This window comes from Actinoplanes subtropicus, assembly GCF_000721705.1.
Lineage (GTDB): Bacteria > Actinomycetota > Actinomycetes > Mycobacteriales > Micromonosporaceae > Actinoplanes > Actinoplanes subtropicus.
Window position 1 is genome coordinate 453646 of the sequence record NZ_JOJL01000004.1, and the last position, 109953, is coordinate 563598.

A 109953-nucleotide genomic window follows, 5' to 3' on the forward strand; every position below is an offset into this window, starting at 1 on the left:
TGGTCCACATTTGCTGGCTCAGGGCTCCCTTCGCTGTTTTACAGCGGGTTACGGCACATCTGCACGACCAGGACGGACGATTCTATACATCGATGGACTATTCTATACATCCCGGGCCACCGCGCCAGCCGCTTCAGGTGCCGGTCAGTCCCGCGTCTGATCGCCCCGCTCCGGTCGGAGCGGGGACACCGAAGAGCGCCTGGCCGAGCGGCCCCCGATGACCCTCCGCGTCACCGAACGTGAGGAACGGCCGGCCGGCACCTGTCTCGGCGAGCCGGCCCAGCTCCGCGGCGAGCACCGGCGACATCAGGAGATGCCGCTCGTTGCCCCGGGGCCGGAAGCCCCGCCGGCGCAGCACCTCGCTCCACCGGGTGTCGGAGAACGAAGCCAGCACCACCATCGCCCCGGCGCGGGCCAGCCAGGCGTGCGCCGCACCGAGCACCGCACCGGCGTGCCGCACCGGTCCGAAAGCATCCCAGATCGCCCCGACGCGCAGCGACCGGAACCGCGGATGGCGCACGAAACGACGGATCCCGACCACCGCCCAGCCGAGCACCGCGGCGTCCCGGCGGATCACCAAACGGTGGAATCCATGGTCGTCGGTGGGATAGACGGCGTTCAGCGTGGCCGCGTCCCGCCCCGGCACGAACGAGTAGTCGGCGCCGCCGTCCCGGCGCACGGCGTCGGCCCAGTCACCGAAGTCCCGCTCGACGGTGACCCGCACGTCGGCCGGCCCGCGGCGCAGCGACCGCCACAGCGGCACGCCCCACCAGACGAGCGTCGGGCTGGCCCACGACCGCCAGCCGAACATGCCGAACAACTCCCGCACGTCCGGGCGGGTCTCCAGGCCCCAGCCGTACAGCCGGGGCCCGCGGCGCATCATGTCCTTGATCAGAGCGAACGACGTCCGCGCGTGCCGGCTGTCGGCGGCACCCTCGGAATACGGTCCCTGTACCGACGCGACCTGTTCCGGGCGGCCACCGATCAGAGCCGCCTCGTGCCGTAGCACATAGCCGCCGTGCGCACGCTCGTCGTCGCCGAGCGCCACGAAGAGCTCCCGGTGGGTCGGGCAGCCCGGCGCCGGCGCCAGCCAGTCCGGCACCGGATCCTCGAAGAACCCGCTCTTGCCGGCCGCGGCCATCCTGGCGTTGAAGGCACGCACCGCCGGCCGCCATCGCTCGTCGTGCGCCCGCACCTGGATCGTCAACGGGCCGCGTCCCGCGGCTCCGCCCGGACGTGCAGCAGGTGCAGCGTGTAGGGCACTCCGGCCGGTGTCTCGAGCGCGCCGATCGCGGCCCGGACCTCGGCCTCGCAGTCGTCGCGGGCCGGGCCGCCGAACTCCAGCAGCTGCCCCTCGATCCGCACCCACCAGGCCATGTGCCCGGCCACGGTGTCGTACCGGGTGTCGAACCACTCCCGCACCGTGACCCGCCGGGCCGGCAGCGCGTCGGTGAAGATCTTCGCTGCCTCCTCCCGGGTGAGCTGGCATCGCAGTCGGGCCGCCCCGAACACCCGGGCCGGGCCGAAGTGCCGCAGGAAGATCGGGGTGGTCGCCTTGATGAACTCCCGCCCGCTGAACCGGCCGATGAAGAACAGGTCGGCCCGGCCGTCCGGGGCCAGGACCCGGCCGATCTCGGCCGCGCCGGCCGCCGGGTCGCTGACCCAGTGGAAGGCCATCAGGCTGTACAGGTAGTCGACCGAGCCGGCCGGGAGCCGCAGGTCCTCGAACCGGGCGTCGGTGACGCCGGCGCCCGCGATGTCCCCGATCCGGCCGGCCGCGATGTCCCGTAGGCCGGCGGCCGGTTCCACGCCGACCAGCCGGGCCCCGGGCGCCCGCCGGTGGACCTCGCGCAGCGCGGACCCGTCGCCGCAGCCGACATCGACGATCGTCCGGTCGCTCGGCCTCGGGTCGAGCGACGGCCACAACTCGCGGGTCGCCAGGCCCCAGCACGACTGCTGGTTCTCGGCGCCGGCGTACTCGTCGGCGCGGCGCGAGTAGGTCTCGACGATCGGGTCAGCCGACATCGGCGCCCTCCTTCGACGTGTACAACCGGCACAGACTGCGGACCGTGGCCAGGTCGTCGAAGTCCAGGTCGACCAGGTCCACGGTCCGGCCGGTGCGCTCGGCCAGGAAGGTCATCAGCTGGACGAAGCCGAGAGAGTCGAGCACCCCGACGGTGAGCAGATCGGTCTCGGCGGTGACCGGGGTGTCCATCGTCTCCCGGTCGACGCGGTGCGCCCGGACCCAGTCCAGGGCCTCCGCCACGAGGTTGTCGGTCGGGCCGGTCATCAGGTTTGTCCACCTTCCTGCAGGAGAGCGGCGGCGGCCTTGCGGTCCAGCTTGCCGTTGGGATTACGGGGGATCTCGTCGACGACGAGCACGCGGCGCGGCACCATGTAGCCCGGCAGCGACCGGGCGCAGGCATCGATGATCTGTCGTGGCGCCCGGTCGCCGCCGCGTGCCACCACGGCCACGAGGTGTTCGACGGCGGAGGCGCTCGGCCACGGCACGGCCAACGCGTCGGGGCGGTCGCAGGCGGTCCGCAGCACGTGGTCGACCTCGAGGAGTTCGACCCGGAATCCGTTGATCTTGATCTGGTCGTCGGTCCGCCCGTGGTAGTGGAGCAGACCCGATCCGTCCGCCCGGACCAGGTCACCGGTGCGGAACCAGCGGGCGTCCGGGCCGGTGACGAACCGGGACGCGGTGCGGACCGGATCGTTCCAGTAGCCGGCCGCGACCTGCGAGCCGGCGAGCCACAGTTCCCCCGTCGCACCCCGTGCCGCCGGCGCGCCGGCGACGTGCACGGTGGCCTGCTGCCCGGGGAACGCGTGCCCGATCGGCAGGACCCCGTTGCCGTCGCCGAGCCACGCCGACACGTCGGGGCCGGGCTGGAACCCGGTCACCGCGATCGTCGCCTCGGTCGGCCCGTAAAGATTGTCCAAGATGGCCGTCGCGGCCGCGGACTGCCAGGCGGCGGCCACCGCGGCGGTAAGCGGCTCGCCGCAGAAGATGCTCCAGCGCAGGGACGGCAGCGTCCCGGCACCGAGCACGCCCAGCGCACTCGAACGCGCGGCGGCCGAGGGAACGCTGAACCAGGCGGTGAGCTGGTGACGCCGGATGAAGGCCACCGGTTGCATCAGCGCTCGCGCCGACAGCGGATAGAGGCAGGCGCCGGCCTGCCAGGTGGCGAACATGTCATGGACGCTCAGGTCGAACGTGAGGTCGAAGGTCTGCGAGGTGCGGTCGTCCGGGTTCAGGTCGTGCCGCCCGGCGACCGCCGCCAGATAGGCCAGGACGCTTTGCTGGCGGACCGGGACACCGCTCGGCGCGCCGGTCGTGCCGGAGGTGAAGAGCAGGTAGGCCACGTCGCCGGCCGGGTCGACCGGGTCGTGGCGGGCCGGCTCCCCGGACTCCGGGTCGACCCGGACGACCCGGTGCCGGGCGCGCACCGCGCCGGCCGGCTCGCCGGCGCCGCCGTACACCACGACGGTGATCTGCTCGGGCAGCCCGGCGGTCAACTCGATCAGGTCGATGCCGAGCGAGCCGTCCACGACGAGCGTGCCGGCGCCGGACGTGGCCAGCATCGCCGCGTTGCGCCGGACCGGGTAGCGCGGGTTCAGTGGCACGTAGCCGCGCCCCGACCACAGCGTGGCGAGCACGGCCGCATAGCCGGGCGCGTCCCGGTTCACCAGGACCGCGCCGAGCGCCGGGGCGGAGGTGGCCGGCGGCAGCGCGGCGGCTGCCCGGCGGACCAGGGTGAGCAGTTGGGAATAGGTCACCGGCCGGCCGTCGTGAATTGCCGAACGCCCCGGAAAACGACGCACCGAGGTGAGCACACTTTCCAGCAACGAAGTCATGCTGCCGGGTCGTGGACGCCGGGGGGATGGACAACGGGCATGGCGGCATGATACTCCACAATGGAGGCCGCCGGTCCATGGCTTGTCATCGAAATGCTCGTCACGCCCGGCCGAACAGATTCGCGTGGTTCACCCAGAGCCAGGCCACATAGTCCCGGAGCTCCGCCGGGGTCGCCAGCCATCCGTTGCCGGCATACGTGAGGATGCGTCGCATTTCCCCGGACAGCAGGTCATATGCGTTCATGCCGGTCTCCGCGACCGTCGCATGCGGCGGAACCGGCACCGCCGCCGGAATCACCGGAACGCCGAGCCCGCGGTCGTCGAATGCTTTGAGGACGGTGAGAAATGCTCGCGGAAGGTGGTACGGGGACACCGTCAGCGCCACACTCCGAATGGCCAGCCGACGCACCTGATCGGCGATCCAGGCGGCTTGCAGCGCGGTATTCGGCGCGGGCTCCGGCTGGATGTGCACGCCGTCGTATCGGCGCAGTCCGAGATCTCGGAGATAGCTCCGGGTCACCTCGACATGCGTACGCTCGGCGGGATTTCCCCCGGACACCAGAAGGAACCGGAGATGCGGTTCCGAATTCCACAGATCGACTGCGTGTCGCAGGCGTGTTTCCTCGCCCTGCCCGATCGGCACCGCGACGGCGTCGAGCACTCCCATGGCCGGCGGCGGAACGGTGAGAACCGCGAAGACCGTGCCCATGAGATCGAGCAGATCGTCGTTGCCGACCCCGTCGAAGGCAGTGCCTCGCACGACCCTCGGGGTCGACATCTCGAGCCCTGACCCGGCCCTCGGCATCCCTGTCACCTGGCTCCGATCCGACCGACGCCTCGTCCGCGGCTCAACCTACCATCCCGCCGCCCGGTTTTTTGGACACCGACTTTGAGCTGCGGGAACAGTGCAAACATCGCTTCGTCCGCGCGGTCGCGGCCCCCACAAGACATCGATGGAGGATAGGATCCTCCGCGATAGGTGGCCCAGGAGATGCGGGACCGTCGATCTCCTGAGCCGCCGGCCGATCCGGCCTGCATGGGGGGCATGTTGTCGTATGACCTCGCGGTAATCGGTTTGGGATATGTCGGCATACCACTGGCCAGGGAGGCGGTGAATCGGGGCCTCGCGGTCATCGGAGTGGATTCGGACCACGCCCGTGTGATGTCGGTCAACCGAGGGGTCTCCTATGTCGGCGACGTGCCCGACGACGATCTGGCGAAGATGCTCGCCCAAGGGTTCCGGGCGGTTTCCGATCCCGCCGAACTGGCCGCCGCCGGAGCCATTGTGGTCTGTGTCCCCACCCCCCTCGACAAGCAGTTCCGGCCGGATCTCACCGCCGTTCTGGATGCCGCCGGCCACATTGCCGCACATCTGCGGCCGGGCACCTTGGTGGTGCTGGAGTCGACGACGTGGCCGGGCACCACCGACACCGTGATCCGCCCGGTTCTGGAAAGCTCCGGTCTGATCGCCGGCCTGGACTTCCACCTGGCCTATTCGCCGGAGCGCGTCGACCCCGGAAACACCGAATTCGGCCTGCACAACACGCCGAAGGTGGTCGGCGGCCTCACCCCGGCCTGCCGCGACCGCGCGGTCGCCCTCTACCAGGAATTCGTGCCGCAGATCAAACCGGCGCGCGGCCTGCGCGAGGCCGAAATGGCCAAGTTGATCGAGAACACCTATCGCGCCGTCAACATCGCCCTGGTCAACGAAATGGCCACGTTCTGCGCCGATCTGGGCGTCGACATCTGGGATTCGATTTCGGCCGCGTCGACCAAGCCGTTCGGATTTCAGCAATTCCTGCCCGGGCCGGGCGTCGGCGGCCACTGCATCCCGGTCGACCCGGCCTATCTGGCGCACGCCGTCCGGGGGCTGGGCTACCCGTTCCGCCTCGCCGAACTGGCCCAGGAGATCAACGGGGCCATGCCGCACTGGGTGGTCGGACGGATCCAGCGGGCCCTCAACCGGGTCGGCAAGCCGGTCAACGGCGCTCGGATCCTGCTCCTCGGCGTCACCTACAAGGCCGATGTGGCCGACACCCGGGAGACACCGGCGCTCCCGGTGGCCCGCTCGTTGCTGCGTCTGGGCGCCGACATCCGGTTCGGCGACCCGTTCGTCCCGGAGTGGCCGGTCGACCGTCGGCTGCTCACCGCGGAGCGCTGCCTCGACACCGCGGTGGCGGACGCGGATCTCGTCGTGCTCCTCCAGGCACACGGCGCCTTCGACCTGGAAATGATCGCTCAGAAGGCGCGGCTGGTGCTCGACACCCGCGGGGTGCTCCCACGCCGCGCGAACGTCGAACCGCTGTAGCGACCGACCTCCGGAATGCACCCCCGAAAGGCGTTCACCCCGATGAAGATCCTGGTAACCGGAGGCGCGGGCTTCATCGGTTCGCACCTCTGCGACCATCTGGCCGGACTCGGCCACGAGCTGGTGATCCTCGACGACCTCTCGACCGGTGCCCTGGCGAACATCCGGCATCTCCTGCCGTCCGGGGCGGTCCGGTTCGTGCCCGGCTCGATCCTCGACCCCGAGGCGGTCGACGAGTGCACCCGCGGCGTCGACCGGGTGTTCCACCTCGCCGCCGCGGTCGGGGTGCACAACATCGTCGACCACCCGTTGCGGTCGTTGCGGATCAACCTGCACGGGACCGAGAACGTGGTTCAGGCGGCGGTCCGGCACGGCGCCCGGTACGCGATCGCCTCGACCAGTGAGGTCTACGGCAAGAACGACGTGGGCCGCCTCGACGAGAACGCGGACCGGATCCTCGGCTCCCCGCTGAAGAGCCGGTGGTCCTACGCCGCGGCCAAGGGCCTGGACGAGCTCATCGCGGCCGAGCACAGCCGGGCGACCGGCGTCCCCTGCGTCGTCCTGCGTCTCTTCAACGTGGTCGGTCCGCGGCAGACCGGCCGGTACGGCATGGTCGTCCCCCGGTTCGTCGCGCAGGCGCTGGCCGGAGACCCGATCACCGTGCACGGCGACGGCACCCAGCGCCGCTGCTTCGGTTCGGTGCACGACGTGGTCCCGGCGATGACGGCGCTGCTGGACACCCCGGAGGCCTACGGCACGGCGGTCAACCTCGGTGGCCAGCAGGAGACTTCGATCCTCGGGCTCGCCGAGCGGATCCGCGAGCTGACCGGCTCCGCCGCAGGCATCCGGCTCGTGCCCTACCGGGAGGCCTACGGACCGGGCTTCGAGGACATGCGGCGCCGGATGCCGGACCTGACGCTCGCGGGACGGCTGATCGGCTACCGGCCGCAGTACCGTCTGGACGACATCATCAAGACCGTTATCGACGATCAGGCTGGGTAGCCTCGCCCCGGATCGCTCCCTGCGGGTCACCGCGGCGGCCGCCCTCGCCGTCGCGGCGCCGCGCGCCCTCGCTACGGCGCAGGTGTGGAATCAGATTTGGTTCGCGGCTTCCGACGCGGAGTGACGCCGGGATGGGCTGACGCGGGCCGCCGCCACGACGCACGACGCCGGGGGCGTGCATGGCGGCCCGCCAGGTCAGCCGGTCACCCGGCCGTGGGCCACTTCGAGGTGGCGGGTGGTGTGCACGGCGCCGAGCATCTTTCGGTCGTGCGTGACCAGCAGGAGCGTGCCGGGGTAGCTGTCCAGGGCCGACTCCAGCTGCTCGATCGCCGGCAGGTCGAGGTGGTTGGTCGGCTCGTCCAGCACCAGCAGGTTCACGCCCCGGGCCTGGAGCAGGGCGAGGGCGGCCCGGGTGCGCTCGCCCGGGGAGAGGGTCGCGGCGGGGCGCAGGACGTGAGCCGCCTTCAGGCCGAATTTGGCGAGCAGTGTGCGCACCTCCGCGTCGGGCATTTCGGGCACGGCGCTGCCGAAGGCCGTCATCAGGGGTTGCTCGCCGAGGAACAACTCGCGCGCCTGATCGATCTCGCCGACCACGACGCCGGGCCCGAGGGCGACGCTGCCGCCATTCAACGGGATTTGTCCCAAAATAGCGGCCAGGAGCGTGGATTTCCCGGAGCCGTTCGCCCCGGTGATCGCCACCCGGTCCGCCCAGTCGATCTGCAGCGTGACCGGCCCGAGCGTGAAGTCCCCGCGCCGCACCACCGCCTCCCGCAGCGTCGCCACCACCGCACCGGCCCGGGGCGCCGCGGCGATCTCCATCCGCAGCTCCCATTCCTTGCGCGGCTCCTCGACCACCTCCAGGCGCTCGATCAGCCGCTCGGTCTGCCGCGCCTTGGCCGCCTGCTTCTCGGTCGACTCGGTCCGGAACGCCTTCCCGACCTTGTCGTTGTCCGGCTGCTTCCGGCGCGCGTTGCGCACGCCCTTCTCCATCCAGGCGCGCTGCGTGCGGGCCCGCTCGAGCAGCTCGGACTTCTTGTCGGCGTACTCCTCGAACTGCTCCCGGGCGTGCCGGCGGCCGCGCTCGCGCTCCTCGAGATACGCGGCGTACCCGCCGCCGTACAGGTTCACTTGCTGCTGCGCCAGATCAAGTTCCAAGACCTTGCCGACCGTACGGGTGAGGAACTCCCGGTCGTGACTGACCAGCACCGTCCCCGCCCGCAGCCGGAGGACGAACTCCTCGAGGCGCCGCAGCCCGTCCAGGTCGAGGTCGTTGGTCGGCTCGTCCAGCAGAACAATGTCGTACCGGCTGAGCAGCAGCGACGCCATGCCGGCCCGGGCGGCCTGCCCACCGGAGAGCCCGGTCATCGCGTGGTCGAGCGCCACGGTCAGCCCGAGCTCGGCGGCGACCTGCTCGGCGCGCTCGTCCAGATCGGCCCCGCCCAGATCCAGCCACCGTTCCAGTGCGGCGGCATACGCGTCGTCCGCGCCCGGCTTCCCCTCGGCCAGGTCGCTCGCGGCCGCCTCCATCGCCGCCTGCGCGGGCCCGACCCCCGTGCGCCGGGCGAGGAAGTCACGCACCGTCTCGCCCGCGCGCCGCTCCCGCTCCTGCGGCAGATAGCCGACGCTTGCGGTGGGCGGGCTGAGCGTGACGGTTCCGCTCTCCAGGGGCACCAGACCCGCGAGGGTACGCAGGAGCGTGGTCTTCCCCGCCCCGTTGGCCCCCACCAGCCCGATCACGTCGCCCGGCGCCACCACCAGGTCGAGCCCCGAGAACAGAACCCGTTCCCCGTGGCCCGCCGCCAGCCCGCGGCCAATCATCGTCCCGCTCATCTCGGCCCCCATCCTAGGGAGCCGCCGGTCGGGCGACGCGGGGGAGCCGCCGGTCAGGCCTCGATCGGGACGGCCCGGCCGCTGACCCGGACGCCTGCCTCGCCCGGGGTGAGCCGGACGGTGAGGCGGCTGGGGCGGCCCAGATCGTCGCCCTGGCGCAGATACAGGGTCGCGTCGTCGGGGACGATCCACAGTTCGCGCAGGTAGCCGCCGAACGCCGCGGCGGCCGCACCGGTGGCCGGGTCCTCGTGGACGCCGCCGACCGGGAACGGGTCGCGGACGTCGAACGTGTCGTCGGAGGCCCGGAAGACCAGTTGCACCGTCGTCCAGCCGCGCGCCTCCATCAGGGCCTTCAGGGCGGGCACGTCGTAGTCGAGGTCGGCCAGCCGGCGGCGGCTTCCCACGGCGAGAATCGGGTGGTACGCGCCGGCGTAGGCGACCTTTGGTGGCAGTGACTCGTCCAGGTCGAAGGGGGTCCAGCGCAGGGCGGTGAGCAGGGCGGTCAGGTCGGCGTCGGGCAGGTCGTCCACCGACGGGTCGACGCTGGTCAGGGTGGCGGTTCCGGTCTCGTCGACGGTGACCGGGACGTCGCCGGCGTTGGTGGCGAAGACGTGGTCGCCGGGGCCGAGGGCCACCGCGGTGGCGATCGTGGCGTGTCCGCAGAAGGGGACCTCGGCCAAGGGGCTGAAGTAGCGGACCCGGTAGTGGTCGCCCTCCCGGGACCTGACGAACGCGGTCTCCGAGTAGCCGACCTCGGCGGCGATGGCCTGCATACCCGCGTCGTCCAGGCCGGCGGCGTCGAGCACCACCCCGGCGGGGTTGCCGCCTTTGGGGTCGTCGCTGAAGGCCGCCCAACGCAGAATCTCCGTCATGCGGCAAGCCTGCACCCCGGACCCGGACCACCGCCACACGCGAGAGTCGCGGCACGCGCGCGACCGGACGCCTGGGTCGCGCGGAACGGCGGGAACGGCCGCAAAGAGGCGGTGCCGGGCTCGCCTCGTACGGCCGAGGCGGAATTACCCTCCGGGTGCGTAGGAAAAGCGCTGGTTTTGGCCTTTCCTATTCCCGAAATCCGCGCCGTCCTGATCACACTTTCTTGTCGGACCGGGGGAGTAACTTCTTTTCCGTGACAGACGCACCGATCGCGATCCCGCCCACGCCGCCCGCCGGTCTTCCGCGCACGCTCGGTGAGCTGCGGGCCGCCGGGCATGAGTTCCGCACGGTCAAAGAGGAGTTGCGCGACAACCTGTTCGATCGGCTGCGCCGGGGCGCGCCGCGGTTCCCGGGCATCGTGGGGTATGACGACACCGTGTTGCCCGAGGTGGAGCGGGCGCTGCTCGCGGGGCACGACATGGTGCTGCTGGGGGAGCGTGGGCAGGGCAAGACGCGGCTGATCCGGGGGCTGATCGGGCTGCTCGACGAGTGGACTCCGTTCATCACCGGCTCCGAGCTGCATGAGCATCCCTATCTGCCGCTGACCCCGGCGTCGCGACGGCTGGTGGCGGAGGCGGGCGATCTCTTGCCGATCTCCTGGTTGCACCGGTCGGAGCGGTATGGGGAGAAGCTGGCCACCCCGGACACGAGCGTCGGCGACCTGATCGGTGACGTCGACCCGATCAAGGTGGCCGAGGGGCGGGCGCTGGGCGACCCCGAGACGATCCACTTCGGACTGGTGCCGCGGACGAACAGGGGCATCTTCGCGGTGAACGAGCTGCCCGACCTGGCCGAGCGGATCCAGGTGTCGCTGCTCAACGTGCTGGAGGAGCGCGACATCCAGGTGCGCGGCTACCAGCTGCGGCTCCCGCTCGACCTGTTGCTGGTCGCGTCGGCCAACCCGGAGGATTACACGAACCGGGGGCGGATCATCACGCCGCTCAAGGACCGGTTCGGCGCCGAGATCCGCACCCACTACCCGGTCGACCTGGAGCTGGAGACGGCGCTGGTCCGGCAGGAGGCGGTGCTGGTCGCGGCGGTGCCCGACCATCTGATCGACGTGATCGCGCGGTACACGCGGGCGGTCCGCGAGTCGCCGGCGGTGGATGCGCGGTCGGGCATCTCGGCGCGGTTCGCGATCGCCGCGGCCGAGACCATCGCGGCGTCCGCGCTGCGCCGGGCGGGGCTGCGCGGCGAGCGGGAGGCGGTGGCCCGGGTCGGCGACACCGTGTCGGTGACCTCCACGCTCCGCGGCAAGGTCGAGTTCGAGAGCGGCGAGGAGGGGCGGGAGACCGAGGTCCTCGCCCACCTGCTGCGGGTCGCCACGGCCGAGACGTTCCGCGACCGGCTGGGCGGGCTCGACCTGTCCGGCTTCACCGACCTGGTGGCCGAGGGCGCGATCATCGAGACCGGCGAGCTGGTCTCGGCCGAGGAGCTGCTCGGGCAGATCGGCACGGTGCCGGGGCTGGCCAAGGTGCTCGACCGGCTCGGGCTGGGCGACGCGCCGTCGCCGGGGCAGGCGGCGTCGGCGGTCGAGTTCGTGCTCGAAGGGCTGCACCTGACCCGCCGGCTGGCCAAGGAGCTGACCGACGACGGCCGCACGCTGTACGGGAGCTGAGGGGCATGGCGGGCAATCGGTTCCGGTACGGGGCCTGGCGGGACGGGCCCGATCCGCTCGCGCCGCCCTATGACGTGCGCGCGGCGGTCGACGAGGTGGGCGAGCGGGTCCTCGCCGGCGACTCGCTGCGGGACGTGCTGCGTGACCTGCTGCGACGCGGGCCGCGGGAGGGGCGCGGGCTCGACGAGATGCGGGCCCGGGCGCGCCGGCTGCGGCGGGACGCTCTGCGCCGGGGAAACCTGGACGGCGCGGTCACCCGGGCGCAGCAGCTGCTCGATCAGGCGGTGGCGACCGAGCGGGACGAGCTGCGCGGGCGCGACGACCCGGATGCCCGGTTCGCGGAGGCCGTGCTGGACAATCTGCCCAGATCGACCTCGCGGGCCGTGGAGGAGCTGTCGAACTACGACTGGGCGTCGGACGAGGCGCGGGCCCTCTACCAGCAGATCCTCGACGGGCTGCGGCGTGAGGTGGTCGAGCAGCGGTTCGCGGGGATGAAGCAGGCCCTGGAAAACGGCGACATGTCCGGCGTGTCGGAGATGGTGGCCGACCTCAACCAGCTGCTGCAGAGGCACGCGCGCGGCGAGGACACCGACGACGCCTTCCAGCGGTTCATGGCGAAACACGGCGAGTTCTTCCCGGAGAACCCGCAGAACATCGAGGAGCTGATCGACTCCCTGGCGCGGCGGGCGGCGGCGGCCGAGCGGCTGATGCGCTCGCTCACCCCGCAGCAGCAGGAGGAGCTGTCCCGGCTGATGGAGCAGGCGCTCGGCGACGGCCCGCTGCGCGGCCAGCTCGGCGAGCTGACCGACAACCTGCGCGCCCTGCGCCCGCAGCTCAACTGGGGGCGCGGCGAGCGGATGCGCGGGCCGGAGGACCTCGGCTACGGCGACGCCACCGCCGCGCTCGGCGAGATCGGCGAGCTGGACGAGCTGCTCGACCAGCTGGGCCAGGAGCACCCGGGCGCGACGCTCGACGACATCGACGTGGAGATGGTGGAGCGGCAGCTCGGCCGGTCCGCCGCCGACGACGTGCGCCGGCTGCGCGACCTCGAACGGGAGCTGTCCCGGCAGGGCTGGGTGACCCGGGACGAGGAGGGCCTGACCCTCTCGCCGAAGGCGCTGCGCCGGCTCGGCCGCACCGCCCTGGCCCAGGTCTTCGACGAGCTGAAGAGCAAACGCCAGGGCCAGCACGACCTGCGCGACGCGGGCGCGGCCGGCGACCTGATCGGCTCGTCCCGGCGCTGGGAGTTCGGCGACGAGCAGCCGCTGGACGTGGTGCGGACGATCGGCAACGCGGTCCGGCGCCGGGCCGGCGGCAACACCAAGACTCTTCCGGTACGCCTGGAGCCCGAGGACTTCGAGGTCGCCGAGACCGAACGGCGCGCCTCGGCGGCGGTGGCGCTCTGCGTCGACCTGTCCTACTCGATGTACGCGGACGGCCGCTGGGGCCCGATGAAGCAGACCGCGCTGGCCCTGTCGCACCTGGTCGCCACCCAGTTCCCGCAGGACTCGCTGCAGATCATCGGCTTCGGCAAGTACGCGTCGGCGCTGTCGCAGGGGCAGCTCGCCGCGATCGACCCGACCGCCGAGAAGGGCACCAACCTGCAGCACGCCCTCAACCTGGCCGGCCGGCACCTGCGCCGGCACCCGGGCGCCGAGCCGGTCGTGATGATCGTGACCGACGGCGAACCGACCGCGCACCTGGAGGACGGCGAGGCGTACTTCTGGTGGCCGCCCACCTCGGAGACGATCAACGCCACCGTCCGGGAGGTCGACCACCTGACCCGGTACGGCGCCACGCTCAACTTCTTCATGCTCGGCGAGGACCCGGGACTCCAGCGGTTCGTCGGCGCGGTCGCCGAGCGCAACGGCGGCCGGGTCTTCCGCCCGGACGCCGATGAGCTGGGCAGATACGTCGTCGATGACTACGTTCGCGCTCGCCGGGGCCGCCGCCGACAATCCTAGGACGGCGGACACGGTGTGCGTCGGGCGACTGGTCACCGGATCGAACCCCGGGGCTGGTTATAGTGGCTCGGCGAGTGACCGGTCACGCCTGGCCGGGGGGACCGGGCCGCCGGAGGGGGAGAGGAAGTCGCGATGTCGCAGCAGCCTGCGCCGTCCGTCGTCGCCTCCAACCGGATCTGGACGATTCCCAATGTGATCAGCTTCGTCCGGCTGCTCGGCGTGCCGCTCTTCCTCTACCTGCTGCTCGGGCCGCAGAAGGACGTCGCCGCGGTGGTCGTGCTGGCGATCGGCGGCACCACCGACTGGGTGGACGGCTTCGTGGCCCGCCGGATGAACTCGGTGAGCCGCCTCGGCGAGCTGCTCGACCCGTTCGCCGACCGGCTCTACATCCTGGCCACGCTGATCGGGTTCACCGTGCGCGGCGTGGTCCCGTGGTGGCTCACCGGCGCCCTGCTGCTGCGCGAGGTGGTGCTCGGCATCGCCCTGCTGGTGCTGCGCCGGCACGGCTACGGGCCGCCGCCGGTGCACTACGTCGGCAAGACCGGCACGTTCGTGCTGCTCGCCGCGTTCCCTGTGATCCTGCTGGCCCGGGCGATCGACTCGTCCTGGCTCGCCCCGATCGGCTGGGGGCTGGCCTGGTGGGCGCTCGGGCTGTACTGGGCGGCGGCCGTGCTGTACCTGACCCAGACCCGCCGGCTGTTGAGAGCCGCAGCCGGATGACGGACGAGCAGCCCAAGCGGGTCTTCGCCCCGGACTTCCTCACCGAGTTGTTCCGCAATCCCCTCGACCCCGGTTACGCCGACGCGGCCGCCCGCAAGGCCGTCGAGGGGGAGCCGACCGGCCCTCGTCGCTGGATCGGCAGCGGGATCTCGCTGATCACGCTGGTCGCGCTCGGCTTCCTGTTCGTCGTGGCGTACCAGCAGACGATCGCCGACGAGCCGGCCCGCACGAAGGCCCGCGCCGCCCTGCTGCAGCAGGTGCAGAGCCGCCGCGACCAGACCACCCAGCTGCAGGCGCAGGCCGACAAGCTCGGCGACGACGTGGCGAAGCTGCGCGAACGGGAGCTCGGCGGGGCCGCGGTCGCCCAGCTGCGGGACATGGAGGCGGCGACCGGCCTCGCCCCGGTCAAGGGGAACGGCGCCCGGATCCGGCTCGGTGACGGCCCGACCCCGATCAACCCGGTCACCGGCGAGCGCAACACGGTGGCCCGGGTCAAGGACACCGACCTGCAGCTGGCCACCAACGCGCTCTGGTCGCTCGGCGCCGAGGCGATCACGATCAACGGGCAGCGGCTGACCGCGACCTCGACGATCCGGCAGGCCGGCGAGGCGATCCTGGTCGACTTCCAGCCGGTCACCACGCCGTACGAGGTGATCGCGATCGGGCCGGACGACATGGCCAAGAACTTCCGCGACGGCTACGCGGGCAAGTTCTTCAAGGAACTGGCGACCAAGTACGGGATGTCGTTCGGCGCCTCGGACGTGCGCGGCGTGACGCTGCCGGCGGCGACCGAGCTGAAGCTCCGGGTGGCGTCGCCGATCCCGTCGCCGTCGGCCGCCGCATCCAACAGCAGTTCTGGCTCGGTAAGCAGCTCACCCTCGGAAGGCGGCCGATGATCGCCGTACTCGCCCTCGCGGCCGGTGTCGTCCTGGGCATCGTGTTCCATCCGACCGTGCCGGCCGGCCTGCAGCCGTACCTGCCGATCGCCGTGATCGCGGCGCTCGACGCGGTGTTCGGCGGGGTCCGCGCCAAGCTCGACGGCATCTTCGACGACAAGCAGTTCGTCGTCTCGTTCATTTCCAACGTGCTGGTCGCGGCCCTGATCGTCTACCTCGGCGACCAGCTGGGCGTGGGCGGGCAGCTGTCCACCGGCGTGGTGGTCGTCCTCGGCGTGCGGATCTTCGGCAACGTCGCCGCCATCCGCCGCCACCTCTTCCGGGCCTGATCATGACCGAACCCGACCTCCCCACCGCCGGCCGCCGTCCACCGGGACCAGATCAAGAACAAGACCCGGTTTCCGGTACGCCGGAAGCAGTCACGCCGGAAGCGGTGCAGTATGTGCGGCCCGCGCCCGGTGCGGCGTTGACCCCCGCGCCGGCCACCCCGGAGGCCGACGAGGATCCGGACGGCCCCACCCTGCCCCTCGACCGGCCCGCCGTGCCCGATCGGGTGACTCCGGAGACCGGTGCCGACGACGTACCGGCAAAGGCGGAGGAACCACCCACCAAGCCGGCGCCGTGGCGACGGCTCTCCTCGGCCGGCGCGCTGATCTGGGTGCTGCTGGCGCTCTTCGGCTTCACGCTGGTCGTGCAGCTGCGCAGCAACGACGGCGACCAGGGCCTGGCCACCGCCCGGCAGGAGGACCTGGTGCGGATCCTCAGCGACCTGGAGGCGCGCGACAGCCGCCTGCAGAGCGAGATCAGCGCCCTGGAGACCAGCCAGCGGCAGCTCACCTCGGGCGTGGCCGGGCGGCAGGCGGCGCTGGCCGAGGCCGAGAAGCGCGCCGACGAGCTGGGCCTGCTGGCCGGCACCCTGCCGGGCCGCGGGCCGGGCCTGGTGATCACGATGGAGAAGATCAAGGCGTCGGCGGTCCTCAACGCCGTGCAGGAGCTGCGCGGGGCCGGCGGCGAGGTGATGCAGATCGCCGGCGCCAACGGGCAGACCGTCCGGATCGTCGCGTCCAGCTACTTCGTGGACGCGGAGGGTGGTGGCATCGTCTGCGACGGGGCCAAGCTCAGCGGCCCCTACCTGCTCATCGTGATCGGCTCGCCGCAGACCATGCAGACGGCTCTGCAGATCCCCGGTGGGGTGGTCGCGTCGGTGAACAGCGGCGGCGGTAGCGTGACGATGGAACAACGCGCCGAGGTCGAGGTGACCGCGGTGCACCAGGCGACGGCATTGCAGTACGCCAAGCCGGCTTCGTGAGCAGAACCAAGCTTCGTGAGCAGAACCGGTGCGAACGGGAGAGATTGCGTGATTCCTGAGGACCTGCGGTACACGGCGGAACACGAGTGGGTGTCCGGTGACGGCAGCGGGCCCGTGCGCGTGGGGATCACCCACTACGCGCAGGATGCGCTCGGCGACATCGTCTTCGTCCAACTGCCCGAGGAGGGCACTTCGGTCTCGGCGGGCGACTCGCTCGGCGAGATCGAGTCGACCAAGAGCGTCTCGGAGATCTACGCGCCGATCTCCGGCACCGTGGTCGCCAAGAACGCGTCGCTGGACGACGAGCCCGAGCTGATCAATGCCGAGCCGTACGCGGCCGGCTGGCTCGTGGAGATCGCGCCGGACGATCCGGCCGCCATCGGCGACCTTCTCGACGCGTCGGGATATCAGGCATTGACCGAGAGCTGATTTCCCCGTCCGACCGCCCCGCCGCCACCCTTGACCGGTCTAAAGGCTGGGCCCAAATCCGCGCGTCCGGTTGCCCCGCGATATTGGCCCTGACTAGGGTTGCGGGGCAACGCGGAAACACCATTTGTGGCACCCGAAATTCGAAAACCGATAGTCGTGCGTCCGGGCCGCCTGGCGACGACCAACTGATCCGTGAGGTGGTCCGATGACGCGCCCAGACGACGAGTTCCCCCCGCTCGACGTCACGTCCACGCTGAACCTCGGTGCGCTCGATGAGGTGCTGGAGGGTCCCGACACCGACGTGGTGCCGAGCCGCATGTCCGGCTCGCTCCCGCCCGGGATGGCACTGCTGGTCGTGCGACGCGGTCCGAACGCGGGGGCCCGCTTCCTGCTCGACCACGACGTCACCACCAGTGGGCGGCACCCCGACAGCGACATCTTCCTCGACGACGTGACGGTGTCCCGCCGGCACGCCGAGTTCCACCGCGACGGTGGCACCTTCACCGTGCGCGACGTCGGCTCGCTCAACGGCACGTACGTGAACCGCGAGCGGGTCGAGGCGGCGACCCTGAGCAACGGGGACGAGGTGCAGATCGGCAAGTTCCGCCTGGTGTTCATCGCCGGCCCCCGGCCGGAGGGCGAGGCCTGAGCGTGAACCAGTCGGGGGCGGCCGCACGCGACCCGGGGCATCGCCCCGCGGCCGCCCGGGAGGCTGCGCTGATGAGCATCGGGGAGGTGCTGGCCCACCTGCGCACCGAGTTCCCCGACACGACGATCTCCAAGCTGCGGTTCCTGGAGGCGGAGGGGCTGGTGGATCCCCAGCGCACCGCCTCCGGGTACCGCAAGTACTCGTGGAACGACGTCGCCCGCCTGCGGTTCGTGCTGACCGCGCAGCGCGATCAGTACCTGCCGCTGCGGGTGATCCGCGAGCAGCTGGACCGTCTGGACACCGCGCCGGTCACGCCGGTGCGGCCCTCGCTGGTCGCGGTCGGCGACGACACCGACAAGGCGGCGGACCCGGCCGACACCCGCATCCCGCGGGAAGATGTGATGGAACGCACGGGGGTCTCGGGCGATCTGCTCGACGAGCTCGAGCAGATCGGATTGATCACCGCGAAACCCCCGGGCTGGTACGACGGGGACGCCGTGATCATCGTCGAGGCGGTGGCCGGGCTGGGCCGGTACGGTCTCGAGGTTCGGCACCTGCGGGCGTTCCGGGCCGCCGCCGACCGGGAAGTCGGCCTGTTCACCCAGCTGCTGGCGCCGCTGGTGCGGCAGAGCGACCCCGCGGCGCGGGCGCGCGCCAACGAGACGGCACGGGAACTGCAGGCGCTTTCGCAGAAATTGCACGCCGCGCTGGTCCGGGCCGGATTGCGCGGAGAGCTCGGCCGCTGAGGCGGATCGGCGCTCGTGGGATCCGGACGGGAGGCGTGTACCGTGCAGGTTAAGGGGGGCCGTGCGAAGCGGCATGGACAACGACACGGAGGCGTGCGGTGCGCGAGCTGAGCGTGGTCGGGGTTCGGGTGGAGCTGCCGAGCAACCAGCCGATCGTCCTGCTGCGGGAGGTCGACGGTGATCGGTACCTGCCGATCTGGATCGGCGCCGTGGAGGCGACGGCGATCGCGTACGAGCAGCAGGGTGTGAAACCCGCCCGTCCGCTCACCCACGACCTGCTGCGGGACGTCCTGGCGGCCCTGCAGGCGCCGCTGCGGGCCGTGGAGATCACCGAGCTCAAGGACAACGTCTTCTACGCCGACCTGCTGATCGGTGAGGACCTGCGCGTCTCGGCCCGGCCCAGCGACTCGATCGCCCTGGCCCTGCGGGTCGGCGCGCCGATCCGCTGCGCCGACCAGGTGCTGACCGAGGCCGGCATCGTCATCCCGGACGAGCAGGAGGACGAGGTCGAGAAGTTCCGCGAGTTCCTCGACCAGGTCCGTCCCGAAGATTTCGCGGGCTAGATCCTCTTCCTCCATACGCGGCGTGTCGCCCCGTTACCTCACTGTTCAAAGCCTCGCTGAGATATACGCTCGTGAGGTCCAGGTGAAGCGGCACCGCGCAGCGGGGAGGTAGTCGCGTGCACGAACAGCCGGTAGAGGGCCCACTCGTCGGCGAGGACGGCTCGGTCGGTTACCGCGGGGTGACGGCCTGCCAGGCGGTCGGCATCAGCTACCGCCAGCTCGACTACTGGGCACGCACGACGCTGGTCGTCCCGAGCATCCGGGACGCGTCCGGCTCGGGCACCCAACGGCTGTACTCGTTCCGCGACCTGGTCGTTCTCAAGGTCGTGAAGAGGCTGCTCGACGCGGGCGTCTCGCTGCAGAACATCCGCCGGGCGATCGAGACGCTGCGCTCGCGCGGCGTGGAGGACCTGGCCGGCATCACCCTGATCTCGGACGGCACCACGGTCTACGAGTGCCGCTCGCCGGAGGAGGTCGTCGATCTTCTCCAGGGCGGCCAGGGCGTGTTCGGCATCGCGATCGGCGGGGCGTTCAAGGAGATCCAGGGGTCGCTGTCGCACCTGCCGGCCGAGCCCGCGGCGGGGCCGCAGCCGGTCGGGTCGCCGCCCTCCCCGGATGCGCCGGCCGAGGGCGACGAGCTTGCCGCCCGGCGGGCGCGCCGCCGGGCCGGCTGAGATCGCTTTACGCCTTGCGGCGCAGTTTCACCGTGCTGTCGGTACGGGTGTGGTCGGCCCCGTCGGGGCCCTTCTGCTCGCGCGGGTGAACCTCGGCCTTCAGGGTCTCCCAGTCGTCGCTCAGAGCCAGCCCTTTGATCACCTCGTCCGGGGTGGGGAAACGCATCTGTTCCGGTCCGTGGTCATGGCCCTGGTGCCGGAACGGGCCGTGATCCATGTGGCCCTCGATCAGCAGGATGCCGCCCGGTGCCACCGCGCCGGCCGCCCGGCGCAGGATCTTCTCCCGGTCGAACTCCTCCCAGAAGTGCAGGAACTGGGCGGACACCAGGTCGAACTCGCCGGCCGGGAAGGTCTGCTCGAGGTCGTGGCGCTGCCAGTCGACCGTCACGCCCGCCTCGGCCGCATGCTCCGCGGCGCGTTCGAGGGCGACCCCGGAGATGTCGGCGGCGGTCACCTGCCAGCCCTGGCGGGCCAGCCACACCGCGTCGGCGCCCTCGCCGCAGCCCAGATCCAGCGCGCGGCCCGGTTTCAGGCCGGCAACCTCGGCCACCAGGGCCACGTTCGGGTTACCGCTCCAGATGCGGTGGCTCTCCTGGTAGCGGGCGTCCCATGCGTGCTCGTCACTCATGCGCCCAGCATGCGGCTATTTGAACTTTCCGCCTAGCATTGTTGCCGAAACGGCAAAGGGCCGCGCCCGCGGCGCCGGGACGCGTAGCGTCGGGCTCGTGATCCCGCAGAACTATCCGATCTACATCACCGAGCCGGGGAACCAGACCTGGCTGGTGATCGGCTGGATGCCGGACCAGGCGTCGGGGCTGCCGCGCCAGCCGGTCGTGCTGCTGTGCGGGCGGGAGACCGAGGAGCCCCGGGTCCTCGAACGGACGGTGCCGTTCCGGGTGGTGGGCACAGGGGATCGGCCCCTCGGTTAGTGCGTGCGGCCGGCGGGCTGCGGCGCGCGCCTGCTGGGCGGCGGCACGTGTGCTGGGCTGCCGCGTGCGACGCTGGCCTGCGGCGCGCGTGCTGGCCTGCGGCGCGCGTGTGCTGAGCTGCCACGTGCGCCGCTGGCCTGCGGCGCGCGTGTGCTGGGCTGCGGCGTGCGACGCTGGCCTGCGGCGCGCGTGCTGGGCTGCGGCGTGCGCCCGATGGCGTGCGGCGCGCGGGTGCTGAGCCGCCGCGTGCGCCGCTGGCCTGCGGCGCGCTTGCTGGGGTGCGGGCGCGGGGTGGGGTCTGCGGCCGCGCGGATGGGGCCGGGTCAGGGTGTGCGGCCCGAGTAGACGCCGACGGGGCGGAAGCGGCTGGGACGGTTCGCGTACTCCTCCAGGGCGTGGGCCAGCCAGCCGGCGGTGCGGGCGACCGCGAAGATGGCCTCGCCGGCGTCCGCGGGCATGTCGTAGTGCAGGGCCAGGGCGGCGAGCGCGAGGTCGATGTTGGGGCGGGTACCGGAGCGGTCCTCGACCGCCTCGGACACCCGCAGCGCCGTTTCCAGGGCGGGGCCGTCGCCGAGCATCGGCAGCAGGGCGGCGGCGCGCGGGTCGGCGTCGGGGTAGAGGGCGTGGCCGAAACCGGGGACGTGCCCGTCGTTGCGGAGCCGGGCGGCGATCGTGCCGACCGGGTCGCCGCTGGTCATGGCCTCGTGCAGCATCGAGTAGGCGAGGACGCTGGCCGCGCCGTGGAACGGGCCGTCCAGCGCGGCCAGGCCGGCGCTGACCACGGCGTAGGGGTGGGCGCGGGTCGAGGCGGCGATGCGGGCGGCCAGCGTGGAGGCGGCGATGTCGTGATCGGCCAGCAGGATGAGGGCGGCGTTGAGCAGGCGGCAGTCGTCGGCGGTCGGCCGCCGGGCGGTCAGCCGGGTCCACAGCGCCACGGCCAGGGGGCTCACCGCGTCGCCGGCCGCCGCTGGTGAGTCGGGACGGGACGGAGCCGCCCCGCTCGCGGCCGCGGCCGACTGGTGGCGTGAGCGGGCCCGGCGGGGCAGGGCGCCGACCATGGTCGCCAGCATCGTGCGGCCGGTGGCGATCACGGCGGGCGCGCTGGTGTCGAAGCGCAGCGGGTCGTCCGCCGCGGCCGCCGCGACGATCACGCGCAGCCGGTCGGTGGTGCGGACGTCGGCCGGCAGCGGCGCGATGATCGCCTCGACCAGAGCCGTCAGGACGGGCTTGTCGACGAGATCGACGTGCTCGAGGGTGCCGGTCCAGAGTAGGGTCGCCACCGCCTCGAAGGTGGAGCGGCGGGCCAGGCCGATCGCGTCCACGCCCCGGTAGTAGAGGCCGCCGTCCTTGATCAGCGTGATGCCGGTCTGGATGCCGGGTGTCGTCGTCCGCCGGCGACCGGCGACGAAGGCGTCGATGTCCGCCTTGGCGAAGAGGCTGCCCTTGCCCCGGGCGTTGCGGACGGCGGGGAGCAGGCCGCGGCTGACGTAGGCATACACCGTCGTGGGTTTGACGCCCAGGCGGGCGGCGACCTGGTCGGTGGTCAGCAGGTGGGGTTCCGGGGTCATGTGGACATCGTCTCATATTGACTGGATCAATATTGACGTCAACATTGACGGGATACATGTTGATTGCATGTTGACTGTCAACCCTGGATTGGCCGGTGTCGTCGCGTTCGACACCGAGATCGCCGAACCCGACCGGGCCGGCGGGTCGCTGCGCTACCGCGGCGTCGACCTTCGCGAGCTGGCCGGGCGGGTGAGCTTCGCCGACGTGTGGGGGCTGCTCGCCGACGGGGACTTCGCGCAGGGCCTGCCGGCCGCCGAGCCGTACCCGATCCCGGTGCACTCCGGCGATGTCCGCGTCGACGTGCAGGCGGCCGTGTCGATGCTGGCGCCGCACTGGGGGCTGCGCCCGCTGATCGACATCGACGCCGCGCAGGCCCGCGAGGACCTGGCCCGCGTCTCGGTGATGATGTTGTCCTTCGTGGCCCAGTCGGCGCGCGGCCCGCGGATGCCGGCCGTCCCACAGCGGCTGGTCGACGCCGGCCGCAACGCCACCGAGCGCTTCATGATCCGCTGGCAGGGCGAGCCGGACCCGCGGCATGTGGCCGCCATCGACCGCTATTGGGTGTGCGCGGCCGAGCACGGCATGAACGCGTCCACCTTCACCGCCCGCGTCGTCGCCAGCACCGGTGCCGACGTGCCGACCTGCCTGTCCGCCGCGGTGGCCGCGCTCTCCGGGCCGCTGCACGGGGGCGCGCCGGCTCGCGCGCTCGGGATGATCGACGACGTCGAACGCGGGGCCGAGCCCCGGGCGTACGTCAAGGGGATTTTGGATTCCGGAAAGCGTCTGATGGGTTTCGGGCACGCGATCTATCGCGCCGAGGACCCGCGGGCGACGATCCTGCGCGAGGCGGCCCGCGAGCTGGGCGCTCCGCGGTACGAGGCGGCGCTCGAGCTGGAACGGGCGGCGCTGGCCGAGCTGCGCGAGCGCAAGCCGGACCGGGTGCTGGAGACCAACGTCGAGTACTGGGCCGCGGTGGTCCTCGACTTCGCCCGGGTCCCGCCGGAGATGCTGGCGGGCATGTTCACCTGCGCCCGCACGGCCGGTTGGAGCGCGCACATCCTCGAGCAGAAGCGGCTCGGCAAGCTCATCCGCCCGTCCGCCGACTACGTGGGGCCGGACGCCCGTCCGGCGTCGACGCTGCCCGGCTGGGAGACCGCGCTCAAGCGTTACGCGTGACCGGGGTTGACCGGCCGATACTAAGCGCGCATACTAAATACATGAAGAGGACCGCCGCTGGGGAGATCAACACCGAGGTGCCCGTACGCGGGGATGGGGTGCCGGCATGAGGGCGTGGCTCGGTGTGGTGTGCCGCGATCACGTCCTGCGGGGCGCGAGGCTGGGGATCGCCCAGATCGGGCACGGCAAGCGGGACGGGCTCGCGCGGCTCGCGGCCGGTGACTGGCTCGTCTACTACTCGCCGCGGACGAGCCTGCGCGACGGTGCGCCCTTGCAGGCGTTCACCGCGCTCGGCCGGATCGCCGACGACGAGATCTGGCAGGCGCACGAGGGCGACTTCCACCCGTGGCGGCGCCGGGCCGACTACCTGCCCGGCGCGGTCGAGACGCCGATCAAGTCGTTGCGTCTCGACCTCACGGACCGGGCCGGCTGGGGTGCCACGCTGCGGCGCGGCCTCGTCCGGCTCACCGACGACGACTTCGCGCGCATTCACGCCGCGATGCGGGCGCCTGGAGTGGCGGCCGGAGCGGCGCCTGGAGTGGCGGCCGGGGCGCCGCCCGAAGTCGCGCCCGGCGAAAGCGGGCCGGCCGCGTGGGCGCAGCCGGTGACGGCGTGAGTCTGGCCTCCGGGTTCGAGAGCGCGGAGGAGAGTCCCGGCTTCCTGTTGTGGCAGGTCACCAACCGGTGGCAGGTCGCACAGCGGGCCGCCCTGAAGCCGTTCGACCTCACGCATGTGCAGTTCGTGCTGCTGGCGGGGCTCACGTACCTGCAGGCGTCCGGCCCGGTCACGCAGAAGACCCTCGCCGGGATGGCCGCCACCGACCCGATGATGACCTCGCAGGTGCTGCGCACGCTGGAGGGCCGGGGTCTGGTGCATCGGCCCGCGCATCCCACCGACGGGCGGGCCCGGGCGGTGGCCGTCACCGAGGGCGGCCGCGACCTCGCCAACCGGGCGGTGGTGGCGGTCGAGGCGTGCGACGCCGCCTTCTTCGCGGGCCTGGGCGACGGCTTGGGTGCCTTCACCGCGGGGTTGCGCATCTTGCGGCAATCCTGAATGGGGGCAGGAGGGCCGGCTTGCCGATCGTGGCGTGGGCTCCGGTTCGGCGGGGCGCCGTCGGGCCGACGGGCAAGCACTGGCACGTGTTCCACCTGATCGCGCGAGTACCGCTCATTCGGCCAGAACGAAGATGAACTCCTCGACGCCGTCCAAAGGCACGGGCGCCGCGGCCTCCAGCGTTCGGTCGCGCCGGAAGCCGCATTTCTCCAGGACGCGGATCGAACCGGCGTTATGGGCGGCGACATGGGCGTACAGCGGCCGCTCCGGCAGTTCGGTCGCGAATTGCGACAGCGCCCGGGTCGCCACGCCGCGGCCCCAATATTCGCGCCCGATCCAGTAGCCGATCAGCCGCTGCCCGTCGTCCGGCCAGCTGCTGAGGACGCCCGCGATTTCGCCGTCGGCCAGGATCGTCCGCAGGATGTTCGCGTCGTCGAGCCGGATTTTCGCCCAATGCGCGTCGAACTGATCCCGGTCGCGCGAGGGGAAGGCGGCCATCGCGGCCGCCTCCGGATCCGTCTGGTGGTCGAAGAGCACGTCGAGGTCGCTGTCCTCGACCTCCCTGAGGCGTACGTCGTCGGTCATTGTTCTGGCTCTCAGGTCTTGGGCCGGGAACAGCCCGGCGGCCGCGGTCGGAGCCGTACCACCCACTCAGCTCGGCTGGCACGGCGGGGACTCGGCTCAGCTCGTACGGTAAAGGCTTTTGTATTGAACCCGGCGGCGTCAGACCCCGGCATTGGTGAAGGGGTTGTGTTCGGTGATGAGTTTGTCGATGCGGGCCTGGTCGACGCGGCGGACCACGGTGCCCGAGTCCTGGGCGTCGCGGACGGTTTTGGCGAGGGTGAAGGCCGAGGTGACGACGTAGAGCAGGCCCAATCCCAGGAAGGCGCGGACCCAGCCGCCGACCGGGAGGTAGTAGATGCCGATCGCGACGGCGATGAGGGAGATGCTGAACGAGGCTATCGCCTGGGCGTAGAAAGCGTTGGTGACCTTCGGCTGCGTGCTGATGTCCATGGCGGTCATCCTCGTCGGCGGCGGGCCGTGGCGGATGAGTGCGAATACTCAACGGCGCCTCAAAGGCCCTCGTGGTTGAGGTAGAGCACGATTCGCAGGCGGTCGCCGTCGTCGTGCAGCAGGAACGAGGAGGACAGGCGTTTCGGGTCGCCGCCGGCGAGGCGGGGGCAGGCCCATTCGGTACGGGCGAGCAGGTAATGGTCGTCGAGGCGATCCCAGGTCAGTGCCGTGCGGGCGGCGGGGCCCAGGCCGGCGGCCGCGAAAAGGGCTGCTCGGCGGGGGAGGGCCTGCAGGAACCGGTCGAGCGTGATCGGGCGGGCGCCGGTGGCATCGGCGAGGAGGAATGGGTCGGCGAAGAGTTCCGGGTCGCCCTTGGCTTTGCCGAAGACTTCGAAGAATTGCGGTACGCGGGAGTCGTCCATGGCGGAAACGGTAAACCGGGTAGGCCGACAGAATACCACAAAATGCGTATTTATTCCAGTACTCGGCGGGTGGAAATGGGATCGGCCATTTCGCTGATGCGCTTCGCCACGTGGGCGGCGCCGGCGCCGAGCAGGATCGTGTAGTGGTTGACGTCGGGAACCATTTCGGCGCCGGCGGCCTGCAGTATGGGCAGCGGGTACATGCCGGTGGGCTCGTCCTGCAGGCCGCGGGGCGCTCCTAGGAGCGGGAACTCGGCGGGCGCGGGGTGGGTGAGCATGTCGCGGGCGTCGGCTCGGATGGCGTCGATATTGCAGGACGAGCCGGCGCCGGTGTAGTCGCGCAGGATGTAGGCCGAAATATCGTCATTCCATGACGAGCCGAGCGCCGGATTCGCACGGAAATAAGCTAAATATTCGGAAGATGTGGGGAAAGTCATGGAGAGACGCCGCATGGCCGGGCCGATCGTGGCCAGCAGGGCGGCGTCCACGTCGATGTCCGGCGGCACGGGCAGCGGGAGGCCGCCGTCGATGAGCAGCACCGACGAGACCCGGGTGGGATAGCGCGCGGCCGTCTCGGTGACCGCGAAGCCACCCATCGAGTGTCCGGCCAGCGCCACCTTCCGTGCCCCGAAGTGATCGGCCACCGCGACCAGGTCGGCCGCGTGCGCGGCCATCCCGTAGGGCCCGGGAAGACTCGCGCTCCCGGCCCTTCCGCGCAGATCAGGGGCAATCAGCCGGACGCGTCCCGCCAGTTCCCGGGCGACAGCGGCCCAGCTGAGCGCGTTCGCGGTGATCCCATGAGCGGCGATGACCAGCGGGCCGTCACCGGGCCAGGCCACCACGCGCAGCAACCCGCCCCGCACCGCGACGTCGATCTCCTCCATCCCAGCAGCGTAGGCACTTCGTGGGTCGCCGCCACATGGCTCCGACCCACATCCGGCCGTCCCGCACCATGTGGGTTCGACGCAGGAGGCGCCGGACTGGGCTAGCCTGTCCCTTCCACGATCTTGGATGTATCGAGTCCGAGGCCGACGAGGACGGAGTGTGGATGCAAGAACCGCACCGCTGACGACGGTCTCGCGGTCATCTACCGGGTCAACAAGGACACCGGCGACCGGGTGCTGATGACCAACGGCACCAGCGGCGGCGTGACCAACCCCTGGCTCGGGCACGGCAACGACATGACGATCGTCGACATCGACGGCGTACACCACCTGTTCGTGGTCACCATGAAAGGCAGCGGCAGCGCGCAACTGGTGAAGCTCAGCTACGACGGCAGCACCTACTACTTCGCCGGGTCGTACGAGATCCGTCTCAACGGATGATGCCCGAGGTTTTCTCTATCTATATAGAGTTCCGGCATGGTTCGAGCGAGGCGCCCGTCGGCGCAGACCCTGTTGGTCGTCAACGCGCTGGCCGCCGAGCCGGGTGTCTGGCGGTACGGCTATGAGCTCGGGCAGCAGGTCGGCCTGAAGGCCGGTTCGCTGTATCCCATTCTGATCAGGCTGCGCGATCGGGGCCTGCTCGCGGCGAGCTGGGAGGACGATCCGACGCCCGGTCGGCCGCCGCGGCATCTGTACCGGTTGACCGAGGATGGTGTGCGCTGGGCGGCCGAGGTGGCGGCCGGGCCCGCGCCGGCCCGTGCGGCCGTTCGTCCTCGGCTGCGGGAGGTGTGATGACCATGGTCGGACGGGATGGGCCTGCCCGGTTGCTGGGCGCCGCCGTGCGGGTCCTGCCGGCCGGGCGCCGGGACTGGGGCCGGGCGATGCAGGCGGAGCTCGCCGCGATCGAGGACCCCGCGGATCGGCGCGGTTTCGCCTGGGGTTGCCTGCGCGCCGCCGCGGTCGAGTTCCATCTGCTGCGCGGCGCCCTGCACGTATTGGCGGTGTTGGCCGTGGCGGGGACGTTGGTGGCGTGGGCGGCGACCGTCAACGAGCCACCGCTGGCCTGGATGCTGTCCACGGTCGTGTCGCTTCTCGCCGTGGTGTGCTGGGCGGCGCGCAAGGCCGGCATGCTCGGGCCCACCGATGACGGGGTCGCGGCGTGGCTGCTGCGCGGTGGCGGCTACCTGATCGCGGTCGCGGTCGCCGCGGTTGCCCTGGCCCACAGCCACCCGGCGACCCTGGAGGCGGCCGATGCCGGCTCCGCCGTTCTGGGACTGTCCACGATCGGCGCGGGTTTCCTGGTCGGGGTGGTCTCGGTGGCGGGCAGGCGGTCGGCGGCGACGGCCCGGGTGCTGATCACCGGCGTCGGTAGCGCGCTGGCCGCGACCGCGGGCTGGCTGCTTGTTGTGCTTCTCGCCCCGCCGATCCCGGCCACGGTCGGCTGGGCGCTGGCGGCGACCGCGGTGGCCGCGGTGCTCGCCGTGCTGGCGAATGCCGGCGAGTCCAGCACCATCCAGGCCTGCCTGCTGGCCGGGCTGATCGCCACGGCGGCCACGATGGCGTTGATCTTCGGCAGCGTGGAACTGCTCGCCCATCTGGGTCCGGACCGCCTCATCCCGGACATCACCCCCGCAGCCCTGCCCGGCCAGCACATCAGCGAGAGCCGGACCGAGATCGTCGACCCGTACGTGCTGATCCTCTTCCTGGCCGGGGCGGCGGCGACCGTGCTCGGCCTCGCCGCCGTTGCCACCCGCCGGCCCGTTGCCGGCAGCTCCCGCTCAGTCACCGGATAGCGGCCCGCGGAGCCGGTGCAGGCGCAGGGCCAGCTGGAGGTCGAGCGCGCGCCCCGGCGCCTGCCAATCGGCCCCGAGCAGGTGCGAGATCCGGTCGAGGCGCTGGGTGACCGTGTTGACGTGGACGTGCAGCGACTCGGCCGCCCGGGACAGGCTGCCGCCCGCGGCGAAGTAGGCCTCCAGCGTCCTGAGCAGCGCCGTGCCCCGCCGCGCGTCGTAGTCGATCACCGGCCCGGCGGCGGCGTGCACGAACGCCGGGACGTCGCGGCGGTCGCCCAGCAGCAGGCCGACGTAGCCGAGCTCGGTGTGGCCGGCCCCGTCGCCGGTGCGGCCCAGGGCGATCAGTGCCGTCGCGCACGAATCGGCCTCGTGGAACGCGGACGCCACCTCGGCCGGCGACCCGGACGGGCCGGCCGCCCCGGCGGTGACCGGCCGGCCCAGCGTCCGGCCCATTTCCTTGGCGACCGTACGGGCACATCCGGCCGGATCCGACCCCGGCAGCAGCAGCGCGATCCGCCCGTCCCGCCCGGCCGCCAGGCCACCGCGCGCCGCCGCGAAGGTCCGCGCCCAGGACAGCGCCCGCTGCCGCAGCTCGCCGGCCACCGCCACCAGCACGTGCGGCTCGTCCAGCGACACGCCCAGCCGCTCGGCCCGCGACCGCAGGCCCTCCTCGTCGCGCAACGGCACCGAGATCAGGTCGTCGAGCAGTTCGCCGCGGACCTGCCCCTCGGCCTCGGCGACCGTCCGGCGAAACAGCAGCAGCAACGCGGTGATCTGCGCGGCCCGCTCGAGAATCCGCTGGTCGGCGCCCTCCAGCCGGTGCGACGGGTGGAACACCAGGGCGCCCAGGTTGTCGGCGCCGGCCGCGACCGCCGCCACGTACGCGTCGCCGCGCGCGACGCTGTGCCCCTCGGCCCGGGACGCGGCGACCGCCGAGGCCACCTCGGCAGTCTCCAGGGTGGGCATGCCGCCGGACGAGGGCCAGGAGGCGGACTTGGCGGTGGCCAGGGTGCGGCCCTGGGCGTCCAGCACGATCAGCGCGCCGCCGAGCACGTCGACCAGGTCGGCCGCCACGTCCTCCACGCCGCCGCCGCGCAGCACCAGCGCGGTCATCCGGTCGTGCGCCGCCGCGGCCCGCTCGACCGACGCGCTGTGCGCCTGGATCACCCCGTTCGCCTCGGACAGCTCGGCCAGCGCCGCCTGGGTCTCGGTCAGCAGCCGGGCCGTGTCGATCGCCACCGCGGCGTGCGCGGCGAGCGACCCGAGCAGCGCGACCTCCTCCCGGGCGAACGGGCGCTCGGTCCGGTTCGCCGCGAACAGGACCCCGATCACGGCCGGTCCGAGGAGGAGCGGCACTCCCAGGATCGCGACCAGGCCCTCGTCCCGTACACCCGAATCGATCTCCGCCGTGTGCCGGAAGCGCGGGTCCTTGCCGTAGTGCGCGGTGACATACGGCGTCCCGGAGACGGCGACCAATCCGCCCAGGCCGGCCCCCGCGGGCAGCCGCAACGTCTGGAAGCTGGCCGCCACCGAGCCGTCGGTGATCCGCATGTACGTGTCGCCGCGCTCCGGATCCTCGAGCGTCAGGTACGAGACGTCCGCGCCGAGCAGCGTGCGCGCCCGGTGCACGATCGCCCGCAGCACCGCGTCGAGGTCGCGCAGCCCGGCGAGGTCGCCCGCGGTGTCGTAGAGCGCGGACAACTCCTCCTCGCGGCGCCGCCGGCGCTCCAGCAGTTCGCGTACGCGCAAGGCAGCGATTTTGATCTCTTCGAGCGAGGCCAGCTCGGCCGGGGGCGCGCCGGCCTGCCGGGCGGCGAGCAGCGGGCGCTCGAACTCGACCGGGGCGGCCTCCCGGGCGAGCAGCGTCAGGAACTCGAGCATGATCGGAATCTAGTGGGCGGTCCAGCCGCCGTCGATCGTGACGGACGCGCCGGTGATCAGCGAGGCGGGCGGGGTGCACAGGTAGGCCATCAGCTCCGCGACCTCCTCCGGTTCGATCAGGCGCTTGATCGCCGCCCGGTCCAGCATGATCTTCTCGATCACCTCGTGCCGCGGGATCCCGTTGATCTCCGCCTGGTCGGCGATCTGCTTGTCGACCAGGGGAGTGCGCACGAACGCCGGGCAGATGCAGTTCGACGTCACGCCGTGCGGCGCCCCCTCCAGCGCCGTGACCTTCGACAGCCCCTCCATCGCATGCTTTGCCGTGACATAAGCGGACTTGTACGGCGAGGCGAGCAGCCCGTGCACCGAGGAGATGTTCACGATCCGGCCCCAGCCTCGCACGTACATGTGCGGCAGCACCCGCTTGACCAGGCGATACGGCGTCTCGACCATGACCCGCTGGAGCAGCGCGAACCGGTCGTCCGGGAACTCGGTCAGCGGCGCGACGACCTGCAGGCCGGCGTTGTTGACCAGCACGTCCACGTCGCCGGGCAGGTCGGCGACCGTCTCCGGGTCGCTGAGGTCGGCGACGATCTCCCGCCCGCCGATCCGGCCGGCCACCTCCTTCGCGGCGGCGGCGTTGACGTCCACCACGATCACCTCGGCGCCCGCGGCCGCCAGCCGGGCGGCGCAGGCGCGGCCGATCCCGCTGCCGCCCCCGGTCACCAGGGCGGTGCGGCGCGAGAGATCCAGGTCGACCACAGTCGTCATGCCCGTGAACCTACGACCCGCCGTCGCCCGCCGCACATGTGCGCGCCCCACATACCCCGCCGTTTGGCGGTGTGCGGTACTTTTCCGCCCGATGACTCTCTCCCGACGTGCCGTCCTGGGCGCCGCTCTCGGTTCGCTGACCGTGGCGGCCGGCGGCTGCGCCCGCCCGCTCAGCCCGGCCACCGGCGGCGGCAACGCGAAGACGCCGCTGAATGTCGGGCTCCTCTGGACCCGTACCGGCGACCAGCTGAAGGTCGCCGAGAGCACCCGGTACGAGCAGGGCCTGCGGATCGGCCTGTCCTGGGTCACGAACCGGGCCAACAAGATCGGCGTCCGCGCGATCCACACCCTCAAGGCCGACGACAAGGGCTCGCCCGAGGTGGCGGTCGCCGCGGCCGAGGACCTGATCGCCAAGGGCTGCCGCATCCTGGTCGGCGGGTTCACCGATCCGGTGGCGCTGCGGCTGGCCGAGCTCGCCGGCCGGCGCAAGGTGCTGTTCATCCCGGCGATGGCGACCTCCGACGCGCTGACCGGGATCAACAAGTACACGTTCCGGGACGGCCCGTCGGAGACGCAGCTGCTGATGGCGGTCAGGGCGTACGTGAAGCCCGGTGGTCGCCTGGTCGTCCTGGCCGCCGATCCCGGGAAGGCGCCCGCGCTCCTGGGAGCGGCCGCCACGATCAAGGCGCCCGCCTCGACCACCGACTTCACCGCGATCGGCAAGAAGATCAAAGCGCTGCGCGCCGACCAGGTGTACGTCGATTGGCCGGTCGTCACGCCCCGGCTCTGGGAGGCCCTGCCGGCCGGCGTCCAGCCGCTCACCGTGCTCGGCGCGCGGGCGACCTGGCCCGCGTACGGCACGACGGGCGGTTCGCTGCGGTTCGTGACGCCCTATGTCGACGGCGCGACCAACAACTCGGCCTATTCGACGCTGAAGGTGTCGGTCCCCGGCCGGCGGGCGGACACCGGGCATGCCGAGGGGTTCACCGCCGCCCAGATGATCGTGCGGGCCCTGCAGCTGGGGCCGCAGGACGTGGCGGCGATGATCCCGGCGTTGGAGGGGATGTTCTTCAACGGCCTGAAGACCGCCATGAACGTCCGCCCCCAGGACCACCTGATGCTGGAGCAGCTGTGGGGCGGCCGCCTGACCTGGACCGGCGCCGCCGGCGTCGTCACCGCGGTCACCGACCGGCAGTTCGGCCCGGCGGAGACCGCGATCCCGCTCTGACTACAGCTCCTCGGTCAGCCCCGCGGTCAGCCGCTCCCACAGCCGGTCCGCGCCGGCCGCCAGGCAGCCGTCCACCACCGCGTCGTCGCCGAGCGCGCTCACCCGCATCGGCGGCGCCACCGGCGCCAGCTCGCGCACCCGCTCGGCGACCCGGTCGAGGAAGTCCGCGGCCCGGCCCACCCCGCCGCCCAGCACGATCAGGTGCGGGTCGGCGACCGCGATGACCGCGCAGACGGCCCGCGCGATCAGGGTCGCCTCGGCCTCGACGACGCCGTGGGCGCGGGCGTCGCCCCGGCCGGCCGCCTCGAAGACCGTGCGCGCGGAGAGCGGCCCGTGCATCCCGGCCCGCCGGGCGGCCCGGACGATGCCGCTCGCCGACGCGATGCTCTCCAGGCCGCCGAGCCGGCGCGCGTCGGCCGGGTCGGCCCGGTCGTCGTCCATCGGCAGGAAACCGATCTCGCCTGCCGCGCCGTGCGCGCCCCGGTGCAGCTTGCCGTCGATGACCAGGCCCATGCCGATGCCGGTGCCGATCGAGACGAACGCGAAGCTGGCCACGTCCCGGCCGTGCCCGTGGGCCTGCTCGGCCAGCGCGGCGGCGTCGATGTCGTTCTCCAGCACGAGCTCGGTGCCGAAGGCGCGGCGCAGGTCGCGCAGCACGGCCGGCTCGCCCCAGCCGGGCAGCCCGGCGGCCAGGGTGAGCGTCTCGCGGGCCGGGTCGTAGATGCCGGGGCTGCCGAGCACGGTCTGGCCGAGCGCGCCGGGCCCGAAGCCGGCCTCGGCGCGCAGCTGGGCGGCGAGCTTGGCCAGCGCCGCCACCCGGCCCGGGCCGGTGCGCGCCCGCGCCCGCAGGGTGGCCCGGGCGCGCACGGTGCCGGCCGGGTCGGCGATCGCCCCGCGCAGGTACTGGCCGCCCACGTCCAGCCCGAGGACGAAACCGGCGTCGGGGTTCACCTCGTACAGCACGGCGGCCGGGCCGGGGACCCCGGTGCGGACCCCGGCCGGCCGGATCAGCCCGGCCCGTTCCAGGTTGCCGAGGGCGAGTGACACGGTGTTCTTGGCGAGCCCGGAGATGCGTGCCAGGTCCGCCCGGGACAGCGACTTGGTGGTGCGGATGTGGTCGAGCATGAGCTGCTCGTTGAGCGCGCGGATGAGCCGTGGCCGCGCGGCCGAGCCGGAAACCGCCATGCGTCTTCCTCCGTTACCGACTCTTCACGGAAATCTTCAGGGCCGCTCTTGTCCGGGGCGAGATCGGTAGTCTACTTTCCTACCCATCAGACGGTAGTAAGTCTTACTAACAATCATGGCGGACCGCAAGGATGTGGGGAGGGCGGCATGCCACCGGTCGTGCTGGGCATCGACTTCGGGGGCACCAAGATCGCCCTTGCGGTCGGTGACCTCGACGGCAACCGGCTGGGCGGGGTCACCATCCCGGCCGCCGCCGAGTCGGGGGCGGCGGCCAGCCTGGCGGCGGCCATCGACGCGGGGCGCCGGCTGCTGGCCCGGGTGGCACCGGGCAGCGCCCTGGCCGGCCTCGGCGTGTCGACCTTCGGCATTCCCGGCCCGGGCGGGGTCGCGCTGGCCCCTGCCATCGACGGCTGGTCCGACCTCCCGCTGGGCCGCGAGCTGGGCGACGCCTTCGACCGGGTGCCCGTCCGGCTGGTCACCGACGTCAAGGCGGCCGCCCAGGTCGAGGCCGACCGGGGCGCGCTGGCCGGGCACGACCCGGCCATCTACCTCAACCTCGGCACCGGCCTGGCCGTCGCGATCGTCGCGGGCGGCTCGGTCATCGCCGGTCACCGCGGCGCCTCCGGGGAGATCGGCTACAACCTGCGCGGTCTCGGCGACGTCGGGCTCCGGCTCGGCGACCGCACGCCGCTGGAGGCGACCGTCAGCGGCGGCGGGCTGCTCGCGGCCGCCGCCCGGGTGGCCCCGGGCATCACCGGGGCCGCGTTCTTCAAGGCGGTGGCGGAGGATCCCGCGCTCGCCGGAGTGCTCGACGACTTCCTCACCGAACTCTCCTTTCACCTGGTAAATCTCGCCATCGCCGTGGATCCGCAGCGGATCGCCGTCGGCGGCGGGCTGGTGCGCTCCTGGGAGCTGATCGGCCCGCGGTTGCGGGCGGCGCTGGACGCCGCCGTGCCCTACCCACCCGAACTCGTCATCGCCGCATTCCCCTACGACGCGCCACTGATCGGGGCCCTGGTCCACGGCGTGGCGGCCGCCCGCGAGCGGCCCACCGGCGTCGGCCCCATGTAGAAGGGAACACCAGGATGAGACTCCGCAAGAGCCTGATCGCCGTGCTGGCGGCGGGCCTCGTGCTCTCCGCGTGCAGCGGAAAGTCGACCTCCTCCACCACCACTGCCACCGGCGGGAACGCCACCGGCACCGACGGCCCGCACAAGCCGGGCGGCACGGTCACCATCGCGAACACCACCGGGCAGACCTGGCCGTGCCAGTTCAACCCGTTCAACCCGGCGCAGAACCAGGAGGCGCTCGGCTTCGTCTACGAGCCGCTGGTGCACGTCTCCGTGGTCGGCGACTCCAAAGAGACCCCGATGCTGGCCACCGCGTACAAGTGGAGCGCCGACCTGAAGTCGCTGGTCTTCACCATCCGCGACGGGGTGAAGTGGAGCGACGGCCAGGCGTTCAGCGCGGACGACGTGGCGTACACGTTCAACCTGATGAAGGAGCACCCGGCGCTGGATCTCTTCGCGCTGTGGACCGGCGCCGGGCTGACCGGGGTCACCGCGGCCGGCAACCAGGTCACGATGACCTTCAGCAAGCCCGCGAAGCCGTACTTCTACAACGTCGCCGATCAGGTCGGCATCGTGCCCAAGCACATCTTCTCGACCGGCGCCGCCGCGGCGAAACCGGACACCTTCACCAACCCGAAGCCGATCGGCACCGGCCCGTTCCTGATGGGCACCTGCGGGCCGAACAACATCGAGTACACCGCGAACCCGACCTACTGGCAGGCCGGCAAGCCGTACATCCAGAAGATCGAGTACCCGGCCTACCTGGACAACGCCCCGGCCAACAACGACCTGGCCAGCGGCAAGGCGCAGTGGGGCGGCCAGTTCATCCCGAACATCAAGTCGTTCTACCTGGCCAAGTCGCAGGACAACCACACCTGGTCGCCGCCGCTGCTGAACGTCGGCCTGTTCCCGAACCTGGACCCGTCGCACGCGGCCACCAGCAAGCTCGCCGTACGCCAGGCGATCGCCGCGGCCCTGGACCGCAACCAGATCGCGCTGATCGGCGAGGGCGGCCAGCAGCCGGCGGCCAACCAGACCGGCGTGGTGATCCCGACCTTCCAGAAGTACTTCGACCAGGCGGCGCTGACCTCGGCCGGGTATGACAAGCCGAACGCGGACAAGGCCAAGCAACTGCTGGCGAGCGCCGGTTACTCGCCGTCGAACCCGCTGAAGCTGACGGTCATCTCGATCACCGGCTACACCGACTGGGACGCCTCGCTCGCCGTGGTCAAGCAGCAGCTGCAGCCGATCGGCATCGACCTGACCGTCGACGACCTGGCCCAGCAGACCTTCCTCAACAAGCTCTACACCGGCGACTTCGACCTGGCCTACTACTCGGAGCAGAACAGCGGCCCGTCGCCGTACTACGAGCTGCGTCAGCTGCTGTACTCGAAGAACTCGGCGCCGATCGGCAAGAACGCCAGCTCCAACTTCGAGCGTTACCACAACGACCAGGCCGACCAGCTGCTCGACCAGTACGCCACCGCCGACGACGCCACCCAGGTGTCGATCGTCAAGCAGCTCTCCGCGCTGATGCTGCAGGACGTCCCGATGATCCCGACCACCGGCTCGGTGGACTGGTTCCAGTACAACACCTCGGACATCCTGGGCTGGCCGACGCCGGACAACCCGTACGCGGAGCCGTCGCCGTACAAGATCCCGGACAACGAACAGGTCATGCTGCACCTGTACTCCAAGGCCGCGCAGAAGTAGCCGGCCGGAACGGGAGGGCCCGCCCATGAGATACGTGCTCCGGCGCCTCGGATTCTTCGCGCTTACCTTGTGGGCGGCGCTCACCATCAACTTCTTCCTCCCGCGGTTCATGCCGGGCAGCCCGCTGCAGGCGCTGCGCGCGCGGACCTACAACAAGCTCTCCCCGGCCGCGCTGGAGGAGATGCTGACCTCCTTCGGGTACAAGCCGCACGAGAACGTCGGCGTGCAGTACCTCGACTACCTCGGCCACATGTTCACCGGTAACTGGGGCGTCTCGATCGGCTCCGCCCTCGGCCAGCCGATCACCCAGATCGTCGGCCAGGCGCTGCCGTGGACGCTCGGGCTGGTCGGGGTCGCGACCGTGCTGGCCTTCGTGGCCGGCACGGTGATCGGGGTGGTGGCCGGCTGGCGGCGGGGCGGCACCCTGGACGCGATCCTGCCGTCGGTGTTCGTGGTGACCTCGGCCCTGCCGTACTTCTGGGTCGGCCTGCTGTTGATCCTGGTCTTCTCGGTGTGGACCGGCGGCTGGCTGCCCAGCGACTTCAACTACGACAGCAACCTGCAGCCCGGGTTCAACCCCGAGTTCATCGGCAACGTGCTGCGGCACGCCGTCCTGCCCGGGCTCACGATCTTCATCACGGCCGTCGGCGGCTGGGTGCTGACCATGCGGAACAACATGATCACCACGCTGGCCGAGGACTACATCCGGATGGGACGCGCCAAGGGCCTCGCCAATCGGAAGATCATGTACCAGTACGCGGCGCGCAACGCGTTCCTGCCCAACCTCTCCGGCTTCGCGATGTCGCTCGGGTTCGTCATCTCCGGCGCCATCCTGGTCGAGTACGTGTTCAACTACCCCGGGCTCGGTTACCTTCTCTACAACGCCGTGCAGAACACGGACTACCCGATGATGCAGGTGCTGTTCATGCTCTTCACCGTCGCCGTCCTGGTCTCGGTGCTGCTCTGCGACTTCGCGACCGCGTGGCTCGACCCGCGGTCCCGGGCGAAGGGGTGAATCCGTGACGGCCCTGCTGACCACCCCGCCCGCGGCCGCCGCGGCGCCCCCGTCCCGCCGCCGCGGCGCGTTCCTGCGCTCGGTGCTGCGCAACCGCAAGGCCCTGATCGGCCTGGTCATCTTCGGGGTCTTCACCGTGATGGCGGCCGTTCCGCACCTGTTCACCTCGGTGACCGAGCCCAACAAGCTGGCCTTCCCGCCGGCCCTGCCGCCGTCCGGCGATCATCTGCTCGGCACCACCGCGCTGGGCCAGGACATCTGGGCGCAGCTGGTCTACGGCGCCCGCCAGTCGCTGGTGATCGCCCTGGTGGCCGGCTTCTTCGCGACCGTGCTCTCGGTGCTCGTCGGCGTCTCGGCCGCCTACCTGGGCGGCGTCGCGGACGAGGCGCTCTCGATGGTGATCAACATCTTCCTGATCATCCCGACCTTCCCGCTGATCATCATCCTGGCCACGTACGCGGGCAAGGGCACGCTCACCGTGGTGCTCATCGTGCTGGTGGTCACCGGCTGGTCGTACGGCGCCAACCAGATGCGGGCGCAGGCGCTGTCCCTGCGCAACCGCGACTTCCTGGAGTCCGCCCGGGTGCGGGGCGAGCGGCGGACGTACATCATCCTGGCCGAGATGCTGCCCACGATGACCTCGCTGATCGTCGCGAACTTCCTGGGCGCGGCGCTCTACTCCGTGCTGACCGCCGCCGGCCTGCAGTTCCTCGGCCTCGGCGACCCGAACTCGATCAGCTGGGGCACGATGCTCTACTGGTCGCAGAACCAGCAGGCGCTGCAGAGCGGCATGCCGCTGTGGTCGATCGCGCCGGGCCTCTGCGTGGCCCTGCTCGGCGTCTCGTTCGCCCTGCTCAACTACGCCTTCGACGAGATCAGCAATCCCGCCCTGCGACCCGTACGGAGGCGTCGTGCCACTGCTTGACGTTCAGCACCTGCGGGTCGAGTACGCCACCGCCGGCCGGCCCGCGGTGGCGGTCGACGACGTCAGCCTCACCGTCGGCGAGGGCGAGTTCGTCGGCGTCGTGGGCGAGTCGGGCTGCGGCAAGTCGACCATGCTGTTCGCGGTGGCCCGGCTGCTCAGCCCGCCCGCGGAGATCACCCACGGCAGCGTCGAGTTCCGTGGCCAGAACCTGGTGACGATGGCCGAGAAGCAGCTCAACCTGCTGCGCTGGCGCGACTTCTCGGTGGTCATGCAGAGCGCCATGAACGCGCTGAACCCGGTGGCCACGATCGGCGCCCAGTTCGCCGACGCCCTGACCGCGCACGGCAAGTTCACCAAGGCGGAGATCACCGAGCGCTCGGTCGAGGTGCTGCGCATGGTCGGGATCGACCCGATCCACCTGCGCAGCCACCCGCACCAGCTCAGCGGCGGCATGCGGCAGCGCGCCATGATCGCGATGGCGCTGCTGTTCACGCCCGACCTGGTGATCATGGATGAGCCGACGAGCGCGCTCGACGTGGTGGCCCAGCGCGCTCTGATGGTCCAGATCCGCGAGCTGCAGGCCCGGCTGGGCTTCGCGGTCGTCTTCGTCACCCACGATATGTCCCTGGTCAGCCACTTCTCCGACCAGCTGCTGGTGATGTACGCCGGCCAGGTGGTCGAGTCCGGCCCCACCCGGACCGTCTTCGACCAGCCCGCGCACCCGTACAGCCGCGGGTTGCTCGACGCCTTTCCGTCGGTCCGCGGTCCGCGGGTCCCGCTCACCGGCATCCCCGGCAGCCCGCCCGACCTGTCCCGGCCCGCCGAGGGCTGCCGCTTCCAGCCGCGCTGCCCGGTGGCGCTGCCCGAGTGCGCGACCACCCGGCCGCCGCTCTACCCGGTCGGCCCGGCGCAGAGCCGGTGCCTGCTCAACGCCCCGGTGGAGAACAACGCGGAGGTGCCCTCATGACGGAGCTGTTGCGGACCCGCGGGCTCACCCGGCATTTCAAGGTCGGCGGGACGTTCTCCGGCCGGCGGCTGCACGCCGTCGACGACGTCGACCTGACCATCGAGGAGCGCGAGATCATCGCGCTGGTGGGGGAGAGCGGCAGCGGCAAGTCGACCATCGCTCGGCTGCTGGCCCGGGTCTACGAGCCCACCGCCGGCGAGATCCTCTACCGCGGGCGGTCGCTGGCCCAGCTGCGCCGGCGCAAGGACCTGCTGGCCTACCGCGGCGACGTGCCCATGGTCTTCCAGGACCCGTTCAGCTCGTTGAACCCGGCGTACCGCGTCAAGCACGGCATCATGCGGGGGCTCATCCTGCACCGGCCGGATCTCGACGCGGCCGGCCGGCAGGCGGAGGCGGAACGCGTGGTCGAGGCCGTCGGCCTGCACCCGGCCGCCGAGATCCTGGAGCGTTACCCGTACGAACTCTCCGGCGGGCAGCGCCAGCGGATCGGCTTCGCCCAGGCCCTCGCCTACCGCCCCAAGCTGATCATCGCGGACGAGCCGGTGTCCATGCTCGACGTCTCCATCCGCATCGGGCTGCTCAACCTGATGGCGACGCTGCGCGAGGACGCGGGCGTGTCGATCCTCTACATCACGCACGACATCGCCAGCGCCCGCTATCTCTCCGACCGGGTCGCGGTCATGTACGGCGGGCACATCGTCGAGGCCGGCCCCACCGAGGACGTGCTGGGCGAGCCCAAGCATCCCTACACCCAGCTGCTGCTCTCGGCCGTGCCCGATCCCCGCGCGCCGCTCGATCCCGATGTGGCTCTCGACCGCGGCGAGCCGCCCCGGGTGGTGGATCCGGCGCCCGGGTGCCGGTTCCGCGCCCGCTGCCCTCTGGCGATCGACCGCTGCGACGTGGAGACGCCGCTGCTGCGCGACCTGGCCCCCCGGCACCAGGCGGCCTGCCACGTCGCGACCTAGGCTGGGCCGATGACCGGCGACGAGCGCCCGGCCCGGGTCGAGGACGTGCACGAGACGGCCGAGTCGATGCCGCACGTCACGGTCGTGTGGGGGAGCGGGGAGAACCCGGTCTACCAGGTCGGCGGCAAGTCGTTCGTGTTCTTCCGCAACCCCCGGCCGGACGCGTTCGACCCGGCGACCGGCGAGCGCTACACCGACGTGATCGTGTTCTGGGTGGAGTCGCCGGCCGACAAGGAGGCGATGGTGCAGGACCCGTCCTCGCCGTTCTTCACCACGCCGCACTTCAACGGCCATCCCTCGGTGCTGCTGCGAGCCAGCCGGATCGGCGAGCTCAGCCGCGCCGAGGTGGTCGAGGTCGTGCAGGACGCCTGGCTGTCGCGCGCCTCCGCCCGGCGCGCCGCCCAATGGCTGGCCGCGAACAAACCAACCTGAAACCCTTTGACCGTACGCGTGGGACAGGTCCCCGATGCAGCGGATCGGCCAGGTGGGTGGCCGGGCTCCGCGCCCGGCCACCGGGCTGTCCTGCATGGTCAGAGCGTGCGCAGCGCCTCGACCGGGGACAACCGCGCCGCCCGGGCCGCCGGGTAGAGGCCGGCCAGCGCGCCCACCAGCAACGCGGCGGCCAGGCCCGCGGCCGGCGCGGAGAGCGGCACGGCCACCGGATTGCCGCCCAGCCGGGCCGCCACCGCCGTGGCCAGCACCCCCAGCGCGATGCCGAGCACCCCGCCGGCCGCGGCCAGCAACGTCGACTCGAGCAGGAACTGGGTGGCCACGTGCCGGCGGCGGGCGCCCAGGGCGCGGCGCAGGCCGATCTCGCCGCGGCGTTCCAGGACCGAGATGACCATGATGTTGGCGATGCCCACCCCGGCGATCAGCAGCGCGATGCCGCCCAGCCCCAGGAACAGGCCGACGAACGCGCCCTTCGCCGCGATCCGGGCCACCAGCAGGTCGGACGGGCGGCGTACCTGCACGTCGTCCTTGCCGTCCGGGACCGTGGTCGCGGTCAGCACGCCGGCCACCGCGGCCACCTGGTCCGGGTCGGCGCGCAGGTAGATCCGGCTCGGGCCGGCGTCGCGGGCGAACACCCGCTCGGCCTGGCCGAAGCTGATCAGGGCGGCCACGTCGATCTCGGGGGCGACCGGGACCGGCGCCAGCACGCCGGTGACCGTGAAGTAGTGGTTGCCCAGCAGGATCTGGGTCGGTGCGTCCAGCGAGCCGATGCCGAGGATCTTCGCGGCCTCGTAGCCGAGGACGGTGACCGGGTAGTGCTCGGCGGTCGCGTCCAGGTAGCGGCCCAGCAGCAGGTGCGCCGACATGGTGGGCAGCAGCGAGCCCTGGGCGGCGAGCACGTTCATGCCGCCGGTCTGCTCGGCCGGGATCGCCCGGCTGCGCCGTACCGTCACGTTGTCGACCGAGCCGACCGCGGTGACCGTCCGCACCGGCGGGATCCGGGCGATCATCGGCTCGGCGGTCAGCGGCAGCGGCACGGTCCGGCCGTTGACCGATTCCGCCGAGGCCACCGTGAGCAGGTTGCCCTCCTCGCCGAGCTGGGCGAGCAGCTGGGCCTTCGCGGACTGGGCGATGCCGAGCACGGCGACCACCGCGGCCACCGCGATGGCGATGCCGAGCGCGGAGAGCGCGGCCCGGATCCGCCGGGACCGCAGGCCGGCCGTGGCGACGCCGATCGCGTCCGGGAAACGGAGTCTCGACGGCATCAGGCCACACCCCCGAGAAGGCCGGTGTCGGCCACGATCCGGCCGTCGACCAGCGAGACCTGCCTGCGCATCGCCGCGGCGACCGCATCGTTGTGGGTGATCAGCACGACCGTGGTGCCGTCGTGGGCGAGGCCGGAGAGCAGCTCGGTGATCCCAGCGCCGGTGGTCGAGTCGAGGTTGCCGGTCGGCTCGTCGGCCAGCAGCACGGCCGGCCGGCCGACGATCGCCCGGGCGATGGCGACCCGCTGCCGCTCGCCGCCGGAGAGCTGCCCGGCGCGATGCCGGGTGCGGCTTGCCAATCCCACCTCCCACAGCACCTCGGCGGCCCGCTCGCGCCGGACCTTGCCCGGCATCCCCCGATAGAGCAGGCCGGTCGCCACGTTGTCCAGCACGCTGAGGTGCTCGAGCAGGAAGAACTGCTGGAACACGAAGCCGAGCCGGGTCGCCCGGACCTCGGACAGCTGCGGGTCGGAGAGCGCCGACGTGTCGGTGCCGGCGATGCGTACCGTCCCGCTGGTCGGCCGTTCGAGCGTGCCGAGGATGCTCAGCAGCGTCGACTTGCCGGCCCCGGACTGGCCGGTGATGGCGACCGTCTCGCCGGCCTCCACCACCAGGTCGATGCCGGCGAGGGCGGTCACCGCGGTCGGCGGCGGGTAGACCTTGCCGACCCCGTCGAGCTCGAGCGCGTACGTGGTCATGAGCTCGGCACCTCGACCTTCGAGCCCTCGCGCAGGCCGTCCCCGCGCACCTCGACCTGGGTGTCCGAGAACAGGCCGGTGGTGACCCCGACCAGCCGGCGGGCGCCGCCGTCCAGCAGGTACAGGCCGTACCCGCCGCCGGCCAGCGCGACCAGGGCGGTGATCGGCACGGCCAGGGCGTTCTTCACCGAGGCGTCGGTGACGTGCACCTCGACCGGCGCCTGGTCGAGCCCGGCCCCGGCGACCTCGTGCGTCAGGGTGACGGTCGCCCCGATGGTGGGCAGCTGGCTGCCCCGGCCCTGGTCCTCGGGGTTGGGCCCGGCGGCCACCGTGGACAGCTGGGTGACCCGGCCGGGCACGCTCTGCCCGGCCGGCATGACCACGGTGACCGCGTCGCCGGGGTGGACCGCGTGCGCGTCGGTCACCGGGATCGCCAGGGTCACGGCCACGGTGGTCGAGGTGCCGGTGACCAGCGGGCCGGCGCCGCCGCCGGCCGGGGCGCCGACCTGCGCGCCGAGGGTGGTGACCCGCATCTTCCCTGGCTGGAAGGTGACCGCGCCGAGGTCGAGCCGGCCGGTCACCGGCTGGTGGGTGGCGCGCTGCCAGCGGCGCAGCGCCGTGGCGGTGGCGCGGGTGAAATGCCCGTCCACGGTGAGGTCGGTCTGGCCGAGCGCGACGAGGTTGCTCTCCAGCGCGCGTACGTCCGGCCCGTCGGTCACGCCCAGCGAGAGGGACCGCCAGGCGGGCTTGTCGCCGTAGAACAACCGGACCGGCTTGTTGTCGATCGCGAAAACCGGCTGCCCGCGCGTGATCACCTGCCCCGGCTGCGGCATCCAGGTCACCGTCCCGGTCCGCGCCGAATAAACCCGATATGTCCCGATATATCCTAAGGTGCCGGATACAACGTTCGTGGTGGATAAATCGGTGCGGGTGATCGTCACCGACCCGGTCGGCACGCCGGCGGCGGCCGGCGGCGCGGCCGGGGCGCTCTGCAACCACCACCCGGCCCCGGCGCCGGCGGCCACCACCAGGGCCGCCCCGCCGCTCAGCACCGCCCGCCTACGCATGGCCGAGGCTCCCCAGGCTCGACGCCGCCGACTCCGCGTCGAGGATCGGCCGGCAGGCCTGGACGGCCCGCTGCAGGATCGGGTTCTCCTTCCCGCCCGGCGGCACCTCGTCGCTGGTCAGGCTGAAACCCTTGCCCGGCGTGAAGTGGCTGTTCACGGTCGGGTCCTTGAAGTTCGGCAGCCCGTTGGCCCGCATGCACTGCGCCGACTTCACGCCCGCCGCGATCAGCGCGGGCGGCGGCGGCCCCTGGTCCCGCATCGCGAAGTTCGCCGCGTGGATCAGCTCCTGGCAGGCGTTCGTGATCACGGTCAGCTGGTCGTCGCTGAGATCCCGCAGCGAGACGTCGTCGGTGTAGACGTAGCCGTCGGCGGTCAGCACCGGATCCTGGTAGTTCGGCGCCCCGTGCTGCCGGATGCACTGCGCGGCCGTGTGCAGCTTCGCCCGCCGCGCCGCACTCGCGTCCCCCGCCACCGCGTTCGGGTTGTCGTCGGTCGTGCGCGCCCCGGCGCTCGGGTGCGCGCCGCCACTGCCCGCCAGCTGCGGCACCGTCGGGCTCGACGGGCCGTTACCGCATGCGCCCAGACCGATCAGCAAGACCGTGGCCACAACAAGTCTTCTCACCGCGATACCCCCGTTCTCGGGTCGTCATCGACGCCGACAGGTGTATCGAGTGAGCGGTGACACCACCGCTACCGCCCACGTTGGACGGATGTCATGTCCTAGGAGGCGAGGCTCCAGACGACCCCCGCCGCGCCGGCGATCACGCAGTAGATCGCGAACGGGTTCAGGGTGCGGGTCTCGAAGTACTTGGTGAGAAAGCGCAGCGAGACGTACGCGGCGACGCCGGCGACCAGGCTGCCGACCAGCACCGGGCCCAGGATGCCCTGCCCCTCCGGGCCGGCCAGTTCCGGGAGCTTCAGCACGCCGGCCGCGGCGATCACCGGTGTGGCCAGCAGGAAGGCGAAGCGGGCGGCGTCCTCGTGGGAGAGGCCCTTCAGCAGGCCGGCGCCGATCGTCGAGCCGGAGCGGCTGATGCCGGGCAGCAGCGCCAGGATCTGCGCCGAGCCGATCAGCAGGGCCTGCTTCCAGGACTGGCCGGCGAGCCGCTCGTCGGAGGCGACGTCGCCGCCGTGCCCGGCCGAGACGCCGCCCGCGGCGGCGGTCGAGCTCGCGTACACCCCGGGCTGGCCGGCCGGCACCGGGGTGCGGACCACCTGCTGCCGGCTGCGCAGCCGCTCGACGGTGGCGAGCAGCACGCCGTTGAGGACCAGGAAGATCGAGGCGGGCAGCGGCTTGCCCAGCGCCGTCCGTACGGTGTGCTCCAGAACCAGCCCGGCCAGCCCGACCGGCACGGTCGCCACGATCAGCAGCCAGGCCAGCCGCTCGTCGGCGTTGGTGATCGAGCGGCTGCGGATCGACGTGAACAGCCCGCGGACGATCCGCACCCAGTCGGCCCGGAAGAACCAGACCAGCGCGACCGCGGTCGCGACGTGCACGGCGACGACGAACGCCAGGTACGGCGACTTGTCGGCGCTCATGCTGAGGTCACGCGCCCACTGACCGCCGATCACCGCCGGGAGCAGGACGCTGTGCCCGAGACTCGACACCGGGAAGAGCTCGGTGACGCCCTGCAGCAGCCCGATGACGATCGCCTCGGGATAGGTCAGTGACGCGTGAACCATGCTGGCGCATCCTTCCTCTCGCAACCTGAAGCTTCGCTGAAGGATGCAACCCCCGCCCGCTCAGCTCCGGCTGAGCTCAGGGGCTGGGAAGATCTCGCGCAGCGTGAACGCCTCCGGCGTCGGGCCGTCGGCCTGCAGCCGGCCGAGCCGGGAGATGGCCTGCCGCAGCGTGGGAACCTTACCGGCCGGGATCCACCACAGCACCAGCGCGGCCTCGGGCCCGTGCGGGTGGAACCACTCGCGGCGGCGGCGCAGGTATTCGAGGTGCTGGGACTGGTACGCGTACGCCCGCAGGTGCTCGGGCGTCGCCCAGACCGAGAGCGTGTAGATGCGGTGCGGATCGGCCGGCGCGTGGATGGTGCCGTCGCCGTTCTCGCCGGCGAGCCGCCAGACGAAGCCGGGTGAGCGGTCGGCCAGGGCGTTCATCAGCGCGAGGCCCTCGGCGAACTCGCGATTCGACGGGTCTTCCATCGGGGCTCGGAGGCGGGCGGTGTTCATCTGGGCCAGGTGGAAGTCGGTCATGGGGACAGCCCATCAGCTCCGCACTCTATTGTCAATGCGATTACTTTTTAGAGAGGGCGACGCAGCACCGGCCCGGCGCCGCGTCCATCCCCGCCTCCCACTCGTCGTCGAGCCCGGCGCCGGCCAGCAGTCCGGTGACCATCGCGAGGTTCATCCCGCAGATCACCGGCGGGAACTGCTCGGCCAGCCGGTGGAACGGGCAGTTGCGCAGCTCGATCCGCTCCGGCCCGGCCGCCGCCGGCGCGTAGCCCTGCGCGGTCAGCAACTCGGTGACGTCGGCGCCGGCCGGGGCCCGGCGGCCGTGCTTCTCGGCCACCTGGTGGAGCGTCCCCTCGGCGCCGGCCTGCTCGACCGCCTCGGCCAGCAACTCGGCCGCCGACCGGTAGGCGCGCGGCGGCACGCTCACCGCGTGCTCCGCCGCGGCCGGCCGGTACAGCTTGGCCGGCCGCCCGGCGCCCGGGCCGGTCCTGCCCGACCTGCGTGCGTACGAGACCTCGAGCAGCCCCGCCGCCACGAGCTTGTCCAGGTGGAACGCGGCCAGCGTGCGCCCGACGCCGAGCGCCTCGGCCACCTCGTCCCGCCCGACCGGCCCGGTCCCGTCCGCGACCAGCCGGTACGCCCGCCGCCGCACCCGGTCGGTGAGGCTGGCGAGGGCATCGAGATCGTGCAGGTCTTCCGTCGTCACCCGGCCATCGTATTGCCAACCCGGCTTGTCGCTAGAAGTCGAGCCGCCCGAGGAAGTCCAGGCAAACTCAGGCGTACGGGTCGGCGCGTCGTCGGTAGGGTCCCATCGTGGCCACCGCAACGGTTCCTCCGCGTCGATCGGGTGACCTTGTGCGGGCGCTCGCCGGGCTCGCGGCCGCGGCTCTCGGCGTCGTGCTCTTGATCAACGCGGTGGCATCGGTCCAGGTGGTGATCGCGCTGGCCGGGGCCGGCTCGGCCGTGGCGGGCGGGTCGCTGCTGCTCGGCCGGGGGCTCCCGGGCCGCGACCGCGCCGCCGAGCAGGCCGCCTGGCCGCGGTGGCTCGACCGGGCGGCCGGCGTGCTCCTCGTGGCGCTCGGCGTCACCGTCGTCGCGTGGCGGGTCGCGTCCGTTCGGGTGCTCGCGGTGCTGCTCGCCACGGGCCTCGTCGTCAGCGGCATCGCGGCGATCGTCCGAGCGGTGCGTGGGTCCGTGGCGGAACGCGTCGCGGGCGGCCTGTTCGGCGGCGCCTCGGTCGCCGCCGGCCTGTTCGTGCTCGTGTGGCCGAAGCTGTCGCTCTTCCTCGTCGGTCTGTTGATCGGCGCGTGGCTCGTGCTGACCGGGCTCACGCAGGTGGTGCGCGCCGCCCGCGGTCCTCGGCAGCAGGGCGCCGACGACGTCAGCCCGGCGCGACGACGGCTGCGACGGTGGGCGCGCGTCGCGGGCAGCGCAGTGGCGCTCCTGGTCGCCGTCGTCCTGCTGGGCGCGACCGCGCTCCTGTACCGGGGCGACCCCCGCGTCGCCCCGGACGCGTTCTACACGCCACCGCAGGCTGTGCCCTCGCAACCGGGGCGGCTCATCCGCTCGGAACCGATGACGAAAGGTGTCCCGACCGGGTTACGGGCCTGGCGCATCCTCTACACGACCACCAACGGCGGCGGCGAACCCCAGGTCGCCAGCGGCACCGTCCTCGCCCTCGCGAACCTGCCGGCCGGCCCACGACCGGTCCTGTCGATCGCACACGGCACCGTCGGCATCGTCCCCAGGTGCGCGCCCTCGCTGTCCGCCACGCCCTTCTCCGGCGACCCGTCGGCGCCAGTCAACCAGATGGTCGCCGCGGGCTGGGTCGCGGTGACCTCGGACTACGCCGGCCTGGGAACGGCCGGGCCGCACGGCTACCTCGTCGGCCCGGACGCCGCCCACAACGTCCTCGACGCCCAGCGCGCCGCCAAGGAGATCGACGGCCTCGACCTGTCGCCCCGGACGGTCGTATGGGGCCACTCGCAGGGTGGCCACACGGCCTTGTGGACCGGGATCCTCGCGCCCGGCTACGCGCCGGAGATCGACCTGCTCGGCGTGGTGGCCATGGCGCCGGCCGCCGACCTCCCCGCGCTCGCCGAGGGCATCAAGGCAACGACCATGGGCAAGGTCATCTCCGCGTACATCGCCCAGTCCTGGGCGGACTACTACCCGCAGCTCAGGCTCGGCACCATGGTGACACCGGGGTACGGGCGCATCGTCCGGTCGATCGCGGAGCGCTGCGCCGGCACCTTGGGTGACGCTCTGCCCAGCGCCGCGACCGCGACGCAGCTCTCCCAGGAGATCTTCCGTCCGGACCAGATCAACGGCGAAGCAGGGGAGTTGCTGCGCGCCAACACACCGACGGGGCACATCAACGCGCCGTTGCTCCTGGCTCAGGGTACGGCGGACGGGCTCGTCCTGCCCGGGGAACAGCGCGCGTACGTCGCGGCGCGGTGCGCCGCCGGCCAGGCGATCGACTTCCGCGAGTATCCCGGCCGTACTCACCTCTCGCTGGTCGAGACCGGGTCACCGCTGACGCCGGAGCTCGTGAAATGGACGAACGCCCGGCTGGCTGGCGAGCCGCCGACGCCGACCTGCTGAACCGAGCGGCCGGTGGCCATGGACCGAAACCGCGCACCTCAGAAGCCGAGCAGGAACAGCGCGCCGGCGGCGAGCAGCCCGGCCTCCACCAGCAACACGAAGACCCGGTCGCTGATCCGGCCGACGATCCGCTTGCCCACCCACGCGCCGGCCAGCGTCGCCGGCGTCAGAGCCAGACCGAACACCAGCACGCGTACGCCGAGCAGCTCCCCGGCACCGTACGCGGCCAGCTTCGAGAGGTGCATCGTGAGCGCACTGGCCGCCTCGGTGCCGATGTAGGCGGCCCGGGTCAGCCCGTACGCCAGGAAGAACGGCGCCGTCAGCGGACCGACCGAACCCAGCAGCGCCGACCCCAGCCCGGAGACCGCACCCACCGCCGCGAAGCTCCGCTCCGGCGGCTTACCCGGGCCCGGGCGTACCCGGCGCCAGACCACCACGCCGATCAGGAACGCGCCGAGCACCCGCTTCAGCGCCCCCAGCGGCGCATGGGCCAGCAGCAGCCCGCCGGCGACCGCGAACGGCACCGCGCCGAGCGCGAACCAGCCGATCAGCGACCAGCGCAGCTCCCGCCGGTTGAGCCAGGCCCGGAACCCGTTGCTGGACAGCTGGGTCAGCGTCAGCATCGGCACCGCCACCCGCAGCCCGAACAGGACGGTGAACACCGGCAGCAGCAACACCCCGCCGCCGAACCCGGCCACCGCCGACACCAGCGCCAGCCCGAACGCCGCCACCGACGCCACCGCCAGCGTCGGCACCTGGTCGAGGATCACCCGGCACACCCTAAACGGGAGATCCGATAGGCTCCGGGCGCGGTTACGTCGCGGTCTTCCTGATCCTGGTCGCCGTCTGGGTGCTGGCCGCCCGCCGGCTCGCCACCCACCGGCTGATCGCCCGGGCGCTCGGCCGGTGGGGTCACCTGCTGCTCCCGGCCGTCCTGATCGGCATCGGCCTGCTGATCCTCCTCCCCGGGCTGGCAGGAGCAAGCTGAGCGTTCTTGCAGCTCATTGGCATCTACCACATTGTCGCGTGACTAGTACGGCGCCTACACTGAACACCATGGCCGGACCCGAGCACCACCACCACGACCGCCTCAGGAACGCGCTGACGCCGCACTCGCACGACAGCGCCGACAAGGTCGACCCCGCGCTGGAGGCGTCCCGCGACGGCATGCGCGCGCTGTGGATCTCGCTCGCCGGGCTCGGCCTCACCGCCGCGCTGCAGGCCCTGATCGTCGTGCTCTCCGGGTCGGTGGCGCTGCTCGGGGACACCCTGCACAACGTCGCCGACGCGCTCACCGCCGTGCCGCTGGGGGTCGCGTTCTGGCTCGGCCGGCGGGCGGCCACCCGGGCCTACACGTATGGTTTCGGCCGCGCCGAGGATCTCGCCGGCGTGGTCATCGTGCTGGTCATCGCGGCGTCCTCGATCGCCTCGGCCGGGTTCGCGATCGAGCGGCTGCTCCACCCGCGGGCGATGACGCACCTGCCCTGGGTGCTGCTGGCCGGCGTGGTGGGCTTCCTCGGCAACGAGATCGTCGCCCGCTACCGGATCACGGTGGGCCGGCGGATCGGCTCGGCCGCGCTGGTCGCCGACGGCCTGCACGCCCGTACCGACGGCTTCACCTCGCTCGCCGTGGTCCTCGCCGCCGGCGGTGCCGCGCTCGGCTGGCGCTGGGCCGATCCGGTCGTCGGGCTGGCGATCACGGTGGCCATCGGGTTCGTGCTCAAGGACGCCGCCCGCGAGGTCTACCACCGGCTGATGGACCGGGTCGAGCCCGAACTGGTCGACCGGGCCGAGCGGAGCCTGCGCGGCGTGCCGGGCGTGCGCGACGTCTCGGGGCTGCGGTTGCGCTGGATCGGTCACCGGCTGCACGCCGAGGCCGCGGTCGTGGTCGACGCCCGGCTGAGCCTGCTCGACGCCCACGAGATCGCCGCGGACGCCGAGCACCAGCTCACCCACGGCGTTCCCCGGCTGGTCAGCGCCACCGTCCACGTCGACCCGGAGAGCCACCCGGGCGAGGCGCACCACACCGTTCTGTCGCATCACCGCCGCGATCGGCTGGCCGCCGCCGGGCAGTGAGACCGAGCCGGCCGCGACCAGCTCACCGGATCGGTCGTTCTGCGGATATGCACCCGCAGCCGCCGCTACGCACCTTTCACGTCGCCGGAACACCCAAGACCATGCTTGCGTACGATCGATGGGGCTCGTTCGGCCGTCCCGTCGTGCTGGTGCACGGGCTGCTGTTCGACCGCACCATGTGGTGGCCGGTCGCCGCCGAGCTGGCCTCGGCCCGCTGCACGGTGGTCGCCCCCGACCTGCCCGGCCACGGTCAGTCCCCGGCCCGCGACCGCTGCCGCCTGGAGACGCTCGCCGCCGAGCTCGCCCGGCTGGTCGACGGCCTGTTCCTGCACCGGGCGCCGATCGTCGTGGCGCACGCCGGGGCGGCCCCGCTGGCGACCGCCTTCGCGGCCGGCTACGCCACCCACGCCGTGGTCACCCTCGACGAGCCGCCGGACGGTGCCACCGGACCGGACGACCTCGTCGACGCGGCCGGCCTCGACCGGGTGCCGGCGGCCTTCCGGTACTACGCCCGGCCCCGCCGCGAGCCGGCGCTGTTCCACGCGTACGCAAGCTGGCTCGCGAAACCACCCACCCGCCGCAACCAGCCCGCCCTGGCCGGCGGCACGCGCAGCGGGCCCGCCCGGCCGGAAACACGCTTCGCGCCGCTGACCGATCCGGCGGGTTTCGCCACCCAGCTCCGCGCCCTGCTGTGACATCCGGCCGGGCGGCGGATCGTGGTGCCGTTGCCCCGTGCGGGGCATACCGCGCGGCGCATAGCATGTGGCGTCGGGGCGTTTCCGGGGCAGCGCGGGCGGGAGAGATCATGGGCGAGGACTTCCAGGACACGCTCGCCCGGGTCACCAGCTCCCTGGTGACCATGGCCAAGGCCGTCCGGGAGGCGATGCGGCAGGCCAGCGCGGCCCTGCTCGCCGCGAACCCCACCATTGCTCAGCAGGTGACCGTGCGGGCCGCCGAGATCGAGGTGCTCTACCGGGTGGTCGACGACCGGGTCTTCGACCTGATCCTGCGCCGGCAGCCGGTCGCCGACGAGCTGCGCACCGCGCTGACCGCGTTGCAGGCGGCGGCCGACCTCGAGCGGATGGGCGCCCTGGCCGCGCACGTCGCCCGGGCCACGCTGCGCCGGCATCCGAGCGCCGCGGTGGCGCCCGAGCTGACCGAGCTGTTCCGGGCGATGAGCAAGGTTGCCGACGAGCTGGCCGGGAAGATCGTGGCCGCCCTGGCCGGCAGCGACGCGACGCTCGCCGCCCAGCTCGACGGCGACGACGACGCGATGGACCAGCTGCACCGGCAGCTGTTCAGCGTGATGCTGCGGTCGGACTGGCCGCTCGGCGTGGAGGCGGCCATCGACGGCGCGCTGCTGGGCCGCTACTACGAGCGCTACGCCGACCACGCGGTCAACGTCAGCCAGCACGTGATGGTGCTGGTCGACGGCAAGGACGACTGAACCGGTCAGCGTCTCGCGGCGAAGCCCGCCTTCTCCATCGCCAGCCCCAGCGCGTCGAGCCGCTCGCGTCAATGATCCGCGTCCGGCAGAGTGGGCGCGTCGGTGGGATAGAGCCCGGCGACGAAGCCGTACACCTGATCGCCCGAGCGCGGGATCTGCGCGAACCGCCGGGCCACCGCCTGCACCTCGGCCCAGAAGGCGCGGACCTCCTCGACCGGGATCCGGGCGTGCACCAGCGTGCACCGCAGGTCGTCGGCCGCGTGCGCCGCGGCCGACTCGGCCGCCGCCGCGGCCAGGCCGTTCATCGAGGCGACCACCTGGGCCTCGGCCCGGTTCAGGGCGCCGACGTAGTACGTCCGCGCCACCCGCCCGTAGTAGCGTTCGTCGATCGCCCGTACCCGCCGGGTCCGCACCACCCGCAGCAGCCCGGCCTCGGTCAGCAGGTTCACGTGGTACGCGACGCTGCTCTTCGGCCGGTCCACCGCCTTTGCCATCTCGGTGACCGTCGCGGCCCGTTCGAGGACCAGTTCGAGCAGCGTCCCGCGCAGCGGGTCGGCCAGCGCCCGCAACTGCTCGGGCGCGGTGACCACGAGCAAGTCGTCCAGCTCGTAGTCGGGGATCTGCTGATTGACCGACATTTCCCGACCGTTCTAAAGTATTGGATCGTTCGACCCATCCCGTCCAGAGCCAGGAGTCTAGAGGTCATGGCCGAAGTAGTGCTCTACCACCATCTGCAGGGTCTTACCGACGGCGTGCGCGCGTTCGCCGACCGGCTGCGGGCCGGCGGTCACGTCGTCCACACGCCCGACCTGTTCGACGGCGCGTTGCCGGGCAGCCTCGACGAGGGCTTCGCGCTGTCGCAGCGGATCGGTGACGAGGTCATCGCCGCCCGGGCCACCAGCGATCTTCCGGGAACCGCCGTCTTCGCCGGCCTCTCGTTCGGCGTGCTGACCGCCCAGCGCCTCGCCCAGACCCGTCCCGGCGCGCGCGGCGCCCTGCTCTACGAGGCCTGCCTGCCGATCCACGGTGAGTGGGCGATCGGCCCGTGGCCGGCCGGCGTCCCGGTGCAGATCCACGGCATGGACAAGGACCCCTTCTTCGCTCTCGAGGGCGACGTCGACGCCGCGCGCGACCTCGTCGAGACCATCGGACAAGATCAAGGGCAGCTGTTCCTGTACGCCGGGGACCGGCACCTGTTCACCGACTCGTCGCTGCCCTCGTTCGATGCGGCGGCCACCGACCTGGTGGTCGAGCGCTCGCTGGAGTTCCTCGGCAGGCTGACGTTCTGAGGCGTGTTTCCGGGCCGGTGATGCCGCGACCGAGCAAGAGTGCTCAAGCGGGGGTATCGGAGCGGTTATTTGCAACTATCGCGATGAGTGCATATGTTTGGGGGCATGCCGACGCACGACCACGACCACGGTGTCCCGGCCGGCGCCGACCGCCGGTGGCTGACGCTCGCGCTCGCCCTGATCGGCGTCTTCATGGCCGGCGAGGTCGTGGTCGGCCTGATCGCCGGCTCGCTCGCGCTGCTGTCCGACGCGGCCCACATGCTGACGGACGCCGGCGCCATCGTGCTCGCCCTGATCGCGATGCGCCTGGCCGCCCGGCCGCCGCGCGGCGGCTACACGTACGGCCTGAAGCGCGCGGAGATCCTCTCCGCCCAGGCCAACGGCGTGACCATGCTGATCCTCGCGGCTTGGCTGGCGTTCGAGAGCGTCCGCCGGCTGATCGCCCCGCCGCCCGTCACCGGCTCGCTGGTCCTGATCACGGCGCTGGCCGGCGTGGTCGTCAACGTGGCGGCCGCGTGGGCGATGAGCCGCGCGAACCGGTCCAGCCTGAACATCGAGGGCGCCTTCCAGCACGTCGTCAACGACCTGTACGCGTTCATCGCCACCGCGGTGGCCGGCGTGGTGATCCTGACGACCGGCTTCGCCCGCGCCGACGCGATCGCGACCCTGGTCGTGGTCGCGCTGATGGTCAAGGCGGGGGTGGGGCTGGTCCGCGAGTCCGGGAGGATCTTCCTGGAGGCGGCCCCGTCCGGCCTCGACCCGCAGCGGATCGGCGACCGGCTCGCCGGGGTCGAGGGCGTGGTCGAGGTGCACGACCTGCACGTCTGGCAGATCACCTCGGGCCAGCCGGCGCTGTCGGCGCACGTGCTGGTGGCCCCGGGCGGCGACTGCCACACCGTGCGGGCCGAGATCGAACGGCTCCTGCACGACACGTACCACCTGACCCACAGCACGCTGCAGGTAGACCACGCCGACCTGTCGGTGCACTGCGAGGACGCCCACGGCGCCTCCTACCGGTCGCAGCCCTGAGCTCGGCGATGAGCGCGCGGCGCTGTCGAGCGGAGCGATTCCGGCCGGAGCGGGGCCGGGCACCGCAGTGCGGGCGCCCGGCCCCGCCGGCGGGACGTGCTATCGGCGGTCGACGAACGGCTGCGGTACCCCGATCCGGCCGTCGGACCAGGTGAAGTAGGTCCGGGCCGGAACAGTCCCGTCCGCGAGATGGTGCGCCAATGACACGGCGGCAGCCCTGGCCGCGGGCTGCCCGGTGGTGGTGAAGGCGCACCCGAGCCACCCGGGCACCTCGGAGATCGTGGCCGGCGCCGTTGCCGCCGCCGTCGCCGAACGCGGGCTGGCGGAGGGCGTCTTCTCGATGGTCTACGGCGGCGCGGAAACCGGGCAACGGCTCGCGGTACATCCCGCCGTCCGGGCGATCGCGTTCACCGGATCGAGGGCGGGCGGGCTGGCGCTGATGGCCGCCGCACGTTCCCGGCCGGTGCCGATCCAGGTCCACGCCGAGATGTCCAGCGTCAACCCGTATTCCTGCTGCCCGCGGCGCTCGACTCGCGGGCCGGGGCGATCGGCGCGGAATTCGTGCAGTCGATGACCACGAGCAGCGGCCAGCTGTGCACCAGACCCGGCCTCGTCTTCGTGCCGGGGGCATCCGGCGCGACCCGGTTTCGTGCGGCCGTCCGGGCCGCCGTCGCCGCCGTGCCGGCGGCGCCGATGCTCAGCGAGCACGTCCGCGAGGCGTACGAATCCGGACTGCGCCTGATGCGGGAACACCCGGACACCGAGCTGCTCGGCTCCGGCGTACCCGACCCGTCCATCGCCGAGGGCGGTGTCGCGCACGTCTTCGTCACCACCGCGGAAGCGTGGCTGCGCGAACCGGTGCTGGCGCGCGAGGTGTTCGGCCCCGCCGCCCTGGTGGTGCGGGTCGGCGATCCCGCCCAGCTGGCGACCATCGCCGAACGGCTCGAGGGCCAACTGGCCGCCACGGTCCACGCCGCCCCGCCCGACGGCGAGCGGGCCCGCTCACTGCTGCCGACACTGGCCGAGAAGGCCGGCCGGATCATCGTCAACGGATGGCCGACCGGAGTCGAAGTCGGAACCGCCACCGTGCACGGCGGTCCCTTCCCCGCCACCTCCGACGGCAGCAGTACCTCGGTGGGAACGCTTGCCATCCACCGGTTCCTGCGGCCGGTGGCCTATCAGAACCTGCCACCGGACCTGCTGTACGGGATCGACACTCTCGGGTGACGGGAGAGGTGGCTCCGGTAGCTTTCCGGGGACGGGGATCGACGTACGGCGGGACCGTTGCGGCCAAGGGGTGCGTGAGGTCAAGCGGCCGCTGGGGGCCTCCCGGCTGGGTAGTTAGACGGGTGCGGGCCCTCGCCCGGTTGTCCGGTTCCCGGATCGACCACGGTGACTTTTCACACCGAGCCGGGCGGACAACGCCACGGGAACCCGCATCCCTCTAAGTCGTGTGAACCTCTCGCGGAAGACAGCAAGGATGCTCGCCGTCGGGTTGCTGGTGGCGGCGCTCGGCGGGGGCCCGACGGGCGCGGCGGCGGCCACCACGCCGTCGCTGCTGCCGGCCGGGCGGCCCTACACGGTGACGCTGCTGACCGGTGACGTGGTGACCGTCGTCGGCAGGTCGTCGGGCTGCCCGCAGGTGAGCGTGCGCCCGGCCACCCCGAGCGGCGCGCTCACCCGCAGCTGCGGCCCCGACGGGCACGTGCGGGTGCTGCCGGCCCGGGTGGCGCCGCTGGTCGGCAAGGTGCTGGACCCGGCGCTGTTCGACGTGACGGCCCTGATCCTGGACGGCTACGACGACGCCCGTACGAAGGATCTGCCGCTCATCGTCCAGGGCCGCTCCCTCGCGGCCGACCCCCTCGTGGGCGGGCTGGCCGGGGCGAGGGCGCTGGCGAGCATCGCCGCGGTCTCCGGTCGCCGCGCGAAGGGGAGCGGCGCCTCGCTGATCGGATCGTTGACGGCCCGCTCGGCCGCGGCGACGCCGAAGGTGTGGCTGGACCGGCGGGTCCGGGCCACCCGGGCACCCGACGCGGGCACCGGCCGGCTGGACGACAACCTGCGCCAGATCGGCGCGCCGCAGGCGTGGCAGGCCGGGTACACCGGCCGGGGCGTCCGGGTCGCCGTGCTGGACACCGGCGTCGACGCCACCCACCCCGACCTCGCCGGCCGGATCGCCGAGAAGAGGGACTTCACCGCCGACGGCGGCGACGCCGTCGACCACTTCGGCCACGGCACCCACGTGGCGGCCACCATCGCCGGCAGCGGCGCGGCCTCGGGCGGCGCCCGCCGGGGCGTCGCGCCGGACGCGCGGCTGGTCGTGGGCAAGGTCCTCGGCGACGACGGCGACGGCAACGAGTCGCAGGTCATCGCCGGGATGGAGTGGGCCGCGAGCCGCGCCGCCGTGGTGAACCTGAGCCTCGGCGGGGACCCCAGCGACGGCACCGATCCGCTGTCCCAGGCGGTCGACGCGCTGACCAAGCAGACCGGCGCGTTGTTCGTGATCGCGGCCGGCAACGACGGCCCGGCGGACGGCACGGTGGCCTCGCCGGGGTCGGCCGCCACCGCGCTGACCGTCGGCGCGGTGGACGGCGCCGACGCGCTCGCCGAGTTCTCCAGCCGCGGCCCGCTGGCCGGCAGCCGGGCCGCGAAGCCCGACCTGGTCGCGCCCGGCGTGGACATCGTCGCGGCCCGCGCGGCCGGCACCACGATGGGCCGGGCGGTCGACGGGCGCTACACGGCCGCGTCCGGCACCTCGATGGCCACCCCGCACGTCGCGGGCGCGGCCGCCGTCCTGGTCCAGCGCCACCCCGGCTGGCGGGCCGGGCAGCTCAAGGCCGCGCTGGTCGGGGCGGCCGACCCGGTCGCCGGCAACGACGCGTACGCGAGCGGCTCCGGCCGTCTCGACGTGGCGCGGGCCCTGTCCGGCGTGGTCAGCGCCACGCCGGCGGTCGACCTGGGTGTCCTCCCGTCCGCGGGGACCGGCATCGCGGAGGCGAAGCCGGCCTGGACCGACAGCGGCACCGCCCCGGCCGACGTCACCCTCGGCGTGACGGCGACCGATCGGCATGGCAAGGCCGCTCCCGCCGGCGCCGTGTCGCTCGCCGGCCGGCGGGTGCGGCTCGCCGCGGGCGGCACCGGCGGCGCAACGCTGCGGGTGGACCGGGCGGCGTTCGCGGGCCGGCCCGGGCTCTACACGGCCGTGGTCACCGCGCGGGTCGGCGGTGCCGTGGTGGCCCGCACGCCGGTGACGTTCTACGCCGAGCCGCCGAGCTACGACCTCACCGTCGAGACGACCGCGATCCCGGGCACCCCGGCGGGCGCGAGCGGGTACGTCGGCGTGACGGTCGTCAACCTGGACGACCGCGCGATCTTCGCCGAGAACCAGTCCGCCGATCCGGGCGGCGCGGTGACCTTCCGGGTGCCGGCCGGCCGGTACAGCGTGATGGCCACCGCCATGACGTGGGCGGACCAGGATGAACGCTCGGCGCTCGGCGGCGACCCGGACGTGGCGATCACCGGCGACCGGACGATGAAGCTGGACTTCGCCGGGGCCGGACGGCTGAGCGGCAGCGTCGACGGCGTGGCCACGGAGGCCACCTCGCTCGGCTTCATGTTCGTCCAGACGCCGCGGCACGGCTCCGGCTGGTCCGACTTCGCGTTCGTCTGGGGCGACCCGGCCAAGGCCGGGAACGTGTTCCTGCTGCCGGCCAAGGGCGCGGCCGGGATCGGGACGTTCCGGACGTACGGTGCGTTCAGCCTGGTCGCTTCGAGTGGCGAGCTTTACGACCTGACGCATTCGTACGGCGGCGTCATCCCGGCGGATCCGGCCTACCGGGTCACCGCCGCCGAACGGGCCCGCCTCGCCCGGATCGACCAGCACTTCGACCGGCTCGACACGCCGGAGTCGGCGACCGGGCACAAGCGATACGGGCTCACCCCGGACGGCGAGCTCTTCAACGAGAACAGCACCGGCCCGCTCACCGGCGACCGCACCGACTACGTGACGCCCGGCTACGCCTGGGTGGACGAGGCGTTCTGGAACGGCACCGTCGTCCAGGAGGCGGCCACGACGTACGCGCCGGGCAGCCGGCAGGCGAAGACGTGGATCCGGCAGCCGTTGCACTCGGACTGGTACGACGACCCGGCCGGCTCCCCGAGCGAGTGCGCGCCGGCGGCGCCGAGCCGTACCAGGGGCAACCTGCACATCGAGATGGTCACGCTGACCGACCAGCACCAGCGGTTCGACTGCCTGGCCGGCGGCTGGGGCCTGGCCATCAAGCCCACGCTCACGTTGTCGCGCGACGGCACAACGGTGGCCGAGGTGCACAACACGCGCGGCGACTTCACCCTCCCGCGGCAGGCGGCCGACTACCGCCTGACGTACGACCTCGACAACTCCGCGTTCCTGCCGGTGTCCACCCGGGTCACCACGTCGTACACGTTCCGGTCGGCCGGCCCGCGGGACACTTCCCGCGTCCCGCTGCCACTGCTGTCGGTCGACTACACGCTGCCGCTGGACCCGGCCAACCACCCGATCCCCGGCGGCACGGCGACCTTCGCGGTACGCCAGGCACACGGAATACCGGCGCAGGCCGTCACCGCACTCACCGTGGCCACGTCGCTGGACGGCGGCGCCACCTGGCAGCCGGCGCAGGTCAGCCGGTCGGCCGCGGACGCGTTCCAGGCCGTCCTTCCCCAGCCGGCCACGGGCCAAACGGTCTCCCTGCACGTGACGGCGAACGGTGACGCCGGCAGCGGCATCGACCAGACCATCATCGACGCCTACCGCGCCGGATAGCCCACACCCCGAAGGCCCGCGGATCCTCGCGATCCGCGGGCCTCGCCGTGTCCGCCCGCCCCGCCGGCACCCGGACCCGTCCCGGGTCGCCTCAGCTTGCCGTATGTGCGGAGGTCCGCGTGGACGGCCCGGTCAGGGAGGGCGCCCAGAGCCGAGCGTGGGCCGCAGCCGGAGGCAGCGGCACACCAGTAGCCCCCGCCGCGCGGTGACGGTGTTGTTCGCAAGCGTGACCACTCGGTTGGACGCCGCTTGGGTCGCCTGCACGGCCCCAGCGCGCCCGGTCCGGCGTGCGCGGCACCACCGCCTTCTCAGTCGAGGTGGAGGCGGACCGGGTAGCGCCGCAGCCACTCGTTGACCGAGAGGGTCGCCTCGATGACGAACCGGGCGTATCCGAGCGGGCCGGCCGTGGCGGCGCGGTCGGCGAGCGCGCGGGCCTTCACGGTGTCCAGCAGCGGCAGCACCGGCGCGTCGGGATCGGCGAGCAGGTTGCGTACCTCGTCGCACAGCGCCCGCTCGTAACGCGGGTCCTGGGTGGGCGGGTACGGGCTCTTGCGCCGGCCGCGCACCGACTCGGGCAGCACGTCGGCGGCCGCGGCGCGCAGCAGGCTCTTCTCGTGGCCGTCGAACGTCTTCATCTCCCAGGGGCGTGTTGTACACGTACTCGACCAGGCGGTGGTCGCAGAACGGCACCCGCACCTCCAGCCCGTGCGCCATGCTCAGCCGGTCCTTGCGGTCCAGCAGTACCGGCAGGAAGCGGGTCAGGTGCATGTGGAAGACGTCGCGCATGCGGTGGTCGACCGGCTTCTCGTCGGGCAGGTGCGCCACCGTGGAGTGTTCCTGCCGGTACGCGGCGTCCCGGTAGCCGGACAGGTCGAGCTGTGCGACCAGCCCCGGTTCGAACAGCGCGAGCGCGGGTTCGAACCGCTGCCCGGTCAGCGCGGTCACCCCGGCGAGCCACGGGAACGTGTCCGCGCCGGCCAGGGCCGGCTGGTGGAACCAGGGGTAGCCGCCGAACAGCTCGTCGGCCGACTCGCCGGACAGCGCCACGGTCGAGCGCTCGCGCACCGCTTGGAACAGCAGGTACAGCGACGTCAGCGTGTCGCCCATGATGGACGGCAGGTCGTACGAGCCGAGCGCGCCGGCGCGGTGCAGCGGGTCCATCAGGTCCGCGGTGTCCAGCACGATGTCCGCGTGATCGGCGCCGACCAGCTCGGCGACGTCGTGCACGAACGGCGCGTCCGGCGAACCGACGAGCGCGTCGGCACGGAAGTGCTCGGCCCGCCCGGCGAAGTCCACCGCGAACGACCGGACCGGGCCGCCGCCACCCGCCCGCAGCGAGTCCGGAACCGTCGCAATCCGGCCGGGGCCGAGCGAACTCGCCGCTCGGACGAGATCATCGAACGATTCAGGCTCCTGTCGCTTGCGGCCCCTCCTTCATCGTGCCTTTCAACGGCACCGCCAGAAGTGACGCGGCTACCGTTCCGCCCAGCCTGCCCTGGCGTGCTGACCTGCACCTGAAGGCCCGTTCGTGACGGTACCGTCAGGGTGGGGAGGATCCGGCCGGACCGCGCTTCGTACGCCCAGAAAGATCCGACGATGATGGTCAAGATCACTGAGGAACCGCAGCCGTGGACGGCCCCGACCGCCAGCGCGTCGCTCGGCGGTGGGCCGGCCCGGACCTGCCGGGTCTCGCGGGAAAGCGACGGCACGCTTCGGCTGAGCCTCACCGGGTTCGCCATGGTCGGTGTCGACGTGGCCTTGCTCTGGACGCAGAACGGCACCGGCTTCAGTATCGTGGGCACGGTGGTGCCCCCGCCCGCCGGCGGCATGCCCGGCGTGTACATGCGGGTGGACACGACCGTGGGCGCCGTCGACCGGCGACGCTCCCGGCGCGTCTCGGTGCAGGTGCCGGCCGTGCTGATCCTGCCCTCGGGGCAGATGTTTCCCGGCCTGGCGATCGACCTGTCCCTGGGCGGGGCGCGCGTCATCGTCGATCTCGACGTCGACGACCTCGGCGAGGAGGCGCTGATCGACCTGGTCGACGGCCTGGCCCCCGGTCAGTTGGTCACCCTTGAAGTGTTGCTGCCGGACGGCCCCGCGGACATCAACGGTCAGGTACGCGGCAGCGACGAGCCCGGCGACGTCCGCCTGCTGTTCGTGGACATGGACGCCGAGGTCCGCGACCGGCTCGACGCCTTCCAGCAGACCCAGTGACTCGGATCAGGGCTTTTACGTGGTCTTCGACCTGACCGGGCGGTCTTCCTCGCCGCCCGGGCCGGCGACTACGTCAACGGCGACCTCCTCGCGGTCGACGGCGGGTGGCTCGCCCGGCGGCACTAGTCGCGTCGTTCCGGCAGGTGGCCGAGGGATTCGGAGATCTCCCGGGCCGAGGCGCGCACCCGGGCGGCGAGCTCGTCCATCGGCCGGTCCCAGGGTTCGAGGACCAGGGTGGAGATGCTCACCGCGCCGGCGGCCCGTCCGGTGTGGTCGTAGACGGCCGCGCCGATGCAGCGGATGCCCGGCTCGTTCTCCTCCTCGTCCAGTGCGTAGCCCCGCGCCCGGATCGAGGCCAGGTGGCCGAGCAGCGCCGGCACAGTCGTGATCGTGCCGGGCGTCCGCGCCTCCATCCCGCGGCGTTCCATGATCGTGCTGACGGCCTCGTCGGACAGGGTCGCGAGGATCGCCTTGCCGATCGCGGTCGTGTGCAGCCGTACGCTCAACCCCACACTCGACGGCATCCGGTACGGCTTCTTGCCCTCGACCTTCGCGGCGTAGACCACGTCGTCGCCGGCCAGCAGGCCGAAATGGACCGTGTATCCGGTGTCCTCGCGGAGCTGGCGGAGCGTACCGTCCGCGTGCTGGGCCGGATCGAACCGGGCCATCAGGCGGCCGGCCAGGGTCAGGATCCGCGGACCGCCGATGTAGCGCCCGTCGCCGGAGTTCAGGGCGAAACGGTGATCGACGAGCGACTGGAGGATCCGGTGGACGGTGGACCTGGGCAGTCCGGTACCGGCCGCGATGTCGGCGATGCGGTCGCTCTCGGCCAGCGCTTGCAGGACCGCGAGGACCTTCTCGGTCGCGTTCCCATTGCCCGGCGTGCTCTTCATCGCAACGAGGGTATGGCCACGTGGTCCATGTCGTCGAAGGCCTGGTTCTCCCCGGTCATCGCCCACACGAAGGCATAGTTGGCCGTACCGAACCCGCAGTGCACCGACCAACTCGGTGAGATGACCGCCTGCCGGTTCGCCACGATGATGTTGCGGGTCTCGTCCGGCCGGCCCATCAGGTGCACGACGCGGTGCTCCGCCGGCAGGTCGAAGTACAGGTACACCTCGGTACGCCGGTCGTGCGTGTGGCACGGCATCGTGTTCCACATCGAGCCGGGCTCCAGGACCGTCACGCCGAGGACCAACTGGTTGCTCGCGACGCCGTCGGCATGGATGTGCTTGTAGATCGTGCGGTCGTTGGCGCCCTCGACGCCGCCGAGCCGGGTGCCAGCGACGGCGGCCAGCGGCGACAGCACGGTCGGACAGGAGGCGTGGGCGGTCGCCGAGATCAGGTAGAAGCAGCCGCCCGGGCCGAACACCACCGACTCGGCGCCCCGCCCGACGTAGAGGCAGTCGCCGTGCGCGAGGTCGTACGCCGTGCCGTCCACCGTCACCGGTGCCGGCTCGCCGACGTTGACCACCCCGAGTTCCCGCCGCTCACAGAAGTACGCGCTGCGCAGGGCGTCCGGGGCCGGCAGCGTGATCGGCGCGGCCGGCGCGACCCCTCCGATGACTGTGCGGTCCTGGTGGGAGTAGACCAGCCGGACGCGGTCGGTCGGGAAAAGGTCATCTACCAGGTAGTTCGCGCGTAGGTCGGCCGTCGCGAAGCCGCCGATCTGACTCGGATGGGTGGCGTGCCGGATCTCCATTGCTCAGACCTCTTCCATCGATGGTTATCGAGTGGCACTATAAACCCACCTTACAGAATGCCGTTCCGTCTCATGGAACGGCTGTGGCGCTCGGCACTGCCTACTCCCCCATGAGGTGCTTCGTGTTCCGCCAAAACCTCGACCCGACCGGATCACTGACGCTCAGCGCGCTCCTGGCGCTTCTGCCCCTGTTCCTCCTGCTCGCCCTGCTCGGCGGGCTCAAATGGAAGGCGCACTGGGCAAGCCTGGTCGCCCTCGGCGCGGCCCTCGTGATCGCGGTGCTCACCTACTCCATGCCGGTCGGCCAGGCCCTCAACGCGGGCGCCTTCGGCGCGGCGCTGAGCGTCCTGAGCATCCTGTGGATCACGTTCAATGCCATCTGGATCTACAACCTGACCGTCAAATCGGGCCACTTCGCGGTGCTGCGACGGGCGTTCGCCTCGATCAGCGACGACCGGCGGATCCAGGCGATCGTCATCGCCTTCTCCTTCGGCGCGCTGCTGGAGGCGCTCGCCGGCGGCGGCTCGCCGGTGGCCATCTGCGCGGTCATGCTGATCGCGATCGGGTTCCACCCGATCAAGGCCGCCGCCCTGGCGCTGATCGCCGACACCGCTCCCGTGGCGTTCGGCGGGCTGGGTAACCCGATCACCATCCTCGGCACGTCGACCGGGCTGAACCCGGAGGACTTCGGCGCGATGGCCGGGCGACAGACCGCCGTCCTCGCGGTGTTCGTGCCGTTCATCCTCCTCGGCGTCGCGGACGGCCGCCGGGGCCTGCGCCAGGCCTGGCCCGCCGCGCTGACCGGCGGCCTGACCTTCGGCATCTGCCAGTTCGTCTTCTCCAACTACTGGTCCTACCGGCTGTGCGACATCTTCGCCGCGATCGCCTCGGCCGGCGCGATCATGCTGCTCAACCGGGTGTGGCAGCCGGCGTCGGACAGCGTCACGACCTCGGTCGCGACCGGCGGCTCGGCCGAGGTACCCGCCGCGACGCGGGTCATGGCGGGCGGCTCGGCGGACCTGCCCGCCGCGACGCCGGTCCTGGCGGGCGGCTCGCTCGACGGGTCCGGAGCGACGGTCGAGCCGGGCAGCCGCGACGACTCCGGCGGCGAGATCTTCCGCGCGTTCGCGCCGTACATCATCATCGTCGTGCTGTTCTCCGTGGCACAGATCAACGCGGTGAAGACCTGGCTCGCCACCCACGGCGTGTGGACGTTCGCCTGGCCCGGCCTGCACGTGCTCAACCCCGGCGGTAAGCCCGTCAACACGCACTACGTGCTGAACTACCTCGGCGCGACCGGGACGCTGCTGTTCTTCTCCGGCCTGCTCACGCTCCTGGTCCTGCGGATGACGCCGCTCACCGGGCTGAAGACGTACGGGGAGACGATCCGTCAGTTCGGTTGGGCGATCTTCACCATCCTGTGCGTGTTCGCGCTGTCGTACGTGATGAACCTGTCTGGCCAGATCTCCACGCTCGGCGTCTGGCTGGCCCGGGCGGGTGCCTTCTTCGCTTTCCTGTCGCCGATCGTGGGCTGGTTCGGTGTCACGATCACCGGCACGGACGCCGGGTCGAACGCGTTGTTCGGCAACCTCCAGGTCACCGCGGCACACCAGTTGGGAGCCGCGCCGACACTCTTCGGCGCGGCCAACACCTCCGGCGGCGTGATGGCCAAGATGATCTCCCCACAGAACCTCGCCATCGGTACGGCGGCGGTCGGCATGGTCGGCTCGGAGGGCACGTTGTTCCGCCGGGTCTTCGGTTGGAGCGCACTGCTGCTGTTCCTCATGTGCCTGCTCGTCTGGTTGCAGTCCACGCCCGTACTCGGCTGGATGGTCCCGTGACGGATCAGCGGCACGATGCGGGTGTACACGGTCGGCGGGAACACGGCTCAGAGAACCCACCGCCGGCGTATCTACACCCCCGCGGGCCGGCCCTCCACGCCGTGACCGCCAGCTCGCGGTAACGACCACTTTGACGGCCGGGTGCTGCACGCGTGACAGGTGTATGTGCCCGGCTTGTCGAAGGCCGGGGGGTCATCAGCGTCGACCGCGACGCGTCCCCCGGGGAGCGTTGCTCACCTCGGCGTCGCCGAGGTCAGGTGCGGCGGTCCGGACATCGGTCCGCCATCGGGTGGGTGCGGAACTCGCGATGGCCTCCGGACGGTAGGCGGCGCCGTGAGCGTCCTCGCAATGCACGTCGACGTCGGCGTGGTCGACCTGCAGCGTGCTGTGGGTGATGTGGTAATCGGCCCGTAGCAGGCGCTCGATCTCGCCTCGAATCGCGTGGCAGTCCAGCCCCTCGGCCACCAGCACATGCGCCGACAATGCCGGCCGGCCCGAGGTGATCTGCCAGACGTGCAGGTCGTGGACCTCCTCGACGCCCTCCACCCCGGTCAGCCGGGTGCCGAGGGCGGGCGGGTCGATGCCGCTGGGCGCCGCCTCCAGGAAGATCTTGCCGGACTCGCGGATCAGCCCGAGACCCGCCTTGACCATCAGTCCGACCACGATCAGGGTCGCGATCGCGTCCGCCCGGGCGAACCCGGTGAGCAGCACGATCAGACCCGCTATCGCCGTTGCGACGAAGGCGTACAGGTCGTTCACGACGTGCTGGAAGGCGCCCTCGACGTTGAGGCTGGTCCGGTTGGCCCGGCCGATCGCCCACGACGCGGTGACGTTGAAGACGATGCCGATCAGCGCGGTGACCAGGACCAGCCCGCCGGTGACCGCGGGTGGGTGGACGAGCCGGCGGACTGCCTCGATGGCCAGCCAGACCGCGAGGATCAGCATGGTGAGGCCGTTGGCCTGGGCGGACAGGATCTCGGCGCGCATGAGGCCGAAGGTGAAGCCGCCCGCGGGCGGCCGGGCGGCCAGCCGGATCGCCACCAGGGCCAGGACGATGCCGCCGGCATCGGTGAGCATGTGGGCGGCGTCGGAGAGCAGGGCCAGGGAGTGGGCGATCAGGCCGGCCACGACCTCGCCGGCCATGAAGACGCCGAGCAGCACGAGGGCAACGGTCAGCCACCTGCGGTCCGCCTCCGCGGAGACGCCGTGATCGTGGTCGTGGTGTGGGTCGCCCATCCTAGAGCCCATCGTAGGACGACCCTACGCCCTCTAAGCCGTGACCTGGGCCAGCAGCGGCCGGACCAGCTGCGCGAACTCGGCCGGCCGCTCGATCTGCGGCATGTGGCCGGTCCGCTCGAACAGGTGCCATTCGGCGGACGGGAACGCGGCCCGGGCGGCCGCCAGGTGGGCCGCCGGCAGGATGTGGTCGCGGTCGCCCCACACCAGCAGGGTCGGCTTGCCGTGCCGGGCCACCCGGGGGAGCAGCTCCGACCGCCAACCGGGAGCGACGCCACGGAGGCCGCCCAGGGCCCGGGCGATCTCCAGGTAGACGGCGCAGAAGTCCGGCTGCTGGGCGATCTTGACGGCCATGGCGATCCGCTCGGGGGTGACCATCGCGCGCGAGGCGAACAGCGTGCGCTCGACCCGTGGTGCCGTACGCCGGTCGATGTGGGTGAGCATCTGCCGGCCGACGCCGGGGAGGGCCAGCATGCGCAGCGCGAAGGTCACCTCCTTGCCGAAGCCGGCGCTGTTCACCAGGGTCAGCGTGGACACCCGGGCCGGATCGTCGACCAGCATCTGCATCGAGACCGCGCCGCCGAGGCTGTTGCCCATCAGGTGCACCGGGCGGGTCTCGCCGAGCGCGTTCAGCGTGGCCCATACGCCCTCGGAGAGGGACACCAGCGTGGTGCTCTCCGGGTGCCGCTGGCTGAGCCCGAAGCCGGGCATGTCGATCGCGATCACCCGGTGGCCGGCGGAGAGCAGTTCGTGCTGGGCCGACCAGTCCTCGAGGCTGCGGCCGATCCCGTGCAGCAGGACCACCGGCGGGGCGTCCGGGTCGCCGGTCTCGTGGAAACGGATGCGGGCGTCCCGTACGGTCACGTAGTTCATCGCGTCACTCCCTGCGGCGCGCGACGGCGCGCGACCGACGCGGAGGTCGCGGCCTTGACGATCCGCTCGTGCCCGACCGGCAGCAGGCGGGCGAGCAGATCCGGCAGTTTCGCGCTCGAGGCGATCAGCAGGCGGGCCTTGCGCTTGGCGACCGCGTCCAGGATCTGCCGGGCGGCCTTCTCCGGTGGGTACGTGAGGAGCTTGTCGAACACGCGCTGGTTCGGCTCGATCTCCTCGGCCGGGACGCCGCTGCCGATCACGGCGTTCTCCGCGATCCGGGTCCGGATCCCGCCGGGGTGCACGGTGGTCACGCCGATGCCGTCGTCGGCGAGCTCGGCGCGCAGCACCTGGCTGAGCCCCCGCAGCGCGAACTTGCTGGCGCAGTACGCGGACTGCCCGGCCGGCGCGATCAGCCCGAACAGGCTGGACACGTTGACCAGGTGCGCCCCCGGCTGGGCCTTGAGCGCCGGCAGCAGCGCGTGCGTCAGCAGGAACGGCGCCCGGAAGTTGACGTTCATGACCTTCTCGAACTCGTCGACGGTCACCTGGTCGAACCGGCCGCCCAGCGCCATCCCGGCGTTGTTGACCAGCAGCCCGATCGCCGGGTGCTCGGCCAGCACCTGGGTGGCCACGCCGTCCACCGCCGAGCGGTCGGACAGGTCGGCGACGAGTTGCCGCACCGACCGGCCGGGGGTGACCCGGTCGATCCGGCCGGCCACCTCCTCGAGCCGGGCGGCGTCCACGTCGACCAGCACGAGGTCGCTGCCGCGGGCGGCCAGCTGGTAGGCGAGTTGCTCGCCGATGCCGCTGGCCGCGCCGGTCAGCACGGCGGTGCGGCCGCCGAAGTGATACGGGGTCATCGGGCGATCTCCTCCAAGGGGGCGGGGGCGGGCCGGCGGGTGAAGGTCATGTCGCGGGTGACGTCGGCGCGCGGGGTGGCGATCACGTCGCGCAGGTAGTTCTGCCGGACCAGCCACGGGTCGCGCTCGCCCTGGCGGGGGAACTTGTCGAGCGCGCGCTGCACGTACCCGGAAGAGAGATCGAGCAGGGGACGGCCGCGACCACCGGGGGTCTTCGGGACGGCCACCGCGTAGCCGTGCCGGTCCATGTGCTTGAGCAGGCGCATGACGTAGCGGTGGGAGAGGTCGGCGCGCAGCGTCCAGGAGGCGTTCGTGTAGCCGATGCAGTACGCCAGGTTCGGCACGTCGCCGAGCATGATGCCGCGGTAGGCGGCCGACTCGCCGATCTCGACCGGCTTGCCGTCGACGGTGGCCCGCACGCCGCCCATCGGGATCAGCGACAGGCCGGTGGCGGAGACGACGATGTCGGCCTCCAGCACGCGGCCGGAGCGCAGCCGGATGCCCTCGGGCACGAACGTGTCGATGTGGTCGGTCACGATGCCGGCCTTGCCGGACTTGATCGCGGTGTAGAGGTCGCCCGACGGGAGCACGCAGAGGCGCTGGTCCCACGGGTCGTACTTCGGGTTGAAGTGCTCGTCCACGTACGCCGGATCGTCGAGGGCCTTGACGGCGAAAGATCGCAGGATTTGCCGTACGCGTTGCGGCCGTCGCCGCGCGAGCTGGTAGAAGCCCTGGGTGAGCGCGATGTTCTTGGCCCGGGTGAGCCGGTTGGCGACGCCCAGGGGGAGGACGCGGCGCAGCCCGTCGGCGATGATGTCCCGCTCCGGCAGCACCGTCATGTAGGTGGGGGAGCGCTGCAGCATGGTCACCTGGGCGGCGTCCGCGGCCATCGCCGGCACCAGCGTCACGGCCGTCGCGCCGCTGCCGATCACCACGACCCTCTTGCCGGTGTAGTCCAGATCCGACGGCCAGAACTGCGGATGGATCACCTGCCCCGAAAACTCCGATATTCCGGGAAAATCGGGCTGATAGCCGGTCGCATAGTCGTAATATCCGGCGCAGCCGTACAAAAAGGAACAGGTCAATGACGAACCGTCCGCCAGCCCGACGGTCCAGCGTGCGGTCGCCGACTCCCAACTGGCCGTGACGACGCGGGAGCCGAAGCGGATGTGCGGCAGGATCCCGCCGTCGGCCGCGGTGTCCTCGATGTACCGGCGGATCTTGTCGCCCGGCGCGATCGACTCAGGCTCCCGCCAGGGCCGGAACGGGTAGCTGAGGGTGAACATGTCCGAGTCGGAGCGCACGCCGGGGTAGCGGAACAGGTCCCACGTCCCGCCGATCGCGTCCCGGGCCTCGAGGATCGCGTACGTCTTGCCGGGCAGTTGCTCCTGCAGCCGCCACGCCGCGCCGATCCCGGACAGGCCGGCGCCGATGATGAGTACGTCGAAATGTTCGGCCATGGTCCCAGTGTCGTGACCGGGCCCGCTCGGGGACTTGCCTGCGCGCGACACTCATTTATCCTTTCGCGACATGGGATCGATGGTCCGGGCCGCCGGGCTGCGCGGACTGCCCTCCTTGATCGACGATCTTGGAGGCGACGGGCGGGCGCTGTTCGCGGCGTACGCTGTGGACGCGGGGCTGGTGGACACCGACGACGCGGTGATCCCGTCGATGGTGGCCGGTCGCCTGCTCGAGGCGGCCGCGGCCGACCGGGACTGCCCCGACCTGGGGCTGCGGCTGGCCGCCCGGCAGGACACCGCGATCCTCGGGCCGCTCGCCATCGCGATCGAGAACTCGGCGACGCTGGGCGAGGCGCTCGACTGCGCGACCCGGTTCCTCTTCGTGCACTCGCCGGCGCTCACCATCGCGCAGACCGCGGACCCGTCCGGCCGGCCCGGCGTGGTCGGGCTGCGCTACGGCTCCACCGAGATGGACCCGCTGCCGCCGCAGGTCTGCGACAACGGCCTCGGCCTGCTGCACCGGATCACCGTGCTGCTCTCCGGCGGCCGTTACGGACTGCGGTCGGTGCACCTCACGCACCGTCCACTCGCGCCGGTGGCCCGCTACACCGAGTTCTTCGGCGCCGACGTCCGCTTCGGGCAGCCGGCCGCCGTGCTGCGGGTGCCGGCGACGCTGATCGAGGCCCGGGTCGGCGGCGCGAACCGGGTGCTGCGCGAGGTGGCCCTGGACTACATGCGCGCCCACTTCCCGGCCCCCGAGCAGCCCCTCGACGAGCGGGTGCGCCGCCTGATCACCCAGTCGCTCGGGTCGTCGCCGGCCGACATCGCCGCGATCGCCCGCCGGCTGCAGACCCATCCGCGCACGCTGCAGCGCCGGCTCGCCGCGATGGGCACCACTTTCGAGCAACTTCAGGACGGTGTACGCCGGGAGACCGCGCACCGCCTCATCACCACGACGGACCTCCCGTTCAGCCAGGTCACCGCGATGGTCGGGCTCACCGAGCAGTCGGCCCTGACGAGGGCGGTCCACCGCTGGTATGGCATGAGCCCCCGCGACCTGCGCCGCTCTCAGTGAAACCACGGCGGGGTGCCCGCGCCGGAGATCCGGATGCCGCCCCAGGGGTCGGGCTCGCTGAGCTTGACCGGGGTCCGCGGCGACTCTCCGATCGTCAGGTGAGCCTCGCGCAGGCCCGCGCTCACGCGTTCGCAGAGCGAGGCGTCCGGCGTCGTGCGGCCGGCCCAGCGGAACCGGCCCTCGACCGGCTCGAACTGCGCGGACATCCGGATCGACACCGGGAGGTCCTCTTCGCCGACCCGTAGGGTGGCGGGCCCGCGATACTCCTCGTCAGAGTCCATGCCGGGTCTCCTCCTGATAGGCGGCCAGACCGCCGGGGATGTCGGCGGCGTGCGCGATGCCGGAGACGCCGCCCCACAGGAACGTCGTCAGGTACTCGCCGAGGGCCTCGCGGCTGATCGGCTGCTGCTGCCGCAGCCACCAGTCGCCGACCGCCTGCACGTAGCCGACCACGCCGTACGCCCAGGGCAGCGCCGCGCCGGAGTCGAGCCCACGGGCCCGCAGCCGGTCGCCGAGGATCCGGGCCAGCCCGCTGGCCACCGTGTCGACCACGTCGGCGACCACGTCCCGGCTGCGTGCCACGTCCGGCTGGTGCACCACGAACTGGTAGAGGTTGGTGTCGGCCTCGATGTGCGCCAGGTACGCGTCGATCGCCGCCGCGATCACGTCCCGCTCCTCGCGGACCTGGGCGACCGCGGGGGCGATGGCCTCGAGGACCATCTCGGCCGCGCGCTGCCCGACCGCGAGCCACAGCTCGGACTTGTCGGCGAAGTAGCGGTAGAGCACCGGCTTGCTGACCCCGGCGCGCGCCGCTATCCCGTCCATCGCGACCTCGGGACCGGCCTCGCGGATCGCCTCGATGGCCGCCTCGGTCAGCTCGGCGCGCCGCTGCTCGCGGTGCCCGGCCCAGCGGCCCTTGCGCCCGTCGGTCCCGGGATTCATAGTACTAGAAGTAACTGTTACCCGAGGTAACGTCAAGTAGGTCACAGGAGGACTCATGACGTCCACGGACCGCGAACGCGAACGAACCGCCAGCCGCCTCCTGCGCTCCTCAGCCGAACACTCGTACGACCCCGGGGTGGAGATCGACTGGGCGGCGCCCTTCGCGCCCGGCCTTTATTTCGTCCCGCCGCACCGCTCGAGCCTCTACGGCACCGCGCTGTGGGACGGGCTGACCGAGGAGCAGCGGATCACGCTGACCCGGCACGAGGTGGCCAGCATCGCGGGGCTCGGCGTCTGGTTCGAGACGATCCTCATGCAGCTGCTCATCCGCGGCTACTACAAGCAGGACCCGACGGCCGCGCACGCCCAGTACGCGCTGACCGAGATCGCCGACGAGTGCCGGCACTCGGTGATGTTCGGCCGGATGATCGCCAAGCTGGGCACCCCGGTCTACCGCCCCGACCCGGTCAACGCGTTCCTCGGCCGGTGGATCGGCGCCACCGGGGTCGGCCCGCGGATGTTCGCGGCCATCCTGATCTGCGAGGAGATCCTGGACGCGCTGCAGCGCGAGGCGATGGCCGACGAGCGGGTGCAGCCGCTGGTCCGGATGGTCAGCCGGATCCACGTGGTCGAGGAGGCCCGGCACGTCCGGTACGCCCGGGAGGAGCTCGCCCGCCAGGTGCGCGCGGCCGGCAAGGGGCGGCTCGCCTTCGACAAGCTGGTCATCGCCCGGGCCGCCCTCCTCTGCGGCCGGCGGCTGATCCACCCGGACGTGTACCAGTCGGTGGGCATCGACCCGGCCGCCGGGCACCGGGCGGCGCTGGCCAACCCGCACTTCCGCGAGACGCTCCGCTGGTCCGGCGAGCGCGTGGTCGCGTACCTCAATGATCTTGATTTGGTGGACGGCCCGGGCAAACCGCTCTGGCGGATGTCCGGCCTGCTCTCGGCAGCCTAGCGGTAACGCACGGTAATCATCGGGAGGCTCGTCACACCCGCGCGCCCACTTTTGGCCGATCGGCCGGTGGGCGCACGCCGTCACTCCGCGTGACAGTAGCTCCTCACAGGTGAGGGGAGGACGGCATGGACGACGCCTTCGTTGCGTACGGCGAGGGCCACGCCGACGGCAAGGCCGGCCGCTCGGACGCGGCCCACGCGGAGGACCCGGGAACCGGCGCCGACTACCGGGTCGGGCTCGTCGACGGGCAGCTGGCCGCGTTCGAGGACGCGCTGGTCGCCGCGATCCGCCGGGCGATGGGCGACAAGCTCGATGGATGACGAGTTCCGCGCGTACGAGGCCGGCCGGGCCGACGGTCTCGCCGCCGAGCGCGACCCCGAGCGGGCCGGCGACCCGGTGTTCGGCCGCGATTACCGGATCGGCTTCATCGACGGCCGGATGGAGGTCTACCGGCTGCACGCCGGCGTCCGCCGGATCGTCGAGGACGACGGGTAACCTGGGGTCACAACCGGTGAGGTCCGGTTGTGCATACGCGTTGACGCTCCGGAAACCCCCACTCGACGAGACCGTAACCGCAGCTGGCAACGCTTGCGGGGACTAGGGATGGGGAGCGGATGAGCGAAGGCGTGCTGGCGGGCTTCACCGTCGCGGTGACCGCCGAGCGGCGCCGGGACGAGATGGCGGCGCTGCTGCAGCGTCGCGGGGCCCGGGTGGTGACCGCCTCGGCGATCGCCATCGTGCCGCTCGCCGACGACGACGCCCTGCGCGCCGCCACCGAGGCCTGCATCGGGCTCGCCCCCGACCTGGTCGTCGCCACCACCGGCTTCGGCTTCCGCGGCTGGATCGAGGCCGCCGAGGGCTGGGGGCTGGGCGACCGGCTGCGCGAGGTGCTCGGCGGGGCGCGCATCCTGGCCCGCGGCCCGAAACCGTGCGGCGCGATCCGGGCGGCCGGGCTCACCGAGGAGTGGGCCGCCAAGACCGAGGCCTCCGAGGAGATCCTGGAGAAGCTGCTGGCCGAGGGCATCGCCGGGCACCGCATCGTGGTGCAGGAGCACGGCGAGCCGCAGACCGAGTTCGTCGCCTCGCTGCGGGCCGCCGGCGCCGCCGTGGTCGAGGTGCCGGTCTACCGCTGGATCGCCCCGCCGGACACCGCGCCGGTCCGCCGCCTGGTCGAGCAGATCACCGCCGGCCAGATCGACGCGATCACCTTCACCAGCGCGCCCGCGGTCAGGTCGTTCCTGAGCCTGGCCGGCCCGGACGCCGGGGGCGTGCTCGACCACTTCCGCGCGAGCACGCTGGTCGCCTGCGTCGGCCCGGTCACCGCCGCGCCGCTCGCCGAGCGGGCCGTGCCGGTGGTGATGCCCGAGCGGTTCCGGCTCGGCGCGCTGATCAAGACGGTCACCGACGAGCTGCCCCGGCGAGCGGTCCGGCTGCGGGTGGCCGGCGAGACCATGGAGGTGCGCGGCCACGCGGTGCTGCTGGACGACGTCTTCCGCCCGCTCGCCCCGGCCGCCATGGCCATCCTCAGCGCCCTCGCGGCCCGGCCGGGCTCGGTCGTCTCGAAGGACCAGCTGATCGCCGCGCTGCCCCGGGGCAACGACAGCCATGCGGTCGACGTGGCGGTGGCCCGGCTGCGCACCGCGCTCGGCTCCGGCCAGCACATCGAGACCGTCATCAAGCGCGGCTACCGCCTGCGCGTGGACGAGCCCGTTTAGCCACCTCCGGTCGACGCTGCCCGGGTCCGATCAAAGAAAGAGGCAGCGCCATGAGTCCCACCCTGCTCGCCGTCGCCCACGGCACCCGGTCCGCGTCCGGCCAGCGGCAGATCCGCGACCTGGTGGCCGCCGTCGCGCGCCGCCGCCCGGGCCTCGACGTGCGCCTGGCCTACGTGGACGTGCAGCGCCCGCACGTCGCCGAGGTGGTGGCCGGGGTCCGCGAGGCGGTGGTCGTGCCGCTGCTGCTCTCGGCCGGGTACCACGTGCGGGTGGACATCGCCGAGGCGGTGCGCGGCACCGGCATCCCGGTCGCCGGCCCGCTGGGGCCCGACGACGTGCTGCTGGACGGCCTGATCGGGCACCTGCCGGCCGCCGATGCCGTGGTCCTGGCCGCCGCCGGCTCGGCCGACCCGCGGTGGCGGGCGAGCGTCCACGAGATGGCCACCCGGATCGGCGCGCACGTGGCCTACGCCTCCGGCAGTGACCCCAAAGTGGCCGATGTCGTCGCGGACCTGCGTCGCCGGGGCGCGCGCCGGATCGCGATCGCCGCCTACCTGCTGGCCGACGGATTGTTCTATCGCACGCTGCACCGCGCGGGGGCCGATTTCGTGACGCCGCCGCTCTGCCGGGACCCGGCGGTGGCCGGTCTGGTGCTGCGCCGGTACGAGGAGGCGGCTTATTCGGTCGCCGCGGCGGCCGGATCGCGGTAGAACCGGCGGGTGAGCGAAGAGCGGCTGCCGGGCGGGCGCAGTTTCGGGGCGGTACGGGTGGGCGACGAGGTGCGCCGCCGGGCCGAGCCGTGGACGGCGAGCGTGCACTCGGTGCTGCGCCATCTCGAGGCGGCCGGCTTCGCGGGCGCGCCGCTGGCCCGGGGCTTCGACGAGCAGGGGCGCGAGCGGCTGACGTTCCTGCCGGGGCTGACGCTGGGGGAGACGTCGCCGTGGCCGGAGTGGGTGCGGTCGGACGGCGCGCTGCGGCAGGTCGGCCGGTGGCTGCGCCGGATGCACGACATGACCGAGACGTACCGGCCGGGGGAGGGCGCCGTCTGGTTCACCGGGCGGGTGTGGCGGCCGGGCCTGGTCATCGCCCATCTGGACGCGGCGCCGTGGAACGCGGTCTGGGGCGAGGAGGGCCTGGTCGGCTTCGTCGACTGGGACACCGCCGGACCGTCCGAGCGCGAGGACGACCTGGCCTTCTCGGCGCTCACCTGGACGCCGCTGCTGACCGCCGGGACAGCCGAGCCGGTCGGGTTCACCGACCCGGCCGACCGCCGCCGGCGGTTCCACCTGTTCCTCGACGCGTACGGCTACATCGGCGACCCGGCCGCGGTTCGCGACGCCATCCTCGGGCGGGTCGAGCGGAACGTCGCGGTGATCCGGAAGCTGGCCGAGACCGGCGAGCCGACCTTCCGGCGGTTGCTGCCGTGGGCGGCCGACCTGGAACGGTCCGGCGCCGAGGTGGCCGCGCTGCCGGAGTCGTTCTGGGTGACGCCGGAGCGCTGAGGGTTCTCACAACGGCGTACGGTCGCTTGTAGGGTTTTCCGAACGTTCGCGCAATCGCGACGGTCCGGGCAGAAAACAATGGCCCGCGAGTATTCCCGGTGTGATCAAACAACGCTTGGTGGTCATTGGGAACGGCATGGCCGGCGCCCGGACGGTGGAGGAGATCCTCGCCCGGGGCGGCGACTTCGACATCACGATGTTCGGGGACGAGCCTTACGGCAACTACAACCGGATCATGCTCTCCAATGTGCTGGCGGGCGTGGAGGACGAGTCCGGGATCTTCCTGAACGACCTTTCCTGGTATTCCGACAACGGCATCACGCTGCACGCCGGGGTGCGCATCGACCGGATCGACCGCAAGAACAAGGTGGTGTACGCCGGCGACGGCACCGCCACCCCGTACGACAAGCTGGTGATCGCCACCGGCAGCTCGGCCTTCGTCCCGCCGATCAAGGGCGCGCACGTCCCGGGCCGCGGCTACCACCAGGGCGTCTTCGTCTTCCGCACGCTCGACGACACCCGCGCGATGATCCGGTACGCCAAGGAGCACGAGCGCGCGGTGGTCATCGGCGGCGGCCTGCTCGGCCTCGAGGCCGCCCGCGGCCTGCAGAACCACATGCCGCACGTGACCCTCGTGCACGCCGTGGGCCACCTGATGGAGCGGCAGCTCAACGAGCGGGCCGGCGCGACGCTCAAGACCGCCGTGGAGCAGAAGCTCGGCATCGACGTGATCGTCAACGGGATGACCACCGAGATCACCGGCAAGCACGCGGTCACCGGGGTCAAGCTCGCCGACGGCCGGCTGATCGAGTGCGACGTCGTGGTGGTGGCCGCCGGCATCCGGCCGAACACCCAGGTCGCGGCGGAGAGCGGCCTCGCCGTCGAGCGCGGCATCGTGGTCGACGACCAGATGCGCGCCCGGGGCGAGGAGGACATCTACGTCGTCGGCGAGTGCGCCCAGCACCGCGGCGAGCTGTACGGCCTGGTCGCCCCGCTCTGGGACCAGGCCCGGGTGCTCGCCGACCACCTCACCGGCGCGAACCGGCAGGCCGCGTACCACGGCTCGCAGATCGCCACGAAGCTCAAGGTCGCCGGCGTCGACGTCGCGTCGATGGGGCTGCTCGAGCCGCAGCACGAGGACGACGAGCTGATCGAGTACGCCGAGCCGAGGAAGGGGGTCTACAAGAGCGCGGTCATCCGCGACGGGCGGCTGGTCGGCGCCATCCTGGTCGGCGACAACCGCAAGGCCGCGTTCCTCATGAAGGCCTTCGACCGCGGGCTGCCGCTCCCCGACGACCGGGCCGGGCTGCTGTTCGACCTCGGTGGGCCGGCCGCCGAGGAGAGCGTCGCCGATATGCCCGACGACGAGCAGGTCTGCAACTGCAACGGGGTGTCGAAGAAGGCGATTTGCGGCGTCGTGCAGGACGGCTGCGCCACGGTCAGCGGGGTGATGGACAAAACCCGCGCCGGCAAGGGCTGCGGCACCTGCAAGCCGCTCGTGCAGCGGATCGTCGAGTGGGCCAACGGCGGCGAGGCCGCGGAGGACCCGGCTGCCTCGTACTACGTGCCCGGCGTGCCGATGCCCAAGCCGGAGCTGATGGACGCGATCCGGCTCTACGGGCTCAAGTCGGTCTCCTCGGTGTTCGCCAAGCTCGGGGGCGAGGAGGACGCGAAGAGCAAGATGGGCCTGGCGTCGCTGCTCAAGATGATGTGGGGCGCCGAGTACGTCGACGAGCGGGACGCCCGCTTCATCAACGACCGGGTGCACGCGAACATCCAGCGCGACGGCACGTTCTCGGTGGTGCCGCAGATGAAGGGCGGCGTCACCACCCCGGCCGACCTCAAGCGGATCGCCGAGGTGGCCGAGCGGCACGGCGTGCCGATGGTGAAGCTGACCGGCGGCCAGCGGATCGACCTGCTCGGCATTCCGAAGGAGAAGCTGCCGCAGGTCTGGGCCGATCTCGACATGCCGTCCGGATACGCGTACGCGAAGAGCTTCCGGACCGTGAAGACGTGCGTCGGATCGGACTTCTGCCGCTTCGGGGTCGGCGATTCCACCGCTCTCGGGATAGCGATCGAGGAGCGCTATCAGGGAATCGAGGGGCCCGGCAAGATGAAGCTCGCGGTCACCGGTTGCCCGCGCAACTGCGCCGAGGCGTACGTCAAGGATCTCGGTGTTGTCGCTATTGACGGCGGCAAATGGGAGATCTACGTCGGCGGTGCGGCCGGCGCCCACGTCCGCAAGGGTGACCTGCTCGCGACGGTGGACAGTCCCGAAGAGGTCGTCAAGCTGACCGGGCGGTTCCTGCAGTACTACCGGGAGAACGGGAACTGGCTGGAGCGCACCTACGCCTGGGTGCCGCGGGTCGGCATCGAGAAGATCCGCGCGGTCGTGGTGGACGACGCCGAGGGCATCGCCGCCGGCCTGGATGCCCGGATGGACGCCGCCGTCGCCGCCTACCGGGACCCCTGGAAGGAACGTGCCGAGCCGGTGACCCCCGGACAGTTCCGCACCTCGCTGCCGCTGACTGTGCTGCCCCAGGTTCCGGTGCGGGCATGAAGACGCTGCACATGATCGGCTCGATCCACGACATCCCCCTCGGGGAAGGCCGCACCTATGCGGTCGACGGCGAGATGATCGCCGTGTTCCGGCTCCGCGACGGCTCGATCCGGGCGCTCTCCGCCGTGTGCCCGCACAAGGGCGGCCCACTCGCGGACGGACAGGTCGACCTGAAACAGGTCGTCTGCCCCCTCCACCTGTACGCCTGGGACCTCGCCACCGGCTGTTCGCTCAGCGGTCAGGACGCGGTGTCTGTCTATCCCGTCCGTGTCGACGACGATCAACTCATCCTGGAGATGTGACATGACAGCTACACTGCCCATCGCCCGCCCGGCGGTCACCGTCCGCGGACATTGGATCGACGACTGGCGGCCGGAGGACCAGGGATTCTGGGCCTCCGTAGGCGCCCGGATCGCCCGGCGGAACCTGATTTTTTCGATCTTTTCGGAGCACATCGGCTTCTCGGTCTGGTCGCTGTGGTCGGTGCTGGTGCTCTTCCTCGGCCCCGCGTACGGCATCGACCCGGCCGGCAAGTTCATGCTGACCGCCGTGCCGACGCTCGTGGGCGCGGCGCTGCGGATCCCGTACAGCTTCGCGGTGGCCCGTTTCGGCGGCCGCAACTGGACCGTCTTCAGCGCCTCGCTCCTGCTGGTCCCGGCGGTGCTCGCGGCCTTCCTGATCAAGCCGGGCGTCTCCTACACCACCCTGATCATCCTGGCCGCGGTGGCCGGCGTCGGCGGCGGCAACTTCGCCTCCTCGATGACCAACATCAACGCGTTCTACCCGAACCGGCTCAAGGGCTGGGCGCTCGGCATCAACGCCGGCGGCGGTAACCTCGGCGTCGCCGCCGTGCAACTGGTCGGCCTGTTCGTGCTCGCCACCTTCGGCGCCGGCCACCCGGGCATCGTGGCCGGCATCTACATCCCGCTGATCGTCGTGGCCGCCCTGTGCGCCACGTTCTACATGGACAACCTTTCCCAGGTACGCAGCGAGAAGCGGGCGATGCGGGACGCCACCCGCGAGCCGCACACCTGGATCATGTCGCTGCTCTACATCGGCACGTTCGGCTCGTTCATCGGCTTCGGGTTCGCCTTCGGCCAGGTGCTGCAGGTGCAGTTCCACGCCGAGTTCGGCACCCCGGTCAAGGCCGCCTACCTGACCTTCCTCGGGCCGCTGCTCGGGTCGCTGATCCGGCCGGTCGGCGGGGCGCTGGCCGACCGGCTGGGTGGCGCGAAGGTGACCTTCGTGAACTTCATCGCGATGGCGGCTGGCGCCGCGGTCGTCCTGCTGGCCGCTCAGCAGAAGTCGCTGCCGCTGTACATCGTCGGGTTCGTGGCGTTGTTCGTGCTCAGCGGCGTCGGCAACGGCTCGACGTACAAGATGATCCCGGCGATCTTCAAGGCGGGACACCCGGACGACGAGCCCCGGGCCCGGCGACTGTCCGGCGCGGTGATCGGCATCGCCGGCGCGATCGGCGCGCTCGGCGGGGTGCTGGTCAACCTGGCCTTCCGGCAGTCCTTCCTGGAGACCAAGAGCGCGGACGCGGCGTACGTCGGGTTCATCGCCTTCTACGCGCTCTGCGTGCTGGTGACCTGGGCGGTCTACCTGCGGCCCGGCGCCCGCACGGCCGGGCAGGTGTGATCCGGCGGAGTGCGGGACGCTACTGTTCAGCGCGTGTCCCCGATCGAGCTGAACACGAACGTTCCGCACTCCGCCCGCATCTACGACTACCTGCTGGGCGGCAAGGAACTCGGCCTTTAGTCCGTTTTAGGGTGGTGGGCGGGGCGGTCGGATGGTTCGAGGCCGACCGTACGGCCGCGGCGGCGATCACCGTCGACTGGCCGCACCCGGCCGTCTCGATGCGGGCGAACCGTAACTACCTGGCCCGCCAGGCCCGCTTCATCGCGCAGGAGCTGGGCATCCGGCAGTTTCTCGACATCGGCGCCGGCCTGCCGACCGCGCCCCATCTGCACGAGGTGGTGCAGACCGTCGCGCCGCCTGGCCGGCCAACTGGATCTCCGGGATTCTGGAGTGCCCGGCCTGCGCGGGGAAGCTGTTCCTTCAGGCTGGTCTGACCCCGGCCACGAACTCGCGCACGGGCGAGCCGCGCGTCCGGAAACCGCGTACGCCGAAGCTGCGGTGTGGTGGTCACGCGAAGCAGCGCCTTGCCTGCGGCGAGTTCAAGGGGATCGACGCGCAACCGATCATCGACGTCATCACGGGCATGTTCGCCAGCGACACGACAGACATTCTCGCGTTTCAGCGCGTGGCGGGCAACGCGCACGAGTTGGACGAGTCGCAGGCCAGGCTCCGCAAGATCCAGGCCCGGCTGTCCGCGACGGAGGATGATGACGAGCTTGACTCGCTGGTGGCGGGGCGCAAGGCGATCAAGGCAGTCATCGAGGAATTCGTGATCGTGCCCGATCGCTTCTCTTGGTCAGTCCGGCGGTGTGGGCCAGCACCTGACGTACGGTCACCGTGCCGTTGTCCGGCAACTGCCAGGACGAGAGGTACGCGTTGACATCGGTGTCGAGGTCGATCGTCGCGTCGGCGACCAGCCGCAGGGTGCCGAACGCGGCGACGTGCTTGCTGATCGAGCAAGCGGGGAACAGCAGGTCGTCGCCGGCGCTCCAGAAGTCACCGCCCGGTCCGCCGCCCGCGACACCGATGGCGGGCACCCGATCGGCGTCCGCCACGCCGCGCCATTCCTCCTCGAACCCATGGTTCACGAGTATGCCCGAGCGGGCGTTTCCGGCAGCCGGAGTCGCGAGGCGCGGGCGTTGCGAGGGCGACTACGGAATTAGTTGAACGGTTCCGCGGATGTCGCGCCGGAAGGACGGTTCGACAGATCGCAGTATGGCGAGACGGTGGTTCTTGTCATGTCGACGATCGCCGGAACTCTTCCTTCGTCGAGGTGGAAGGTGACCGGTCCGAGGTTGGCGCCGCTCTTGGCGCAGTCGGCGCCGGCCCCGATCTGGCCTCCCACGATCTTGCCGGTGGAGTCCCGCCAGACGTAGGCGGTGCCGCGGGTGAAGAGCTGGTCGCAGTTTCCGCTGTGCACCGTCATGGTGACGGCGGCGGCCCCGTCGTCGCTACGCTTGCTCGCCCGCGCGTCGATGGTGGCGGTGACCGGTGCGAGGCCGTTGTCCGGGCCGCCGGTGGGCAGCCAGGAGGTGACGGCCGGGGTGACGGAGATCCGATCGGTGGCCGACTCCTCGCCGGCGATCAGCGTGTTGCCGACGGCGATGGTGGCGCCGGGCAGCAGGATCGGCACCTCGACCACCTGGTATTTGGCCTGGCTTTCCAGGACGACGGAAGCGCCGGAGGCGCCAAGGGCCTGGAAGGCCACGCGGGTGTGGTACGCGACCCGGTCGGTGGTGTTCTTCAGCATCAGGCCGATGCTCACCCCCAGATAGTGGTTGCCGTCGGTCCGTACGGTGCTCCAACCCTGCTCGGTGACGGTGACACCGGACGGGTCCGGATGGGCCACGGCGGACGGTGGCGTGGCCAGCTTGCACGGCTCGGCGTCATCGGTGCCCCGATCGCAGGCAGCGATCGCGATCGGCAGCGTAAGCACGCCCAGCGTGGCCCACATGAGGGTCCTGCGCACAGTTCCCCGCTATTCTTGATCGCCGTAATACTTGCTCGACAACGCGGTGAGCTTGTCGAACAGGTCGCGGATCAGTTCGCCGGCCGCCTCGGCCACGGCCTCGGCGAACCGGTGCTCGTCGAGCGCCCGCAGCGTTCCGGGCCGGATCGAGGCCTGCCAGTCGCGGAAGCCGACGACACGTACGGTGATCCGCCCGTCGGACGACGATCCGGTCGCCACCAACTCCTCGCGTTCTGCTTGCCACGCCAAGTCGCGTTCGTCGGACGGCGGGTCCCCGGGAACGAATTCCTCATCGGTGACGTCGGTGAAGATTCGCCGCACCTCGCGGCCGCGGGCCACCCACAAGTGGGCGGCCAGAGCCTCGAGCTGGCGCTCCATGTCGGCTTCGTAGTCGAACAGCCGGTAGTAGCCCTCCCGGAAGGAGATCGACAGCTCGCTGCCGTCGCGCAGTTCGGCGGTGATCCCGTCTCCGAGTGTGGAGGCGCGGACCCGCATGGTGTCGATCCTGTCGGCGAGCTCGCCCATGTCAGTCCGCCGCCATTCCCAGGCCGAGTCTGGGGTCGCGGATGGTCCTGGCGGTGGCGTTTGCCAGTTGCGGCCGGCGCGCGATGACCAGGTCGGAGTTCGCCCGGATGAGCACCACGTTCGAGTCCATCGCCTCTTTGATGTGGCTCTCACCCTCGAGGATGTCCCGCTTCAGCTTGTCCAGCGCGTTCTGCACGTTCTTGAGGACCTCCGAGGGATTGCCGCCGCTGAGGCCGCCTTGCTCCGGCTGCTTGTACGGATACGCGCCGGCCGACGACGCGACTTCCGCGACGATCGCGATCGCGAGCGGCGTCGCCGTCCCGAAGGATCCCACCTCCGCGAGGGAGGCGGCCGCGATGGCGCCGATCGAGCTGAGGACGGTCAGGTTGAACCCCAGCTTTCCGTCGCCGTTGCCGCAGAGGTGGTGGTGGGTCAGCGCGTCCATCGCGCTCACCGCGTTGTCCGCGATCTTCGTGACGTTCTCCCGCGCGTTCTTCCAGATCGCGCTCTCGGCCTGAGCCGCGCACATGAGCGCGACGGCCAGCTGGAACTGGTTCGAGCTGATCGGTTTCCACTTGTCCAGGAAGTTCTTCCTGAACTCGATGGCGGCCTCGCCGTACCAGTCCTTGACCAGGCCGAAGACCTCGTCGATCGCGCCGAGCTGCGGGTTCGCCGTGATCCCGTGTTTCTCGATGTCGCTTTGGCCATAGTTCAGCCGCTGCGCCACCCCGCGGACCGTGTCGCCGTACGAGGTCAGGGCGGCCGGATCAGGCATGCCGAAGTACGGGACGAACATATGTGGCACATGGGCGTACTTGGCCACGGCCTCGCCGAGAACCTCCTGAATTTGCTCGTCAGTGGAGGCGCTGCCCTTCTCGATCTTCCCGTTCCGGTACTTGTAGCCGTGGCTGTGCAGATCGGCGGCGATCGCGGCTTGCCGCAGCTTCTCGGCGGTCTGCGGAAGCTGTTCGTAGCTCGATCCCATCAGTCCGTCCTGCCGTTCGCGGCGTCCAGCCGGCCCCGAAGTTCCTTGTACATCGCGGCGGCGTCTTGGTCGGTCTTCGCGTACTCGTTCGCACCCATCACCAGCGCGGCGCCGGTGTCGTCCATGTTGTCCGCGGTAGCGAGGAGGATGTCGACGATCGAGTCGCACAGCTGCTCGAACGGGGACGCCGCGGTGCCGGAGGCCCCGCCCAGCTCGGGATCGCGGCGGAGCAGACCCGTGATGACGGGCAAGGAGTTGAGGGATCTGCCGGCTTGCCGGAATTCCGCCGCAACCTGTGGCAGTTTGTAGTGACCCGCGTCGTAGAGATCCGCGAGATCCGCACCGAGCGATGCACTCGAGATCGACACTCAACTTCCTCCTGCTGACGGCGCATCGGTCGCACGCTTTCGAGTGGACAGGGGACCACGCGGGCACGGCGGCGGCAACGAGCCTTTACCCGATCCTTACCGCGACGCCCTAGGCTGGCCGGGTGGGTACGACGGACGCGGGCGACCGCACCGGGGCCGGGGAAACAGTGGGGGCGGCGACCAGGTCGCTCACCTTCGGCGTACTCGGGCCGCTCGCACTCTGGTCACCGGGCCGAGCGGCCGGTCTCGGCGAGCCGCGCCAGCGGGCAGTGCTGGGCGTCCTGCTCATCGAGGTGGGCCGGACCGTCCCGACCGAACGGTTGGTCGAACTGGTTTGGGGCGCGCCCGCACCGGCCACCGCCCGCAAGGCCGTCCAGGGCTATGTCTCCCGGCTGCGCCGCCTCCTCGGCGCCGCACCGTGGGCGGTCCTGCGCACGGAGCATGACGGGTACCGCCTGGATTGTCCCTCCGACGAGGTGGACCTCCACCGGTTCCACCGCCTCGTACGGCAGGCACAGGCCCAACCGGCGCCGGCCTTGAGACGTGGCCTGCTCGACGAGGCGCTGGGCCTGTGGCGCGGGCCGGCGTTGGCTGACCTCGGCTCGCGGCGGATGCGCGACGAGCTGGCGCCGGTGCTGGAGGAGGAGCGGCTGGCAGCCCTCGAGGACCGCTTCGACGCCGATCTGCGCCTAGGCTGTGAGTCACGAACGATCGGTCCCTTGCGGGCGATGGTCGCCGAACACCCGCTCCGCGAACGCAGCGCGGGGCTGCTCATGGTGGCCCTGCATCGGTGCGGGCGCAGTTCCGAGGCGGCCGAGGTGTTCCGTGCGCTGCGCCATCGGCTCGTCCGCGACATCGGGATGGAGCCCAGTCAGATGCTCGGCGCGGTGCACCGCGCCATCCTCGCCGGCCTGCCCGTGCTGCCGCCTCCCGCGCCGGCGACACACGAGGATCCTCGCCGGAACCTGCTGGACTCCATCGGCCGGGTCTCCGCCGCGCACGTGGACGTGCTCATCGACCTCGGCGAGCGGCATCGGCGCGGCGGCGACCTCGATCGTGCGCTCGCCTGTTTCCACGCCGCCCGTGCGCTGTCACGCGACGGCCATGACCAGCGCGAGTTCGAGCGGGCCAGCAAGCTCATCGAGGTCGTTCACGCTGCCCTTGGCGACCGCACGCTCGTGCTCTGATAGCCGGACGGCGTCGATGCCGACTTTTCCGTGCGGGGCCGGCAACACCCGTCAGGATGGTGCAGGGGTCAGATGACGATGGCTACCGGTCCGCGCCCGCCTCTGCGGATCAGAGGTCATCGGTCGTACAACACCTGGGCGGAGCGCCGCCGAGGCTGGCGCGGCACGGTGGCCGTCTGGGAGGTCGGGACCGGCGTCGTGGCGACCCTGATGCGGCTGAGCGTCGAGGCCGGCCGCTGCGTCTGGACCCCCACCGGCGACGGCCTGCGGATCCACGGCAGCCGGCACGTCTTCGCCGTCACGTTCGTGACCGGCGGCCCAGCCGTGTCAACCTTCGTGGCAATGCGGGCGCCGGCCCCACCCGTACCGCAAGATGGGTTTGATCTGTGCGGACGCCGGCCCCGGGGCGCCCACGTCAAGATCAACTATCCGTTCACCTGACGGAAACCGCGACGGGGTCATTCGTAGGTAGAGTGCCGCCATCCTCGACGACATAGACCCGTTCATCGGCACCGCAGCGACCGACCTGCCCCGCGCGCACGGTCTGGCCGCCAGTTGGTGGTGGCCGAAACCGCAAGTCGGCAACACGCACCCCGGCGCCACCTCGCCGCTGGGGATGGTGAGCGCCTGCGCCTACTCGGGGGCCTACCCGACCGGCTACGGGCGCTACGCCAAGAACACCGAGGGCGTGCCGGAGGAGATGTTCGACCGGCTGCAGGCCTCCGGCTTCACCCACTTCCAGCAGTCCGGCACCGGGGCGATCCGCAAGTACTACAACTACGTCCGGGTGACGCCGATGGTGCAGCCGCTCGACTCGCTGGGCGAGTCGTGGGCGCTGCAGAACGAGGTGGCCGAGGCCGGTTACTACGCCGCCACGCTCGACACCGGGGTGCGCTGCGAGATCACCGTCGGCGCCAAGGTCGCGGTGCATCGGTACACGTTCCCCGAGCACCGCTCCGCCCGGGTGGTGCTCGACCTGTCCATCGGCGGGCTGGCCATCGACCTCGGCCGCACCGTGCCGCTGCGCGCGCAGGTGGAGAGCATGGGCCACGGCCGGGCGCAGGGCACCGTCGTGATGGAGGGCGTGCCGCTGTCGGTCTACCTCGAGGCGGACACCCCGGGCTGGCGGCAGATGCTCTGGTACGACCGGCGGCTGATCGAGGGCGGCACCCGGCTCGACTTCGACAGCATCCGGCACACCACGCTGCGCCCGTTCGGCATGCTCTTCATGGGCTCGGCCCGGGCCGGCCAGGTGGTCGAGCTGCGGATGGGGTTCTCGCTGCGTGGCTGCGAGCAGGCGAAGCAGAATCTGGAGCGCGAGTGCGGCCCGGAGGCGCCGGCCTTCAACGTGGTCCGCTCCCGCACCCGGGCGCGCTGGCGCGAGCACGTCGACAAGGTGCAGGTCGAGGGCGGTACGAGGGCCCGCCGCCGGGTGTTCGGCACGGCGCTGTACCACTCGCTGATCAAGCCGTGCGTCGCCGACGACGAGAGCCCGTTCTGGCCCGACTCCGGCCCGTACGCCTTTGACGTCTGCACGATGTGGGACATCTACAAGACCCAGTTGCCGCTGCTCGCCGCGATCGCCCCGGACGGCTTCACCGGGCTGCTCGAGTCGCTCATCCGGGTCTGCGAGGAGGAGGGCAACTTCCCGATCGGCTACCGGATGGCCCGCGGCGCCGACCGGTTCTTCCGGCAGGCCAGCGCCCTGGCGCACACCGCGCTCGCGGACGCGCACGCGATCGCCCGGCCCGGCCTGGACTGGTCCTGGGCGCTCGTGCACATGGCCGACGACCTGCGCCGGATGTACGGCGAGGACTTCTTCGAGCACGGGCTGGTCCATCCGATCACGCACACCCTCGATCTGGCGTACGCCCATCACTGCACCGCCCAGGTGGCCCGCGCCCTGAACGACCGCCGCCTCGCCGACGACCTCGAGCGCCGCGGCCGCCAGTGGGTCAACGCCTTCGACCCGGCCACCGGCCTGCTCCGGGACAGCGAGTTCTACGAGGGCGGCAAGTGGAACTACTCGTTCCGCCTGATCCACGACATGGCCGGCCGGATCGCGCTGGCCGGCGGCGACGACGCGTTCATCGCCATCCTCGACCGCTTCTTCGGCTACGGGGCCGACCCGGTCAAGCAGCCCGGCCGCTGCCCGGCGCCGACCGAGATGGCCAGCGGCTACGCGCTCAACCGGTTCGAGGGCCTGAACAACGAGCCGGACATGGAGGCGCCCTGGGCCTACCACTACGCGGGCCGCCCCGACCGTACGGCCGAGGTCGTCCAATCGGCGCTGACCTGGCAGTTCGGCACCGGCCCCGGCGGCCTGCCGGGCAACGACGACTCCGGCGGCCTGAGCTCCTGGTACGTCTGGGCGTCGCTGGGCCTGTTCCCGGTGGCCGGCCAGCACCTCTTCCTGATCAACGCGCCGGCCTTCGAACGGGCCGTGGTCCAGGCCGGCGACAGCGAGTTCGTGATCGAGACCAGCGGCCACTCGGAGACCCCGATCGGCGTGGACGGTATCGACCACGACCCGCGGCCGCAGTATGTGCAGTCGGCCACGCTCAACGGCGAGCCGCTGCACGCCACCCACCTGTCCGCCGCCGACCTGTACCGCGGCGGCCGGCTGCATCTGCGGCTGGGCCACGAGCCCAGTACCTGGGGAAGCGGGATCCGTCCCCCGTCCCTGTCCTGAGTCCCTGCACCCCCCGAGGAACCAGCCATGAATCACCCCAGCCGCCGCTTGGTGATCGTCGTCCGGGCCGACCCGGTGATCTGCGGCCACTCCGGTGAGGCCCGCAATCTGGCCGAGGTCGCGCTGACCCGCGGCTTCGACGACGTCCGGCTGCTCACCTGGCCGATACCGACGCTGGAGGCGGCCGGCCTGCCGCTGAAGCCGCTCGACCGGCTGCTGCCGTACAGCCCCGGGATCACGGTCGAACGCCCCGAGGCGGTCGGCGACTACCGGGTGCCGGACGGGCGCCACCTGGCCGGGCTCACCGGCCGGCTGGTCGAGTTGCTGGCCGAGCCGGTGCCGACCGTCTGCCTGTCGATGTACCTGGTCCCGCACACCACCGTGGTGGTCGACGCGGTGAACGCGGCCCGGGCGGCCGGCTTCGACCCGCAGGTCCACACGATCGCCAAGGCGGTCGGCTCGGACGTCACCAACGTGATCCGCTCCTGCCTGCGGGAGGGCCGGTTCGGCGCCGCCACGGTCCTGTTCACCACGTTCCTGGCCAACGACGAGGTGGTCGCGGTCTCCGAGTACACCCGCGACGAGATCATCGCGTCGGCCCTCGAAGTCGATGCGCACTGCCACACCACGTTCGCCGACCAGTGCCGGAAGCGGGTACGGGTCAGTTACCCGCCGATCGACTCGTCGGCCTTCCTGAGCAAATCCGATGAATCCGTCGAGGAGGCGTTGGCCCGCCGCGGGCTCGAACGCGACGGCTACATCCTGTTCCTGTCCCGGGTGGCCCGGGCCAAGGGCATCTACGACCTGGTCATCGCGTACGGGCAGATGCAGTGCCGGGAGAACGTGAAGCTGGTCGTCGCGGGCACCGGCCCGGCCCTCGAGCACGTCCAGGCGATGGCCAAGGAGGACGACCGGATCGTCTTCCTCACCGACGTCGACGACGAGGAGAAGCCGCTGCTGATGGCCGGGTGCGCCGCGTACGCGCTGCCCACCAAGCCGGAGCCGGACTTCGTCGAGACGTTCGGCATCGCCCTGGCCGAGAAGATGCTGGCCGGCGGCGGCCCGATCGTCACCACGCTGACCGGCGGCACCGGCGAGGCGGTCGGCAAGGCCGCGGTGATCGTCGAGCCGGGCGACATCAACGGGCTTGCCGAGGCGCTCGACCGGGTCGTGCTCGAGATGTCGGCCGCCCAGCGGGCCGACTACGAGCTGCGGGCCCGCGAGAAGGCGATGGAGTTCGACCGGGCCGCGGTGTTCGACGGGCTGTTCCCGCGGGAGGCGGCCGCTCGTTAACATCCGTGGATGGCTCCGGCCTACCGGACGTGGATCAGGATGGCCCGGCTGCGCGCGTTCGCCGGGCTCACTCTGCTGTGCCTGGCCGGCTGCGTCTTCGCGCTGGTCAGCCCGTGGTTCCTGCTGTTCCTGGCGCCGCTCGGGGTGGTCGGCTACAGCACGCTGATCCTGACCCTGACCGCGTACCGGCTGAGCCCGCGCGGCGGCGACTTCCAGCGGCGCATCCACCTGCTGGTCGTCACCTCGCTGTCCGTGCCGCCGGCCGGGCGGGCCCTGGATGTCGGCTGCGGCAGCGGCAGCCTCGCGGTCAAGCTGGCCCAGGCGCACCCGGGCGTGACGGTGGTCGGCGTGGACTCGTGGGCCGCCGACTGGGAGTACTCCGCCGAGCAGTGTGCCCGCAATGCCCGGATCGAGGGCGTGGCCGATCGCGTCACGTTCGAGCGGCAGAGCGGCAGCGCCCTGTCCTTTCCGGCGGCCTCCTTCGACGCCGTGGTCAGCTGCATGACCTTCCACGAGATCAGGGAGAACGCCGACAAGACCGACGGGGCCGCCGAGGCGCTGCGCGTCCTGCGCCCGGGCGGCACGTTCGTCTTCCTCGATCTCTTCGGCGACCGCTCCTTCTATCCCGACCCTGCGGCGCTGCCCGCGCTCGTGGGCGCCGATCCGCGTCCACTATCCGACCTGATGGCCCTTCCGTTCCCGTTACGTCATCCGAAGGTGCTCGGCCACGCGATGGTCGTCACCGGAACGAGGCCGCCGCCGGCTCAGGGGAGTCGGTAGCTGCCTGACTTCGGGCGCCAGCCGGCCGGCGGGTCCTCGCCGGTGCGCCCGTCGACCGCCTCGCGCAGCAGGTCGGCGTGGCCGGTGTGCCGCCCGTACTCCTCGAGCAGGTCGCAGAGCAGGCGGCGCAGGCTGGCATGGGTGCCGTCGCCGGCGGCCGCGTGGATCGGCTGCCCGAGGTCGCCGGTGGCCAGCGCGGCGGCGACGCGGGCGCGGGCCCGGTCGACGGCCCCGTCCCACAGCGAATACAGGGTCTCGGGGTGGTCGTCCGCGGCCGAGGCGAACTCCCAGTCGTTGTCCCCCTTCCAGCCCAGCGACTCCCACGGCTCGCCGATCGGGAGGCCGCGCAGCTTGGTGGTGGAGTAGTAGTCCTCCACGGCGGCCAGGTGTTTGAGCAGGCCGCCGAGGGTGAGGGCGGAGACACCGAGGCGGGCGCCGAGGCCGGCCGCGCCGAGGTCGTCGGCCTTGTAGCGGAACGTGGTGCGCAGCCGGTCGAGGGCACCGAGGAGGTGCTCGGCCTCGGTGCCCGCCAGCGGCGGCTCCCACGGGAAGTCGACGGTCATGCGGCTCACCGTAGACCGGCACCGCTCCGATCGGGGTCCGGGGTCGTCGCCGGGTCGTCGCCGGTTTCGTGCAGCGAGCGGCTCAGCGCGTAATACACCACCGAGGTCACCGCGAGGCCGACGATCCAGGCGACGTCGACACCGCCGAGGGCGCGTGCCCCGGGGCCGGTGAAGGCGTCGGCCAGGACCATGAACGGGACCTCGGCGAGAAAACCGATGCCGTACGCGGTCAGGCCGCGCCAGCCCCAGGCGCCGTAGACGCCGTCGGGGCGGAACAGGTCGCCGATCTTGTAGTGGCCGCGGCGGACGACGAAGAAGTCCACCAGGTTCGTGGCCGTCCAGGGGACCAGCAGGTAGAGCATCAGGGTGAGGGACGTCAGGACGGTGTTCACGCCGTTGCCGGTGACGGCCTTGCCGATCACGAACCACAGCACGGTCAGCGCCACGATGGTCAGCACCCGGGCCGCGCGGGTCGGGCGCAGCGCGCGGAACGAGTCGATCCCGGTCAGCACGGTGAGCATGCCGCCGTACGCGTTCATGCCCATGGTGGCGGCCAGCGCGAGCGCCGAGAGGAGCGCGACCGCGTCGCCGAGATGGGACAGCACGTTGTTGCCGGCCGTCTGCAGCCCGGCCAGGCCGTCGGTCGCGCCGAGCCGGATCGCGAGCCAGCCGCCGAGCACGATCAGCCAGATGGCCGCGCCGGCCGCGCCGAAGAACACCGAGGCGATCACGTCCCGCGGGCGGGTGCCGGCCGGCAGGTAGCGCGAGTAGTCCGACACGTACGGCGCGTAGGTGATGTTGTACGCCGCGGCGGCCGACAGTTGCGCCATGAAGGCGACCCCCGAGAAGCCGTACGTCGTCGTCGACGGGCCGCCGCCGGCGTGGCCGGTGAGCACCCCGATCGTGACCACGACCATCAGCGGCAGCGACACGTAGAGCAGGATCCGGAAGATCCGGTGCACCCCGTCGTGGCCGAAGATCGCCAGCGCCGCCGCGCCGACCGCCGCGCCCACCGCGACCAGGTTCTTGTCCCAGCCGAACGCGCTGTTCAGGCCCTCGCCGAGCAGCACCTGGTCGGCCACGTTGAACGCCAGGTAGGTGAAGAGCGTCGCGAACAGCGGCAGCACCACGCCGCGATAGCCGAACTGCGCCCGCGACTGGATCATCTGGGGCAGGCCGAGCGCGGGGCCCTGGGACGCGTGGAAGGCCATGAAGATCGTGCCGAGGGCGATGCCGAGCCCGCCGGCCAGCGCGGTCCAGCCGAGGCTGAGTCCCATCGACGGGCCGATGAAGCCGATGGGGATGGAGAAGTACTGGAAGTTGCCGAGGAACCAGAGGGGGCCTTGGTGCCAGAGGCGGCCGTGCCGCTCTTCGTCCGGCACCCAGTCGATCGAACGGGACTCGATAAGCGTGGCCATACGGGGCTCCACCGCCGGCACGGCCCGATCGCGGTGGTGCACTTCGACGCGCATCTCGACACCTGGGACACCTACTTCGGCGCGCCCTACACGCACGGCACCCCGTTCCGCCGCGCCGCCGAGGAGGGCCTGCTCGACCCGGCCGGTTGCCTGCACGTCGGCACCCGCGGCCCGCTCTACTCCAGCGGCGACCTCACCGGCGACGCCGAGCTGGGCTTCCAGATCGTGCACGCCACCGAGATGGACGACATCGGCGCCCGCGGGGTGGCCGAACGCATCGCGGCCCGGACGGCCGGGCGCCCGGTCTACGTGTCGGTGGACATCGACGTCCTCGACCCGGCCTTCGCGCCCGGCACCGGCACCCCCGAGGCCGGCGGCCTGACCAGCCGCGAGCTGCTGGCCGTCCTGCGCCAGCTCGCCGGCCACCACCTGGTCGGCGCCGACATCGTCGAGGTCGCCCCGGCGTACGACCACGCGGAGATCACCGGCATCGCGGCGGCGCACGTCGGCTACGAGCTGCTCTCCGCGATGGCCGCGAAACCCCGATGAGCGTGGGTACGTGACGCGCCTCGCGATGGGGTGTGTTCGGCCGGTCCCGCACCTACGGTGGAACCATGCTCGGCCTCATCGACCAGTTCGGCTACTTCGGGGTGGCCCTGATCGTGTTCGTGGAGAGCTTCGGCGTCCCGGCGCCGGGGGAGACGGCGATCATCGCCGGCGCCGCGTACGCGGGGAGCGGGCATTTCAACATTTTCCTGGTCGCCACGGTCGCCTTCGGCGCGGCGGTGACCGGGGACAGCATCGGGTATGTCATCGGGCGCCGGGGCGGGCGCCCGCTGGTGCACCGGTTCGGCAAGTACGTGCGGCTCACCCCGGAGCGGTTCGACAAGGTCGAGGGCTTCATGAACCGGCAGGGCCCGAAGGTCGTGGTGATCGCCCGCTTCGTCGAGGGCCTGCGCCAGTTCAACGGGATCGTGGCGGGCACCAGCGGGATGCCGTTCCACCGGTTCCTGATGTGGAACGCGCTGGGTGCGGCCCTGTGGGTGGGAGTCTGGTCGACCGGCGGCTACCTGGCCGGCGACCACATCAAGGCCATCGAGTCGGCGGTCGGCAAGTACGTCGCCTTGGCCGTCGCGGTCGCGGTGCTCGCGCTCGCCGGATACGTCTGGTACCGGCGGCGGAAGAGGCGGGCCGAGAAACCGGCGGCGGATTCACCCCGGCGGAACGGGTCACCGATCGGCTGACCGGACGGCCCCGGCCCAGACCGGCGCCGGCTCGCCCGCAGGTAGATCGCGAGGAGCAGCAGCGTCACCGGGAACGCGGGACCGCCGATCCAGAAGATCAGGTTCGCCGGCAGGGGATGGCCGGCGAGCGCGTCCAGCGATTCGCGGCGGCTCACGCCGTACATCTCGTTCAGGACACGCTCACCTTCGGCATGACGACGATGATGGTGGGCCGGGCGGCGCGGAGTCACTGGTGCTGGCCACCGGGCCGGCGGTAGGGCTGGCCTCACCCGTCAGCGCCGGCGGGCGGCGATCTTCGCGCGGACCCGGGCCAGGCGGATCGCCTCCTTCAGGGTGTGCACGTCGTAGGCGCCGTAGTGGCGCTGGCCGTTGATGAAGAACGTGGGGGTGCCGGAGACCCCGCTCAGGTCGGCCGACTGCAGGTCGTCGGCGATGCGTTCGGCGGACGCGCGGCGCATCATGTCCTCGTGGAACCGCTCCTCGTCGAGGCCGATCTTCCGGGCGTAGCCGAGCAGGTCGGTGATGCGCAGGTTCTCCTGGTGCTGGAAGAGCAGGTCGTGCATCTCCCAGAACTTGCCCTGCAGGCCGGCCGCCTCGGCCGCCTCGGCCGCCAGTTGGGCCTGCGGGTGGACATCGGTCAGTGGCAGGTTGCGCCACACGTACCGCAGGTCGGTGTCGGCCATCAGCTCGCGGACCACCGGCTCGGCCCGGCCGCAGTACGGGCACTGGAAGTCGCCGTACTCGACCAGGGTCACCGAGGCGCCGGCCGGGCCTCGGACGTGGTCCCGCTCCTCGTCGACCTCCGGGATCAGGTCGGTCAGCTGGTCGGCGTCGCCCAGCAGGGCCACCGCGCGTTTCGGCTTGGGCAGCAGGAAGGTGAACCGGAACTCGGCCCAGGTCAGCACCGACGCGGCCAGGCCCGCGGCCAGCACGCCCAGCTTCGCCTCGGCCAGGGCGTCGCCGGTGAAGGCCAGGGCGGCGATCAGGAACGACACCGTGAAGCCGATGCCGGCGATGGTGCCGGTGCCCAGCACCGAGGCCCAGCCGACGCCGGGGCGGATCCGGCCGTGGCTCAGCCGGGTGACCACGGCGGAGACGCCGGTGATCGCGATCGGCTTGCCGCAGACGTACGCGACGAAGACGCCGATCGTGATCGGTGAGGTGATCGCGTGGCGCAGGAAGCTCGCGTTGATCGCGATGCCCGCATTGGCCAGGCCGAACATCGGGACGATGAAGTAGCTGCTCCAGCCCTGGTAGGTGCGCTGGAGGCGGTCGTTCCAGGAGAACGACTGGACGACTCCGCGCTGCGCGAAGCGGGCCAGCTCGGGGGTCGGCTGTTCGCGGAACTCGCGGAACAGGTCGCTGGCCTGTTCGAGGGCGTCGCGGGCCGGGGTGTACGCGGCCGCCGCCAGGCCCAGCGCGAGGCCGGAGACGACCGGGTCGATGCCGCTGGCCAGCATCGCGCCCCAGACGGCGATACCGAGTGGGACGTACGCGTACCCACTGCGCACCTTGAGCCGGACCAGCAGGAACGTGCCCACGAAGAGCACGACCGCCAGCAGCAGCGGCATCAGCTTGATCTCGTCGGTGTAGGCGATCGCGATGACCAGCAGTGCGACGACGTCGTCGACGACCGAGACGGTCACCAGGAACAGCCGGGCCTGGTCGGGCACCCGGCGGCCGACCAGCGCGAGCAGGCCCAGCGCCAGCGCGGTGTCGGTGGACATCGCCACACCCCAGCCGCCCGAGCCGGGCCCGCCGTGGTTGATCGCCAGGAAGATGGCGACCGGGAGGATCATCCCGGTGACCCCGGCCGCGGCGGGCAGGATGAAGCGGCGCCGGTCGCGCAGGTCGCCCAGGTCGAACTCGCGCCTCGCCTCCAGACCCACGACCAGGAAGAACAGTGTCATCAGGCCGCTGTTGACCCACTCCCGCAGGGTCAGCGAGATGCCCATGCCGCCGAGGTGGATGGACAGGTCGGTGTGCCAGAACCGCTCGTACGACCCGTCGGCGACGTTGGCCCAGACCATCGCCACCACGATCGCGGTGACCAGCACCGCGGCGCTGCCCGCCTCGGTGCGCAGGAGTTGCCGGACCGGGCTGGTCACCCGGTCCGACCAGGCGGTGCTGCCGCGCAGCGGTGCGGTGGCCGGCGAGTCGCTCACGGCACCTACCCAATCACGTCGAGGCCGGTCAGCGCTTCTCTCCGACGGCTGCGAAGATCTTCAGGTCGGTGGTGATCATACGCCGCGACGGCCCGTCCTCGGCGCGCCAGCCGCTGACCGCCCAGGCGCGGCAAGGGTAATCGACGCGGGCGCATGGACGGGAGGCGCCCGGGCACGTATCGTGCATCCAGCTCGTTCTCTATTGGAGGTTTTCGATGCGTCGTGCCGTTCGGGTGGTCGTCGCCGGTGGCGTGGCCGCCTTTTTCGTTGCCGCTTGTGGGAGCGCTCCCAGCGCAGAGCGGGTGAGCCCGGCGGTCACCGTGGCCGCGCCCCAGACCAAGGTGACCTGCGAGGCGGTAGGGGAGGCGTACACCAGGAACATCGGTCCGTTCGCCGAGGCGCTGACCCGGATGGTGCAGGCGACGCCGACCGCGGCGACCCGGGCCGCGGCGCAGCAGAAGCTCAAGGCCCTCGCCGACTCGCTGCGCGCCGCCACCCAGGGCAGCGCGGACGCGCAGCTGAAGTCGGACGGCAAGCAGGCCGCCGACCGGTTGCAGGCGAAGGCGGCGGACGCGAAGTTCTTCGGCACGATCAAGACCGCCCAGGACGTCAGTACGGTGCTCGGGCCGTCGCTGAAGGAGTGGCTGTCGCCGGTCAACCACCACTGTTCCTGAGCACGGCCACGGCGGGCTCGTGCAGGCTGCCCAGCCAGACGTCGCCGTCGTGCTCGCGGACGCCGGTGACCATGTGGAACCTTTTCCGGTCGCCGGCCAGGTCGTGCACGAGCCCGCCGAGGTTGTCGTAGGCCTGGACCCGGACGGTCCGTTTGGGGGCCGGCTGCAATGGCCGGGGGATGCGGGTGACGCTGCGGCGCAGCCAGAGCGGGCCCCGCTGGAGCCGCTCGACCAGGGGGTCCGTGGGGCTGGCCAGGGCGATCCAGATCAGGCCGTCGCTGCCGCGGGCGATGTTGTCCGGGTAGCCGGGCAGGTCCTCGGCCAGGAAGTCCCGGGTGCCCGCCCGCGGGGCGGTGAGCCAGTGCCGGACGATGGTGCGCGCCGCCGTCTCGGCCACCGCGACGAACGACTCGTCCTGCGCCAGCGCGACCCCGTTGGCGAACGCGAGATCCTTCTCCACAGTCGTGACTTTCCCGGAGATATCCCGTTTTCGTAGCCGGCCGGTGCGGGTCACCTCGACCATCTCGGCGCGCCACTCGTCGATCGGATGGATGGCCGACGAGTCGGTGAAGTAGATCGTCCCGTCGGCGGCGACCGCGGCGTTGTTGCAGAACGTCATGTCGCCGGCGAGCTCCTCGATGGTGCCGTCGCCCAGGCCGACGGTCAGCAGCCCGCGACGGGCGTCGCAGACGAGCAGCTTGCCCGGCGGGTACAGCTCGATCCCGAGCGGTCGCCCACCAGTGTCCGCCACCTTCGACGTGCTGCCCGAGACGGGGTCGATCCGGTGGATGACCCCGTCCTCTGTCCCGGTGTAGACCGACCCGTCCGGTCCCACGACCACGTCCTCGGCGCCCTGCCCCGGCACGGCGAAAACCCGGAAATCCATGGCACTGACTATGCGCCACGGCGGCGTACCCCACTAGTACGTCTCACGTTGTATCGTCCCACGTACTAGCGAGACGAGGGGGCGTGCATGGGCCAGGGACGAGTACGGCGGGTGTTTTGGTGGTGTTGCGGCTGCGCGGCGCTGTTCATCGTGTTCGCGGCTGCCACCGGGTACGGCATCGGCGCCCTGATCGCGGTGCTCGCCGGAGTGATCACCCTGCTGGCGCGGGCGATCCGCAGGCGCCGGCGCCGGTGGGCCAAGGTCCTGCTCGCGATGCCGCTGGCCGTCCTGCTGGCGCTCGTCGGCACGGTGGGCTACCTGGGCGTCCGTCACGTGCTGCCGCGCAGCCTGCCGGCGCCGACCGGGCCGTACCGGGTCGGCCGGGCCACCTTCGACTGGACCGATCCCGGCCGCATCGATCCGCTCGCACCGGAGCCCGGCCGGCACCGCGAGCTCTCGGTCTGGGTCTGGTATCCCGCGCCGGCCAGCACCCCCGGGCGGCCGGCGCCGTACGCGCCCGGCCACTGGGCCCGCATGCTGCGGTTCGGCATCCTGGCCAACCGTCTCGACGCCGTGCGCACGCATGCGGTCGCCGGCGCGCCGGTGGCCGCCGGCTCGTTCCCGCTGGTCGTCCTCGAACCCGGGATGGGCCTGGCCGCGCCGCAGTTCACCGCGCTCGCCGAGGACCTGGCCAGCCACGGCTACGTGGTCGCCGGCCTGACACCCACCTACAGCGCCAATGTCACCGTCCTGGATGGACACCTGGTCGCATCCACCCCGGCGGGCAAACCACAGGATCCCGACCGCGCCGGCGGGGACCGGCTCGTGGCGGAATGGGCCGCCGACGCCCGCTTCGTCGCCGGCCGGATGCCCGCTGCCGGCGGATCGCTCACCGGCCACGTCGACGCCGTGCACGTCGCCTACGTCGGGCACTCCTTCGGCGGCGCCGCCTCGCTGCAGGCGTGCCACGACGATCCCCGCTGCGCCGGCGCGGCCGACATGGACGGCACGCCCTACGGCCCGGTCGTGCGCCAGGGCCTCACCGCGCCGATGATGCTGCTCGGCACGCCCGGCGACTGCCTTGCCGCGGCCTGCCACCCGACCGGCGCCGTCGAAGCCGACATCGACACCGCCAGCCGGAGCCTGCGCGCGGCCAGCACCGGCCCGAGCTTCCGGTACGAGGTCGCCGGCGCGAAACACTTCAACTTCACCGACTACGGCGCCTACTACATTCCGGCGCCGCTGCACGGGTTGGTGCAGCTCGGCCCGATCGACGGCGACCGCTGCCTGACCGTCGTGTCCGCCTATCTGACCGCGTTCGCCGACCATGTGCTGCGCGGCGGCCCGGCGCCGCATCCGGACGGCCGCTACCCGGAAGTGCATCCCGTGGCCTGATTTGCGGTTTCGGCAAGTTTGCTACCGGCCCGGCGCGGCCTCCGAGCACGATCTCCGCAGCGGAACAGGAGGCGAACATGGTCCAGATCGCAAGTCCGGCGGAAGGTGCCGTACGGGTAGGAAATCGCTGGTCGGTCCTGGCGATCTGCTCGATGAGCCTCTTCGTGGTGGGGCTCGACACGACGATCGTCAAACTGGCGCTGCCCTCGATCGGGCAGGACCTGCGGGTGGGCACCCGCGGCCTGGAGTGGGCGGTCGACGCGTACACCTTCGCTCTGGCCAGTCTGTTGATCTCCGCCGGTGCCCTGGCCGACCGGATCGGCCGACGGCGCGTCTTCCGGCTGGGGCTGATCGTGTTCGGGGTGGCGTCGGCGGCCTGCTCGCTCGCACCGACCATCGGGGCGCTCATCGCGGTGCGGGCGGTGCAGGGCGTCGGCGGGGCGATGCTGAGCCCGGTCGCGCTCGCCATCGTGGTCAACGTCATCACGGACGCCAAGGAGCGGGCCCGGGCGATCGGCGTGTGGGCGGCGGTTTTCGGGGTCAGCATGGCCGCCGGGCCCCTGCTCGGCGGTGTGCTCGTCGCGGCCTTCGGCTGGCGGGCCGTCTTCTGGGCCGGCGTCCCGGTCATCGCGGTCGTCCTGCTGTTGACGGCCGTTTTCGTCCCGGAATCGAAGGCGCTGCGGCCGAGAAGCCTGGACGGAGCGGGTCAACTGCTGCTGGCCGTCGTGGTGGGCGGGTCGGTGGCACTCCTCATCGACGGGCCGAGGCTGGGCTGGGCCACGCCCCCGGTGGTCATCGGGTCCACCGTCGTGCTCGCCGCGGTGGCGGGCTTCGTGCGGGCCGAGTCCCGGCGCCGCGAGCCGCTCATGGACCTGCGGCTCTTCCGGCGCAAGCCGTTCACCGGTGCGGTCGCCGGTGCGGTCGCCGTCTTCGCCGTCCTGAACATGACGCTGCTGCTCGGCACCCTCTACCTGCAGAACGTGCGGGGCATGACGCCGGCCTCGGCCGGGCTCGTCACGCTTCCGCTGGCGGTTGCCGCGACCGTCTGCGCGCCAGTGTCCGGCTTCCTGGTCGGCCGTACCGGGCCTCGGCTGCCCCTGCTGCTCGCCGGGGGCAGCATCGCCCTGGGCGCGCTCGGTCTCGTGGGCCTGAACGACGACACCGGCCTCCCGGTCCTGCTGCTGTCCTACCTGCTGATCGGCGTGGGCATCGGCTTCGCGAACGCCCCGATCACCAACACCGCGGTCAGCGGGCTACCGGCCGATCGGGCGGGCGTCGCGGGCGGCATCACCTCGACCGCGCGCCAATTCGGCGCCGCGCTCGGCGTCGCCATCGCGGGCGGCATCGTCGCCGACACCGTACCGGCAGGTTTCGCCCATGCGTCACGATCAGGCTGGCTGGTCGTCGCGGCCGGCGGGCTCCTCCTGCTCGCCGTCGCCCGCGTCTCACCGGCCACGGGCCGAACACGGCCGTGACCCGGCCCCGATGCGCGCGTCATCGAGGCCGGGCCGGGCCGGGGCGTCACCTCAGCCGAGCACGCCGGCGAAGCGCAGGAAGGACGGGATGTCGTCGACCGGGGAGCCGTCCGGCAGGCGCACCCCCTGGCTCGGCGACCAGCTCGTCTGGTGCAGGTACGACGTCGGGTCGTGGCGGATCTGGCCGATGATGGTCTCGGCCACGATCCGGCTGCCCACCGGGCCCAGCGAGTTGCCCTGCGCCTTCACCTCCGACTCGCGCAGCACGTAGAACCACAACGGCGTACGCGTGGCGAAGCCGCCCTCGGTGATCGCGGTCGCCACCGGGCCGGCGGCCCCGGCGACCTGGGCGGCCGTCAGCGGGGGGAGGCCCAGCAGGTCGGCCACCGCCTGGCCGGTCGGCAGGCCGAGCCGGTAGCCGCGCAGCAGGTTGCGCCGGGCCAGGTGCTCGAGCAGGGCGATCAGGTCGGTGTTGTGCTGGTCCTCGCCGGCCGTCTGGTTGACCATCTCGGCCAGCGGCGCGGACAGGTGCGTGTCGATCCGGCGGGCGAACCTGTCCGGGAACAGGCTGTCCTTGTCGACGAACCGGTTCCACTCGACCGGCCAGTTGCTCGGCAGCGTCGGGTTCTGGCCCAGCCCGCCGACGCCGGTGAAGACGAAGAGCAGGCCCAGCGACGCGTTCTGCAGGACGTTGTTGCCGGGGCGCCCGAAGTTACGGTTCCAGTCGTACGCGCCGCGGACCATGCTGTGCCCGAAGCGGTACGCCGCGACCGAGAACTCCAGCGGCATGAACGTGCCGTCGTACAGCGCGTCGGCGTCGTTGCCGAGCACGAAGTCCACCACGTCCGGCACCGTCACGGTGCGCAGGAAGTCGTGGACCACCAGCCACTGGTACGTCCAGCGGGTCAGGTCGCGGGCCCGCAGGAAGACGTCGCTGACCCCGGTGCGCTGCGGCTCGTTGGTCCGCACCCAGTCGACCGCGGCGTTGTGGAAGCGCAGGAACGCCACATGCAGCTGCGCGACGACCAGGTTCTCGTCGTTGCGCGCGTCGCCGATCAGCGGCACCTTGTCGGCCCGCCGCGGTACGTCCCGGGCGAAGTCGTCGACCGGTGGGATGCGCACGCCGCCGGCGGTGACCGGCGTGAGCGTGCCGACCTGCAACTTCGCCCGGTCGTCGGTGCGGTACGGCACGAAGATCTGATCCGGGTCGGTGGGGGCCGGCGCGAACGGCCCGTCCCCGTACACCGAATCGAGGTTGAGGGCGGGGTTGCGGGCGTTCTTGAGCAGCGTGCGCACCTGCTCCGGGTCGAGCGGCGGCAGCGGCGTGTCCCGGATGCTGATCACCTTGTCGTTGTCCGTCGCCGCGGTGAGGTCGTGGTCGACGAACTGACCCCAATACGTGTAGATCGGCGGGATCGGCGAGCTGCGGTCGTCGGCCGGCGGCTCCTGGTCGATCATCGCCTCGCCCAGGTGGTTGAGCGCGGTCACGGTGGTGGTGACCTCGTCGTCGCTGCCGGCCGGGAGGTGCGCGTCGGGCTTGCCGACCAGGTCCGGGAAGAGGTAGTCGAAGTCGGTGGTGGCCACCGTGGCGTCCGTCGGCTCCTGAACCACCTCGCTGAGCCTGGTCCAGCCCTCCTGGGCGAGCTGGCCGGCGTCCGGCGCGGTGTCGGCGATCGCGTGCCCGCCGTGTCCCAGGTGGGTGATGATCGTGCTGAGCTGACCGTTCCTTTTCATCAAATTCCCCCGTGTCTCGTCAGGTTTTCAGCGTGACTCGCCGGACTGCCGAGCCGCCTCGGGGAACTCCCTCGGTTGTTGGATTGGCGACACATCCACCATGTAGCGCACCAGCTGCGTGCGCGAGCTGACCCCGAGCTTGCGGTACGCGCTGGACAAGTGGGTCTCCACGGTCTTGCGGGAGAGCCGCAGCGCGGTGGCCGCCTCCGGGTTGCTGAGGCCGCCCGCGACCGCCCGCACCACCTCCGACTCGCGCCGGGTCAGCCCCGCGAGCACCGTCTCCGCGTTCCGCAGCGGCAGGCTGGGCACCCCGGAGATCGGCTCGCGCGCGGCGAACACCATGGCGACCGGCACCTCGGTCACCCGGCGCGCGGCGAACAGCAGCGCGGTCGCGGACGGCTCGTCGATCGTGTCCACATCGTCCACCACGACCAGCAGCGGACGCGCCCTCGCCGCGGTCGTCATCAAGGTCAAAGTCGCCATGCAGATGGCGTACGCCTCGGGCCCGCCCGCCGGTCCGTCCCGCAACGCCAGCGCCGCCCCGAGCGCCCGCCGCTGCGGCGGCGGCAGCGTCGGCAGCCCGGCGAGCAGCGGCCGCAGAAGATCCCCCAGCGCCGCGTACGGCAGGCTCGCCTCGCCCGCGACGCCCGAGGTGGCCAGCACGGTCGTGCCCCGGGCATGCGCCATCAGGCGAGCCAGGAGCGCCGTCTTGCCCGCGCCCGGCTCGCCGGTGACCGCTACCGCGCCGCCCCGTCCGGCTCGTAGCCCGGCGACCAGCCGTTCGAGGCGCCGCAACTGCGACACCCGGCCGGTCGAGAGAGCGTGCGGCTCCGCATCCCATGGCATCTCGCCCCCGGGCAGAATCCGCGCACTGTCCGAACTCGACGATGCCGTTGCTTCCTGGCAGTCACCAGGCCGGAACGCTGGCAACAATCTGATAGCAACCTATCGGCGGATGTGCGGCAGCAGGGCGGGCACCTCGCGCATATGCCGGGCGTACGCCGGGCGGCGCTCCGCCGAGCGGCGGTCCATCATCGGCACGCTGACCAGGGCGAACAGCAGCACCATGAGGGCCGGCCCGGCGACCGACCACCACCAGCCCGGCGCCGCCGCGAGCCCGAAGAGCCACAGCCCCCACCAGAAGCCGATCTCGCCCAGATAGTTGGGGTGCCGCGAATACCGCCACAGTCCACTGTCGAGAATCCGCCCCCGATGAGCCGGGTCGGCGGCGAACCGGCGCAACTGCAGATCCGCGACCGCCTCGATGAGGATCGCGCCGGCCGTGACCACGACGGCGAGCACGTCCAGCACGCCGAACGGCCGCTCCAGCCGGGTCATCGCCGGCCAGACCGGCAGCAGCCCCGCGAAGACCACGAGCGTCGGCATCAGCTGGATCCCGGTCAGGTTGACCACCCAGAACGGCAGCCACGGCGGTCGTTGCTCGCGCAGCCGCACGTACCGCCAGTCCTCGTGGCCGAGGCCCCGCCAGCCCACGGCCCAGTTCGCGGTCAGCCTTACTGCCCAGATCAAAACCAGCGTGAGTACGAGGATCTGCCGGGCGCTCGCGTCGCCCCGCCACAGCGCCCAGGCGACCACGATGACCGCCGGGGCGACACTCCAATAGGGGTCGTAGAGGCTGGCGTTGCCGGCCACGGCACTGACCAGGAACACGACCACGGTCGCCGCGAGGTCGGCCTCGAACGTGTGCCACAGGGGACGGTCACCGGGAGCCGTCGCCGCCACGGCCCAGGCGGCCAGCCCGGCCACCGCGTACGCCATGGTCACCAGCCCGAGACCCACCCAGCGCGACCTCATGTCCGGCACGCTCCCGCGAAGAAGGAGACGGTGACGCGGGTCGGCGGCCGACCGTTCTCCGCGATGTCGAGCGGGATGCAGCCGGGTTTCTTGAGGTGGAAGCCGCCGATGTAGGCGGTGTCGCTGGTCGCGCACGCGTGGAAGACGACCTTGTCAGTGGGGGAGTATTGCCAGCCCTGGCCGTACTCGAGGCCGGCCGCGCCCGCATACCCGGCGGGGATCGTGACGGTGACCGTCGCTCCGGCCCGCACCTCGGCGCCGAGCTTGTAGTCGCCGGTGGCGGGGTCGCCGAAGTCCTTCGGGTTCGCGGTCGCCCAGGACCGCAGGCCGGGCCACTTGATCGAACCGACGACCAGATCCTCCGCGGCCGGCGACATGGTGATGGGGACGTGCGCCTCGGTGCCGGCGCATTCGATGTCCCGCACGCCCGGCGCGCTCCCGCCCGGCGCGGCGCTGACCGTGGGAGGCGCCACGCTCACCTGCGGCATCGGCTCCGGCACAGCGTTGCCGGCCCCGCACGCGGCGGTGACGGACAGGCTCACGAGGGCGGGAACGAGCGCCGCCCAGGCCCTTCTGATCATCGAAGCCCCCTCCGCGTCCGGCGCCGGGTCGTGCCCGGATCATAGGCCGCACGACCGACACTTCACGGCTCATCGATACCCGACCGTCCCGCGACACGGTCGCCGGTCGCCTTCGGCCAACCGGGGACGCGCGGCGAAGTGTGCACTTTGTTTTGCGCGTTTGCGCTGGTGAGGAAGCCGCGCGATAGTACGCGTCATGTCGACCGTCCGTCGTGTCGCCGCTGTCGCCGTGGTCGCGACCGTCATTCTCGGCCTGTCCGCTTCGGCGGCGCAGGCGCATCGGCGCACGACATTGTTCGTGTCGCCGCACGGGTCGGATTCCGCCGCCGGGACATTGGCGGCTCCGATGCGGACGCCGCAGGCCGCCGTCGAGCGGCTGGGGCGGGCGGGCGGCACCGTCCGGCTCGCCCGTGGGACGTACGGGCGGCAAAGAATTGTCATCGACGGGCGGGCGCATGTCGCGATTCTGGGCTCGCCCGGAGCCGTTCTCGATGGCACGGGGCTGAAGCCGCCGGCCGGGCGGAGTGGCATGGTGGAGATCCGGGACAGTTCGGATGTCAGCGTGTCGGGGCTCGGCATCGCCGGGTATCGCACGAAGGCGCTGTCGGCGGTGCCGATCGGCATTTTCGTGACCGGCTCCGGGCACGGGATCAGGCTCGCCGGGAACCACGTCCATCATCTCGGCAACGACAACGGGACTTTGGGCAGCTTCGACATCAACGCGCACGGCATCGCGGTCTACGGGACGGATGCCCGGGCGGCGATCGCCGACGTGCGGATCAGCGGGAACGAACTCGACCATCTCGTTCTCGGCGCCAGCGAGACCCTGGTGCTGAACGGGAACGTCGACGGCTGGTCGGTGACCGGCAACGTCATTCACGACGACAACAACATCGGCATCGACGCGATCGGGTTCGAGGACACCATTTCCGGGCCGGCCCGATTCACCGGCGTCAACCGGGCGCGGCACGGGCTGATCGCCGGCAACCGGGTGTCCCGCATCATCAGCGAGGGGAACCCGGCGTACTGGGAGGACGGTTCCTGGTGCAACTGCGCGGACGGCATCTACGTCGACGGCGGCGGCTCGATCGTCATCGCCGGCAACCGGGTGGACGCCTCCGACATCGGCATCGAGGTCGCCTCGGAATGGAAGCAGGGGCGCACGAACGACATCCGGGTGAGTGGCAATACGGTGACCGGAAGCCGTTACACGGGACTGGCGATCGGCGGGTACGACCGGGACCGCGGTGAGGCGTACGACATCGGGGTCTTCGGGAATTGGCTGCGCGGGAACAACACGCTGCGCGACGGCTCGCCGGAGATTTTGCTGCAGTATTACGTGCACGACACGACGATCAGTCACAACACCGTCATCTCCACGAACCCGGGCCAGACCGTCCTGCTCCACCGCGACGCCCCGGCCGGCGGTGCGGCGAAGAACGCCCGGCTCGTCCTGGACCACAACACGTATCAGGGCCGGGCCGCCGCCGGGCGGGAGCTCTACTACTGGAACGGCGTCGAGCGGCGCGGCCTGGCGGCCTACCGGGCGGCGAGCGGGCAGGACAGATCGAGCACCTACCGACGGAACCGATGAGGGCCCCGGACCCGTCGTAGGGGCATGAACCGGAGACTCGGCGCTCTGCTCGCCGTCGTGGTGGTGTTGGTGGCGGGCGCGTGCGGCTCCCGGGTGCCCGGTGACGCCGGGCGGATCGACGCGAAGCTGGTCAGCGACCTCGGACCGGGCGAGGCGCAGACCGTGGCGCAGTCCGTGGACGCGTTCGGCTTCGACCTGTTCCACCAGGTGGCCGACGGTAAGCAGAACACGATCACGTCACCGGTGTCGGTGGCCACGCTGCTCGCGATGGTCCTCGCCGGCGCCGACGGCGACACTGCCACGAAGATGGCTCAGGTGTTGCACCTCGGCGAGCGCCGCGACGTGCGGGTCGGCGCGCTGCTGCGCTCGCTGGCGGACACCGACGAGGTCGAACTCTCCGTCGCCGATGCGCTCTGGGCCGGCCCCGCCACTGCACTTCAAAAGGACTATCAAGATTTCGTACGCCGGACCTTCGGCGCCACGATCGGCCAGGGCGATCTCGGGTCGCCGGGCATCGTCAAGACGGTCGACGACTGGGCCGCGAAGAACACCGGCGGCCGGATCGACCACATCGCCGCCGATCTCGGGTTGCCGGACGCCCAGGCCGCCGTGGTGCTGCTGAACGCGGTCTACTTCCTCGGCCGGTGGCAGACGCCGTTCGACAGCGGCCTCACCCGCCCGGCGCCGTTCGCGGCCGGCGGCGCCGCGCCGGTGGACGTGCCGACGATGCAGCTGCGGGCCACCACCCTCGGCTACGCCCAGCTCGACGGCTATCGGATGCTGCGCCTCCCGTACGGCAAGAATGGCCGTTACGGCATGGAGATCATGCTGCCGGACCAGGGCCACTCGCTGGCTGGCATGCTCAAGGGGCTGGACGAGAGCACGTGGCGCGCGGCGGTCGGGCGGCTGAGCGAGCAGGAGATCGACGAGGTGACCCTGCCGAGGTTCGAGCTGCGCTGGTCGGGCCGGCTGATGAAGCCGCTGGCGCAACTGGGCATGCCCACGGCCGGGTTCGGCAGCATGTCCGCGGCGAACCCGGCCCTGGCCACGGTGGTGCACAAGACCTACCTCAAGGTCGACGAGAAGGGCACCGAGGCCGCCGCGGTCACCGGCGGCATGATGGCCACCGCGGGTCGCGCGAACCCGCTGGAGTTCCGGGTCGACCGGCCCTTCGCGTTCACCATCTCGGACCGGCAGACCGGCGCGATCCTGTTCCTGGGCGCCGTCGCCGACCCGCGGTCCTGACCCGCCTCAGATCGGGTTGCTGGTGTAGATCGCCGTGCTCGCCTGGCTGCCGATGAACGGGTTGTTGACCGCCCACAGCAGACCGCTCTCGTACTCGGGCACGTCGAAGTCGCACTTCACCCAGCCGCCGGCCGCGCCCCGGTCGTTGAAGCACTGCCGGGCCCAGTTGTGCCCCTGGATCGTGCCGGCGGCGGATTCCCCGTTCGCCTTGGTGTCCTTGACCCAGACGTAGTCGCCGTACGCGGCGAAGCACGCCTTCGCGCCGGTCGTCGACACGCACCAGACGTTGGCGTTGTCCGCGGCCGGCGGCGCGCCGCTCGGCGAGCCGGTCGTGGCCGACGCCGCGGACGCCGTTCCGGCCACGACGAGCGCCACCGTCGCGGGCACCACCAACGCGGCCGCCGTCAACTTCCGAGATTTCGTCATCATCCGGTTGGTACTCCTCCGGTCGGTTGATCTTGTCCGGGGAGACAGGGTAGCGCGAAGGTGACAACCCTTCCGGACGAGTCGGTCAGGTCAAGACGACGAAAGCCGTCGATGGGGGTTGGTATACCCGAACTCACCGTTTTCGGGGAGGTAGGGAATATGTATCGAAGACCGGTCAAATGGGTCGCGCTGGCCGCGGTGCTGGCCGGTGCGGCCCACGGTTTCCCGGCGGCCGCGGGGCGTACGGAAACCGCGGTGGTGAGCACGAGCCCGGTGAGCGGCGTGGTGGAGTCCGACGTGGCCCTGCGCCTGCCGTTGCCGGCCTCGGCGGGACCGCACCCGGCCGCCTGCGACTGGCTGCACTACCTGCGCTATCGCGACCGCAACGGCCCGGCGAGCGCGGCGAGCGCCGACCGGATCCTGGTGGCCCAGCCCGGCATCCTGGAGGGCGCGGGCGCCTTCGACAGCGTCGCCCGGGACTCCGTCGCCGAGGCCGCGCGCCGGGGGCACCACATCGAGTTCTGGGCGCTGGACCGGCGGTCGAACTGCTTGGAGGACCACACCGGCATCCGGGCCGGTCTCGCCGCCGGCGACGCCCGCGTCGCGCTCGACTACTACTACCACGGCGCCACGGTGGACGGCCGCCGGTTCGCCGGATTCCTGGACAACTCGCAGGTCGCCTGGCTCGCCAACGTCGGGATCGAGCAGACCGTACGGGACGAGTACGACGTGCTCACGGCCGAACTGCCCGACCCGGCCGTACGCCGGCAGAAGGTCCTCTGCGGCGGCCACTCGCTGGGCGGCGTGATCACCGGCTACTTCGCGGTCGCGGACTTCGGCGGCGACCCCGGCTACCGCCAGTGCGGCGGGTACTTCGCCCTGGACACCACCATCTCCACCTCGCTGGCCGACCTCAGCGGGCAGACCCCGTCCGGGGCGCTGCCGGACGTCGGCATCGGGTACGCGCTGATCCAGTCCGGCCTGGCGAGCGGCGTGCTCAGCCGTACGGTATCCGCACCGGTCCTGATCAACGCGGAGACCATGAACCTGCTGGCCGTGGCCGGCGTGGCCGCCCGCACCGACCCGGACCACGAGACGCTGCTGCCCGCGCTGCCCTCGAACACCAACATCGACACCACCCAGCGGATCCTCTTCGCCAAGGACTTCGCGACGTTCCTCGCCGGCTCGCCGTCCGTGCGCGACTTCCACCTGACCAACGCGGCGGTGCTCGGCGGCCTGCTGGACGACAACTCCCAGCCGCTGTCGTTCCTGGAGTCGAGCGACGGCTTCTTCGACGGCGGGCCGATCACCGACAAGAGCTTCCCGCTGCCCTCGGACGTCACCCGCGATCCGTCGCTGGGCGCGCTCGGCGGGCTGGTCGGCAACCGGCCGATGGCCATACCCGCCCAGCCGGACGGGCCGCTCTACACGTGGCGGAACTACAACCGGATCGGCGCGCCGGACGACCCCGGCTACCGGAGCGCGGACGGGCAGCTGTTCAGCACGCCGGGCGAGGAGGTGACCGACCTGCGGGAGCTCGCGCGCAGCCTCGCCGAGCACCCGCTCGACTTCACCGAGCAGTACTTCCCGACCAGGCTCGTCACCGACATCGAGCAGGACACGGCGCCGGAGATCACCCGCCTCGTGGCGCACCCCGAGGGCCTCACCGCCAACCCGATCATCACGCTGGTGGCCGGCGACGGGCTGCTCGCGGGGCGGACGCTGCCACCGGAGTACCACCCGGTCGTCGCCCCGGGATACCAGCATCTCGACGTTCTGACCGCCGCGCCGGCGCAGAACGACGGCCGGCCGGAGATCGTGTCGACCAGCCTGGCCGGCTTCGCCCTCTCCTGACCCCCCTTTGGCCCCTTTGGAAGGAGCAACCCATGTCCCGTTCCCTCGGCCGCCGCGGTGCTGTCGTGGCTTCCGCCGTCCTCGCGGTGATCGCCGTCCCGCTGCCCGCCTCGGCGGCGACGGTGTCCGCGCCGTACGCCTGCACCAGCCCGTTGGGCACGCAGAGCGTGACCATCTCGGCGTCACTCACCGCGACGCCCAACCCGGCCGCCGCCGGCGCGCCGGTACGGTTCCAGCTGCACGTCAGCAACCTCGGGCTGACCTCGCCGCTGACCGTCAACTCGTGGAGCGGCAGCGCCACGCTCGTGGTGAGCGGCGCGGAGACCGGCCAGTTCCCGGTCACCGGCAGCGGCGGGCCGATCGCTCCACTGCAGCCGATCACCGGCGACATGTCCGGCTCCTGGACGCCGTCGGCCACCGGCGTGGACGAGGTGCGCGGCGGCAACGTGGCGATCACCGCGAACGTCGCCCTGATCGGCAACGTGTCACTCAGCTGCACGCCGTCGCAGCCCCAGCCGGTGGGCGAGACGCTGACCGTGCAGTAACCCGCGCGGCCGGGCCCGACTGACCGATGGCAGGATCCGGGCGCCCGCTGACGACGCCGGAAAAATAGCCGGGGGACCGGGGGCGGAGGCGCCCCGCCCCCGGCTATTCTGTCGCGTCGAATTGATCAGGTCAGGAGGATGCGTGGGCGCTTCGGGGTGGGACTACTACATGCCCTACCAGGAAGACGTGTATCTCGCCTTCATCACCCTCCGGCAGCTGGTCTTCGAGGCCGGCGAGTTCCTCTGGGCGGTGAGCGGCAAGAACGCGTCCGACGACCCGGCGCGCCCGACGAGCGAGGACGAGTTGTGGGGCGAGGAGGTCGTGCGGCTCAAGGGCACACACTCGATCCTCGACATGTACAAGGTGCTGGCCGACGGCGAGAGCCCGAACTACGGCTACCTGCCGCACCCCTACGACACGTTCGAGGAGTACATGGCGCTGGTGAAGGAGCACGGCAACCCCGAGTACGGCGTGATCGTGCCGGTCGGCGAGGCCGAGGCGTACGAGGCGGCCGGCGACACCAAGCTCACCCGCAACCACGTGGCCCTGCTCGTACCGCTGGCCAAATATCCCGGTTTCGGCCGGGTCGCGGTGTTGCACGACGAACGTGGCACGCCCGCCGAGCTCTACTTCTGGGGATTCTCCGGCGACTGACGTCACATGGGGTGGCCCTGGGTTGACCTTGTGCGTCAGGATCGCGACGTGGCTTCCCTCCGGTCCGAGCTGCGGCCAGGCCCGGCCGCCCCCCAGGCGCTCCGTCGCCCGTGGTGGCGCCGGCCGCGTCCGGCCGTGCCGCTGTCCGGCGTGCCGGTGCCCGGCCATGGCTCGTGGTGGCGTCATGGGCTCTCGTTCGCGCCGTTGTCGGGCCGGGGCCTGTGGTGGCGTCACGGACGTCCAGCCGCGCCGCTGCCGGGCCGGGGCTCGTGGCGGCGGCGGGCGCGTCCGCCCGCACCGGAGAGGCCCACGCGCCCGTGGTGGCGCCGGCTGCGCCTGC

115 protein-coding genes and 2 pseudogenes (1 of these 117 only partly in view) are annotated in these 109953 nt (G+C 71.8%); 68 read left to right on the plus strand and 49 right to left on the minus strand.

From position 1 onward, the window contains the following. Positions 1–133: 133 nt before the first annotated feature. From IH26_RS0107855 to IH26_RS0107875, 5 genes are all read right to left on the minus strand, one after another. Entirely contained in the window at positions 134–1207 is a 1074-nt protein-coding gene (locus tag IH26_RS0107855; protein WP_030435450.1) for a hypothetical protein, read from the minus strand. Next, on the minus strand, positions 1204–2025 hold the full coding sequence (locus tag IH26_RS55640; RefSeq protein ID WP_051807708.1) for a class I SAM-dependent methyltransferase: 822 nt from the start codon (positions 2023–2025) through the stop codon (positions 1204–1206). Before IH26_RS55640 ends, IH26_RS0107855 begins: the two co-directional genes overlap by 4 nt. Continuing rightward, positions 2015–2290, minus strand: a complete 276-nt coding sequence (locus IH26_RS0107865; RefSeq protein WP_051807710.1) for a phosphopantetheine-binding protein — start codon at positions 2288–2290, stop codon at positions 2015–2017. The genes IH26_RS55640 and IH26_RS0107865 overlap by 11 nt, the downstream gene beginning before the upstream one ends. Further along, a complete protein-coding gene (locus IH26_RS0107870; protein WP_084598709.1) occupies positions 2290–3858 on the minus strand; it encodes an AMP-binding protein in 1569 nt (522 codons plus the stop codon). Before IH26_RS0107870 ends, IH26_RS0107865 begins: the two co-directional genes overlap by 1 nt. A gap of 100 nt (positions 3859–3958) precedes the next feature. Continuing rightward, on the minus strand, positions 3959–4567 hold the full coding sequence (locus IH26_RS0107875; protein WP_084598738.1) for an ElyC/SanA/YdcF family protein: 609 nt from the start codon (positions 4565–4567) through the stop codon (positions 3959–3961). Between the two features lie 336 nt (positions 4568–4903). Here IH26_RS0107875 and IH26_RS0107880 point away from each other — a divergent pair, with 336 nt between their 5' ends. Next, a complete protein-coding gene (locus tag IH26_RS0107880) occupies positions 4904–6166 on the plus strand; it encodes a nucleotide sugar dehydrogenase (protein ID WP_030435455.1) in 1263 nt (420 codons plus the stop codon). A gap of 42 nt (positions 6167–6208) precedes the next feature. Then, positions 6209–7168: an NAD-dependent epimerase/dehydratase family protein gene (locus IH26_RS0107885; protein WP_030435456.1), complete on the plus strand. Its 960-nt coding sequence runs from the start codon at positions 6209–6211 to the stop codon at positions 7166–7168. Between the two features lie 195 nt (positions 7169–7363). On the opposite strand, the gene IH26_RS0107890 is transcribed toward IH26_RS0107885, so the two are convergent. Continuing rightward, positions 7364–8998: an ABC-F family ATP-binding cassette domain-containing protein gene (locus IH26_RS0107890; RefSeq protein WP_030435457.1), complete on the minus strand. Its 1635-nt coding sequence runs from the start codon at positions 8996–8998 to the stop codon at positions 7364–7366. A gap of 53 nt (positions 8999–9051) precedes the next feature. Continuing rightward, a complete protein-coding gene (locus IH26_RS0107895) occupies positions 9052–9870 on the minus strand; it encodes a PhzF family phenazine biosynthesis protein (RefSeq protein ID WP_030435458.1) in 819 nt (272 codons plus the stop codon). A 254-nt stretch (positions 9871–10124) separates the two neighbouring features. Between IH26_RS0107895 and IH26_RS0107900 the strand changes: the two genes are divergently transcribed. The 11 genes from IH26_RS0107900 to IH26_RS0107950 all read left to right on the plus strand — a co-directional run bounded on the left by IH26_RS0107900 (position 10125) and on the right by IH26_RS0107950 (position 19499). Further along, on the plus strand, positions 10125–11549 hold the full coding sequence (locus tag IH26_RS0107900) for a sigma 54-interacting transcriptional regulator (RefSeq protein ID WP_030435459.1): 1425 nt from the start codon (positions 10125–10127) through the stop codon (positions 11547–11549). A gap of 5 nt (positions 11550–11554) precedes the next feature. Next, positions 11555–13513, plus strand: coding sequence for a vWA domain-containing protein (locus IH26_RS0107905; protein WP_030435460.1), 1959 nt, complete (start codon positions 11555–11557; stop codon positions 13511–13513). Between the two features lie 132 nt (positions 13514–13645). Continuing rightward, complete coding sequence (clsA, locus tag IH26_RS0107910; protein ID WP_030435461.1) at positions 13646–14233, plus strand: cardiolipin synthase ClsA; 588 nt, start codon at positions 13646–13648, stop codon at positions 14231–14233. Then, positions 14230–15129, plus strand: a complete 900-nt coding sequence (locus IH26_RS0107915; RefSeq protein ID WP_030435462.1) for a DUF881 domain-containing protein — start codon at positions 14230–14232, stop codon at positions 15127–15129. Before clsA ends, IH26_RS0107915 begins: the two co-directional genes overlap by 4 nt. Next, the gene (locus IH26_RS0107920; protein ID WP_030435463.1) at positions 15126–15458 is read left to right on the plus strand and encodes a small basic family protein; all 333 of its coding nucleotides are present in this window, start codon (positions 15126–15128) and stop codon (positions 15456–15458) included. The genes IH26_RS0107915 and IH26_RS0107920 overlap by 4 nt, the downstream gene beginning before the upstream one ends. A gap of 2 nt (positions 15459–15460) precedes the next feature. Beyond that, entirely contained in the window at positions 15461–16438 is a 978-nt protein-coding gene (locus IH26_RS0107925) for a DUF881 domain-containing protein (RefSeq protein ID WP_030435464.1), read from the plus strand. A 48-nt stretch (positions 16439–16486) separates the two neighbouring features. After that, positions 16487–16867, plus strand: coding sequence for a glycine cleavage system protein GcvH (gene gcvH, locus IH26_RS0107930; RefSeq protein WP_030435465.1), 381 nt, complete (start codon positions 16487–16489; stop codon positions 16865–16867). A gap of 205 nt (positions 16868–17072) precedes the next feature. Further along, positions 17073–17516 (plus strand): oxoglutarate dehydrogenase inhibitor Odhl, encoded by a 444-nt coding sequence (gene odhI / locus IH26_RS0107935; RefSeq protein WP_020514443.1) that lies wholly within the window; start codon positions 17073–17075, stop codon positions 17514–17516. Between the two features lie 71 nt (positions 17517–17587). Beyond that, on the plus strand, positions 17588–18262 hold the full coding sequence (gene ftsR / locus IH26_RS0107940) for a transcriptional regulator FtsR (RefSeq protein ID WP_157437102.1): 675 nt from the start codon (positions 17588–17590) through the stop codon (positions 18260–18262). A 98-nt stretch (positions 18263–18360) separates the two neighbouring features. Continuing rightward, positions 18361–18825, plus strand: coding sequence for a bifunctional nuclease family protein (locus IH26_RS0107945; protein ID WP_030435467.1), 465 nt, complete (start codon positions 18361–18363; stop codon positions 18823–18825). A gap of 116 nt (positions 18826–18941) precedes the next feature. Beyond that, positions 18942–19499, plus strand: coding sequence for a MerR family transcriptional regulator (locus tag IH26_RS0107950; RefSeq protein ID WP_030435468.1), 558 nt, complete (start codon positions 18942–18944; stop codon positions 19497–19499). Positions 19500–19506: 7 nt separating this feature from the next. Here the strand turns inward: IH26_RS0107950 and IH26_RS0107955 are convergent, their stop codons facing one another. Further along, positions 19507–20127 (minus strand): class I SAM-dependent methyltransferase, encoded by a 621-nt coding sequence (locus IH26_RS0107955; RefSeq protein ID WP_030435469.1) that lies wholly within the window; start codon positions 20125–20127, stop codon positions 19507–19509. 97 nt (positions 20128–20224) lie between these two features. Between IH26_RS0107955 and IH26_RS0107960 the strand changes: the two genes are divergently transcribed. After that, positions 20225–20428, plus strand: coding sequence for a hypothetical protein (locus IH26_RS0107960; RefSeq protein WP_030435470.1), 204 nt, complete (start codon positions 20225–20227; stop codon positions 20426–20428). A 323-nt stretch (positions 20429–20751) separates the two neighbouring features. On the opposite strand, the gene IH26_RS0107965 is transcribed toward IH26_RS0107960, so the two are convergent. Continuing rightward, positions 20752–21996 carry a citrate synthase gene (locus IH26_RS0107965; RefSeq protein WP_030435471.1) on the minus strand — a complete coding sequence of 415 codons (1245 nt, stop codon included), beginning with the start codon at positions 21994–21996 and terminating at the stop codon, positions 20752–20754. A 67-nt stretch (positions 21997–22063) separates the two neighbouring features. Here IH26_RS0107965 and IH26_RS0107970 point away from each other — a divergent pair, with 67 nt between their 5' ends. From IH26_RS0107970 to IH26_RS0107980, 3 genes are all read left to right on the plus strand, one after another. Beyond that, entirely contained in the window at positions 22064–23173 is a 1110-nt protein-coding gene (locus tag IH26_RS0107970; RefSeq protein ID WP_030435472.1) for a citrate synthase 2, read from the plus strand. A gap of 106 nt (positions 23174–23279) precedes the next feature. After that, positions 23280–23789 carry an EVE domain-containing protein gene (locus tag IH26_RS0107975; protein WP_084598710.1) on the plus strand — a complete coding sequence of 170 codons (510 nt, stop codon included), beginning with the start codon at positions 23280–23282 and terminating at the stop codon, positions 23787–23789. Beyond that, positions 23786–24226 (plus strand): MarR family winged helix-turn-helix transcriptional regulator, encoded by a 441-nt coding sequence (locus tag IH26_RS0107980; RefSeq protein WP_030435474.1) that lies wholly within the window; start codon positions 23786–23788, stop codon positions 24224–24226. The genes IH26_RS0107975 and IH26_RS0107980 overlap by 4 nt, the downstream gene beginning before the upstream one ends. A gap of 114 nt (positions 24227–24340) precedes the next feature. Here the strand turns inward: IH26_RS0107980 and IH26_RS0107985 are convergent, their stop codons facing one another. The 4 genes from IH26_RS0107985 to IH26_RS0108000 all read right to left on the minus strand — a co-directional run bounded on the left by IH26_RS0107985 (position 24341) and on the right by IH26_RS0108000 (position 26546). Next, on the minus strand, positions 24341–24811 hold the full coding sequence (locus tag IH26_RS0107985; RefSeq protein ID WP_030435475.1) for a GNAT family N-acetyltransferase: 471 nt from the start codon (positions 24809–24811) through the stop codon (positions 24341–24343). A gap of 138 nt (positions 24812–24949) precedes the next feature. Then, on the minus strand, positions 24950–25240 hold the full coding sequence (locus IH26_RS0107990) for a YiaA/YiaB family inner membrane protein (RefSeq protein ID WP_030435476.1): 291 nt from the start codon (positions 25238–25240) through the stop codon (positions 24950–24952). Positions 25241–25299: 59 nt separating this feature from the next. Then, complete coding sequence (locus IH26_RS0107995; protein ID WP_030435477.1) at positions 25300–25662, minus strand: hypothetical protein; 363 nt, start codon at positions 25660–25662, stop codon at positions 25300–25302. Positions 25663–25712: 50 nt separating this feature from the next. Further along, positions 25713–26546: an alpha/beta fold hydrolase gene (locus IH26_RS0108000; protein WP_030435478.1), complete on the minus strand. Its 834-nt coding sequence runs from the start codon at positions 26544–26546 to the stop codon at positions 25713–25715. Positions 26547–26669: 123 nt separating this feature from the next. Between IH26_RS0108000 and IH26_RS0108005 the strand changes: the two genes are divergently transcribed. From IH26_RS0108005 to IH26_RS0108015, 3 genes are read left to right on the plus strand one after another with little or no spacing between them, the layout of a single operon-like run. After that, entirely contained in the window at positions 26670–26987 is a 318-nt protein-coding gene (locus IH26_RS0108005) for a hypothetical protein (RefSeq protein ID WP_157437103.1), read from the plus strand. Positions 26988–27023: 36 nt separating this feature from the next. After that, the gene (locus tag IH26_RS0108010; RefSeq protein ID WP_030435480.1) at positions 27024–27338 is read left to right on the plus strand and encodes a PadR family transcriptional regulator; all 315 of its coding nucleotides are present in this window, start codon (positions 27024–27026) and stop codon (positions 27336–27338) included. 5 nt (positions 27339–27343) lie between these two features. Next, positions 27344–28339 (plus strand): hypothetical protein, encoded by a 996-nt coding sequence (locus IH26_RS0108015; protein ID WP_157437104.1) that lies wholly within the window; start codon positions 27344–27346, stop codon positions 28337–28339. On the opposite strand, the gene IH26_RS0108020 is transcribed toward IH26_RS0108015, so the two are convergent. Next, positions 28325–30220: a helix-turn-helix domain-containing protein gene (locus IH26_RS0108020; protein ID WP_030435482.1), complete on the minus strand. Its 1896-nt coding sequence runs from the start codon at positions 30218–30220 to the stop codon at positions 28325–28327. The genes IH26_RS0108015 and IH26_RS0108020 overlap by 15 nt on opposite strands. Positions 30221–30229: 9 nt before the next feature. Further along, positions 30230–30991, minus strand: a complete 762-nt coding sequence (locus IH26_RS0108025; RefSeq protein ID WP_030435483.1) for a 3-hydroxybutyrate dehydrogenase — start codon at positions 30989–30991, stop codon at positions 30230–30232. A 91-nt stretch (positions 30992–31082) separates the two neighbouring features. On the opposite strand from IH26_RS0108025, the gene IH26_RS0108030 reads away from it, so the two are divergent. Further along, entirely contained in the window at positions 31083–32219 is a 1137-nt protein-coding gene (locus IH26_RS0108030) for an ABC transporter substrate-binding protein (RefSeq protein WP_051807714.1), read from the plus strand. Here the strand turns inward: IH26_RS0108030 and IH26_RS0108035 are convergent, their stop codons facing one another. After that, positions 32220–33404 carry an ROK family transcriptional regulator gene (locus IH26_RS0108035; protein ID WP_034214021.1) on the minus strand — a complete coding sequence of 395 codons (1185 nt, stop codon included), beginning with the start codon at positions 33402–33404 and terminating at the stop codon, positions 32220–32222. 147 nt (positions 33405–33551) lie between these two features. On the opposite strand from IH26_RS0108035, the gene IH26_RS0108040 reads away from it, so the two are divergent. From IH26_RS0108040 to IH26_RS0108070, 7 genes are read left to right on the plus strand one after another with little or no spacing between them, the layout of a single operon-like run. Then, complete coding sequence (locus IH26_RS0108040; RefSeq protein ID WP_030435486.1) at positions 33552–34475, plus strand: ROK family protein; 924 nt, start codon at positions 33552–33554, stop codon at positions 34473–34475. A 14-nt stretch (positions 34476–34489) separates the two neighbouring features. Further along, positions 34490–36187 (plus strand): ABC transporter substrate-binding protein, encoded by a 1698-nt coding sequence (locus IH26_RS0108045; protein ID WP_030435487.1) that lies wholly within the window; start codon positions 34490–34492, stop codon positions 36185–36187. A gap of 25 nt (positions 36188–36212) precedes the next feature. Then, on the plus strand, positions 36213–37202 hold the full coding sequence (locus tag IH26_RS0108050; RefSeq protein ID WP_030435488.1) for an ABC transporter permease: 990 nt from the start codon (positions 36213–36215) through the stop codon (positions 37200–37202). A 4-nt stretch (positions 37203–37206) separates the two neighbouring features. Then, positions 37207–38127 carry an ABC transporter permease gene (locus IH26_RS0108055; RefSeq protein WP_245664997.1) on the plus strand — a complete coding sequence of 307 codons (921 nt, stop codon included), beginning with the start codon at positions 37207–37209 and terminating at the stop codon, positions 38125–38127. After that, positions 38114–39094, plus strand: coding sequence for an ABC transporter ATP-binding protein (locus IH26_RS0108060; protein WP_034214024.1), 981 nt, complete (start codon positions 38114–38116; stop codon positions 39092–39094). The genes IH26_RS0108055 and IH26_RS0108060 overlap by 14 nt, the downstream gene beginning before the upstream one ends. After that, positions 39091–40059, plus strand: coding sequence for an ABC transporter ATP-binding protein (locus IH26_RS0108065; RefSeq protein WP_030435491.1), 969 nt, complete (start codon positions 39091–39093; stop codon positions 40057–40059). Before IH26_RS0108060 ends, IH26_RS0108065 begins: the two co-directional genes overlap by 4 nt. 9 nt (positions 40060–40068) lie before the next feature. Continuing rightward, positions 40069–40491 carry an MmcQ/YjbR family DNA-binding protein gene (locus IH26_RS0108070; RefSeq protein WP_030435492.1) on the plus strand — a complete coding sequence of 141 codons (423 nt, stop codon included), beginning with the start codon at positions 40069–40071 and terminating at the stop codon, positions 40489–40491. A 98-nt stretch (positions 40492–40589) separates the two neighbouring features. Here IH26_RS0108070 and IH26_RS0108075 read toward each other — a convergent pair whose 3' ends face one another. The 7 genes from IH26_RS0108075 to IH26_RS0108105 all read right to left on the minus strand — a co-directional run bounded on the left by IH26_RS0108075 (position 40590) and on the right by IH26_RS0108105 (position 46429). Continuing rightward, positions 40590–41774, minus strand: a complete 1185-nt coding sequence (locus IH26_RS0108075) for an ABC transporter permease (RefSeq protein WP_030435493.1) — start codon at positions 41772–41774, stop codon at positions 40590–40592. Further along, positions 41774–42472 (minus strand): ABC transporter ATP-binding protein, encoded by a 699-nt coding sequence (locus tag IH26_RS0108080; protein WP_030435494.1) that lies wholly within the window; start codon positions 42470–42472, stop codon positions 41774–41776. The genes IH26_RS0108075 and IH26_RS0108080 overlap by 1 nt, the downstream gene beginning before the upstream one ends. Continuing rightward, entirely contained in the window at positions 42469–43539 is a 1071-nt protein-coding gene (locus IH26_RS0108085; RefSeq protein ID WP_030435495.1) for a peptidoglycan-binding protein, read from the minus strand. The genes IH26_RS0108080 and IH26_RS0108085 overlap by 4 nt, the downstream gene beginning before the upstream one ends. Continuing rightward, positions 43532–44146: a hypothetical protein gene (locus IH26_RS0108090; RefSeq protein ID WP_030435496.1), complete on the minus strand. Its 615-nt coding sequence runs from the start codon at positions 44144–44146 to the stop codon at positions 43532–43534. Before IH26_RS0108090 ends, IH26_RS0108085 begins: the two co-directional genes overlap by 8 nt. Positions 44147–44259: 113 nt before the next feature. Next, the gene (locus tag IH26_RS0108095) at positions 44260–45222 is read right to left on the minus strand and encodes an undecaprenyl-diphosphate phosphatase (RefSeq protein ID WP_030435497.1); all 963 of its coding nucleotides are present in this window, start codon (positions 45220–45222) and stop codon (positions 44260–44262) included. A gap of 60 nt (positions 45223–45282) precedes the next feature. Continuing rightward, positions 45283–45744, minus strand: coding sequence for a DUF3291 domain-containing protein (locus IH26_RS0108100; protein WP_030435498.1), 462 nt, complete (start codon positions 45742–45744; stop codon positions 45283–45285). A gap of 40 nt (positions 45745–45784) precedes the next feature. Then, positions 45785–46429 (minus strand): helix-turn-helix transcriptional regulator, encoded by a 645-nt coding sequence (locus IH26_RS0108105; RefSeq protein ID WP_030435499.1) that lies wholly within the window; start codon positions 46427–46429, stop codon positions 45785–45787. 107 nt (positions 46430–46536) lie between these two features. Between IH26_RS0108105 and IH26_RS0108110 the strand changes: the two genes are divergently transcribed. Next, positions 46537–48327 (plus strand): lipase family protein, encoded by a 1791-nt coding sequence (locus IH26_RS0108110; RefSeq protein ID WP_034214028.1) that lies wholly within the window; start codon positions 46537–46539, stop codon positions 48325–48327. 38 nt (positions 48328–48365) lie between these two features. Here IH26_RS0108110 and IH26_RS0108115 read toward each other — a convergent pair whose 3' ends face one another. Then, on the minus strand, positions 48366–49097 hold the full coding sequence (locus IH26_RS0108115) for a sulfite exporter TauE/SafE family protein (protein ID WP_030435501.1): 732 nt from the start codon (positions 49095–49097) through the stop codon (positions 48366–48368). Between the two features lie 80 nt (positions 49098–49177). Here IH26_RS0108115 and IH26_RS57755 point away from each other — a divergent pair, with 80 nt between their 5' ends. From IH26_RS57755 to phoU, 4 genes are all read left to right on the plus strand, one after another. Next, complete coding sequence (locus IH26_RS57755; protein WP_211268600.1) at positions 49178–49315, plus strand: hypothetical protein; 138 nt, start codon at positions 49178–49180, stop codon at positions 49313–49315. A gap of 68 nt (positions 49316–49383) precedes the next feature. Beyond that, positions 49384–50403, plus strand: a complete 1020-nt coding sequence (locus IH26_RS0108125; protein ID WP_030435502.1) for a cation diffusion facilitator family transporter — start codon at positions 49384–49386, stop codon at positions 50401–50403. A 101-nt stretch (positions 50404–50504) separates the two neighbouring features. Further along, positions 50505–51098: an alpha/beta hydrolase gene (locus IH26_RS55645; protein WP_169789735.1), complete on the plus strand. Its 594-nt coding sequence runs from the start codon at positions 50505–50507 to the stop codon at positions 51096–51098. A gap of 110 nt (positions 51099–51208) precedes the next feature. Continuing rightward, entirely contained in the window at positions 51209–51850 is a 642-nt protein-coding gene (phoU, locus tag IH26_RS0108135) for a phosphate signaling complex protein PhoU (RefSeq protein ID WP_030435504.1), read from the plus strand. 68 nt (positions 51851–51918) lie between these two features. Here the strand turns inward: phoU and IH26_RS0108140 are convergent, their stop codons facing one another. Continuing rightward, entirely contained in the window at positions 51919–52488 is a 570-nt protein-coding gene (locus IH26_RS0108140; RefSeq protein ID WP_030435505.1) for an ArsR/SmtB family transcription factor, read from the minus strand. A 66-nt stretch (positions 52489–52554) separates the two neighbouring features. Here IH26_RS0108140 and IH26_RS0108145 point away from each other — a divergent pair, with 66 nt between their 5' ends. From IH26_RS0108145 to IH26_RS0108160, 5 genes and pseudogenes are all read left to right on the plus strand, one after another. After that, the gene (locus IH26_RS0108145; protein WP_030435506.1) at positions 52555–53139 is read left to right on the plus strand and encodes a dienelactone hydrolase family protein; all 585 of its coding nucleotides are present in this window, start codon (positions 52555–52557) and stop codon (positions 53137–53139) included. A 105-nt stretch (positions 53140–53244) separates the two neighbouring features. Further along, positions 53245–54168 carry a cation diffusion facilitator family transporter gene (locus tag IH26_RS0108150; protein ID WP_084598712.1) on the plus strand — a complete coding sequence of 308 codons (924 nt, stop codon included), beginning with the start codon at positions 53245–53247 and terminating at the stop codon, positions 54166–54168. Positions 54169–54373: 205 nt separating this feature from the next. After that, positions 54374–54742, plus strand: a pseudogene (locus tag IH26_RS63835) (aldehyde dehydrogenase family protein); the annotation flags it as partial. After that, entirely contained in the window at positions 54739–55395 is a 657-nt protein-coding gene (locus tag IH26_RS55655; RefSeq protein ID WP_051807726.1) for an aldehyde dehydrogenase family protein, read from the plus strand. The pseudogene IH26_RS63835 and the gene IH26_RS55655, both read left to right, overlap by 4 nt. 253 nt (positions 55396–55648) lie before the next feature. Continuing rightward, positions 55649–58969: a S8 family peptidase gene (locus tag IH26_RS0108160; protein WP_245664999.1), complete on the plus strand. Its 3321-nt coding sequence runs from the start codon at positions 55649–55651 to the stop codon at positions 58967–58969. Positions 58970–59277: 308 nt separating this feature from the next. Here IH26_RS0108160 and IH26_RS62030 read toward each other — a convergent pair whose 3' ends face one another. Continuing rightward, on the minus strand, positions 59278–59604 hold the full coding sequence (locus IH26_RS62030; protein WP_051807728.1) for an asparagine synthase-related protein: 327 nt from the start codon (positions 59602–59604) through the stop codon (positions 59278–59280). Positions 59605–59668: 64 nt separating this feature from the next. Next, positions 59669–60265: pseudogene (locus IH26_RS64475) on the minus strand (asparagine synthase-related protein); the annotation flags it as partial. Between the two features lie 300 nt (positions 60266–60565). Between IH26_RS64475 and IH26_RS0108170 the strand changes: the two are divergent. Beyond that, on the plus strand, positions 60566–61183 hold the full coding sequence (locus IH26_RS0108170; RefSeq protein WP_030435509.1) for a PilZ domain-containing protein: 618 nt from the start codon (positions 60566–60568) through the stop codon (positions 61181–61183). Positions 61184–61305: 122 nt separating this feature from the next. Here the strand turns inward: IH26_RS0108170 and IH26_RS0108180 are convergent, their stop codons facing one another. Together IH26_RS0108180 and kduI are read right to left on the minus strand one after the other, a co-directional pair. After that, positions 61306–62076, minus strand: a complete 771-nt coding sequence (locus IH26_RS0108180; protein WP_030435510.1) for an IclR family transcriptional regulator — start codon at positions 62074–62076, stop codon at positions 61306–61308. After that, entirely contained in the window at positions 62073–62885 is an 813-nt protein-coding gene (kduI, locus tag IH26_RS0108185; protein WP_030435511.1) for a 5-dehydro-4-deoxy-D-glucuronate isomerase, read from the minus strand. Before kduI ends, IH26_RS0108180 begins: the two co-directional genes overlap by 4 nt. 122 nt (positions 62886–63007) lie before the next feature. Here kduI and IH26_RS0108190 point away from each other — a divergent pair, with 122 nt between their 5' ends. Then, complete coding sequence (locus tag IH26_RS0108190) at positions 63008–64726, plus strand: L-lactate permease (RefSeq protein ID WP_030435512.1); 1719 nt, start codon at positions 63008–63010, stop codon at positions 64724–64726. Between the two features lie 195 nt (positions 64727–64921). Here IH26_RS0108190 and IH26_RS0108195 read toward each other — a convergent pair whose 3' ends face one another. The 4 genes from IH26_RS0108195 to IH26_RS0108210 are packed head-to-tail and all read right to left on the minus strand — an operon-like array spanning position 64922 to position 69155. After that, on the minus strand, positions 64922–65962 hold the full coding sequence (locus tag IH26_RS0108195; protein WP_245665002.1) for a cation diffusion facilitator family transporter: 1041 nt from the start codon (positions 65960–65962) through the stop codon (positions 64922–64924). 33 nt (positions 65963–65995) lie between these two features. Continuing rightward, positions 65996–66835 carry an alpha/beta fold hydrolase gene (locus IH26_RS0108200; protein WP_030435514.1) on the minus strand — a complete coding sequence of 280 codons (840 nt, stop codon included), beginning with the start codon at positions 66833–66835 and terminating at the stop codon, positions 65996–65998. Further along, the gene (locus IH26_RS0108205) at positions 66832–67695 is read right to left on the minus strand and encodes an SDR family NAD(P)-dependent oxidoreductase (protein WP_030435515.1); all 864 of its coding nucleotides are present in this window, start codon (positions 67693–67695) and stop codon (positions 66832–66834) included. Before IH26_RS0108205 ends, IH26_RS0108200 begins: the two co-directional genes overlap by 4 nt. Beyond that, positions 67692–69155, minus strand: a complete 1464-nt coding sequence (locus IH26_RS0108210; protein ID WP_030435516.1) for a flavin-containing monooxygenase — start codon at positions 69153–69155, stop codon at positions 67692–67694. The genes IH26_RS0108205 and IH26_RS0108210 overlap by 4 nt, the downstream gene beginning before the upstream one ends. 70 nt (positions 69156–69225) lie before the next feature. Between IH26_RS0108210 and IH26_RS0108215 the strand changes: the two genes are divergently transcribed. Next, positions 69226–70230, plus strand: coding sequence for an AraC family transcriptional regulator (locus IH26_RS0108215; protein WP_030435517.1), 1005 nt, complete (start codon positions 69226–69228; stop codon positions 70228–70230). On the opposite strand, the gene IH26_RS0108220 is transcribed toward IH26_RS0108215, so the two are convergent. Continuing rightward, entirely contained in the window at positions 70224–70511 is a 288-nt protein-coding gene (locus IH26_RS0108220; protein ID WP_030435518.1) for a DUF4873 domain-containing protein, read from the minus strand. The two genes, IH26_RS0108215 and IH26_RS0108220, sit on opposite strands and share 7 nt — an antisense overlap. Further along, positions 70501–71172 carry a TetR/AcrR family transcriptional regulator gene (locus tag IH26_RS0108225; RefSeq protein WP_030435519.1) on the minus strand — a complete coding sequence of 224 codons (672 nt, stop codon included), beginning with the start codon at positions 71170–71172 and terminating at the stop codon, positions 70501–70503. The genes IH26_RS0108220 and IH26_RS0108225 overlap by 11 nt, the downstream gene beginning before the upstream one ends. 55 nt (positions 71173–71227) lie before the next feature. On the opposite strand from IH26_RS0108225, the gene IH26_RS0108230 reads away from it, so the two are divergent. From IH26_RS0108230 to IH26_RS53305, 11 genes are all read left to right on the plus strand, one after another. Next, positions 71228–72127, plus strand: coding sequence for an AurF N-oxygenase family protein (locus tag IH26_RS0108230; protein ID WP_030435520.1), 900 nt, complete (start codon positions 71228–71230; stop codon positions 72125–72127). A 125-nt stretch (positions 72128–72252) separates the two neighbouring features. Further along, positions 72253–72447, plus strand: a complete 195-nt coding sequence (locus IH26_RS0108235) for a hypothetical protein (RefSeq protein WP_030435521.1) — start codon at positions 72253–72255, stop codon at positions 72445–72447. Then, positions 72440–72622, plus strand: coding sequence for a hypothetical protein (locus tag IH26_RS0108240; protein WP_030435522.1), 183 nt, complete (start codon positions 72440–72442; stop codon positions 72620–72622). Before IH26_RS0108235 ends, IH26_RS0108240 begins: the two co-directional genes overlap by 8 nt. 119 nt (positions 72623–72741) lie before the next feature. Continuing rightward, positions 72742–73842, plus strand: a complete 1101-nt coding sequence (locus IH26_RS0108245; RefSeq protein ID WP_030435523.1) for a uroporphyrinogen-III synthase — start codon at positions 72742–72744, stop codon at positions 73840–73842. A gap of 50 nt (positions 73843–73892) precedes the next feature. Further along, a complete protein-coding gene (locus IH26_RS0108250; protein WP_030435524.1) occupies positions 73893–74552 on the plus strand; it encodes a sirohydrochlorin chelatase in 660 nt (219 codons plus the stop codon). 9 nt (positions 74553–74561) lie between these two features. Next, positions 74562–75344, plus strand: a complete 783-nt coding sequence (locus IH26_RS0108255) for a phosphotransferase (RefSeq protein WP_030435525.1) — start codon at positions 74562–74564, stop codon at positions 75342–75344. Between the two features lie 100 nt (positions 75345–75444). Beyond that, positions 75445–77904, plus strand: a complete 2460-nt coding sequence (gene nirB, locus IH26_RS0108260) for a nitrite reductase large subunit NirB (RefSeq protein WP_245665004.1) — start codon at positions 75445–75447, stop codon at positions 77902–77904. Further along, positions 77901–78206: a Rieske (2Fe-2S) protein gene (locus IH26_RS0108265; protein ID WP_030435527.1), complete on the plus strand. Its 306-nt coding sequence runs from the start codon at positions 77901–77903 to the stop codon at positions 78204–78206. The genes nirB and IH26_RS0108265 overlap by 4 nt, the downstream gene beginning before the upstream one ends. Position 78207: 1 nt before the next feature. Beyond that, positions 78208–79545, plus strand: a complete 1338-nt coding sequence (locus IH26_RS0108270) for a nitrate/nitrite transporter (protein WP_030435528.1) — start codon at positions 78208–78210, stop codon at positions 79543–79545. 9 nt (positions 79546–79554) lie between these two features. Further along, complete coding sequence (locus IH26_RS63840; RefSeq protein WP_281179705.1) at positions 79555–79665, plus strand: SAM-dependent methyltransferase; 111 nt, start codon at positions 79555–79557, stop codon at positions 79663–79665. A 14-nt stretch (positions 79666–79679) separates the two neighbouring features. Next, a complete protein-coding gene (locus tag IH26_RS53305) occupies positions 79680–79979 on the plus strand; it encodes an SAM-dependent methyltransferase (protein WP_030435529.1) in 300 nt (99 codons plus the stop codon). A gap of 321 nt (positions 79980–80300) precedes the next feature. Here IH26_RS53305 and IH26_RS0108285 read toward each other — a convergent pair whose 3' ends face one another. The 5 genes from IH26_RS0108285 to IH26_RS0108305 form a co-directional block, all read right to left on the minus strand. After that, positions 80301–80633: a serine hydrolase gene (locus IH26_RS0108285; protein ID WP_211268601.1), complete on the minus strand. Its 333-nt coding sequence runs from the start codon at positions 80631–80633 to the stop codon at positions 80301–80303. Positions 80634–80704: 71 nt separating this feature from the next. Next, the gene (locus IH26_RS0108290; RefSeq protein WP_157437106.1) at positions 80705–81514 is read right to left on the minus strand and encodes a hypothetical protein; all 810 of its coding nucleotides are present in this window, start codon (positions 81512–81514) and stop codon (positions 80705–80707) included. A gap of 9 nt (positions 81515–81523) precedes the next feature. Further along, positions 81524–82039, minus strand: coding sequence for a hypothetical protein (locus tag IH26_RS0108295; RefSeq protein ID WP_030435532.1), 516 nt, complete (start codon positions 82037–82039; stop codon positions 81524–81526). Between the two features lies 1 nt (position 82040). Continuing rightward, a complete protein-coding gene (locus IH26_RS0108300) occupies positions 82041–83024 on the minus strand; it encodes a hypothetical protein (RefSeq protein ID WP_030435533.1) in 984 nt (327 codons plus the stop codon). Then, positions 83024–83275 (minus strand): hypothetical protein, encoded by a 252-nt coding sequence (locus tag IH26_RS0108305; RefSeq protein ID WP_157437107.1) that lies wholly within the window; start codon positions 83273–83275, stop codon positions 83024–83026. The genes IH26_RS0108300 and IH26_RS0108305 overlap by 1 nt, the downstream gene beginning before the upstream one ends. Positions 83276–83514: 239 nt before the next feature. Here IH26_RS0108305 and IH26_RS0108310 point away from each other — a divergent pair, with 239 nt between their 5' ends. The 5 genes from IH26_RS0108310 (at position 83515) to IH26_RS0108330 (ending at position 89344) form a co-directional block, all read left to right on the plus strand. Continuing rightward, entirely contained in the window at positions 83515–84579 is a 1065-nt protein-coding gene (locus tag IH26_RS0108310; protein WP_084598716.1) for an AfsR/SARP family transcriptional regulator, read from the plus strand. Between the two features lie 72 nt (positions 84580–84651). After that, entirely contained in the window at positions 84652–85020 is a 369-nt protein-coding gene (locus IH26_RS0108315; RefSeq protein ID WP_030435536.1) for a hypothetical protein, read from the plus strand. 64 nt (positions 85021–85084) lie between these two features. Further along, positions 85085–87271: a GH92 family glycosyl hydrolase gene (locus IH26_RS0108320; protein ID WP_211268611.1), complete on the plus strand. Its 2187-nt coding sequence runs from the start codon at positions 85085–85087 to the stop codon at positions 87269–87271. 27 nt (positions 87272–87298) lie between these two features. Further along, entirely contained in the window at positions 87299–88564 is a 1266-nt protein-coding gene (locus IH26_RS0108325; RefSeq protein ID WP_030435538.1) for a glycosyltransferase, read from the plus strand. A gap of 9 nt (positions 88565–88573) precedes the next feature. Next, a complete protein-coding gene (locus IH26_RS0108330; protein WP_030435539.1) occupies positions 88574–89344 on the plus strand; it encodes a class I SAM-dependent methyltransferase in 771 nt (256 codons plus the stop codon). Here IH26_RS0108330 and IH26_RS0108335 read toward each other — a convergent pair. Further along, the gene (locus tag IH26_RS0108335) at positions 89329–89907 is read right to left on the minus strand and encodes a mycothiol transferase (RefSeq protein WP_030435540.1); all 579 of its coding nucleotides are present in this window, start codon (positions 89905–89907) and stop codon (positions 89329–89331) included. The two genes, IH26_RS0108330 and IH26_RS0108335, sit on opposite strands and share 16 nt — an antisense overlap. Positions 89908–89912: 5 nt before the next feature. Then, on the minus strand, positions 89913–91325 hold the full coding sequence (locus IH26_RS0108340; RefSeq protein ID WP_084598718.1) for a purine-cytosine permease family protein: 1413 nt from the start codon (positions 91323–91325) through the stop codon (positions 89913–89915). On the opposite strand from IH26_RS0108340, the gene IH26_RS0108345 reads away from it, so the two are divergent. Next, on the plus strand, positions 91269–91874 hold the full coding sequence (locus tag IH26_RS0108345) for an arginase family protein (RefSeq protein ID WP_281179706.1): 606 nt from the start codon (positions 91269–91271) through the stop codon (positions 91872–91874). The two genes, IH26_RS0108340 and IH26_RS0108345, sit on opposite strands and share 57 nt — an antisense overlap. Before the next feature lie 65 nt (positions 91875–91939). Beyond that, complete coding sequence (locus IH26_RS0108350) at positions 91940–92569, plus strand: DedA family protein (protein WP_034214246.1); 630 nt, start codon at positions 91940–91942, stop codon at positions 92567–92569. Between the two features lie 272 nt (positions 92570–92841). Here IH26_RS0108350 and nhaA read toward each other — a convergent pair whose 3' ends face one another. Further along, on the minus strand, positions 92842–94734 hold the full coding sequence (gene nhaA / locus IH26_RS0108360) for a Na+/H+ antiporter NhaA (protein ID WP_030435544.1): 1893 nt from the start codon (positions 94732–94734) through the stop codon (positions 92842–92844). A gap of 302 nt (positions 94735–95036) precedes the next feature. Here nhaA and IH26_RS0108365 point away from each other — a divergent pair, with 302 nt between their 5' ends. Further along, positions 95037–95408, plus strand: coding sequence for a hypothetical protein (locus IH26_RS0108365; RefSeq protein ID WP_030435545.1), 372 nt, complete (start codon positions 95037–95039; stop codon positions 95406–95408). Here IH26_RS0108365 and IH26_RS0108370 read toward each other — a convergent pair. Then, on the minus strand, positions 95389–96294 hold the full coding sequence (locus IH26_RS0108370) for an SMP-30/gluconolactonase/LRE family protein (protein WP_030435546.1): 906 nt from the start codon (positions 96292–96294) through the stop codon (positions 95389–95391). The genes IH26_RS0108365 and IH26_RS0108370 overlap by 20 nt on opposite strands. Positions 96295–96381: 87 nt before the next feature. On the opposite strand from IH26_RS0108370, the gene IH26_RS53310 reads away from it, so the two are divergent. Then, a complete protein-coding gene (locus IH26_RS53310) occupies positions 96382–97689 on the plus strand; it encodes an alpha/beta hydrolase family protein (protein WP_211268602.1) in 1308 nt (435 codons plus the stop codon). A gap of 77 nt (positions 97690–97766) precedes the next feature. Next, positions 97767–99164, plus strand: coding sequence for a DHA2 family efflux MFS transporter permease subunit (locus tag IH26_RS0108380; RefSeq protein WP_030435548.1), 1398 nt, complete (start codon positions 97767–97769; stop codon positions 99162–99164). Positions 99165–99215: 51 nt separating this feature from the next. Here IH26_RS0108380 and IH26_RS0108385 read toward each other — a convergent pair whose 3' ends face one another. From IH26_RS0108385 to IH26_RS0108400, 4 genes are all read right to left on the minus strand, one after another. Further along, positions 99216–100898 (minus strand): peroxidase family protein, encoded by a 1683-nt coding sequence (locus IH26_RS0108385; protein ID WP_030435549.1) that lies wholly within the window; start codon positions 100896–100898, stop codon positions 99216–99218. Positions 100899–100925: 27 nt separating this feature from the next. Continuing rightward, a complete protein-coding gene (locus IH26_RS0108390; protein ID WP_030435550.1) occupies positions 100926–101744 on the minus strand; it encodes a helix-turn-helix transcriptional regulator in 819 nt (272 codons plus the stop codon). Positions 101745–101843: 99 nt separating this feature from the next. Next, complete coding sequence (locus IH26_RS0108395; RefSeq protein WP_030435551.1) at positions 101844–102713, minus strand: DUF1295 domain-containing protein; 870 nt, start codon at positions 102711–102713, stop codon at positions 101844–101846. Continuing rightward, positions 102710–103294 carry a hypothetical protein gene (locus tag IH26_RS0108400; RefSeq protein ID WP_157437108.1) on the minus strand — a complete coding sequence of 195 codons (585 nt, stop codon included), beginning with the start codon at positions 103292–103294 and terminating at the stop codon, positions 102710–102712. The genes IH26_RS0108395 and IH26_RS0108400 overlap by 4 nt, the downstream gene beginning before the upstream one ends. A 196-nt stretch (positions 103295–103490) precedes the next feature. Between IH26_RS0108400 and IH26_RS0108405 the strand changes: the two genes are divergently transcribed. Together IH26_RS0108405 and IH26_RS0108410 are read left to right on the plus strand one after the other, a co-directional pair. Next, complete coding sequence (locus tag IH26_RS0108405) at positions 103491–104888, plus strand: right-handed parallel beta-helix repeat-containing protein (protein ID WP_051807737.1); 1398 nt, start codon at positions 103491–103493, stop codon at positions 104886–104888. 24 nt (positions 104889–104912) lie between these two features. Then, positions 104913–106133 carry a serpin family protein gene (locus IH26_RS0108410; protein WP_030435554.1) on the plus strand — a complete coding sequence of 407 codons (1221 nt, stop codon included), beginning with the start codon at positions 104913–104915 and terminating at the stop codon, positions 106131–106133. A gap of 6 nt (positions 106134–106139) precedes the next feature. On the opposite strand, the gene IH26_RS0108415 is transcribed toward IH26_RS0108410, so the two are convergent. Continuing rightward, positions 106140–106562, minus strand: a complete 423-nt coding sequence (locus tag IH26_RS0108415; protein ID WP_084598719.1) for a hypothetical protein — start codon at positions 106560–106562, stop codon at positions 106140–106142. A gap of 156 nt (positions 106563–106718) precedes the next feature. Between IH26_RS0108415 and IH26_RS0108420 the strand changes: the two genes are divergently transcribed. The 4 genes from IH26_RS0108420 to IH26_RS0108435 form a co-directional block, all read left to right on the plus strand. Continuing rightward, positions 106719–108413 carry a hypothetical protein gene (locus IH26_RS0108420; protein WP_211268603.1) on the plus strand — a complete coding sequence of 565 codons (1695 nt, stop codon included), beginning with the start codon at positions 106719–106721 and terminating at the stop codon, positions 108411–108413. 32 nt (positions 108414–108445) lie between these two features. After that, positions 108446–108958 carry a hypothetical protein gene (locus IH26_RS0108425; protein WP_030435557.1) on the plus strand — a complete coding sequence of 171 codons (513 nt, stop codon included), beginning with the start codon at positions 108446–108448 and terminating at the stop codon, positions 108956–108958. A gap of 142 nt (positions 108959–109100) precedes the next feature. After that, on the plus strand, positions 109101–109613 hold the full coding sequence (locus IH26_RS0108430) for a hypothetical protein (protein ID WP_245665008.1): 513 nt from the start codon (positions 109101–109103) through the stop codon (positions 109611–109613). Between the two features lie 48 nt (positions 109614–109661). Continuing rightward, a protein-coding gene (locus IH26_RS0108435; RefSeq protein ID WP_245665010.1) for a lysylphosphatidylglycerol synthase transmembrane domain-containing protein crosses the window boundary here: on the plus strand, positions 109662–109953 show its start. It continues 962 nt past the right edge of the window; 292 of the gene's 1254 nt are visible here — the first part of the coding sequence; it begins with the start codon at positions 109662–109664; its stop codon lies off the right edge, out of view.

What these genes read in the sequence shown, in the direction of transcription:
- IH26_RS0108210 (WP_030435516.1), bottom strand. Translation starts at nt 69,155, where the DNA reads ATGGCCGAACATTTCGACGTACTCATCATCGGCGCCGGCCTGTCCGGG.
- IH26_RS0107875 (WP_084598738.1), bottom strand. Translation starts at nt 4,567, where the DNA reads ATGGGCACGGTCTTCGCGGTTCTCACCGTTCCGCCGCCGGCCATGGGA.
- IH26_RS53310 (WP_211268602.1), top strand. Translation starts at nt 96,382, where the DNA reads ATGGGCCAGGGACGAGTACGGCGGGTGTTTTGGTGGTGTTGCGGCTGC.
- IH26_RS0108025 (WP_030435483.1), bottom strand. Translation starts at nt 30,991, where the DNA reads ATGACGACTGTGGTCGACCTGGATCTCTCGCGCCGCACCGCCCTGGTG.
- IH26_RS0108245 (WP_030435523.1), top strand. Translation starts at nt 72,742, where the DNA reads ATGAGCGAAGGCGTGCTGGCGGGCTTCACCGTCGCGGTGACCGCCGAG.
- IH26_RS0107905 (WP_030435460.1), top strand. Translation starts at nt 11,555, where the DNA reads ATGGCGGGCAATCGGTTCCGGTACGGGGCCTGGCGGGACGGGCCCGAT.
- IH26_RS0108000 (WP_030435478.1), bottom strand. Translation starts at nt 26,546, where the DNA reads ATGGAGGAGATCGACGTCGCGGTGCGGGGCGGGTTGCTGCGCGTGGTG.
- IH26_RS0108340 (WP_084598718.1), bottom strand. Translation starts at nt 91,325, where the DNA reads ATGGCCACGCTTATCGAGTCCCGTTCGATCGACTGGGTGCCGGACGAA.
- IH26_RS0108095 (WP_030435497.1), bottom strand. Translation starts at nt 45,222, where the DNA reads ATGGTTCACGCGTCACTGACCTATCCCGAGGCGATCGTCATCGGGCTG.
- IH26_RS0108145 (WP_030435506.1), top strand. Translation starts at nt 52,555, where the DNA reads ATGGCCGAAGTAGTGCTCTACCACCATCTGCAGGGTCTTACCGACGGC.
- IH26_RS0108215 (WP_030435517.1), top strand. Translation starts at nt 69,226, where the DNA reads ATGGGATCGATGGTCCGGGCCGCCGGGCTGCGCGGACTGCCCTCCTTG.
- IH26_RS0107865 (WP_051807710.1), bottom strand. Translation starts at nt 2,290, where the DNA reads ATGACCGGCCCGACCGACAACCTCGTGGCGGAGGCCCTGGACTGGGTC.
- IH26_RS0108225 (WP_030435519.1), bottom strand. Translation starts at nt 71,172, where the DNA reads ATGAATCCCGGGACCGACGGGCGCAAGGGCCGCTGGGCCGGGCACCGC.
- IH26_RS0108020 (WP_030435482.1), bottom strand. Translation starts at nt 30,220, where the DNA reads ATGCTCGAGTTCCTGACGCTGCTCGCCCGGGAGGCCGCCCCGGTCGAG.
- IH26_RS0107985 (WP_030435475.1), bottom strand. Translation starts at nt 24,811, where the DNA reads ATGACCGACGACGTACGCCTCAGGGAGGTCGAGGACAGCGACCTCGAC.
- odhI (WP_020514443.1), top strand. Translation starts at nt 17,073, where the DNA reads ATGACGCGCCCAGACGACGAGTTCCCCCCGCTCGACGTCACGTCCACG.
- IH26_RS0108015 (WP_157437104.1), top strand. Translation starts at nt 27,344, where the DNA reads ATGGTCGGACGGGATGGGCCTGCCCGGTTGCTGGGCGCCGCCGTGCGG.
- IH26_RS0108195 (WP_245665002.1), bottom strand. Translation starts at nt 65,962, where the DNA reads ATGGGCGACCCACACCACGACCACGATCACGGCGTCTCCGCGGAGGCG.
- IH26_RS62030 (WP_051807728.1), bottom strand. Translation starts at nt 59,604, where the DNA reads ATGAAGACGTTCGACGGCCACGAGAAGAGCCTGCTGCGCGCCGCGGCC.
- IH26_RS55655 (WP_051807726.1), top strand. Translation starts at nt 54,739, where the DNA reads ATGACCACGAGCAGCGGCCAGCTGTGCACCAGACCCGGCCTCGTCTTC.
- ftsR (WP_157437102.1), top strand. Translation starts at nt 17,588, where the DNA reads ATGAGCATCGGGGAGGTGCTGGCCCACCTGCGCACCGAGTTCCCCGAC.
- IH26_RS0108250 (WP_030435524.1), top strand. Translation starts at nt 73,893, where the DNA reads ATGAGTCCCACCCTGCTCGCCGTCGCCCACGGCACCCGGTCCGCGTCC.
- IH26_RS0107880 (WP_030435455.1), top strand. Translation starts at nt 4,904, where the DNA reads ATGTTGTCGTATGACCTCGCGGTAATCGGTTTGGGATATGTCGGCATA.
- IH26_RS0108325 (WP_030435538.1), top strand. Translation starts at nt 87,299, where the DNA reads ATGAATCACCCCAGCCGCCGCTTGGTGATCGTCGTCCGGGCCGACCCG.
- kduI (WP_030435511.1), bottom strand. Translation starts at nt 62,885, where the DNA reads ATGGAGATCCGGCACGCCACCCATCCGAGTCAGATCGGCGGCTTCGCG.
- IH26_RS0107895 (WP_030435458.1), bottom strand. Translation starts at nt 9,870, where the DNA reads ATGACGGAGATTCTGCGTTGGGCGGCCTTCAGCGACGACCCCAAAGGC.
- IH26_RS0108235 (WP_030435521.1), top strand. Translation starts at nt 72,253, where the DNA reads ATGGACGACGCCTTCGTTGCGTACGGCGAGGGCCACGCCGACGGCAAG.
- IH26_RS0108170 (WP_030435509.1), top strand. Translation starts at nt 60,566, where the DNA reads ATGATGGTCAAGATCACTGAGGAACCGCAGCCGTGGACGGCCCCGACC.
- IH26_RS0108335 (WP_030435540.1), bottom strand. Translation starts at nt 89,907, where the DNA reads ATGACCGTCGACTTCCCGTGGGAGCCGCCGCTGGCGGGCACCGAGGCC.
- IH26_RS0108295 (WP_030435532.1), bottom strand. Translation starts at nt 82,039, where the DNA reads ATGGGCGAGCTCGCCGACAGGATCGACACCATGCGGGTCCGCGCCTCC.
- IH26_RS0108085 (WP_030435495.1), bottom strand. Translation starts at nt 43,539, where the DNA reads ATGCGTAGGCGGGCGGTGCTGAGCGGCGGGGCGGCCCTGGTGGTGGCC.
- IH26_RS0108370 (WP_030435546.1), bottom strand. Translation starts at nt 96,294, where the DNA reads ATGGATTTCCGGGTTTTCGCCGTGCCGGGGCAGGGCGCCGAGGACGTG.
- IH26_RS0108415 (WP_084598719.1), bottom strand. Translation starts at nt 106,562, where the DNA reads ATGATGACGAAATCTCGGAAGTTGACGGCGGCCGCGTTGGTGGTGCCC.
- IH26_RS0107955 (WP_030435469.1), bottom strand. Translation starts at nt 20,127, where the DNA reads ATGAGTGACGAGCACGCATGGGACGCCCGCTACCAGGAGAGCCACCGC.
- IH26_RS0108395 (WP_030435551.1), bottom strand. Translation starts at nt 102,713, where the DNA reads ATGAGGTCGCGCTGGGTGGGTCTCGGGCTGGTGACCATGGCGTACGCG.
- IH26_RS0108390 (WP_030435550.1), bottom strand. Translation starts at nt 101,744, where the DNA reads ATGCCATGGGATGCGGAGCCGCACGCTCTCTCGACCGGCCGGGTGTCG.
- IH26_RS0108160 (WP_245664999.1), top strand. Translation starts at nt 55,649, where the DNA reads ATGCTCGCCGTCGGGTTGCTGGTGGCGGCGCTCGGCGGGGGCCCGACG.
- IH26_RS0108400 (WP_157437108.1), bottom strand. Translation starts at nt 103,294, where the DNA reads ATGATCAGAAGGGCCTGGGCGGCGCTCGTTCCCGCCCTCGTGAGCCTG.
- IH26_RS0107885 (WP_030435456.1), top strand. Translation starts at nt 6,209, where the DNA reads ATGAAGATCCTGGTAACCGGAGGCGCGGGCTTCATCGGTTCGCACCTC.
- IH26_RS0108180 (WP_030435510.1), bottom strand. Translation starts at nt 62,076, where the DNA reads ATGAAGAGCACGCCGGGCAATGGGAACGCGACCGAGAAGGTCCTCGCG.
- IH26_RS0108100 (WP_030435498.1), bottom strand. Translation starts at nt 45,744, where the DNA reads ATGACCGACTTCCACCTGGCCCAGATGAACACCGCCCGCCTCCGAGCC.
- IH26_RS0108075 (WP_030435493.1), bottom strand. Translation starts at nt 41,774, where the DNA reads ATGCCGTCGAGACTCCGTTTCCCGGACGCGATCGGCGTCGCCACGGCC.
- clsA (WP_030435461.1), top strand. Translation starts at nt 13,646, where the DNA reads ATGTCGCAGCAGCCTGCGCCGTCCGTCGTCGCCTCCAACCGGATCTGG.
- IH26_RS0108010 (WP_030435480.1), top strand. Translation starts at nt 27,024, where the DNA reads ATGGTTCGAGCGAGGCGCCCGTCGGCGCAGACCCTGTTGGTCGTCAAC.
- IH26_RS0108140 (WP_030435505.1), bottom strand. Translation starts at nt 52,488, where the DNA reads ATGTCGGTCAATCAGCAGATCCCCGACTACGAGCTGGACGACTTGCTC.
- IH26_RS0108350 (WP_034214246.1), top strand. Translation starts at nt 91,940, where the DNA reads ATGCTCGGCCTCATCGACCAGTTCGGCTACTTCGGGGTGGCCCTGATC.
- IH26_RS0108150 (WP_084598712.1), top strand. Translation starts at nt 53,245, where the DNA reads ATGCCGACGCACGACCACGACCACGGTGTCCCGGCCGGCGCCGACCGC.
- IH26_RS55645 (WP_169789735.1), top strand. Translation starts at nt 50,505, where the DNA reads ATGCTTGCGTACGATCGATGGGGCTCGTTCGGCCGTCCCGTCGTGCTG.
- IH26_RS0108205 (WP_030435515.1), bottom strand. Translation starts at nt 67,695, where the DNA reads ATGACCCCGTATCACTTCGGCGGCCGCACCGCCGTGCTGACCGGCGCG.
- IH26_RS0107925 (WP_030435464.1), top strand. Translation starts at nt 15,461, where the DNA reads ATGACCGAACCCGACCTCCCCACCGCCGGCCGCCGTCCACCGGGACCA.
- IH26_RS0108385 (WP_030435549.1), bottom strand. Translation starts at nt 100,898, where the DNA reads ATGAAAAGGAACGGTCAGCTCAGCACGATCATCACCCACCTGGGACAC.
- IH26_RS0108240 (WP_030435522.1), top strand. Translation starts at nt 72,440, where the DNA reads ATGGATGACGAGTTCCGCGCGTACGAGGCCGGCCGGGCCGACGGTCTC.
- IH26_RS0108315 (WP_030435536.1), top strand. Translation starts at nt 84,652, where the DNA reads ATGACGATGGCTACCGGTCCGCGCCCGCCTCTGCGGATCAGAGGTCAT.
- IH26_RS0108220 (WP_030435518.1), bottom strand. Translation starts at nt 70,511, where the DNA reads ATGGACTCTGACGAGGAGTATCGCGGGCCCGCCACCCTACGGGTCGGC.
- IH26_RS0108125 (WP_030435502.1), top strand. Translation starts at nt 49,384, where the DNA reads ATGGCCGGACCCGAGCACCACCACCACGACCGCCTCAGGAACGCGCTG.
- IH26_RS0107915 (WP_030435462.1), top strand. Translation starts at nt 14,230, where the DNA reads ATGACGGACGAGCAGCCCAAGCGGGTCTTCGCCCCGGACTTCCTCACC.
- IH26_RS0108425 (WP_030435557.1), top strand. Translation starts at nt 108,446, where the DNA reads ATGTCCCGTTCCCTCGGCCGCCGCGGTGCTGTCGTGGCTTCCGCCGTC.
- IH26_RS0107970 (WP_030435472.1), top strand. Translation starts at nt 22,064, where the DNA reads ATGTTGACTGTCAACCCTGGATTGGCCGGTGTCGTCGCGTTCGACACC.
- IH26_RS0108070 (WP_030435492.1), top strand. Translation starts at nt 40,069, where the DNA reads ATGACCGGCGACGAGCGCCCGGCCCGGGTCGAGGACGTGCACGAGACG.
- IH26_RS0107975 (WP_084598710.1), top strand. Translation starts at nt 23,280, where the DNA reads ATGAGGGCGTGGCTCGGTGTGGTGTGCCGCGATCACGTCCTGCGGGGC.
- IH26_RS0108050 (WP_030435488.1), top strand. Translation starts at nt 36,213, where the DNA reads ATGAGATACGTGCTCCGGCGCCTCGGATTCTTCGCGCTTACCTTGTGG.
- IH26_RS0108200 (WP_030435514.1), bottom strand. Translation starts at nt 66,835, where the DNA reads ATGAACTACGTGACCGTACGGGACGCCCGCATCCGTTTCCACGAGACC.
- IH26_RS0108035 (WP_034214021.1), bottom strand. Translation starts at nt 33,404, where the DNA reads ATGGCGGTTTCCGGCTCGGCCGCGCGGCCACGGCTCATCCGCGCGCTC.
- IH26_RS0107890 (WP_030435457.1), bottom strand. Translation starts at nt 8,998, where the DNA reads ATGAGCGGGACGATGATTGGCCGCGGGCTGGCGGCGGGCCACGGGGAA.
- IH26_RS0108300 (WP_030435533.1), bottom strand. Translation starts at nt 83,024, where the DNA reads ATGGGATCGAGCTACGAACAGCTTCCGCAGACCGCCGAGAAGCTGCGG.
- IH26_RS0108410 (WP_030435554.1), top strand. Translation starts at nt 104,913, where the DNA reads ATGAACCGGAGACTCGGCGCTCTGCTCGCCGTCGTGGTGGTGTTGGTG.
- IH26_RS0108420 (WP_211268603.1), top strand. Translation starts at nt 106,719, where the DNA reads ATGTATCGAAGACCGGTCAAATGGGTCGCGCTGGCCGCGGTGCTGGCC.
- IH26_RS0107965 (WP_030435471.1), bottom strand. Translation starts at nt 21,996, where the DNA reads ATGACCCCGGAACCCCACCTGCTGACCACCGACCAGGTCGCCGCCCGC.
- IH26_RS0107920 (WP_030435463.1), top strand. Translation starts at nt 15,126, where the DNA reads ATGATCGCCGTACTCGCCCTCGCGGCCGGTGTCGTCCTGGGCATCGTG.
- IH26_RS0108040 (WP_030435486.1), top strand. Translation starts at nt 33,552, where the DNA reads ATGCCACCGGTCGTGCTGGGCATCGACTTCGGGGGCACCAAGATCGCC.
- IH26_RS0107990 (WP_030435476.1), bottom strand. Translation starts at nt 25,240, where the DNA reads ATGGACATCAGCACGCAGCCGAAGGTCACCAACGCTTTCTACGCCCAG.
- IH26_RS0107870 (WP_084598709.1), bottom strand. Translation starts at nt 3,858, where the DNA reads ATGACTTCGTTGCTGGAAAGTGTGCTCACCTCGGTGCGTCGTTTTCCG.
- IH26_RS55640 (WP_051807708.1), bottom strand. Translation starts at nt 2,025, where the DNA reads ATGTCGGCTGACCCGATCGTCGAGACCTACTCGCGCCGCGCCGACGAG.
- IH26_RS0108230 (WP_030435520.1), top strand. Translation starts at nt 71,228, where the DNA reads ATGACGTCCACGGACCGCGAACGCGAACGAACCGCCAGCCGCCTCCTG.
- IH26_RS0108030 (WP_051807714.1), top strand. Translation starts at nt 31,083, where the DNA reads ATGACTCTCTCCCGACGTGCCGTCCTGGGCGCCGCTCTCGGTTCGCTG.
- IH26_RS0108045 (WP_030435487.1), top strand. Translation starts at nt 34,490, where the DNA reads ATGAGACTCCGCAAGAGCCTGATCGCCGTGCTGGCGGCGGGCCTCGTG.
- IH26_RS0108080 (WP_030435494.1), bottom strand. Translation starts at nt 42,472, where the DNA reads ATGACCACGTACGCGCTCGAGCTCGACGGGGTCGGCAAGGTCTACCCG.
- IH26_RS0108265 (WP_030435527.1), top strand. Translation starts at nt 77,901, where the DNA reads ATGAAGACGCTGCACATGATCGGCTCGATCCACGACATCCCCCTCGGG.
- IH26_RS0108330 (WP_030435539.1), top strand. Translation starts at nt 88,574, where the DNA reads ATGGCTCCGGCCTACCGGACGTGGATCAGGATGGCCCGGCTGCGCGCG.
- IH26_RS0107995 (WP_030435477.1), bottom strand. Translation starts at nt 25,662, where the DNA reads ATGGACGACTCCCGCGTACCGCAATTCTTCGAAGTCTTCGGCAAAGCC.
- IH26_RS0108380 (WP_030435548.1), top strand. Translation starts at nt 97,767, where the DNA reads ATGGTCCAGATCGCAAGTCCGGCGGAAGGTGCCGTACGGGTAGGAAAT.
- IH26_RS0108065 (WP_030435491.1), top strand. Translation starts at nt 39,091, where the DNA reads ATGACGGAGCTGTTGCGGACCCGCGGGCTCACCCGGCATTTCAAGGTC.
- IH26_RS0108405 (WP_051807737.1), top strand. Translation starts at nt 103,491, where the DNA reads ATGTCGACCGTCCGTCGTGTCGCCGCTGTCGCCGTGGTCGCGACCGTC.
- phoU (WP_030435504.1), top strand. Translation starts at nt 51,209, where the DNA reads ATGGGCGAGGACTTCCAGGACACGCTCGCCCGGGTCACCAGCTCCCTG.
- IH26_RS0108270 (WP_030435528.1), top strand. Translation starts at nt 78,208, where the DNA reads ATGACAGCTACACTGCCCATCGCCCGCCCGGCGGTCACCGTCCGCGGA.